The organism is Pseudomonas sp. LAMO17WK12:I1 (genome assembly GCF_900177315.1).
Taxonomy (GTDB): domain Bacteria; phylum Pseudomonadota; class Gammaproteobacteria; order Pseudomonadales; family Pseudomonadaceae; genus Aquipseudomonas; species Aquipseudomonas marginalis.
On record NZ_FWZV01000007.1, the window covers coordinates 1 to 110,007 of the forward strand.

Annotated in this window: 106 protein-coding genes and 1 other RNA gene; 42 read left to right on the forward strand and 65 right to left on the reverse strand. The window is 61.1% G+C overall.

Annotation, left to right across the window (positions count from 1 at the left end; genetic code table 11):
• Positions 1–203: 203 nt before the first annotated feature.
• The 3 genes from B9N88_RS14400 to B9N88_RS14410 all read right to left on the reverse strand — a co-directional run bounded on the left by B9N88_RS14400 (position 204) and on the right by B9N88_RS14410 (position 2,750).
• On the reverse strand, positions 204–1,037 hold the full coding sequence (locus tag B9N88_RS14400; RefSeq protein WP_027608429.1) for a thymidylate synthase: 834 nt from the start codon (positions 1,035–1,037) through the stop codon (positions 204–206).
• Positions 1,038–1,089: 52 nt separating this feature from the next.
• A complete protein-coding gene (gene lgt / locus B9N88_RS14405) occupies positions 1,090–1,902 on the reverse strand; it encodes a prolipoprotein diacylglyceryl transferase (protein WP_027608428.1) in 813 nt (270 codons plus the stop codon).
• A gap of 65 nt (positions 1,903–1,967) precedes the next feature.
• The gene (locus B9N88_RS14410) at positions 1,968–2,750 is read right to left on the reverse strand and encodes a sulfite exporter TauE/SafE family protein (RefSeq protein WP_027608427.1); all 783 of its coding nucleotides are present in this window, start codon (positions 2,748–2,750) and stop codon (positions 1,968–1,970) included.
• A gap of 121 nt (positions 2,751–2,871) precedes the next feature.
• Between B9N88_RS14410 and B9N88_RS14415 the strand changes: the two genes are divergently transcribed.
• Positions 2,872–3,618 (forward strand): NRDE family protein, encoded by a 747-nt coding sequence (locus tag B9N88_RS14415; RefSeq protein WP_027608426.1) that lies wholly within the window; start codon positions 2,872–2,874, stop codon positions 3,616–3,618.
• 83 nt (positions 3,619–3,701) lie between these two features.
• On the opposite strand, the gene ptsP is transcribed toward B9N88_RS14415, so the two are convergent.
• A complete protein-coding gene (gene ptsP / locus B9N88_RS14420) occupies positions 3,702–5,981 on the reverse strand; it encodes a phosphoenolpyruvate--protein phosphotransferase (protein ID WP_027608425.1) in 2,280 nt (759 codons plus the stop codon).
• Between the two features lie 22 nt (positions 5,982–6,003).
• Complete coding sequence (locus B9N88_RS14425) at positions 6,004–6,483, reverse strand: RNA pyrophosphohydrolase (RefSeq protein WP_003176750.1); 480 nt, start codon at positions 6,481–6,483, stop codon at positions 6,004–6,006.
• Between the two features lie 143 nt (positions 6,484–6,626).
• Between B9N88_RS14425 and B9N88_RS14430 the strand changes: the two genes are divergently transcribed.
• Complete coding sequence (locus B9N88_RS14430; protein WP_027608424.1) at positions 6,627–7,286, forward strand: histidinol-phosphatase; 660 nt, start codon at positions 6,627–6,629, stop codon at positions 7,284–7,286.
• 149 nt (positions 7,287–7,435) lie between these two features.
• Here the strand turns inward: B9N88_RS14430 and B9N88_RS14435 are convergent, their stop codons facing one another.
• Entirely contained in the window at positions 7,436–7,849 is a 414-nt protein-coding gene (locus tag B9N88_RS14435; protein WP_027608423.1) for a DUF2269 family protein, read from the reverse strand.
• Between the two features lie 41 nt (positions 7,850–7,890).
• The gene (gene ilvA / locus B9N88_RS14440; protein WP_027608422.1) at positions 7,891–9,405 is read right to left on the reverse strand and encodes a threonine ammonia-lyase, biosynthetic; all 1,515 of its coding nucleotides are present in this window, start codon (positions 9,403–9,405) and stop codon (positions 7,891–7,893) included.
• 136 nt (positions 9,406–9,541) lie between these two features.
• Between ilvA and rpiA the strand changes: the two genes are divergently transcribed.
• Positions 9,542–10,213 (forward strand): ribose-5-phosphate isomerase RpiA, encoded by a 672-nt coding sequence (gene rpiA, locus B9N88_RS14445; protein WP_027608421.1) that lies wholly within the window; start codon positions 9,542–9,544, stop codon positions 10,211–10,213.
• Positions 10,214–10,231: 18 nt separating this feature from the next.
• Here rpiA and B9N88_RS14450 read toward each other — a convergent pair whose 3' ends face one another.
• The 4 genes from B9N88_RS14450 to B9N88_RS14465 all read right to left on the reverse strand — a co-directional run bounded on the left by B9N88_RS14450 (position 10,232) and on the right by B9N88_RS14465 (position 14,445).
• The gene (locus tag B9N88_RS14450) at positions 10,232–11,146 is read right to left on the reverse strand and encodes an SdiA-regulated domain-containing protein (RefSeq protein ID WP_027608420.1); all 915 of its coding nucleotides are present in this window, start codon (positions 11,144–11,146) and stop codon (positions 10,232–10,234) included.
• A 121-nt stretch (positions 11,147–11,267) separates the two neighbouring features.
• Complete coding sequence (locus B9N88_RS14455) at positions 11,268–12,194, reverse strand: SdiA-regulated domain-containing protein (protein WP_027608419.1); 927 nt, start codon at positions 12,192–12,194, stop codon at positions 11,268–11,270.
• A 169-nt stretch (positions 12,195–12,363) separates the two neighbouring features.
• Positions 12,364–13,029, reverse strand: a complete 666-nt coding sequence (locus B9N88_RS14460) for a fumarylacetoacetate hydrolase family protein (protein ID WP_027608418.1) — start codon at positions 13,027–13,029, stop codon at positions 12,364–12,366.
• Positions 13,030–13,050: 21 nt separating this feature from the next.
• Positions 13,051–14,445: an FAD-binding oxidoreductase gene (locus B9N88_RS14465; RefSeq protein WP_027608417.1), complete on the reverse strand. Its 1,395-nt coding sequence runs from the start codon at positions 14,443–14,445 to the stop codon at positions 13,051–13,053.
• Between the two features lie 205 nt (positions 14,446–14,650).
• On the opposite strand from B9N88_RS14465, the gene serA reads away from it, so the two are divergent.
• Positions 14,651–15,880: a phosphoglycerate dehydrogenase gene (gene serA, locus B9N88_RS14475; protein ID WP_027608416.1), complete on the forward strand. Its 1,230-nt coding sequence runs from the start codon at positions 14,651–14,653 to the stop codon at positions 15,878–15,880.
• Between the two features lie 68 nt (positions 15,881–15,948).
• Here serA and B9N88_RS14480 read toward each other — a convergent pair whose 3' ends face one another.
• Positions 15,949–16,389 (reverse strand): DUF4399 domain-containing protein, encoded by a 441-nt coding sequence (locus B9N88_RS14480; RefSeq protein ID WP_027608415.1) that lies wholly within the window; start codon positions 16,387–16,389, stop codon positions 15,949–15,951.
• 134 nt (positions 16,390–16,523) lie between these two features.
• On the opposite strand from B9N88_RS14480, the gene B9N88_RS14485 reads away from it, so the two are divergent.
• Positions 16,524–17,048: a transporter substrate-binding domain-containing protein gene (locus tag B9N88_RS14485; protein ID WP_051429424.1), complete on the forward strand. Its 525-nt coding sequence runs from the start codon at positions 16,524–16,526 to the stop codon at positions 17,046–17,048.
• Here B9N88_RS14485 and B9N88_RS14490 read toward each other — a convergent pair.
• Both B9N88_RS14490 and B9N88_RS14495 read right to left on the reverse strand, forming a co-directional pair.
• Positions 16,999–17,481 (reverse strand): 2-thiouracil desulfurase family protein, encoded by a 483-nt coding sequence (locus tag B9N88_RS14490; protein ID WP_027608414.1) that lies wholly within the window; start codon positions 17,479–17,481, stop codon positions 16,999–17,001. The two genes, B9N88_RS14485 and B9N88_RS14490, sit on opposite strands and share 50 nt — an antisense overlap.
• A 2-nt stretch (positions 17,482–17,483) precedes the next feature.
• The gene (locus B9N88_RS14495; RefSeq protein ID WP_027608413.1) at positions 17,484–18,116 is read right to left on the reverse strand and encodes a 2OG-Fe(II) oxygenase; all 633 of its coding nucleotides are present in this window, start codon (positions 18,114–18,116) and stop codon (positions 17,484–17,486) included.
• 131 nt (positions 18,117–18,247) lie between these two features.
• Between B9N88_RS14495 and B9N88_RS14500 the strand changes: the two genes are divergently transcribed.
• On the forward strand, positions 18,248–19,000 hold the full coding sequence (locus B9N88_RS14500; RefSeq protein ID WP_027608412.1) for a DUF2059 domain-containing protein: 753 nt from the start codon (positions 18,248–18,250) through the stop codon (positions 18,998–19,000).
• 105 nt (positions 19,001–19,105) lie between these two features.
• Here B9N88_RS14500 and B9N88_RS14505 read toward each other — a convergent pair whose 3' ends face one another.
• Entirely contained in the window at positions 19,106–20,047 is a 942-nt protein-coding gene (locus B9N88_RS14505) for a phospholipase BipL (RefSeq protein WP_027608411.1), read from the reverse strand.
• Positions 20,048–20,146: 99 nt separating this feature from the next.
• On the opposite strand from B9N88_RS14505, the gene B9N88_RS14510 reads away from it, so the two are divergent.
• Positions 20,147–20,722, forward strand: a complete 576-nt coding sequence (locus B9N88_RS14510) for a DUF6436 domain-containing protein (protein WP_027608410.1) — start codon at positions 20,147–20,149, stop codon at positions 20,720–20,722.
• Between the two features lie 31 nt (positions 20,723–20,753).
• Positions 20,754–23,108, forward strand: a complete 2,355-nt coding sequence (locus B9N88_RS14515) for a penicillin acylase family protein (protein WP_027608409.1) — start codon at positions 20,754–20,756, stop codon at positions 23,106–23,108.
• 33 nt (positions 23,109–23,141) lie between these two features.
• On the opposite strand, the gene B9N88_RS14520 is transcribed toward B9N88_RS14515, so the two are convergent.
• On the reverse strand, positions 23,142–24,107 hold the full coding sequence (locus B9N88_RS14520; RefSeq protein WP_027608408.1) for a GlxA family transcriptional regulator: 966 nt from the start codon (positions 24,105–24,107) through the stop codon (positions 23,142–23,144).
• 202 nt (positions 24,108–24,309) lie between these two features.
• Between B9N88_RS14520 and B9N88_RS14525 the strand changes: the two genes are divergently transcribed.
• Positions 24,310–24,951 (forward strand): HD domain-containing protein, encoded by a 642-nt coding sequence (locus tag B9N88_RS14525; RefSeq protein WP_027608407.1) that lies wholly within the window; start codon positions 24,310–24,312, stop codon positions 24,949–24,951.
• A gap of 131 nt (positions 24,952–25,082) precedes the next feature.
• On the opposite strand, the gene B9N88_RS14530 is transcribed toward B9N88_RS14525, so the two are convergent.
• From B9N88_RS14530 to B9N88_RS14560, 7 genes are all read right to left on the reverse strand, one after another.
• Complete coding sequence (locus tag B9N88_RS14530; protein WP_015886412.1) at positions 25,083–25,967, reverse strand: ABC transporter permease subunit; 885 nt, start codon at positions 25,965–25,967, stop codon at positions 25,083–25,085.
• A complete protein-coding gene (locus B9N88_RS14535; RefSeq protein ID WP_027608406.1) occupies positions 25,964–26,884 on the reverse strand; it encodes an ABC transporter permease subunit in 921 nt (306 codons plus the stop codon). The genes B9N88_RS14530 and B9N88_RS14535 overlap by 4 nt, the downstream gene beginning before the upstream one ends.
• The gene (locus B9N88_RS14540) at positions 26,881–28,023 is read right to left on the reverse strand and encodes an ABC transporter ATP-binding protein (RefSeq protein ID WP_027608405.1); all 1,143 of its coding nucleotides are present in this window, start codon (positions 28,021–28,023) and stop codon (positions 26,881–26,883) included. The genes B9N88_RS14535 and B9N88_RS14540 overlap by 4 nt, the downstream gene beginning before the upstream one ends.
• A 66-nt stretch (positions 28,024–28,089) precedes the next feature.
• The gene (locus B9N88_RS14545) at positions 28,090–29,184 is read right to left on the reverse strand and encodes a polyamine ABC transporter substrate-binding protein (RefSeq protein ID WP_027608404.1); all 1,095 of its coding nucleotides are present in this window, start codon (positions 29,182–29,184) and stop codon (positions 28,090–28,092) included.
• A gap of 154 nt (positions 29,185–29,338) precedes the next feature.
• Positions 29,339–30,433, reverse strand: coding sequence for a polyamine ABC transporter substrate-binding protein (locus tag B9N88_RS14550; RefSeq protein WP_027608403.1), 1,095 nt, complete (start codon positions 30,431–30,433; stop codon positions 29,339–29,341).
• A gap of 181 nt (positions 30,434–30,614) precedes the next feature.
• The gene (locus B9N88_RS14555; RefSeq protein WP_027608402.1) at positions 30,615–31,979 is read right to left on the reverse strand and encodes an aspartate aminotransferase family protein; all 1,365 of its coding nucleotides are present in this window, start codon (positions 31,977–31,979) and stop codon (positions 30,615–30,617) included.
• Between the two features lie 58 nt (positions 31,980–32,037).
• Positions 32,038–33,396, reverse strand: coding sequence for a glutamine synthetase family protein (locus B9N88_RS14560; RefSeq protein WP_003176780.1), 1,359 nt, complete (start codon positions 33,394–33,396; stop codon positions 32,038–32,040).
• Positions 33,397–33,993: 597 nt separating this feature from the next.
• On the opposite strand from B9N88_RS14560, the gene B9N88_RS14570 reads away from it, so the two are divergent.
• Positions 33,994–35,370 (forward strand): glutamine synthetase family protein, encoded by a 1,377-nt coding sequence (locus tag B9N88_RS14570; protein WP_003213894.1) that lies wholly within the window; start codon positions 33,994–33,996, stop codon positions 35,368–35,370.
• A 215-nt stretch (positions 35,371–35,585) separates the two neighbouring features.
• The gene (locus tag B9N88_RS14575; RefSeq protein WP_027608401.1) at positions 35,586–36,215 is read left to right on the forward strand and encodes a TetR/AcrR family transcriptional regulator; all 630 of its coding nucleotides are present in this window, start codon (positions 35,586–35,588) and stop codon (positions 36,213–36,215) included.
• Between the two features lie 121 nt (positions 36,216–36,336).
• Here B9N88_RS14575 and B9N88_RS14580 read toward each other — a convergent pair whose 3' ends face one another.
• From B9N88_RS14580 to argE, 10 genes are all read right to left on the reverse strand, one after another.
• Positions 36,337–36,552 carry a TOBE domain-containing protein gene (locus B9N88_RS14580; RefSeq protein ID WP_003176783.1) on the reverse strand — a complete coding sequence of 72 codons (216 nt, stop codon included), beginning with the start codon at positions 36,550–36,552 and terminating at the stop codon, positions 36,337–36,339.
• A gap of 28 nt (positions 36,553–36,580) precedes the next feature.
• The gene (gene ssuB / locus B9N88_RS14585) at positions 36,581–37,387 is read right to left on the reverse strand and encodes an aliphatic sulfonates ABC transporter ATP-binding protein (RefSeq protein ID WP_027608400.1); all 807 of its coding nucleotides are present in this window, start codon (positions 37,385–37,387) and stop codon (positions 36,581–36,583) included.
• On the reverse strand, positions 37,384–38,172 hold the full coding sequence (ssuC, locus tag B9N88_RS14590) for an aliphatic sulfonate ABC transporter permease SsuC (protein ID WP_027608399.1): 789 nt from the start codon (positions 38,170–38,172) through the stop codon (positions 37,384–37,386). The genes ssuB and ssuC overlap by 4 nt, the downstream gene beginning before the upstream one ends.
• Positions 38,173–38,181: 9 nt before the next feature.
• Positions 38,182–39,330, reverse strand: a complete 1,149-nt coding sequence (gene ssuD, locus B9N88_RS14595) for an FMNH2-dependent alkanesulfonate monooxygenase (protein WP_027608398.1) — start codon at positions 39,328–39,330, stop codon at positions 38,182–38,184.
• A gap of 25 nt (positions 39,331–39,355) precedes the next feature.
• A complete protein-coding gene (locus B9N88_RS14600) occupies positions 39,356–40,324 on the reverse strand; it encodes a sulfonate ABC transporter substrate-binding protein (protein ID WP_027608397.1) in 969 nt (322 codons plus the stop codon).
• Positions 40,325–40,423: 99 nt separating this feature from the next.
• Positions 40,424–41,017, reverse strand: a complete 594-nt coding sequence (gene ssuE / locus B9N88_RS14605) for an NADPH-dependent FMN reductase (protein WP_027608396.1) — start codon at positions 41,015–41,017, stop codon at positions 40,424–40,426.
• A 201-nt stretch (positions 41,018–41,218) separates the two neighbouring features.
• Positions 41,219–41,857, reverse strand: a complete 639-nt coding sequence (locus tag B9N88_RS14610) for a peroxiredoxin (protein WP_027608395.1) — start codon at positions 41,855–41,857, stop codon at positions 41,219–41,221.
• Positions 41,858–42,129: 272 nt separating this feature from the next.
• Positions 42,130–43,500, reverse strand: coding sequence for an OprD family porin (locus B9N88_RS14615; RefSeq protein WP_027608394.1), 1,371 nt, complete (start codon positions 43,498–43,500; stop codon positions 42,130–42,132).
• Positions 43,501–44,096: 596 nt separating this feature from the next.
• Entirely contained in the window at positions 44,097–45,398 is a 1,302-nt protein-coding gene (gene argA / locus B9N88_RS14620) for an amino-acid N-acetyltransferase (RefSeq protein WP_027608393.1), read from the reverse strand.
• 133 nt (positions 45,399–45,531) lie between these two features.
• Positions 45,532–46,680, reverse strand: coding sequence for an acetylornithine deacetylase (argE, locus tag B9N88_RS14625; RefSeq protein ID WP_027608392.1), 1,149 nt, complete (start codon positions 46,678–46,680; stop codon positions 45,532–45,534).
• Between the two features lie 158 nt (positions 46,681–46,838).
• On the opposite strand from argE, the gene B9N88_RS14630 reads away from it, so the two are divergent.
• Positions 46,839–48,206 carry a CYTH domain-containing protein gene (locus tag B9N88_RS14630; RefSeq protein ID WP_027608391.1) on the forward strand — a complete coding sequence of 456 codons (1,368 nt, stop codon included), beginning with the start codon at positions 46,839–46,841 and terminating at the stop codon, positions 48,204–48,206.
• A 41-nt stretch (positions 48,207–48,247) separates the two neighbouring features.
• Here B9N88_RS14630 and B9N88_RS14635 read toward each other — a convergent pair whose 3' ends face one another.
• A complete protein-coding gene (locus tag B9N88_RS14635) occupies positions 48,248–48,718 on the reverse strand; it encodes an Lrp/AsnC family transcriptional regulator (RefSeq protein ID WP_010207358.1) in 471 nt (156 codons plus the stop codon).
• A gap of 127 nt (positions 48,719–48,845) precedes the next feature.
• On the opposite strand from B9N88_RS14635, the gene B9N88_RS14640 reads away from it, so the two are divergent.
• The 7 genes from B9N88_RS14640 to B9N88_RS14670 all read left to right on the forward strand — a co-directional run bounded on the left by B9N88_RS14640 (position 48,846) and on the right by B9N88_RS14670 (position 54,926).
• Positions 48,846–49,184, forward strand: a complete 339-nt coding sequence (locus B9N88_RS14640) for a hypothetical protein (protein ID WP_027608390.1) — start codon at positions 48,846–48,848, stop codon at positions 49,182–49,184.
• An 83-nt stretch (positions 49,185–49,267) separates the two neighbouring features.
• A complete protein-coding gene (locus tag B9N88_RS14645) occupies positions 49,268–50,947 on the forward strand; it encodes a GspE/PulE family protein (protein WP_027608389.1) in 1,680 nt (559 codons plus the stop codon).
• A gap of 77 nt (positions 50,948–51,024) precedes the next feature.
• Positions 51,025–51,945 (forward strand): SPFH domain-containing protein, encoded by a 921-nt coding sequence (locus tag B9N88_RS14650; protein ID WP_027608388.1) that lies wholly within the window; start codon positions 51,025–51,027, stop codon positions 51,943–51,945.
• A gap of 10 nt (positions 51,946–51,955) precedes the next feature.
• Positions 51,956–52,402 carry an NfeD family protein gene (locus B9N88_RS14655; protein WP_027608387.1) on the forward strand — a complete coding sequence of 149 codons (447 nt, stop codon included), beginning with the start codon at positions 51,956–51,958 and terminating at the stop codon, positions 52,400–52,402.
• A 69-nt stretch (positions 52,403–52,471) separates the two neighbouring features.
• Positions 52,472–52,789 carry a DUF2388 domain-containing protein gene (locus B9N88_RS14660; RefSeq protein WP_027608386.1) on the forward strand — a complete coding sequence of 106 codons (318 nt, stop codon included), beginning with the start codon at positions 52,472–52,474 and terminating at the stop codon, positions 52,787–52,789.
• 163 nt (positions 52,790–52,952) lie between these two features.
• Positions 52,953–53,624: an outer membrane protein gene (locus tag B9N88_RS14665; RefSeq protein WP_027608385.1), complete on the forward strand. Its 672-nt coding sequence runs from the start codon at positions 52,953–52,955 to the stop codon at positions 53,622–53,624.
• A 159-nt stretch (positions 53,625–53,783) separates the two neighbouring features.
• The gene (locus tag B9N88_RS14670) at positions 53,784–54,926 is read left to right on the forward strand and encodes a DegT/DnrJ/EryC1/StrS family aminotransferase (RefSeq protein ID WP_027608384.1); all 1,143 of its coding nucleotides are present in this window, start codon (positions 53,784–53,786) and stop codon (positions 54,924–54,926) included.
• 65 nt (positions 54,927–54,991) lie between these two features.
• On the opposite strand, the gene gcvH is transcribed toward B9N88_RS14670, so the two are convergent.
• From gcvH to B9N88_RS14710, 8 genes are all read right to left on the reverse strand, one after another.
• Complete coding sequence (gene gcvH, locus B9N88_RS14675; protein ID WP_027608383.1) at positions 54,992–55,375, reverse strand: glycine cleavage system protein GcvH; 384 nt, start codon at positions 55,373–55,375, stop codon at positions 54,992–54,994.
• A gap of 52 nt (positions 55,376–55,427) precedes the next feature.
• Complete coding sequence (gene gcvT / locus B9N88_RS14680) at positions 55,428–56,510, reverse strand: glycine cleavage system aminomethyltransferase GcvT (protein WP_027608382.1); 1,083 nt, start codon at positions 56,508–56,510, stop codon at positions 55,428–55,430.
• Positions 56,511–56,666: 156 nt separating this feature from the next.
• On the reverse strand, positions 56,667–58,283 hold the full coding sequence (locus B9N88_RS14685) for an ABC transporter permease (protein WP_027608381.1): 1,617 nt from the start codon (positions 58,281–58,283) through the stop codon (positions 56,667–56,669).
• 162 nt (positions 58,284–58,445) lie between these two features.
• A complete protein-coding gene (locus tag B9N88_RS14690) occupies positions 58,446–59,450 on the reverse strand; it encodes an extracellular solute-binding protein (RefSeq protein ID WP_027608380.1) in 1,005 nt (334 codons plus the stop codon).
• Positions 59,451–59,545: 95 nt separating this feature from the next.
• Positions 59,546–60,763: a 2-octaprenyl-3-methyl-6-methoxy-1,4-benzoquinol hydroxylase gene (locus B9N88_RS14695; protein ID WP_177327739.1), complete on the reverse strand. Its 1,218-nt coding sequence runs from the start codon at positions 60,761–60,763 to the stop codon at positions 59,546–59,548.
• A 61-nt stretch (positions 60,764–60,824) separates the two neighbouring features.
• Positions 60,825–62,012, reverse strand: a complete 1,188-nt coding sequence (ubiH, locus tag B9N88_RS14700) for a 2-octaprenyl-6-methoxyphenyl hydroxylase (RefSeq protein WP_027608378.1) — start codon at positions 62,010–62,012, stop codon at positions 60,825–60,827.
• Positions 62,009–63,331 carry a Xaa-Pro aminopeptidase gene (gene pepP, locus B9N88_RS14705; protein WP_027608377.1) on the reverse strand — a complete coding sequence of 441 codons (1,323 nt, stop codon included), beginning with the start codon at positions 63,329–63,331 and terminating at the stop codon, positions 62,009–62,011. Before pepP ends, ubiH begins: the two co-directional genes overlap by 4 nt.
• A gap of 21 nt (positions 63,332–63,352) precedes the next feature.
• On the reverse strand, positions 63,353–63,910 hold the full coding sequence (locus B9N88_RS14710) for a YecA/YgfB family protein (protein ID WP_027608376.1): 558 nt from the start codon (positions 63,908–63,910) through the stop codon (positions 63,353–63,355).
• 138 nt (positions 63,911–64,048) lie between these two features.
• On the opposite strand from B9N88_RS14710, the gene B9N88_RS14715 reads away from it, so the two are divergent.
• The 4 genes from B9N88_RS14715 (at position 64,049) to B9N88_RS14730 (ending at position 65,469) form a co-directional block, all read left to right on the forward strand.
• A complete protein-coding gene (locus B9N88_RS14715; RefSeq protein ID WP_007982902.1) occupies positions 64,049–64,258 on the forward strand; it encodes a TIGR02449 family protein in 210 nt (69 codons plus the stop codon).
• Positions 64,255–64,572 carry a cell division protein ZapA gene (locus B9N88_RS14720; protein ID WP_027608375.1) on the forward strand — a complete coding sequence of 106 codons (318 nt, stop codon included), beginning with the start codon at positions 64,255–64,257 and terminating at the stop codon, positions 64,570–64,572. Before B9N88_RS14715 ends, B9N88_RS14720 begins: the two co-directional genes overlap by 4 nt.
• Before the next feature lie 30 nt (positions 64,573–64,602).
• Positions 64,603–64,781: non-coding RNA, 6S RNA (gene ssrS, locus B9N88_RS14725), on the forward strand.
• A 58-nt stretch (positions 64,782–64,839) separates the two neighbouring features.
• Positions 64,840–65,469 carry a 5-formyltetrahydrofolate cyclo-ligase gene (locus B9N88_RS14730; RefSeq protein WP_027608374.1) on the forward strand — a complete coding sequence of 210 codons (630 nt, stop codon included), beginning with the start codon at positions 64,840–64,842 and terminating at the stop codon, positions 65,467–65,469.
• A 7-nt stretch (positions 65,470–65,476) separates the two neighbouring features.
• Here B9N88_RS14730 and B9N88_RS32360 read toward each other — a convergent pair whose 3' ends face one another.
• Entirely contained in the window at positions 65,477–65,626 is a 150-nt protein-coding gene (locus B9N88_RS32360; protein WP_092355790.1) for a hypothetical protein, read from the reverse strand.
• Between the two features lie 194 nt (positions 65,627–65,820).
• On the opposite strand from B9N88_RS32360, the gene B9N88_RS14735 reads away from it, so the two are divergent.
• The 4 genes from B9N88_RS14735 (at position 65,821) to B9N88_RS14750 (ending at position 71,204) form a co-directional block, all read left to right on the forward strand.
• Positions 65,821–66,270, forward strand: coding sequence for an EVE domain-containing protein (locus B9N88_RS14735; RefSeq protein WP_027608373.1), 450 nt, complete (start codon positions 65,821–65,823; stop codon positions 66,268–66,270).
• Between the two features lie 136 nt (positions 66,271–66,406).
• Positions 66,407–67,372 carry an HlyD family secretion protein gene (locus tag B9N88_RS14740; RefSeq protein WP_027608372.1) on the forward strand — a complete coding sequence of 322 codons (966 nt, stop codon included), beginning with the start codon at positions 66,407–66,409 and terminating at the stop codon, positions 67,370–67,372.
• A complete protein-coding gene (rbbA, locus tag B9N88_RS14745) occupies positions 67,369–70,086 on the forward strand; it encodes a ribosome-associated ATPase/putative transporter RbbA (protein WP_027608371.1) in 2,718 nt (905 codons plus the stop codon). The genes B9N88_RS14740 and rbbA overlap by 4 nt, the downstream gene beginning before the upstream one ends.
• Positions 70,086–71,204, forward strand: coding sequence for an ABC transporter permease (locus B9N88_RS14750; protein ID WP_027608370.1), 1,119 nt, complete (start codon positions 70,086–70,088; stop codon positions 71,202–71,204). Before rbbA ends, B9N88_RS14750 begins: the two co-directional genes overlap by 1 nt.
• A 17-nt stretch (positions 71,205–71,221) precedes the next feature.
• Here B9N88_RS14750 and B9N88_RS14755 read toward each other — a convergent pair whose 3' ends face one another.
• On the reverse strand, positions 71,222–71,629 hold the full coding sequence (locus B9N88_RS14755) for a flagellar basal body-associated protein FliL (protein WP_027608369.1): 408 nt from the start codon (positions 71,627–71,629) through the stop codon (positions 71,222–71,224).
• 150 nt (positions 71,630–71,779) lie between these two features.
• Here B9N88_RS14755 and B9N88_RS14760 point away from each other — a divergent pair, with 150 nt between their 5' ends.
• Positions 71,780–72,757: an NADPH:quinone oxidoreductase family protein gene (locus tag B9N88_RS14760; RefSeq protein ID WP_027608368.1), complete on the forward strand. Its 978-nt coding sequence runs from the start codon at positions 71,780–71,782 to the stop codon at positions 72,755–72,757.
• A gap of 292 nt (positions 72,758–73,049) precedes the next feature.
• Positions 73,050–74,387, forward strand: coding sequence for a glycerol-3-phosphate transporter (glpT, locus tag B9N88_RS14765; RefSeq protein ID WP_027608367.1), 1,338 nt, complete (start codon positions 73,050–73,052; stop codon positions 74,385–74,387).
• On the opposite strand, the gene B9N88_RS14770 is transcribed toward glpT, so the two are convergent.
• Together B9N88_RS14770 and B9N88_RS14775 are read right to left on the reverse strand one after the other, a co-directional pair.
• Positions 74,384–75,037, reverse strand: a complete 654-nt coding sequence (locus B9N88_RS14770) for a gamma-glutamylcyclotransferase (protein WP_027608366.1) — start codon at positions 75,035–75,037, stop codon at positions 74,384–74,386. The two genes, glpT and B9N88_RS14770, sit on opposite strands and share 4 nt — an antisense overlap.
• Before the next feature lie 27 nt (positions 75,038–75,064).
• On the reverse strand, positions 75,065–77,452 hold the full coding sequence (locus B9N88_RS14775; RefSeq protein ID WP_027608365.1) for a TonB-dependent receptor plug domain-containing protein: 2,388 nt from the start codon (positions 77,450–77,452) through the stop codon (positions 75,065–75,067).
• 330 nt (positions 77,453–77,782) lie between these two features.
• On the opposite strand from B9N88_RS14775, the gene B9N88_RS14780 reads away from it, so the two are divergent.
• Positions 77,783–78,265 carry a hypothetical protein gene (locus B9N88_RS14780; RefSeq protein WP_027608364.1) on the forward strand — a complete coding sequence of 161 codons (483 nt, stop codon included), beginning with the start codon at positions 77,783–77,785 and terminating at the stop codon, positions 78,263–78,265.
• Positions 78,266–78,299: 34 nt separating this feature from the next.
• On the opposite strand, the gene B9N88_RS14785 is transcribed toward B9N88_RS14780, so the two are convergent.
• From B9N88_RS14785 to B9N88_RS14805, 5 genes are all read right to left on the reverse strand, one after another.
• Positions 78,300–79,268, reverse strand: a complete 969-nt coding sequence (locus tag B9N88_RS14785) for a CDP-6-deoxy-delta-3,4-glucoseen reductase (protein ID WP_027608363.1) — start codon at positions 79,266–79,268, stop codon at positions 78,300–78,302.
• Positions 79,268–80,734, reverse strand: a complete 1,467-nt coding sequence (gene ubiD, locus B9N88_RS14790; protein ID WP_027608362.1) for a 4-hydroxy-3-polyprenylbenzoate decarboxylase — start codon at positions 80,732–80,734, stop codon at positions 79,268–79,270. The genes B9N88_RS14785 and ubiD overlap by 1 nt, the downstream gene beginning before the upstream one ends.
• A 157-nt stretch (positions 80,735–80,891) precedes the next feature.
• Entirely contained in the window at positions 80,892–82,151 is a 1,260-nt protein-coding gene (gene rho, locus B9N88_RS14795; RefSeq protein WP_003176825.1) for a transcription termination factor Rho, read from the reverse strand.
• A gap of 234 nt (positions 82,152–82,385) precedes the next feature.
• On the reverse strand, positions 82,386–82,715 hold the full coding sequence (gene trxA, locus B9N88_RS14800; RefSeq protein ID WP_015886460.1) for a thioredoxin TrxA: 330 nt from the start codon (positions 82,713–82,715) through the stop codon (positions 82,386–82,388).
• Positions 82,716–82,836: 121 nt separating this feature from the next.
• Positions 82,837–83,532, reverse strand: a complete 696-nt coding sequence (locus B9N88_RS14805) for a FadR/GntR family transcriptional regulator (RefSeq protein ID WP_027608361.1) — start codon at positions 83,530–83,532, stop codon at positions 82,837–82,839.
• Between the two features lie 255 nt (positions 83,533–83,787).
• Between B9N88_RS14805 and B9N88_RS14810 the strand changes: the two genes are divergently transcribed.
• Genes B9N88_RS14810 through B9N88_RS14825 form a run of 4 tightly spaced genes read left to right on the forward strand, consistent with a single transcriptional unit; the run spans position 83,788 to position 86,627 of the window.
• Complete coding sequence (locus B9N88_RS14810) at positions 83,788–84,573, forward strand: transporter substrate-binding domain-containing protein (protein WP_027608360.1); 786 nt, start codon at positions 83,788–83,790, stop codon at positions 84,571–84,573.
• A 14-nt stretch (positions 84,574–84,587) separates the two neighbouring features.
• Positions 84,588–85,256 carry an amino acid ABC transporter permease gene (locus tag B9N88_RS14815; protein ID WP_017736949.1) on the forward strand — a complete coding sequence of 223 codons (669 nt, stop codon included), beginning with the start codon at positions 84,588–84,590 and terminating at the stop codon, positions 85,254–85,256.
• Positions 85,253–85,903: an amino acid ABC transporter permease gene (locus B9N88_RS14820; RefSeq protein WP_027608359.1), complete on the forward strand. Its 651-nt coding sequence runs from the start codon at positions 85,253–85,255 to the stop codon at positions 85,901–85,903. The genes B9N88_RS14815 and B9N88_RS14820 overlap by 4 nt, the downstream gene beginning before the upstream one ends.
• Entirely contained in the window at positions 85,890–86,627 is a 738-nt protein-coding gene (locus B9N88_RS14825; RefSeq protein ID WP_027608358.1) for an amino acid ABC transporter ATP-binding protein, read from the forward strand. Before B9N88_RS14820 ends, B9N88_RS14825 begins: the two co-directional genes overlap by 14 nt.
• Here B9N88_RS14825 and B9N88_RS14830 read toward each other — a convergent pair.
• The 5 genes from B9N88_RS14830 to B9N88_RS14850 all read right to left on the reverse strand — a co-directional run bounded on the left by B9N88_RS14830 (position 86,608) and on the right by B9N88_RS14850 (position 91,883).
• Entirely contained in the window at positions 86,608–87,114 is a 507-nt protein-coding gene (locus B9N88_RS14830) for a DUF1120 domain-containing protein (RefSeq protein WP_051429423.1), read from the reverse strand. The genes B9N88_RS14825 and B9N88_RS14830 overlap by 20 nt on opposite strands.
• A gap of 58 nt (positions 87,115–87,172) precedes the next feature.
• Positions 87,173–89,551 (reverse strand): fimbria/pilus outer membrane usher protein, encoded by a 2,379-nt coding sequence (locus tag B9N88_RS14835; RefSeq protein ID WP_051429418.1) that lies wholly within the window; start codon positions 89,549–89,551, stop codon positions 87,173–87,175.
• 135 nt (positions 89,552–89,686) lie between these two features.
• Positions 89,687–90,400, reverse strand: a complete 714-nt coding sequence (locus B9N88_RS14840) for a fimbria/pilus chaperone family protein (RefSeq protein WP_074847951.1) — start codon at positions 90,398–90,400, stop codon at positions 89,687–89,689.
• A 92-nt stretch (positions 90,401–90,492) separates the two neighbouring features.
• Complete coding sequence (locus B9N88_RS14845) at positions 90,493–91,140, reverse strand: DUF1120 domain-containing protein (RefSeq protein WP_159457361.1); 648 nt, start codon at positions 91,138–91,140, stop codon at positions 90,493–90,495.
• An 83-nt stretch (positions 91,141–91,223) separates the two neighbouring features.
• Positions 91,224–91,883, reverse strand: a complete 660-nt coding sequence (locus tag B9N88_RS14850; protein ID WP_081744497.1) for a DUF1120 domain-containing protein — start codon at positions 91,881–91,883, stop codon at positions 91,224–91,226.
• 495 nt (positions 91,884–92,378) lie between these two features.
• On the opposite strand from B9N88_RS14850, the gene ppx reads away from it, so the two are divergent.
• Positions 92,379–93,881: an exopolyphosphatase gene (gene ppx, locus B9N88_RS14855; protein WP_027608352.1), complete on the forward strand. Its 1,503-nt coding sequence runs from the start codon at positions 92,379–92,381 to the stop codon at positions 93,879–93,881.
• 138 nt (positions 93,882–94,019) lie between these two features.
• Here ppx and ppk1 read toward each other — a convergent pair whose 3' ends face one another.
• On the reverse strand, positions 94,020–96,245 hold the full coding sequence (gene ppk1 / locus B9N88_RS14860; RefSeq protein WP_027608351.1) for a polyphosphate kinase 1: 2,226 nt from the start codon (positions 96,243–96,245) through the stop codon (positions 94,020–94,022).
• A gap of 18 nt (positions 96,246–96,263) precedes the next feature.
• Positions 96,264–97,277, reverse strand: coding sequence for a porphobilinogen synthase (hemB, locus tag B9N88_RS14865; protein ID WP_027608350.1), 1,014 nt, complete (start codon positions 97,275–97,277; stop codon positions 96,264–96,266).
• Positions 97,278–97,485: 208 nt separating this feature from the next.
• Between hemB and B9N88_RS14870 the strand changes: the two genes are divergently transcribed.
• The gene (locus B9N88_RS14870; RefSeq protein WP_027608349.1) at positions 97,486–98,124 is read left to right on the forward strand and encodes a DedA family protein; all 639 of its coding nucleotides are present in this window, start codon (positions 97,486–97,488) and stop codon (positions 98,122–98,124) included.
• On the opposite strand, the gene B9N88_RS14875 is transcribed toward B9N88_RS14870, so the two are convergent.
• Positions 98,105–99,340, reverse strand: coding sequence for a sterol desaturase family protein (locus tag B9N88_RS14875; RefSeq protein ID WP_027608348.1), 1,236 nt, complete (start codon positions 99,338–99,340; stop codon positions 98,105–98,107). The two genes, B9N88_RS14870 and B9N88_RS14875, sit on opposite strands and share 20 nt — an antisense overlap.
• 116 nt (positions 99,341–99,456) lie before the next feature.
• Between B9N88_RS14875 and elbB the strand changes: the two genes are divergently transcribed.
• On the forward strand, positions 99,457–100,122 hold the full coding sequence (elbB, locus tag B9N88_RS14880) for an isoprenoid biosynthesis glyoxalase ElbB (RefSeq protein ID WP_027608347.1): 666 nt from the start codon (positions 99,457–99,459) through the stop codon (positions 100,120–100,122).
• A 29-nt stretch (positions 100,123–100,151) separates the two neighbouring features.
• Here the strand turns inward: elbB and B9N88_RS14885 are convergent, their stop codons facing one another.
• On the reverse strand, positions 100,152–100,607 hold the full coding sequence (locus B9N88_RS14885; protein ID WP_027608346.1) for a YaiI/YqxD family protein: 456 nt from the start codon (positions 100,605–100,607) through the stop codon (positions 100,152–100,154).
• A gap of 1 nt (position 100,608) precedes the next feature.
• Positions 100,609–102,504 (reverse strand): cytochrome c/FTR1 family iron permease, encoded by a 1,896-nt coding sequence (locus tag B9N88_RS14890; RefSeq protein WP_027608345.1) that lies wholly within the window; start codon positions 102,502–102,504, stop codon positions 100,609–100,611.
• 268 nt (positions 102,505–102,772) lie between these two features.
• Between B9N88_RS14890 and B9N88_RS14895 the strand changes: the two genes are divergently transcribed.
• Genes B9N88_RS14895 through B9N88_RS14910 form a run of 4 tightly spaced genes read left to right on the forward strand, consistent with a single transcriptional unit; the run spans position 102,773 to position 105,916 of the window.
• Positions 102,773–104,167: a COG3014 family protein gene (locus tag B9N88_RS14895; RefSeq protein WP_027608344.1), complete on the forward strand. Its 1,395-nt coding sequence runs from the start codon at positions 102,773–102,775 to the stop codon at positions 104,165–104,167.
• A gap of 10 nt (positions 104,168–104,177) precedes the next feature.
• The gene (locus B9N88_RS14900) at positions 104,178–104,549 is read left to right on the forward strand and encodes a YcfL family putative periplasmic lipoprotein (RefSeq protein ID WP_027608343.1); all 372 of its coding nucleotides are present in this window, start codon (positions 104,178–104,180) and stop codon (positions 104,547–104,549) included.
• Positions 104,550–104,584: 35 nt separating this feature from the next.
• Entirely contained in the window at positions 104,585–105,172 is a 588-nt protein-coding gene (gene lpoB / locus B9N88_RS14905) for a penicillin-binding protein activator LpoB (RefSeq protein ID WP_027608342.1), read from the forward strand.
• A gap of 3 nt (positions 105,173–105,175) precedes the next feature.
• Entirely contained in the window at positions 105,176–105,916 is a 741-nt protein-coding gene (locus tag B9N88_RS14910; protein ID WP_027608341.1) for a hypothetical protein, read from the forward strand.
• 136 nt (positions 105,917–106,052) lie between these two features.
• Here B9N88_RS14910 and B9N88_RS14915 read toward each other — a convergent pair whose 3' ends face one another.
• The 3 genes from B9N88_RS14915 to B9N88_RS14925 form a co-directional block, all read right to left on the reverse strand.
• Complete coding sequence (locus B9N88_RS14915) at positions 106,053–106,685, reverse strand: LysE family transporter (RefSeq protein ID WP_027608340.1); 633 nt, start codon at positions 106,683–106,685, stop codon at positions 106,053–106,055.
• A gap of 91 nt (positions 106,686–106,776) precedes the next feature.
• On the reverse strand, positions 106,777–107,349 hold the full coding sequence (locus B9N88_RS14920; protein WP_027608339.1) for a mechanosensitive ion channel family protein: 573 nt from the start codon (positions 107,347–107,349) through the stop codon (positions 106,777–106,779).
• A complete protein-coding gene (locus B9N88_RS14925; RefSeq protein WP_027608338.1) occupies positions 107,349–109,259 on the reverse strand; it encodes an ATP-binding cassette domain-containing protein in 1,911 nt (636 codons plus the stop codon). Before B9N88_RS14925 ends, B9N88_RS14920 begins: the two co-directional genes overlap by 1 nt.
• A gap of 50 nt (positions 109,260–109,309) precedes the next feature.
• Here B9N88_RS14925 and B9N88_RS14930 point away from each other — a divergent pair, with 50 nt between their 5' ends.
• The gene (locus B9N88_RS14930) at positions 109,310–109,774 is read left to right on the forward strand and encodes a TIGR02444 family protein (RefSeq protein WP_027608337.1); all 465 of its coding nucleotides are present in this window, start codon (positions 109,310–109,312) and stop codon (positions 109,772–109,774) included.
• On the opposite strand, the gene B9N88_RS33280 is transcribed toward B9N88_RS14930, so the two are convergent.
• Positions 109,771–110,007 (reverse strand): hypothetical protein (locus tag B9N88_RS33280; RefSeq protein ID WP_218191466.1); only part of this gene is annotated, 237 nt, incomplete at its 5' end. The two genes, B9N88_RS14930 and B9N88_RS33280, sit on opposite strands and share 4 nt — an antisense overlap.

Sequence of the window (110,007 nt, forward strand, 5' to 3'; positions counted from 1 at the left end):
CTTTTAGTGAAGTTGCCAGAAAGCCAATCAGCTACCAGCTTGATTCTTTGATTCATGGGGGACTCTTGGTTCCAGGGCATGATCAGTTACCTCCTGATCATGCGTATTAGCCTGTAAACCATGTCCCCGGTTAGAAATGTAAACGATGTCCCCGGTTTGTACCGGGGCAAGCCCCCTCCCACATTTTGACCGAGACAGTCCTTTTAAATGGCGACGTCGGCTTTAATGCTTGGATCGGCCTCGTAGCCTACGATTTCGAAGTCTTCGAATTTATAGTCGTAGATCGATTCGGGCTTACGCTTGATCACCAGTTCCGGCAGCTTCTTCGGCGTGCGCGCCAGCTGGGTGCGAATCTGCTCCATATGGTTGCTGTAGGCGTGGGTGTCGCCGGTGGTGACGATGATCTCGTGGGGGATCAGGTCGCATTGCTGGGCCAGCATATGGGTCAGCAGCGCCAGGGCGGCGGTGTTGTACGGCAGGCCGAGGAATACGTCGGAGCTGCGGATGTACAACTGCATCGACAGATGGCCGTCATGCACGAACGCCTGGTACAGCAGGTGGCACGGTGGCAGGGCTTGCTTGCCGTTGCGCGCGTTTTCCTGGGGGCTTTTGGTTTCGTCCGGCAGGTATTCGACGTTCCAGCCGTGGAACAGGATGCGACGGCTGTTAGGGTTGGTCTTGAGCGTGTGCACCATGTAGTCGATCTGGTTGATCGTGCCGCCATCCTTGGTCGGCCAGGCGGTCCACTGCTCGCCATACACCGGGCCCAGGTCACCGTCTTCGGTGGCCCACTCGTCCCAGATTTTCACACCGTTTTCGTTCAGCCACTTGATGTTGGTGTTGCCGCTCAACATCCAGATCAACTCGTTGGCGATGCTTTTGAAGTGAAGCTTCTTGGTGGTCAGCAGCGGGAAGCCGTCGGCCAAGTTATGCCGATACTGACGGGCGAACACGGCCTTGGTGCCGGTGCCGGTACGGTCGCCTTTGGTCAGGCCATTGGTCACGACGTCGTTCAGTAGTTCGAGATATTGCTTCATGTCATTACCCGTATCGTTGAAGCCGAGACCTCGCGGGCCTCGGCATTCGAATTTAAAGCGCGGTGTGCTTCAGCGGTTGCGGGCGATTGTACGCCCACCACAGCAGGCCCAGGCCGACCAGGATCATCGGAAGGCTGAGCACTTGTCCCATGGTCAGCCAGCCCCATGCCAGGTAACCCAGCTGGGCATCCGGCACGCGCACGAACTCGACGATGAAACGGAAGATCCCGTAGAACAGCGCGAACATGCCGGAAACGGCCATGGTCGGGCGCGGTTTGCGCGAAAAGAGGTACAGGATAAGGAACAGTGCCACGCCTTCCAACGCGAACTGGTACAGCTGCGACGGATGGCGCGGCAGTTGCGCCGGGTCGCTGAACGGCGGGAACACCATGGCCCACGGCACGTCGGTCGGCTTGCCCCACAACTCGGCGTTGATGAAGTTGCCGATGCGCCCGGCGCCCAGGCCGATCGGCACCAGCGGCGCGACGAAGTCCATCAGTTGGAAGAACGACTTGCCGTTGCGCCGGCCAAACCACCAGGCCGCGATCATCACGCCGATAAAGCCACCGTGGAATGCCATGCCGCCTTTCCACACTTCGAAGATCAGCGTCGGGTTGGCGATGTAGGCCGAGAGATCGTAAAACAGCACATACCCCAGGCGCCCGCCGACGATCACCCCCATCGACAACCAGAACACCATGTCGGAGAGCTTCTCCTTGGTCCAGGTCGGGTCGAAACGGTTCAGGCGCCGGGAGGCCAGCAGCCATGCACCGCCGATGCCGATCAGGTACATCAACCCGTACCAGTGGATTTTCAGCGGACCGATGGCCAGGGCCACCGGGTCGATCTGCGGGTAAGGCAGCATTGCGACTCCTCGTTAAATCATTCGTTATGGCGACCGGACCATGCCCGGGCGCGATTAAGCCTGCGTTACAGCAAAAAATTCAAACCGACACAAAACAGCAAGCCGGCGAACAACCGCTTGAGCAAGCGCGGCGACAACCGGTGCGCCAGGCGTGCACCGAAACGGGCAAACACCATGCTGGTCAGGGCAATGCCCAGCAGCGCCGGCAAATACACGAACCCTAGACTATGAGCGGGCAACAGCGGGTCATGCCAGCCCAGAATCATGAAACTTAACGCACTGGCCAGGGCAATCGGCAGGCCACAGGCGGACGAGGTGGCCACCGCCTGTTGCATCGGCACGCTGCGCCAGGTCAAAAACGGCACGGTCAGCGAGCCGCCGCCGATGCCGAAAATCGCCGAAGCCCAGCCGATCATGGTACCGGCCACCGTCAGGCCGAGCTTGCCCGGTACCGTGCGGCTGGCCTTGGGCTTGACCTCCAGGGCCAGTTGCACGGCGATGATCAGGGCGAATACGCCGATGACCTTCTGCAAGTGGGGGCCGGAAATCGCCTCGGCGGTCAGCGCACCAAAGCCGGCGCCGAGCAGGATGCCCACGGTCATCCAGACAAAGATCGGCCAACGCACCGCGCCACGTCGGTGGTGCTCACGCACGGCATTGACCGAGGTAAAGATGATCGTCGCCAGGGAGGTGCCCACGGCCAGGTGGGTCAGCACCTGCGGGTCGAAGCCCTGCAAGGTGAAGCTGAACACCAGCACCGGCACGATGATGATCCCGCCGCCCACGCCAAACAGCCCGGCGAGCACGCCCGCGCACGCGCCCAGCAGCAAATACAGCAGAAATTCCATGGGAGCCCCCAAACCAGGTCCGGCATGTTAACGGATGGAAGGCATGCGACCCAACTGGATACGATGGAACGCCGCTGCCGGTGTGGGTAGAGTGGCAAAAAACACAAACGGGAATCGCCTGATGTGCCTGATTGTTTTTGCCTGGCGGCCGGGCCATGCCCAGCCGCTGATCGTCGCGGCCAACCGTGACGAGTTCTACGCCCGCCCCAGCCTGCCGCTGGCGCAGTGGCCGGATGCGCCCGAGGTCTACGCCGGCCGCGACCAGGAAGCGGGCGGCACCTGGCTGGGCGTGAATGCCGATGGGCGGTTTGCGGCCCTGACCAATATCCGTGATCCCCACCAGCCGCCGGCACGCAAGTCCCGCGGGGAGCTGGTGGCACGGTTTCTCAGTGGTTCGCTGCCGATTGACCAGTATTTGGCCGACGTTAATGGCCGTTCGATTGAATATGCCGGGTTTAACCTGCTGGTGGGGACGCGGGAAGAGTTGTGGCATTACAACGCCAATCACACCGAGCCGACGCAGTTGAAAGCGGGCGTGTATGGGTTATCCAATGCAGGGCTGGATACACCTTGGCCAAAACTGCTTAAGGCCAAAGCCGCGCTGAGTGAGTTGCTGAACGATCCCCGGCCCGAAGCGCTACTGGAGATTCTGAGCGATCCGCAGATTGCACCGTTTGCCGAGCTGCCGGATACCGGCGTGGGGTTGGCGACGGAGAGTTTGCTGTCGAGTGTGTTTATCGCCAGCCCCAGTTATGGGACACGGGCGAGCACGGCGTTGATTGTGAATGCCGATGGCACGCGGCGGATGGTGGAGCGCAGCTTTGGACCGCATGGTGGACGGCTCGGAGAGGTAGAACTCAAGTTCTGACGCTGATGCCGTCTTACCCAGCAGCGCGCCCTACGCAGCCTCGCGCGCTCGACAGCTGCTACGGGCGGGGCTGCGTATCGCCATTAAAGGGTCTTGGCAGACGCCGGGTTGATCATCCGCGTCAGCCCCAGGTTTTTCAGCGCCAATTGCAGCGAGCTGTGGATAACCTGCGGGTTGTCGATGGTCATCAACTCCGCCAGCAGATCCTTGGCCATGCTCAGTTCAACCTGGCGCAGCATCCACTTCACCTTCGGCAGGTTGGTGGCGTTCATCGACAGGCTGTCAAAGCCCATCGCCATCAACAGCACCGCTGCCGCCGGGTCACCGGCCATTTCACCGCAGATGCTCACCGGCTTGCCTTCGGCATGGGCGTCGCGCACCACGTGTTGCAGGGCTTGCAGCACCGCCGGATGCAGGTAGTCGTAAAGATCGGCCACCCGTGGGTTGTTACGGTCCACGGCCAGCAGGTACTGGGTCAGGTCGTTGGAGCCCACGGACAGGAAGTCCACCTGCCGCGCCAGTTCCTTGGCCTGGTACACCGCCGCCGGGATTTCGATCATCACGCCAATCGGCGGCATCGGTACGTCGGCGCCTTCGTCGCGCACTTCGCCCCAGGCACGGTGGATCAGGTGCAAGGCTTCTTCCAGTTCATGGGTGCCGGAGATCATCGGCAGCAGGATGCGCAGGTTGTTCAGGCCTTCGCTGGCCTTGAGCATGGCACGGGTCTGCACCAGGAAGATTTCAGGGTGGTCGAGGGTAACGCGAATACCGCGCCAGCCGAGGAAGGGGTTGTCTTCCTTGATCGGGAAATACGACAGTGACTTGTCGCCGCCAATGTCCAGGCTGCGCATGGTCACCGGCAACGGGTGGAAGGCGGACAGTTGCTCGCGATAAATCGCCAGTTGCTCCTTCTCACTCGGGAACCGCTGGTTGATCATGAACGGCACTTCAGTGCGGTACAGCCCCACCCCTTCGGCACCGCGCTGTTGCGCGCGTGCCACATCGGCCAGCAGGCCGGTGTTGACCAGCAGCGGTACACGGTGACCGTCGAGGGTCACGCACGGCAGTTCGCGCAAGGAATCGAGCCCGAGCGCCAGTTGCTTCTCTTCTTCCACCACCTCGGCGTATTGCTTGCGCAGGACTTCGCTGGGGTTGGTAAACACCTCGCCGCGATGGCCATCGACGATCATGTCGATACCGTCGACCTTGGAGTACGGCAGGTCCACCAGGCCCATCACCGTCGGAATGCCCATGGCCCGGGCCAGGATCGCGACGTGGGAGTTACCCGAACCCAGGACCGAGACCAGGCCCACCAACTTGCCTTCAGGCACTTCGCCGAGCATGGTGGCGGTCAGTTCTTCACTGATCAGGATGGTGTTGTCGGGGTAGACCAGGTTGGTGCTGCGGTCTTCCTGCAGGTAGGCCAGCAGGCGGCGGCCGAGGTCACGCACATCCGAGGCCCGCTCGCGCAGGTAGGCGTCGTCCATCAATTCGAAACGGTTGACGTGATCGGTGACCACCTGGCGCAGCGCGCCCTGGGCCCACTGGCCGGTCTTGATCACGGTCTTGACTTCGTTCCCGAGGGACGCGTCGTCGAGCATCATCTGGTACACATCGAACAACGCGCGCTCTTCGGGGCGCAGCTGGGTGGCCAGCTTGGTCGACAGGTTGCGCATGTCGGCGCGCACGCCTTCCAGGGCCGTCTTGAACAGTTTGATTTCAGCGTCGATGTCGTCGACGTGCTTGTCCGGCACCACATCGAGGTCGGCCGGCGGCAACATGACCACGGCAGTACCGACCGCCGCCCCCGGTGAACCCGGTACACCGACGAACTTGGCTTCCTGGATCCCCTTGCCCTGGCCGCCCAGGCCGCGAATCGAGCCGGTGGCTTCGGCGTGGGCGATAACCCCGGCGAGCTGCGCGCTCATGGTCACGAGGAAGGCTTCTTCGCCCTCGTCGAACTGGCGACGTTCTTTTTGCTGGATGACCAATACGCCGACGACGCGGCGGTGGTGAATGATCGGTGCGCCGAGGAACGAGGCGTAGCGCTCTTCGCCGGTTTCGGCAAAGTAGCGATAACGCGGGTGATCGGCCGCGTTTTCAAGGTTCAGGGGTTCTTCACGCGTCCCCACCAAGCCCACCAGACCTTCATTGGGCGCCATGCTGACCTTGCCGATGGAGCGCTTGTTCAAGCCCTCGGTGGCCATCAGCACAAAACGGTTGGTCTCTGGGTCCAGCAGGTAAACCGAGCAGACCTGGCTGCCCATGGCTTCCTTGACGCGCAACACAATAATCCCCAACGCCGCCTTGAGATCCTTGGCGGAGTTAACTTCCTGGACGATCTTGCGCAGCGTATTGAGCATGGCTCGGGGTCGAACTCCGTCGTCAGTCGCGCGCTAAAAGGCGCGGGGCAAGCTCTTTGAGAGCGCGACGATAAACCTCGCGCTTGAATGTCACCACCTGGCCCAGCGGGTACCAATAACTGACCCAACGCCAGCCATCGAACTCCGGTTTACCGGTCAAATCCATCCGCACCCGCTGCTCGTTGGAGATCAGGCGCAGGAGAAACCATTTCTGCTTCTGGCCGATGCACAGCGGTTGGCTGTGGGTACGCACCAGGCGTTGCGGCAAACGATAGCGCAACCAGCCCCGGGTACAGGCCAAAATCTGCACATCTTCACGCTCAAGGCCGACTTCTTCGTTCAACTCACGGTACAAGGCGTCTTCAGGGGTTTCGTCGGGGTTGATTCCGCCTTGAGGAAACTGCCAGGCATCTTGGTTGATTCGGCGAGCCCATAGCACCTGTCCGGCATCATTCGTAAGAATAATCCCGACATTAGGACGGAAACCATCGGGGTCGATCACGGCAACAACCTCGCAAACGCATGTCGCCGCATTGTTCCACAAAGGTTGTTCCAGCGGCAACGAGGCTTCTTACCTTATGTGCACTCTTGTGAAAAGACCGTATTCTGGACGCCTTTTTACAGACTTTTCAGCGAGTAACTGCAATGCGCCTGGCTTTATTCGACTTGGACAACACCCTTCTCGGCGGTGACAGCGACCACGCCTGGGGCGATTACCTCTGCGAGCGGGGGATTCTCGACGCGGTCGCCTACAAAGCCCGCAACGACGAGTTCTACCAGGACTACCTGGCCGGCAAGCTGGACAACGCCGCCTACCTGAACTTCTGCCTGGAAATCCTCGGCCGCACCGAGATGGCCCAGCTGGACGAATGGCATAACGACTATATGCGCGACTGCATCGAGCCGATCATGCTGCCCCTGGCCGCTGAACTGCTGGCCAAGCACCGCGCCGCTGGCGACAAGCTGGTGATCATCACCGCCACCAACCGTTTCGTCACCGCGCCAATTGCCGCACGCCTGGGCGTCGAGACGCTGATCGCCACCGAGTGCGAGATGGAAAATGGCCGCTACACCGGGCGCAGCACTGATGTGCCGTGCTTTCGTGAAGGCAAGGTGACGCGCTTGAATCGGTGGTTGGAAGAAACCGGGCACAGCCTGGAAGACAGTTACTTCTACAGCGACTCGATGAATGACCTGCCGCTGTTGGAGCAGGTGACGCATCCGGTGGCGGTGGATCCGGATCCGAATCTGCGCGCTGAAGCCGAGAAACGGGGTTGGCCGGTGATTACCCTGCGTAGCGAGTAACCGTGGTGAGCGGGCTTGCCCCGCGCTGGGCTGCGAAGCAGCCCCAAAACCTGCCAACCGGTCTCATCAGGAAAAATGCGGGCCTTTGTCGGGGCTGCTTCGCAGCCCAGCGCGGGGCAAGCCCGCTCACCACAGAAGCCCTCACCGCATTAAACCGGCTTGGCGCCCATGAGCCCAGCAATCGCCACAAACCCCACCAGGCTTACCCCGGCCAGCACCAGGGTGAAATTCAGGCTGCCACCCTCGCCTTTGCGCAGCCGGTTAAGCCGTGCCACCAGCCAGAACCAGGCCAGCGCGGCCACGGTGTAGAGGATGCTGGAACCCAGGATCCAGGCCTGCCCCAGCGGCCAGCCGACCAGGTGCACCAGCCACCAGCCGGTAAACGGCATGCTGACCATGCAAACGCCCATCAGTAACCACACGAACGCCCACGGGCGCTGCACGGTCACGGCCGGGCCGGCGCTGCGCTTGCGCCAGGCCAGCAGCGCCAGGCCGAGGCCGCTGAGCAGCAGCAACACCGTGGCGGCTACGTGGATAACTTTGAGGGTGGTAAGGGTTTCCATCTGTCGTTTTCCTTAAAGGCCGCCCCAATCAGCGTAGTCGCTCAACCGAGAAACAGTTTGTAGGCCGGGTTATCGCTTTCATCCCAATACGGGTAGCCAATGGCTTCCAGGGCCGCCGGGACCAGGTGACGCTCGTTCGCCGGCACTTGCAGGCCGGCGACCACACGGCCGTCAGCGGCACCGTGGTTGCGATAGTGGAACATCGAGATGTTCCAGCGCCCGCCCAATTTATTAAGAAAGTTGAACAAGGCCCCCGGACGCTCCGGGAATTCGAAGCGAAACACCACTTCATCACTGACCTGGGCCGCATGCCCACCCACCATATGGCGGATGTGCAACTTGGCCAGTTCGTTCTCGGTCAGGTCCAGCACCGGGAAACCCTGGCTGGTGAGGCTGGCGATCAGCGCACTGCGCGGGTCGTTTTCCGGGTGGGTCTGCACGCCGACAAAGATGTGCGCTTCGCTGCCGGAGTGGTAGCGGTAGTTGAACTCGGTGATCTGGCGCTTGCCCACCGCCTCGCAGAACGCCTTGAAGCTGCCCGGTTTCTCAGGGATGGTCACGGCAATAATGGCTTCGCGACCTTCACCCAGCTCGGCGCGCTCGGCCACATGGCGCAGGCGGTCGAAGTTGACGTTGGCGCCGGAGTCGATGGCCACCAGGGTCTGGCCGGTGACGCCACGGGTCTCCACGTATTTCTTGATGCCTGCTACGCCGAGCGCGCCGGCCGGCTCGGTGATGGAACGGGTGTCGTCGTAGATGTCCTTGATCGCGGCACAGATTTCATCGGTGCTGACGGTGATCACTTCATCCACATAGTGTTTGCAGATGTCGAAGGTGTGCTGGCCGATCTGCGCCACCGCCACGCCATCGGCAAAAATGCCCACGGTGGGCAGCACCACACGCTCGCCGGCAGCCATGGCAGCTTGCAGGCAGTTGGAGTCGTCCGGCTCGACGCCGATGATCCTGATCTCCGGGCGCAGGTATTTCACGTACGCCGCAATGCCCGCGATCAGCCCGCCGCCGCCCACCGGTACGAAAATCGCGTCCAGGGGCCCCGGGTGCTGGCGCAGGATCTCCATCGCCACGGTGCCCTGCCCGGCAATGGTGTGCGGATCATCGTAGGGGTGAATGTAGACGTAGCCTTTTTCGTCGACCAGCTTCAGCGAGTAGGCCAGGGCTTCCGGGAAGGAATCGCCGTGCAGCACTACTTTGCCGCCACGGGAGCGCACGCCTTCGACCTTGATCTCCGGAGTCGTCTTGGGCATCACGATCGTGGCCTTGACCCCCAGCACCTTGGCCGCCAGGGCCAGGCCCTGGGCATGGTTGCCCGCCGAGGCCGTGACCACGCCGCGCGCGCGCTCTTCAGCCGTCAATTGAGTCAGCTTGTTGTACGCGCCGCGAATCTTGAACGAGAACACCGGCTGCAAGTCTTCACGCTTGAGCCAGACCTTGTTACCCAGCCGCTCGGAGAGCTGGCGGGCGGTCTGCAGCGGGGTTTCTACGGCAACGTCATAGACGCGCGAGGTGAGGATCTTTTTGACGTACTGTTCAAGCATCGGCGGAAATCACTGGGCGGGTTGGGCAGGGCCAAGGAGTCTAACCCAGCGTTTGGCCGGGCGACCACACGAATCCGGAGGTTTTGTTGGGTTATACTCGCGCCCCTCTTTACTCCCCGCCCGTTCCGGAGCCCGCATGACCCAGGATCAACTCAAACAGGCAGTGGCCCAGGCCGCCGTCGATTTAATCCTTCCCAAACTCGACGACAAGAGCATCGTCGGTGTCGGCACCGGCTCCACCGCCAACTGCTTTATCGATGCGCTGGCCCGGCACAAAGGCGCGTTCGACGGCGCCGTTGCCAGTTCCGAAGCCACCGCCGCGCGCCTCAAGGGCCATGGCATTCCGGTGTACGAGCTCAACACCGTGAGCGACCTGGAGTTCTACGTCGACGGCGCCGATGAAAGCGACGAACACCTGAACCTGATCAAGGGCGGCGGTGCAGCCCTGACCCGCGAGAAAATCGTCGCGGCGGTGGCCAAGACCTTTATCTGCATCGCCGACGCCAGCAAGCTGGTACCGGTGCTCGGCGCGTTTCCGCTGCCGGTGGAAGTCATCCCGATGGCCCGCAGCCACGTGGCTCGCGAGCTGGTGAAGCTGGGTGGCGATCCGGTGTACCGCGAAGGCGTGTTGACCGACAACGGCAACATCATCCTCGACGTGTTCAATATGCAGATCACCAACCCGGTGGAGCTTGAGACCCAGATCAACGCCATCGTCGGCGTGGTCACCAACGGCCTGTTCGCGGCGCGTCCGGCGGATGTGCTGCTGCTGGGCACTTCCGAAGGCGTGAAAACCCTTAAAGCCTGATGCAAAACCCAATGTGTCTCAGGGATTGGGTTTCTTGAACACGTAGAACAGGTTCGGCTCACTGACCAGATACAACGTGCCCTCGTCATCCATGGCGATCCCTTCGGCCTGGGGCACCCGTTTTTTCAGGCCATGGCGCCCATTGAGCAGAGACAGGCTGCTCAATGGGCGACCGTCGATATCCAGCTCCAGCACCAGGAACGACTCATCCGACAGCGCCAGCAAATGACCGCTGCGCTCGTCGTATTGCAGGCTCGACAGGTCGCGCACAAACAGCCCGGCATCGCGCTTGGGGTTGTTGATCACGTGCACCGAGTAGGTTTTTTCCGGTTTGAAATGGGGAAAGCCGTGGACCTCGTAGATCAGCATCGGGTCGCGTTCCTTGGCCACGAACAGGCGCTTGCCCACCGAGTCATAGGCCAACCCCTCAAACCCCTTGTTGCCCCCGACATGCAGGCCCAGGGTCATCTGTTCCGCATCGGCGGCGTCGAGGAATTGGGTATCGTCGTCCACATGCACCTTGATCAGCCGCTGCTGGCGCTCGTCGGTGATGACATAGATGTTGTCGCTGATAAATTCCACCGCCTCGGCATCACCAAACCCCACCAACGGGATGCGTCGCAGGATCTTGCCCTCAAGGGACAGCTCGATCAGCTCGGCATTTTTATTGGTGACCGTAAACAGGCTCTTGCGTACCGGGTCGTAGGTGAGGGCCGAGACATCGTCGTCGAGCCCTTCGATAACCTGGGCCTCAAGGGTCACTCGGTAATCCGCCAGGCCGATGGAGCGCTCGTCCGCCGGCTGACGCCAGGCCTGCCAGTTGAACCAGGCGCGCTCGAACAGGCGAAAATGCTGCGCAACCGCCCCGGCGCTGACCAGGGCGATCAACACCAGCATAAAAAGAATGGGTTTGGGGCGGGCAAATCGACGCATCGGGCGGTGCTCAAAGTCAAAAGTGGCGAATGAATATCACGCCTGTCTGAATTTAAACTTAAACGCACCCTGGTGTCTGGCGAATGCCGCTAATAGAGAAATATCCGACGTGATTCGTCTGTTATTTCTGCTTTTCGAAACGATAGAACAGGTTTGGCTCACTGACCATATAGAGCGTGCCGTCCTCATCCATGGTGACCCCCTCCGCACGGGGGATGGTGTTCTTGAGGCCGTTGAAGCCACCGAGCAGGGTCATGAAGCTGACTTGTTCACCCTTCTCGTCCAACTCCAGCAACAAGTGGGAGTCGGCCGATAACACCAGCAGATGGCCGGTGCGCGGGTCGATGGCCAGGGCCGAAAGGTTGCGCATGTCCAGCTCTTTGCTGGCCAGTTTCTGTTTATCGCCGACCAGGGTCTGGCTGCCGTCGCTTTTCCAGGTGAACAACGCCGGCGGCCGCTCTTCACCCAGCACAAATTGCTGATTGCGCTTGTCCCAGGTAAGCCCCTCGAACGCTTTGTTCTGATCCTTGGACGGGCCCAGGTCATAGCTCGGGAAGTCGGCCTTGTTCAATTGCTGGGTGGCAGCGTCGATCTTGACGATGGTCAGGTTGTGCTGGCGTTCGTCGACCACGGCCATCAGGCCATTTTCCATCACGGTCAAGCCTTCCGGGTTGTCCCAGCCATTGAGCGGCATCTTGCGCAATACGTCGCCTTGCAGGCTCAGCTCGACCAGGAACGGGTTTTTACCCATGACGGAAAACAGGGTTTTGGTCTGCGGGTTATAGGAGACGTCCGAGGCTTCGTCTTTCTCCATGCCCGGCAAAACCTTGGCGTCGATGACAACGTGATAGTCAGGCAACCACACACTTTCGCTGCGCTCGGCGGGCGTTTCAAAGCCCTCCAACAGCCACAGCACGCCGCGATCGTCCCAATGCATGGCCCAGGAAATGCCGTACACGATGGCACCCGCCAGAAATAGCCAGGAATACCAGCGCAAGGCAAAGCGAGAGCGCGGCTTGGGTGTGGCGGAAGGCAGGGACACGGCCATGGGGTGCTTTTCCGGAAAGTCAGCGGTAGGTGATAGCACAGGATCAATGGACCCGCGCGCAGGAGGCTGAGGATTATCCGGATGGGGTGTGAAAAAAATGCAAAAGCCGATGCACGAGATGGATTCGGACCCAATGTGGAAGGGGCAAGCCCCCTCCCACATCAGGTGCTTATCGAACGCTGCTTTCGAAGCGGTTTACGCCGGTCAATTCCAACACCAGGTCATCACCCACATTCAACGGGCCCACGCCGGCCGGGGTGCCGGTGAGGATCACGTCGCCGGCCTGCAGCGAGAAGCAGCCGGCCATGTACTGGATCATCGGCACGATCGGGTTGAGCATGCTCGCGCTGTTGCCGTCCTGGCGCACTTCGCCATTGATGGTCAGGCGAATGCCAATATCGGTCACGTCCGCGAAGGTGCTGCCGACCACGAACGGTGCAATCACCGCCGCGCCGTCGAAGGACTTGGCGATTTCCCACGGCAGGCCCTTGGCTTTCAGCTCGGATTGTTTGTCGCGCAGGGTCAGATCCAGGGCCGGGGCGAAGCCGGAGATGGCGTCCAGCACTTCTTCACGGCTGGGCTTGTTCGACAGCGGCTTGCCGATCAGCACCGCGATTTCCGCCTCGTAGTGCACCGAACCGCGCTCGGTCGGAATGCTGAAACCGCCTTCCAGCGGGACGACGCAACTGCCCGGCTTGATGAACAGCAACGGCTCGGTCGGCACCGGGTTATCCAGTTCCTTGGCATGTTCGGCGTAGTTACGCCCAATACACACCACTTTACCGACAGGAAAGTGGATATTGGTGCCGTCGACATACTTGTGCTGGTAGCTCATGAAACGACTCCTTCGGGGCGGTTAAACAGCGAAGATCTTGCCAGGGTTCATGATCCCGTTCGGGTCGAACACTGCCTTCACTGCTTTCATGTATTCGATCTCAACCGGCGAGCGGCTGTAGGTCAGGTAATCACGCTTGGTCATGCCCACGCCGTGTTCGGCGGAAATCGAACCGTTGTACTTCTGAACGGTTTCGAACACCCACTTGTTCACGGTGGCGCACTTGGCGAAGAACTCATCCTTGCTCAGGTTTTCCGGCTTGAGGATGTTCAGGTGCAGGTTGCCGTCGCCGATATGGCCGAACCAGACGATTTCGAAGTCCGGGTAGTGTTCGCCGACGATCGCATCAATTTCCTTCAAGAACCCTGGTACTTTGGAGACGGTGACCGAAATATCGTTCTTGTAAGGCGTCCAGTGGGAAATGGTCTCGGAGATGTACTCGCGCAGTTTCCACAGGTTGTGCAACTGGGTTTCGCTCTGGCTCATCACGCCGTCCAGCACCCAGCCCTGCTCGACGCAGTGCTCGAAGGTTTCCAGGGCGTGGTTGGCGACTTCTTCGGTGGTGGCTTCGAATTCCAGCAGCGCGTAGAACGGGCACTCGGTCTCGAACGGCGCCGGCACATCGCCACGGCCGAGGACTTTGGCCAAGGCCTTGTCGGAGAAGAATTCGAAGGCGGTCAGGTCCAGCTTGCCCTGGAAGGCGTGCAGCACCGGCATGATCGAGTCGAAATCGGTGGTGCCGAGCACCATCGCGGTGAGGTTTTTCGGCGCACGGTCCAGGCGCATGGTGGCTTCGACCACAAAGCCCAGGGTGCCTTCGGCGCCGATAAACAGTTGGCGCATGTCATAGCCAGTGGCGTTCTTGATCAGGTCGCGGTTCAGCTCCAGCACATCGCCCTTGCCGGTGACGACTTTCATGCCGGCCACCCAGTTGCGAGTCATACCGTAGCGAATGACCTTGATCCCGCCGGCATTGGTGCCGATATTGCCGCCAATCTGGCTGGAACCGGACGACGCGAAGTCCACCGGGTAGTACAGGCCATTTTCTTCGGCGACGTTCTGCAATTGCTTGGTGACCACGCCCGACTGGCACACGGCGGTGCGGTCGGTGAGGTTCACGTCGAGGATCTGGTTCATATAGTCGAACGAGACGACCACTTCGCCATTGGCCGCCACGGCAGCAGCCGACAGGCCGGTACGACCACCGGATGGCACCAGCGCCACCTTGTGCGCATTGGCCCAACGGACAATGGCCTGCACCTGCTCGGTGGTCTTGGGGAACACGATGGCGGTCGGCGCGGGCGCGAAGTGCTTGGTCCAATCCTTGCCGTAAGCCTCCAGGGAGTCGGCGTCGGTCAGCACTTTGCCGGGCTCAACCAGGGTCTTTAGCTCATCAATCAGGGCAGGATGGGTCATCGACAGAACTCTCGAACAATTCATGGTCATCCTGAGAACGCTTCACGTCGCAGGAATAGGTGTTTAGCGGGGCGCGTATGCTAGCATACCGCCCCCGCAGGACAGAGCCCAAGGGCGTTTCTGCGGTGACGGCTTTCCTGCCGTCCGGGTCAGCTTAAGCGATCCGATTCCCTGCCATTTTTCTCCGGGATACAGGTTTACGCAGATGAGCAAGACTTCTCTCGATAAGAGCAAGATCAAGTTCCTTCTTCTGGAAGGCGTCCACCCATCGGCCGTCGACGTACTGAAGGCCGCCGGGTACTCCAGCATTGAGTACATCACCAGTTCTCTGCCGGAAGCCCAGCTCAAGGAAAAGATCGCCGACGCGCACTTTATCGGCATTCGCTCCCGTACTCAGCTGACCGAAGAGATCTTCGATCACGCCAAGAAACTCGTGGCGGTCGGCTGTTTCTGCATCGGCACCAACCAGGTCGACCTCGACGCAGCGCGCGAGCGCGGCATTGCAGTGTTCAACGCCCCGTACTCCAACACCCGTTCCGTGGCGGAGCTGGTGCTGGCCGAGGCCATCCTGCTGCTGCGCGGTATCCCTGAGAAGAACGCTTCCTGCCACCGTGGCGGCTGGATCAAGAGCGCGGCCAACTCCTTCGAAATCCGGGGCAAGAAGCTGGGTATCGTCGGTTACGGCTCGATCGGCACGCAACTGTCGGTACTGGCCGAAGGCCTCGGCATGCAGGTGTTCTTCTACGACACCCTGACCAAGCTGCCATTGGGCAACGCCACCCAGGTGTCGAGCCTGACCGAACTGCTGGGCATGTCCGACATCGTCACCCTGCACGTTCCGGAAACCGCAGAGACCCAGTGGATGATCGGCGAGAAGGAAATCCGCGCCATCAAGAAAGGCGGCATCCTGATCAACGCTGCACGGGGCACCGTGGTCGAGCTGGACGCCCTGGCCGACGCGATCAAGGACAAGCACCTGATCGGCGCCGCAATCGACGTGTTCCCGGTGGAGCCACGCTCCAACGACGACATCTTCGAAAGCCCGCTGCGTGGCCTGGACAACGTGATCCTGACCCCGCACATCGGTGGTTCCACTGCCGAAGCCCAAGCCAACATTGGCCTGGAAGTGTCGGAGAAGCTGGTCAAGTACAGCGACAACGGTACCTCGGTCTCGTCCGTCAACTTCCCGGAAGTGGCCCTGCCGGCTCACCCTGGCAAGCACCGCCTGCTGCACATCCACCAGAACATCCCTGGGGTGATGATGGAGATCAACAAGGTCTTCGCGGAAAACGGCATCAACATCTCCGGTCAGTTCCTGCAGACCAACGAGAAGGTCGGCTACGTGGTGATCGACGTCGACGCCGAGTACTCGGACCTGGCGCAAGAGAAGCTGCAGCACATCAACGGCACTATCCGTAGCCGCGTGTTGTTCTAACGCTGCAAACGCTGCATAAAAAAATGGGAGACCCGCAGGGGCCTCCCATTTTTTTGTCTGAACAAATCTTACTTGACGTTAACCGTGATCACTTTCGAGGCTACAGTGGGCTCGAATTGGCGATGCACGTTGTCGCCTGCGACCAGTTGCAGGGTGTGCTTGCCTGGAGCCAGGGTCAGTTCGGTTTCAGTCTGCGCCTTACCGAAGTGAATCGACGTGGCGGTGGCTGGGATGGCCTCATCAGCCTTCAGCGACTGTACATCCTGGTCTACCAGCAGATGATGGTGGCCGGCGTTAGGTACTTGCTTGTCGATCGGCTCAAGGTCCAGGCCCTTGACGCCGAATTTGACGGTGAAGGTTTTGTCGACGGTCGCGCCATCCTTGGGCGAGACGATAAACACCTCAGCTCCCTTGGGCGCCGGGGTACGCGGAACATCGGCGGCATTCGCCAACATCGAGGCACCCAGCAGCAGGCTGGCAATGGTTGCACGGGACAATAGGGCTTTCATTCGCTTCTCCAGTTTTTCCATGAAATCTGTAGGGTTCTGACAACTTCGCGACAAATTGCTGTCCAAGGCACTCACCACCATAGCAAAGCGATGCTGAACGGCGCCTCGCACATTCGAATTCTTTAGGAGTGACCATGCGCTTTTCGCCTGGCCTGTTACTGTTGCTGCCCCTTCTGAGCCCTCTGGCTCATGCCGAACTGATCGACGATGTAAACGATCGCGGCGAACTCCGCATCGCCCTTGAAGCCAACACACCACCGTACAATTTCAAGGAAGGCGACAAACTCACCGGCTTTGAAGTCGAGCTGGGTGAATTGCTGGCAAAGGAAATGGACGTGCGCCCCTCGTTTATCACCACCGATGACGCCGACATGCTGCCGGGGGTCTCAACCGGCAAATACGATGTGGCCATCAACCATGTCGCTATGACTGCCGAGCTTAAGGATCAGTTCGATTTCAGCGAGGCTTATCACGACAAGCCTGAGCTGGCGATCCCGTTCCAGAAGGGCAACCCGGCCTTCAAGACCAGCCTGGACGGTGCGCTGAAGCGGGTGAAGGACGATGGCCGTTTAAAGGCGCTGTCCCAGAAGTGGTTCGAGGACCAGGCCCCTACAGGCGCGCCAACGCCAGTGCCGCCGCAGGCAACTCCAGCTCACTGAACACCTGCACGCCATGGCGCTTGAGCAGCGCCGCCGTTACGCCTTCGCCACTGACCTTGACACCGGTGAAAGTGCCGTCATAGGTCAGCAGGTTGCCGCAGGACGGACTATTGGCCTTGAGAATGGCGATGCGGATGTGATGGCGCTGCACCAACGCCAAGGCTTGCCGGGCGCCGTCGAGGAAGGCGGCGCTGAAGTCTTCGCCCTCGGCCGTCAGCACCTGGGCGCGGCCTTCCCAGACATCGATGCCCTGCCCACCTGGAATCTCGGCGGAGGGCCTGGGCGTCGGCAGACCGCCCGACACTTCCGGGCAGATCGCAACCACGCGCCCTTCAGCCTGCCACGCCGCCAGTTGATCGAACGGCCCGCTGGCCCCACCGTCGTAGCGCACCTTGTGGCCAAGCAGGCAGCGGCTGATCAGAATCTTTTGCATGGTTAGAACGGCTCGTTACCGCGCCGACGGAACCACCCGGTGAGGGACAGGCGCTCGCGCGTAGCCGGCAAGACTTCGTGGGGCACCTCGCCCGACAGGAACACCACCAGGCATCCACCGCTGGGCACCACGTCGTATTCGACGCCGTCCTTGAGGTACATGCGCAGCTGGCCACCGTGCTCGGGCAACCAGGCGTCGTTCAAGTAGATCACCGCCGAAACCATGCGCCGATCATCGTCGCGGAACCGGTCCAGGTGCCTGAGGTAAAACGCGCCGGGGGGATACATGGCGAAGTGGCTTTCGAAATCCTCAAGGCCGAGGAACAAACCACGGTTCATCGCCAGGCGCAGCGTGTCCATCAACGCCATATAGCTGTCGCAGACCGCCGCGTCGCCCTCCTCCAGCCACTGGATATGGTCACCACGAATGCCCTCGCGAATCTCCTGGGCCGGCCCACGTCCCACGGCCGCCGGGGCCAGTTCACCCTCGGCCGCACGTTTACGGCACTCAGCCGCCAGTTCCAGGGTCAGAGCCTGGGGCAGGAAGCCGTTCTGCTGCGACCAGCCTTTTTCGGCCAGGTCATCGACGATGCGTTGCAGCAGGGGGTGATCGAGGGGTATTTGCATGGCGCGCATAGTATCCATACGCCTATGAATCCGACAGAGCCGCCGAGCGTCTGAATACACTTTAGTCAGCTGACTGATAGGACTTCTCGACAAATCCTACGCCCGACACGGACAATAGTGGCCGACTGACAGGAGTCCATATGCGTCGTTTGTTTTTTTCCTTGCTGATGTTCTGCGTTTTGCCCGCTTGGGCAGACGGCCATGACCAGTTGTACAAGGTCGCCGGCTGGGCCGAACAACGTGCGCATTTCAATGACGCCCTCAGTGCTGCCCAGCAACGCTACCGTAACAGCCTGCCGCCGGCGGTGTACCAGGCGCTGGTGGACAACAGCAACAAGCGCTTTGCCGCCCAGGCCATGGACCAGCGCGCCGAAGCCCAGCTACGCAAGCACCTGGCAGACCCTGCGCCGGCCCTGGCGTTTTTCCAATCGCCCCTGGGCCGCAAGGTCGTTGCGGCCGAGTTACTGGCCACGCGCCGTGACCAGTTGGCAAAAAACGCCCAAGGCCTGCCGCACATCGAGGCTGACGCCACCCGCAGCCTGATCATCGGCCACCTGGCCCAGGCCCTGCCCGCCCGCGAAGCCGGGGCGGAGGTGAGCCTGGCGATCGCCGGCGTGGCCGCCGACAGCTTGAGCCAGATGATCCCCGGCCTGCTGGGTGGCGGCCAGGCCCAAGGCATGCTGAATGGCCAGCGCGAGCGACTGATGCAACAGATTGGCAATGACCTGAACAACACTCTGCTGTACGTCTATCGGGATTTGTCCGACCCGGAGCTGGAGGAGTTCGCGACGTTTGCGGAGTCACCGGAAGGTAAGGCGTATTACCAGGCGGCGCTGGCGGCGATTCGCGCAGGTCTGGCAGTCGGCCAGAGCACTTCAAGCCTGACACAGTAATAAAATGTGGGAGGGGGCTTGCCCCCGATGGCAGTGGGTCAGCTACAGATAAGCTGACTGATGCACCGCTATCGGGGGCAAGCCCCCTCCCACATTTGGATTGTGTTATTTCAAATGGTCTGTCAAATACCGGAAGTACTCTTCACGAATCTCAGGAATCTCATTCGCCAAGTGATGCCGGCCGCGCGACAGCATCAACACCTCGGGCTGGTCGAACTTGCCCCGCAGCACCTGCAAGTTGTGCTGCCAATCCACCGTCATGTCTTCCTCACCCTGCACAATCACCGGCCGCCGAGGGCTGCGTGGCGCGGCTTCGATGCGTTTGATCCAGCGCGCCAGGGCGCCTACCCAGGCGGTGGGCAGTTGCCGGGGTTGCAGCGGGTCGGCTTCCAGGAACGGCTTGAACGCCGGGTCGTGAGTGTTCTCGCTGAAGCGCCGGGCGATGCCTTTGACGAACGGGCGCAGCAGGTAATAGCTGACCTGCGACCATCCCCACGCACGCGGCCGCACCAGCGGTGAGAGCAGGAAGGTCTTGCCTTGCGCCGGACTGGTAGCGCCATGGTTGAGCAAGTGGTCCACCACCACCGCGCCGCCGGTGCTTTGCCCGAACAAGTGCCAGGGCTGCGGCAATTGCAGCGCTTGGGCCTGGGCGAACAGTGCCTGCACCACATCCTGGTACACGGCAAAATCATCGATGCTGGCGCGCACGCCGCTGGACAAGCCATGGCCCGGCAAATCGCAGGCGATTACCACAAAGCCCTGGTCCAAGGCCCAGTCCACCACGTGGCGATACAGGCCCATATGGTCGTAGAAGCCGTGGAACATAAACATCGTCGCCACCGGCACGGGCGGCCACCACACCTGGGCGACCACCTCGAACCCAGCCACCTCGAAACGCCCCAGCCGACTCACTGTCGGCACTTTGCGTGCACTCAGGTCCAGTCCGTAGAAACGCTGGTAGACCCGTGCTTCGGCTGAAAGCGGTTGCGCATCCACCAGGGGCCGCAGGCTTTCGCGAAGGTGATCAGGGTCAAAGGTCACAGGCATAAAGGCTTCCAGACTTGCGGCGAAGATGAATATCGAGCTGCGATATTCATCTGTCAGGACAAGCATGGCAAGCTACGCGACCTGCGAGGATAGATCCGAATGCGACAGCCTTACCGTAACGCCCTGTTCGCCAGCCTGATCCTGATCATCTGCGCCGGTGTGCTGTGGACAGCGTATGACTGGTTCCAGGGCCGCTATCTGCGCGCCTTCAGCGAACACACCGCGGTATTCTCCGGCGACGCCCTGCGCCTGCCCGCCGAACTCAGCGGCCCCGGGCCGATCCGCCTGGTGCATTTCTGGGATCCGGCGTGCCCGTGCAATGTCGGCAACCAGCAGCACCTGGGCGAGTTGATCGAGCAATACGCGCCCCAGGGCGTCGAGTTCTATGCCCTGCAAAAAGCCGGCAGCCACGGCCAGTTGCCCGATAACCTGCGCAAGATGAAAACCCTCACCGCCCTGCCCGGCGCCGACCAGGTGCCGGCCAGCCCCGCCGTGGGCATCTGGGACCGCACCGGCAAGCTCGCGTATTTCGGGCCCTACAGCGAAGGGCTGACGTGTAACGCCAGTAACAGTTTTATCGAGCCGATCCTGAAAGCCCTTGAAGCCGGCCGAGACGTGAACGCCACGCACACCCTGGCGGTGGGCTGCTATTGTTCGTGGTCAAAAGATGAGTAGCCCGCCACCCCACTCTTGGTAAGGAATGTTCATGAAGCGCGTCCTGCAGGTTCTTGCGGTTCTGCTGGTGCTGATCGGCCTCGGAGCGGGCTGGTACGTCTACAGCAAGCAACCCACCCGCCAGGGCACGGTTGAACTGGCCAACCTGCAAGGCTCGGTCACCGTGCGCTACGACGACCGTGGCGTGCCGCATATTCGCGCCGAGAACGAGACCGACCTGTACCGCGCCCTGGGCTACGTGCATGCCCAGGACCGCCTGTTCCAGATGGAGATCATGCGCCGCCTGGCCCGTGGCGAACTGGCCGAGGTGCTCGGGCCGAAGCTGCTGGAGACCGACAAGCTGTTCCGCAGCCTGCGCATTCGCGACCGCGCCGCCACCTACGTGGCCCAGCAGGACCATGAATCGGCGCACTGGAAGGCCCTGCAGGCCTATCTGGACGGGATCAACCAGTATCAGGACAGCCACGCCCGCCCGATGGAGTTCGACGTGCTGGGCATCCCCAGGCGCGCGTTTACCGCCGAGGACACCATCAGCGTCGCCGGGTACATGGCCTACAGTTTTGCCGCTGCGTTTCGTACCGAGCCCTTACTGACTTACGTCCGCGACCAACTGGGCAGCGACTACCTGAACGTCTTCGACCTCGACTGGCAACCCAAGGGCGCCCTCAACCTGGCCGATAGTGACTGGAACACCCTCGGCGCCCTCGCCGCGCTGAGTGAGCAGGCCCTGGCCGACAACGGTTTGCCGCAGTTCGAGGGCAGCAACGCCTGGGCCATCAGTGGCAGTCGCACCAAGAGCGGCAAACCGCTGCTGGCGGGTGACCCGCATATTCGCTTCTCGGTGCCGTCGGTGTGGTACGAGGCGCAGTTGTCGGCGCCGGGCTTCGAGCTGTATGGCTATCACAACGCGCTGGTACCCGTGGCGTTCCTGGGGCACAACCTGGATTTCGGCTGGAGCCTGACCATGTTCCAGAACGACGACCTCGACCTGATCGCCGAAAAGGTCAACCCGGACAACCCCAATCAGGTCTGGTACCACGGCCAGTGGGTCGACATGACCCGCAGCGAGCAACAGATCGCCGTCAAAGGCCAGGCACCGGTCAGCCTCACCCTGCGCCAGTCACCCCACGGCCCGATCGTCAATGACGTGCTTGGCGAGAACGGCGGCAAGACGCCGATTGCCATGTGGTGGGCGTTCCTCGACACCCAGAACCCGATCCTCGAAGGTTTCTACCAGCTCAACCGCGCCGACACGTTGGCCAAGGCCCGTACGGCGGCGGCAAAGGTGTCCGCACCGGGGCTGAATATCGTGTGGGCCAATGCCAGGGGCGATATCGGCTGGTGGGCGGCGGCACAGTTGCCGATTCGCCCGGCAGGTACCCACCCAGGGTTTATCCTCGACGGCAGCACCGCCGAGGCCGACAAGCTGGGCTTCTACCCCTTCAGCGCCAACCCCCAGGAAGAAAACCCGGCGCGGGGCTATGTGGTGTCGGCCAATGCCCAGCCGGTGTCGCCCACCGGCATGCAAATCCCCGGCTATTACAACCTCGCCGACCGGGGCCAGCAGTTGAACGCGCAGTTGAGCGACAAGAGCGTGAAGTGGGATGTGACCAACAGCCAGGCCCTGCAACTGGGCACCACCACCGCCTTCGGCCCGCGCCTGCTGGCGCCGCTGTTGCCGGTGCTGCGCGAGGCGGTCACGGACCCGGCGCAGTTGAAGCTGGTGGAACAGCTGGCCGGCTGGAAGGGTGACTACCCGCTGGATTCCACCAGCGCCACGCTGTTCAACCAGTTCCTGTTCAACCTCGCCGACGCGGCCTTCCACCCGAAGCTGGGTGACGGGATGTTCAAGACCCTGCTCACCACCCGCGTGATCGACGCCGCCCTGCCCCGCCTGGCTGCCGACCCGGCCTCGCCCTGGTGGGACGGCAAGCGCACCGCCACCGTCAAACGGGCCTGGGACAACAGCCTCGCGCACCTCAAGGCCACCTTCGGCGATGACCCGACGCAATGGCAGTGGGGCAAGGCCCATACCCTGACCCACGGCCATCCGCTGGGCTCGCAGAAACCCTTGGACCTGATCGTCAACGTCGGTCCGTTCCCGGCCCCCGGCACCCACGAAGTGCCGAACAACCAGTCGGCCGTCATCGGCCCCGCGCCCTGGCCGGTGACCTACGGCCCGTCCACCCGGCGCCTGATCGACTTTGCCGACGTGGCCCACGCCCTCACCATCAATCCGGTGGGGCAAAGCGGCGTGCCGTTCGACAAGCACTATGGCGACCAGGCCGAGACCTATATCGAAGGGGGTTACGAGCAGGCGCATTTCAGTGATGAGGAAGTCACGGCCAATACCCGCGGCACGCTGAAACTGCTGCCGGCGCGATAGCCCCTTGGAAATCGGTCAACCTGTGGAAGGGGCTTAGACCGGTGCCGCAAAATTGAGCCGGAACTGTTGCGGCGTCACACCCAGCCGGCGGTTGAACACGCTGCGCATGTGCTGGGCATCGCGAAATCCGCATTGGTAGGCCACGGTCTTCAGCGGCGCATGCGTGCTTTCGAGCATCACCCGCGCAGCATCCACCCGCGCCCGTTCGACAAACTCCGCTGGCGTAATCCGCGCCTCACGGGCAAACACCCGGGAGAAGTTGCGCGCGCTCATGTTGGCGGCCTTGGCCAGGTCGGCGATGGTCAGGTCGCCGGTCAGGTTCGCCAATACGTATAACTGCACCAGCGCCACCGCCGAGGTGGTTTCGGCGTGGGGCGTGAGGAACGGGCTGAACTGCGACTGCCCGCCGGAACGCTGGGTGAACACCACCAGGCGCTTGGCCACGCTCAACGCCACTTCCGGGCCGTGGTCCTGGGCCAGCAGGTACAGCGACAGGTCGATGCCTGCGGTGACGCCCGCCGAGGTGTAGAGATTGCCATCCTGTACGTAGAGGCGGTCGGCTTCGACCTGCGCGCGCGGGCACAAACGCGCCAGGCCTGCCGCATCATTCCAATGGGTCGTGACGGTTTTTCCATCCAGCAACCCGGCGCGCGCCAGCATGAAGGCGCCGTTGCAGATCGAACCAAAGCGCTGCGCCCGGGCGGTTGCACCACGCAGCCAATCATCGAACGGCGCGCCGAAATCCTCGAAGGGCAATTGCGGGCCGCCGGCAACCAGCAGCAGGTCATAGGCTTGCAGGGCTTCGCTGTAATGCCGGTGGGCCTGCAATGCCAAACCGTTGGAGGCAACCAGGGTGCCGTGGCCCAGCCCGATGACCTCGATCCGGTAGTGATCCTGGGGCGGCAGAAAGCGGTTGGCCTCACAGAACACATCCATGGGGCCGCTCACATCCAGGGACTGGACGCCGGGGAAGATCAGGATGGCGACGGTTTTGTGCATGCTCACGGACACCTTTTTCAGCTGAATAAAATGCAAACCCTGTGGGATTTTCCCAGGCTTCGAGAGTGATATCGCCGGCTACACCCTAGCTGATTTTGCCTTGGCACGATGTCGCGGCAGATTGGCCGGGATCGCACCCTCGTGACCATGGCCGCTTAGCGGGCGCGCGACCAGACTGAAGGCTTTCCAGAGGAGAACCACCATGACCACCACCATCGCCGGTATCAAGATCCCGGACAGCGCCCTGGCCAGGGCCACCACCGAATACATCCGCGACATTGAGTCCGACCTGCTCTACCACCACTCCCGCCGGGTGTTTCTGTTCGGCGCATTGAGCGGTGAGCGCAAGCAACTGGCCTACAACCCGGAACTGCTCTACGTCGGCGCCATGTTCCATGACCTGGGCCTGGTGGCAGGCCATCGCAGTGATGACCAGCGTTTCGAAGTGGACGGCGCCAACGCCGCCGCGGCCTTCCTCAAGCCTTACGGGCTGAGCGACGACGATATCGAACAGGTGTGGCTGTCTATCGCCCTGCACACCACGCCGGGCGTGCCGCAGCACCTGCGCCCGACCGTGGCATTGGTGACCGCCGGTGTGGAAATGGACGTGCTGGGCATGGACTACGCCGCGTTCAGCAGCGTGCAGCGCGAAGCCGTGGTGCATGCGCATCCACGCGGTGAAGGGTTCAAGGAGTGCATCATCTGCGCGTTTGCCGACGGCTTGCGCCATCGCCCGCAGACCACGTTCGGCAACGTGAAGACCGATGTGCTGGTGGATCAGGAACCGGGGTTCAAGCCGATGAATTTTGTCGAGGTGATTCGCAAGTCGCCGTGGGCTGCATAGCCAATCTGGAATGCGGTCAAAACTGTGGGAGGGGGCTTGCCCCCGATTGCTGAGTGTCAGTCACTGCATCTATTGACTGACCCACCGCCATCGGGAGCAAGCCCCCTCCCACATTTGGACCGCACAGACCTTTAGACCGGCGCTGGAGCCCGACGCTTGTCCGGCTGCTGCCAGCCATCGGCAGCAGCTTCTTCAATCGCCTGCTGGATCGCTTTCTTGCGCATTTCTTCGGCACGCCGGCTGAAGAACCACACCAGGAAGGTCACCAGCGACACTGCCAGCAGAATCAGGCTGGCCACGGCGTTGATCTCGGGTTTAACCCCCAGGCGTACCGCCGAGAACACTTCCATCGGCAATGTCGTCGAACCCGGCCCCGACACGAAGCTGGCCAGTACCAGGTCATCCAGGGACAGTGCGAACGACATCATGCCGCCCGCCGCCAGCGACGGCGCGATCATCGGGATGGTGATCAGGAAGAACACCTTCCACGGCCGTGCACCCAGGTCCATCGCCGCCTCTTCGATCGACAGGTCCAGCTCACGCAGGCGCGCCGATACCACCACCGCCACATAAGCGGCACAGAACGTGGTGTGGGCGATCCAGATGGTGACGATGCCACGCTCCTGAGGCCAGCCGATCATCTGCGCCATGGCCACGAACAGCAGCAGCAGCGACAGACCGGTGATCACTTCCGGCATCACCAACGGCGCGGTCACCAGGCCGCCGAACAGCGTGCGGCCCTTGAACTGGCTGATGCGCGTCAGCACAAACGCCGCCAACGTACCCAGGGCCACGGCGGCCACCGCCGTGTAGCAGGCGATTTCCAGGGAACGTGCCACCGAGCCCATCAACTGGGTATTGTCCAACAGGCCCACGTACCACTTGATCGACCAACCGCCCCACACCGTCACCAGCTTGGATTCGTTGAACGAGTAGATCACCAGGATCAGCATCGGCAGGTAGATGAACAACAACCCCGCCACCAGCATGAAGCTTGAGAAACTGACGCGCTTCATATCTTGCCCTCCATCTCTTTGGCTTGGCTGCGGTTAAACAGAATGATGGGCACGATCAGGATCGCCAGCATCACTACCGCCAGGGCAGACGCCACCGGCCAGTCACGGTTGTTGAAGAATTCTTGCCACAACACTTTACCGATCATCAGGGTTTCCGGGCCGCCGAGCAGTTCCGGGATCACGAACTCGCCCACCACCGGGATAAACACCAGCATGCAGCCGGCGATGATGCCGTTCTTGGACAGCGGCACGGTGATTTTCCAGAAGCTGTTGAAGGTGCTCGAACCCAGGTCCGATGCGGCTTCCAGCAGGCTCTGGTCATGCTTCACCAGGTTGGCGTACAGCGGCAGGATCATGAACGGCAGGTACGAATACACCACGCCGATATACACCGCGATGTTGGTGTTGAGGATCTGCAGCGGTTCGTTGATCAACCCCATGGACATCAGGAAGCCATTGAGCAGGCCGTTGTTGCTGAGGATGCCCATCCACGCATACACGCGGATCAGGATCGCGGTCCAGGTCGGCATCATGATCAGCAGCACCAGCACGGTCTGCATCTCTTTGCGCGCGGTGGCAATGGCATAGGCCATCGGGTAGCCGATCAGCAGGCACAGCAGCGTGCTGAAGAACGCCATCTTCAGCGAGCCCAGGTACGCCGCGATGTACAGCTCATCACCTGCCAGCAAACTGTAGTTGGCCAGGTTCAGCACCACCTGCAGCTTCTGCTCGACGTAGGTGTAGATCTCGGTGTACGGCGGGATCGCCACGTCGGCTTCGGCGAAGCTGATTTTCAGGACGATGAAAAACGGCAAGGCGAAAAACAGGAACAGCCACAGGAACGGAATCCCGATGACCACCTGCTTGCCGCTGGGGACGATGCGGTGCAAGCGCCGCTTGAGCTTCTTCATGTTCATGTGCGCAGTACCACGCCGCTATCGTCTTCCCACCACACGTAGACCTGGTCACCCCAGGTTGGGCGCTGGCCACGGCGTTCGGCGTTGGCGACGAAGGACTGCACCAGCTTGCCGCTTGGCAGCTCGACGTAGAACACCGAGTGGCCGCCCAGGTAGGCGATGTCGTGCACCTTGCCGCTGGACCAGTTGTGCTCGCAGGTCGGCATTTCGGTGGTGACCAGCAGTTTTTCCGGGCGGATGGCGTAGGTCACCGACTTGTCTTCCACCGAGGTGGCGATGCCGTAGCCCACGTAGATGTCGCGGTCCAGGTCCGGGCACTTGAGCACCGCGTGACCTTCGGCGTCATCCACCACTTGGGTGTCGAAGATGTTGACGTTACCGATGAATTCGCACACCAGGCGGCTGGTCGGCGTCTCGTAGATGTCGATCGGGCTGCCGATCTGGGCGATCCAGCCCAGGTGCATGATCGCGATGCGCTCGGCCATGGTCATGGCCTCTTCCTGATCGTGCGTCACCATCACGCAGGTCACGCCGACGCGCTCGATGATCTCCACCAGTTCCAGTTGCATCTGCGAGCGCAGCTTCTTGTCGAGGGCGCCCATGGGCTCATCGAGCAGCAGCAGTTTCGGGCGCTTGGCCAGGGAGCGGGCCAGCGCCACCCGCTGACGCTGGCCACCGGACAACTGGTGCGGCTTGCGCTTGGCGTACTGGCTCATCTGGACCAGCTTGAGCATTTCGGCCACGCGGGCATCGACTTCGGCCTTGGGGATCTTGTCCTGTTGCAGGCCGAACGCAATGTTCTGCGCCACGGTCATGTGGGGGAACAAGGCGTAGGACTGGAACATCATGTTGATCGGCCGCTCGTAGGGCGGCATGTCGGTGATGTCCACGCCGTCGAGGTAAATCCGACCTTCTGTCGGGCGCTCGAAGCCTGCGAGCATGCGCAGCAGGGTGGACTTGCCCGAACCCGAACCGCCGAGCAAGGCGAAGATCTCGCCTTTCTTGATTTCCAGGGACACATCGTCCACGGCAATCGTCTCGTCGAACTTCTTCGTGACCCGGTCGATTTTGACCAGCACCTTTTTCGGTGTCTGGTCGCCCTCGAGGGCTTTCTTATAGGCGCCGGAGGCAACTGCCATTTACGAAACTCCCAAAAAAAAGAGTGCAGTTCGCCCGAAGCGGGCGAACCTTGGATAGTTTGAGCCTTACTTGCCCGTCTTGACCTTGGTCCAGCTACGGGTCATTAGACGTTGCACTTTCGGGGGTAGCTCGAAGTTGACGAATGTCCGGTCGAGAACCGCCTGCGGTGGGTAAACCGCTTCGTCGGTGCGTATCGATTGCTCCATCAGTTTGTCCGCCCCTGGGTTAGGGTTGGCGTAACCGACGGTGTCACTGACCTGGGCGATCACCTCAGATTGCAGTAAATAGTTGATGAAGGCGTGGGCTTCCTTGATGTTGGTGGCGTCCTTGGGGATCGCCAGCACGTCAAACCACAGGTTGCCGCCTTCCTTCGGAATTGCGTAGGCGATGTTCACGCCTTTGCCCGCTTCGCTTGCACGAGCCTTGGCCTGGAATACATCGCCGGAGAACCCGGCGGCCACGCAGATGTTGCCGTTGGCCAGGTCGGAGATGTATTTGGAAGAATGGAAGTAGGTCACGTAGGGCCGCACTTTGAGCAGCTTTTCCTCGGCCTTCTTGTAGTCTTCAGGGTTGGTGCTGTTAGGGTCCAGGCCCATGTAGTTGAGCACCGCCGGCAGCATTTCATCCGCCGAGTCCATGAACGACACACCGCAGGTGGCCAGTTTCTTCATGTTTTCCGGTTCGAACAGCACGGCCCAGGAGTCGATCTTGTCGACACCCAGCACTTCCTTCACTTTGTCGACGTTGTAACCGATGCCGTTGGTACCCCACAGGTACGGCACGGCGTACTGGTTGCCCGGGTCGTTCTTCTCCAGGCGCTTGAGCAGCACAGGGTCCAGGTTGGCGTAATGAGTCAGCAGCGACTTATCGAGTTTCTGGAACGCCCCGGCCTTGATCTGCTTGCCAAGGAAGTGGTTGGACGGCACGACCACGTCATAGCCGGTACGCCCGGCCAGTAACTTGCCTTCCAGGGTTTCGTTGGAATCAAACACGTCATACACGGGTTTGATGCCGGTGGCCTTTTCGAAGTTGGCCAGGGTGTCGGGACCGATGTAATCCGACCAGTTATAAATATGCACGGTCGGTGCGGCCTGCACGCTGACAGCCAGCGTGAGACCTGCACCTACCAGCAAGGCTTGGCGAAACAAAGAAATTGGCAAGTGGAGGTCCTCTTAAATAGTTGGGCCCAAAGTTGTTGCCCGGCAACAAAACCGGCGCGCAACTTACCCTCGATAAACCGATCCGGCAAAACTTTCTGTCATTTATTTGTTTCATTAACCACCGCGGGCTGCGCGGTGGTTAACGAAGGCCGGTTTATTTACCGGATTTGATCTTGGTCCAGCTGCGTGTCATTTCACGCTGGGTGGCAGCCGGCAAGTCCGCAATGGCGTAGAGCTTGGCTTGCACATCCGCTGGCGGGTAGATGCCCGGGTCATTGGTGATGTCTTTGTCGACCAGTGCGGTGGCCTTCTCGTTACCGTTCGGGAAACGCACGCTGTTGGTGATCGAAGCCATGACTTCCGGCTTGAGCAGGTAGTTCATGAACTTATAAGCGGCATCGACGTTTTCGGCATCTTTAGGGATGGCGACCATGTCGAAGAAGCTACCGGCACCTTCTTTCGGAATGTCGTAGGCCACCTTGACCTTGCCACCGGCTTCAGCCGCGCGGGACTTGGCCTGCTGGATGTCACCCGAGTAACCCACGGCTACGCAGATGTTGCCGTTGGCCAGGTCGGAGATGTACTTGGACGAGTGGAAGTAGCCGATCGAAGGACGGATTTTCAGGAACAGGTCTTCGGCTTGCTTGAGGTCGGTCTTCTTCTGGCTGTCGGTTGGCAGGCCCAGGTAATGCAGCGCGATCGGCAGCATTTCGGTCGGCGAATCGAGGAAGCTCACGCCGCAGCTTTTGAGCTTGGCGATGTTTTCCGGCTTGAGCAGCACGTCCCACGAATCGATCTTGTCCACGCCCAGCGCGGCCTTGACCTTGTCCGGGTTGTAGCCGATGCCGATCGAACCCCACATGTACGGGAAAGCGTGCTTGTTGTCCGGGTCGCTGACCGACACGGCTTTAAGCAGGGAGGTGTTCAGGTTGCCATAGTTGGACAGCTTGGACTTGTCCAGCTCCTGGTAGACACCGGCCTTGATCTGCTTGGCGAGGAAGTTGTTCGACGGTACGACGATGTCGTAGCCGGACTTGCCTGCCAGCAACTTGGCTTCGAGTGTCTCGTTGCTGTCAAAAACGTCGTACACCACTTTAATGCCCGACTCTTTTTCAAAGTTGGCGATGGTGTCCGGTGCAATGTAGTCGGACCAGTTGTAGACGTGCAGCACTTTATCGTCGGCCTGGACCGCGCCCGCCATTGCGCCCATCAGGGACAAGGCGAGGAGGGTCTTGCCAGCGTTCTTCAAACCTAATGCCTTCATTTGGTGATGCTCCAATTTTTCTTTTTTGGGCCACGTTCTTTTATGTTCAGCGACCCTTCCAGAGGGCAGCAAAACAGGGCGACAGTCTGGCAAGTTCAGGGGCCGGCTTTCAACCAAGGCCCCTGCATTTATAACTGCCCGGTGCGCTGCGCACTGAGCCTAGCACTTAGCCCTGCAATGCCGCCAAAGTCAGGTCCAGGCACTGACGAGCCTTGGTCACCAGTTCGTCGATTTCAGCCTTGCTGATCACCAGAGGCGGCGAAATGATCATGGTGTCGCCCACGGCGCGCATGATCAGGCCATTCTCGAAGCAGAAGGTTCGGCAGATCATGCCTACGCCCCGGCCCTCGTAACGCTTGCGCGTCGCCTTGTCCTGAACCAGCTCAATTGCACCGAGCATGCCGACACCGCGCACTTCACCCACCAACGGGTGATCCGCCAGCTCCCGCAGACGTTTCTGCAAATACGGTGCCGTTTCGTCGTGGACGCGGTTAACGATTTTTTCATCGCGCATGATGCGGATGTTTTCCAGGGCCACGGCCGCAGCCACCGGGTGACCGGAGTAGGTGAAACCGTGGTTGAAATCACCGCCTTCGTTGAGCACGGCCACCACGTCGTCGCGCACGATCAGGCCGCCCATGGGGATGTAGCCCGAGGTCAGGCCCTTGGCGATGGTCATCATATGGGGCTTGAGGTCGTAGAAATCGCTACCGAACCACTCACCGGTACGGCCGAAACCGCAAATCACTTCGTCGGCCACAAACAGGATGTCGTACTTGGCAAGGATTTCCTTGATGCGCGGCCAGTAGCTGTCCGGCGGCACGATCACGCCACCGGCGCCCTGGATCGGCTCGGCAATAAAAGCACCGACATTGTCCACGCCCAGCTCGAGGATCTTCTCTTCCAGTTGGTTGGCGGCCCAGATCCCGAACTCTTCAGGACTCATGTCGCCGCCTTCGCCGAACCAGTACGGCTGGGCGATATGGACGATGCCCGGGATCGGCAAGTCGCCCTGTTCATGCATATAGGTCATGCCGCCCAGGCTGGCGCCAGCCACGGTGGAGCCGTGGTAGCCATTCTTGCGGCTGATGATGGTTTTCTTGTTCGGCTGGCCCTTGATCGCCCAATAGTGGCGGACCATGCGCAACATGGTGTCGTTGCCTTCGGAGCCGGAGCCGGTGAAGAACACGTGGTTCATGCCGGCAGGCGCGATGTCGGCAATCGCCTTGGCCAGCTCCAGTACAGGTGGGTGAGCGGTCTGGAAGAACAGGTTGTAGTACGGCAGTTCTTTCATCTGCCTGGCGGCGGCGTCGGCCAGTTCATCGCGACCGTAACCGATCGCCACGCACCAAAGGCCGGCCATGCCGTCGAGGATCTTGTTGCCTTCGCTGTCCCACAGGTAAACGCCGTGGGCTTTGGTGATGATCCGTGGGCCTTTCTCTTTCAATTGCTTGAAGTCGCTGAACGGCGCCAGGTGGTGATCACTGCTCAAGGCTTGCCATTCACGGGTTTGCGGGTTGTTGCTGGACATACCAATCTCCTAGACTTTTCAGTGAAGGGCGCACGGGTTGCCCCGTGCGCCCGGCGCATCAGACGGCGAAGAGCAGGAATTCCCGCTCCCACGAACTGATCACGCGCTTGAAGTTTTCATGCTCGGCCCGCTTGACCGCGACGTAGCCTGTGATGAATTTCTGACCCAGGTATTTCTCGATGGTCTTGCTGTTTTCCATGCGTTCCAGGGCGTCTTCGATGGTCAACGGCAGGCGCAGGTTGCGGCGCTCGTAACCACGCCCCACCACCGGGGCGCTGGGGTTATGGCCTTCGACCATGCCGATGTAGCCACACAGCAGGCTGGCGGCAATCGCCAGGTACGGGTTGGCGTCGGCGCCCGGCAGGCGGTTTTCCACGCGACGGTTCTGCGGGCCGGCATCCGGTACGCGCAGGCCGACGGTGCGGTTTTCTTCGCCCCACTCCACGTTCACCGGCGCCGAGGTGTCGGGCAGGAAGCGGCGGAACGAGTTCACGTTGGGGGCAAACAGCGGCAGCAACTCAGGGATGAACTTCTGCAGGCCGCCAATGTGGTTGAGGAACAGCTGGCTCATGGTCCCGTCTTCATTGGAGAAGACGTTCTTGCCGGTGGCGATGTCGATGATGCTCTGGTGCAGGTGCATGGCGCTGCCGGGCTCGCCGGTCATCGGCTTGGCCATGAAGGTGGCCGCCACGTCGTGCTTGAGCGCGGCTTCACGCATGGTGCGCTTGAACACCAGGATCTGGTCCGCCAGGGACAGGGCATCGCCGTGACGGAAGTTGATTTCCATCTGCGCCGTGCCGTCTTCATGGATCAGGGTGTCGAGGTCCAGCTCCTGCAGCTCGCACCAGTCGTAGACGTCTTCGAACAGCGGGTCGAATTCGTTGGCGGCTTCTATAGAGAAGGACTGGCGGCCGGTCTCCGGGCGCCCGGACCGACCGATCGGCGGTTGCAGCGGGAAGTCCGGGTCTTCGCAGCGTTTGGTCAGGTAGAACTCCATCTCCGGCGCCACGATGGGCTGCCAGCCTTTGTCGGCGTAGAGCTTGAGGACTTTCTTGAGCACGTTGCGCGGCGACAGCTCGATCGGGTTGCCTTGCTTGTCGTAGGTGTCGTGGATCACCTGGGCGGTCGGCTCGATGGCCCAGGGCACCAGGAACACCGCGTTCTGGTCGGGGCGGCAGATCATGTCGATGTCGGCCGGGTCGAGCAATTCGTAATAGATGTCGTCTTCGACATAGTCGCCGGTCACGGTCTGCAACAGAACGCTCTCGGGCAGGCGCATGCCTTTTTCGGCGATGAACTTGTTGGTCGGCGAGATCTTGCCCCGGGTGATACCGGTCAGGTCGCCAATCATGCATTCGACTTCTGTGATCTTGTGGTCTTTCAACCAATCGGTGAGCTGGTCGAGGTTGTTACTCATAAATGCCTCTGGGCTGGGTTTCCTGGCATCCATTAAAGGCCAGGCGTTGGTTGACGCAGCATCCGCGTCGTTTTTTCGTTCAGGGTAGGAGCTTACCTGCCATTTGCTGCAGCGTTGCATTCCTCAAGCCAAAGTCGTGCAGAATCATGAGCGGTCGCGCGGATGGCAGCCGGTCAGTGGCAGTCGAGGAGGCAAAAAAGAGAGCGGATGGGCCGTCAAGAATATTGGCCGGTGCGTGGGCATTCACGCGGGACGAACGGACTGCGGACAAAGCCTGGCTGAAGCAGGCTGAGACGCCGATTGGCGGCAGGCGAGACATGAAGCACCCCGGTATTATTGCTGTTATGGGTTTGAATCGAGCTTAGCCTTGTTCATTTTTTTACACAACACCCCCGTAAAAAATACAACACGGCCCGCTCAAGCCTGCGAGTCCCAAGCCGGTCAAACCGAAAAAACCGCCCCAAAAAGCCCCAAAAGTGCGGTCACGGCGCTTTTTTAGGGCAAAAAAGGCCTCGCTTGACTTCGGCATGCCGTTCGGGTTGACTGAAACCAGAAAAGATCAATGATTGATATTTTTAACAACAAAGGTGTTGCATCATGTCGGTACCCCCGCGTGCCGTTCAGCTTAACGAAGCGAACGCGTTCCTTAAGGATCATCCTGAGGTTCTGTACGTAGACCTTCTAATTGCGGATATGAATGGTGTGGTGCGCGGTAAGCGCATCGAACGCACCAGCCTCCACAAGGTTTACGAGAAGGGCATTAACCTGCCTGCCTCTTTATTTGCCCTGGATATCAATGGCTCGACGGTGGAAAGCACCGGCCTGGGCCTGGACATCGGTGATGCTGACCGAATCTGTTATCCGATCCCTGACACCCTGTGCAATGAACCCTGGCAAAAACGCCCTACCGCGCAACTGCTGATGACCATGCACGAACTTGAAGGTGAACCTTTCTTCGCCGATCCGCGCGAAGTGCTCCGCCAAGTTGTAAGCAAGTTTGACGACCTCGGTCTGACCATCTGCGCCGCCTTCGAGCTTGAGTTCTACCTGATCGACCAGGAGAACGTGAACGGCCGCCCACAACCGCCCCGCTCGCCGATCTCCGGCAAACGCCCGCACTCGACACAGGTCTACCTGATCGACGACCTCGACGAATACGTCGACTGCCTCCAGGACATCCTGGAAGGTGCCAAAGAGCAAGGCATCCCGGCCGACGCCATCGTCAAGGAAAGTGCCCCGGCGCAGTTCGAAGTGAACCTGCACCACGTGGCCGACCCGATCAAGGCCTGCGACTACGCGGTACTGCTCAAGCGCCTGATCAAGAACATCGCCTACGACCATGAGATGGATACCACCTTCATGGCCAAGCCTTACCCAGGCCAGGCAGGCAACGGTTTGCACGTACACATCTCGATCCTGGACAAGGACGGCAAGAACATCTTTGCCAGCGAGGATCCCGAGCAGAACGCCGCATTGCGTCACGCGATCGGCGGTGTGCTCGAGACCCTACCCGCCCAAATGGCATTCCTGTGCCCTAACGTCAACTCCTACCGTCGTTTCGGCGCACAGTTCTACGTGCCGAACTCGCCGTGCTGGGGCCTGGACAACCGCACCGTGGCGATTCGCGTACCGACCGGCTCGTCCGACGCCGTACGTATCGAACACCGTGTGGCCGGTGCCGACGCCAACCCTTACCTGCTGATGGCTTCGGTCCTTGCAGGCGTGCACCACGGCCTGACCAACAAGATCGAGCCGGGCGCCCCCGTGGAAGGCAACAGCTACGAGCAGAACGAACAGAGCCTGCCGAACAACCTGCGCGATGCCCTGCGCGAGTTGGACGACAGCGAGGTGATGGCCAAGTACATCGATCCTAAATACATCGATATCTTCGTCGCCTGTAAGGAAAGTGAGCTGGAAGAGTTCGAACACTCCATCTCCGACCTTGAGTACAACTGGTACCTGCATACCGTCTAAACGACGGCTGCATTGACTGTGGTGAGCGGGCTTGCCCCGCGCTGGGCTGCGTAGCAGCCCCAAACACAGACGCCGAGTTCTTTCTGAAGGAACTCGGCGTTTTTTATGGGGGCCGCTTCGCAGCCCAGCGCGGGGCAAGCCCGCTCACCCCAACAAGCGGTATGGATCATCCCCAGGCTCTGCGTACAATGCCCGCTGCCTTGTAGGAGACTTCCATGCCCACCCGCCCCGCCGCCCCTCGCAAACCCCGCGCCCGCAGCCAGGCACGGATCGACGCGATTCTCGATGCCGCCCGCACCTTGCTGGCCGCCGAAGGCGTGGCGAGTTTGTCGATCTACAGCGTGGCCGAGCGCGCGCAGATTCCGCCGTCGTCGGTGTATCACTTTTTCGCCAGTGTGCCGGCGCTGCTGGAGGCACTGACCGCCGATATACATGCAGCCTTCCGCTGCGCCATCCAGGCCCCCATCGAGCATGATTCACTCAAGCATTGGCGCGACCTGTCCTACATCGTCGAACAGCGCATGCTGACCATCTACAGCAACGACGCCGCCGCGCGCCAGTTGATCCTGGCCCAGCACGGGCTGACCGAAGTGACCCAGGCGGACCGTCAGCATGATCTGGAGCTGGGGGATTTGATGCTGGAAGTGTTCAACCGCCACTTTGAAGTGCCGAGCTTGCCAACCGATGTGGATGTGTTTGCGCTGGCGTTGGAATTGAGTGATCGCGTGTATGCGCGTTCGGTGCATCAGCATGGGCTGATTACGCCGCGTATGGCGGAGGAAGGGATGCGGGTTTTTGATGCGTATGTGGGGCTGTATTTGCCGGCTTACCTGCCCAAGCGCTGAATCCTGGGTTGGCTGGGCCGGCCTCATCGGGGGCAAGCCCCCTCCCACATTTTGAATGTGCTCACAGATCAATATGTGGGAGGGGGCTACACCCCGATGAGAGCCTCAAGAGCGACGCAAATCACAACTTGGCAATCGACACCTCGGTGGATTTCACAAAGGCAATCACTTCGCTGCCAATCACCAGTTCCAGCTCTTTGACCGAGCGGGTGGTGATCACGGAAGTGACGATACCGGACGCGGTCTGCACGTCGATTTCCGACAGCACGTCGCCGACGACGATTTCCTTGATGGTGCCTTTGAACTGGTTACGCACGTTGATGGCTTTAATAGTCATGGTGGACTTCCTTCGTAGGACAAGTGAGTTATTGAGCCCAACGCAATTGCGTAGGCAGCGGTGAAACAGGTTCGGGTTCCGGCGGTGTGCCGGGCAACGACAGCACACGGTTAAGTACTTGCGCTTCCAGTGCGGCCAGGCGATGTGAGCCTCGGGCCCGTGGGCGCGGCAGATCGACGATCAGGTCGAGGCCGATTTCGCCGTCTTCGATCAGGATCACCCGGTCGGCAATGGCCACGGCTTCGCTGACGTCATGGGTTACCAGCAACACGGTGAAGCCGTGTTTTTGCCAGAGGTTTTCGATCAGTTGCTGCATCTCGATACGGGTCAGGGCGTCCAGGGCGCCCAGCGGTTCGTCGAGCAGCAGCAGGCGCGGCTGGTGGATCAAGGCACGAGCCAGGGCCACACGCTGCTTCTGGCCACCGGACAAGGCCGCCGGCCACTCATTGGCACGCTCGGCCAGGCCTACCGCTTCCAGGGCTTCCAAGGCTTTAGGGCGCCAGTTGCCTTTGAGGCCCAGGCCGACGTTGTCGATGATCTTTTTCCACGGCAGCAGGCGCGCTTCCTGGAACATCAAGCGCGTGTCTTCAATCGCCTCGCTCAGCGGAGCCGAACCGGCCAGCAGCTCGCCGCCGCTGGCTTTGTCCAGGCCGGCCAACAGGCGCAGCAAGGTACTTTTACCGCAGCCACTGCGACCGACCACGGCCACGAACTGGCCCGCCGGAATGTGCAGATCGATTTCCTTGAGTACTTCCCGCGCGCCGAAGGCCTTGCGCAATTTGCGCACCGCCAGGGGAATCCCCTTCAGCAGGCGCGGAGGTTGTTGAGCGGTCATGCCGCACCTCCTTTATTCACTTGGTAAGCCGGGTGCCAGCGCAGCCATACACGCTCCAGACCGCGCGCGGCCAAATCGGCCAGCTTGCCGAGGATGGCGTACATCACGATGGCCAATACCACCACGTCGGTTTGCAGGAATTCGCGGGCGTTCATCGCCAGGTAACCAATGCCGGAGCTGGCAGAGATGGTTTCCGCCACGATCAGCGTCAGCCACATAAAGCCCAGGGCAAAGCGCACGCCCACCAGGATCGACGGCAGCGCACCCGGCAAAATCACTTGCCAGAACAGGCTGAAACCGGACAAGCCGTAGCTGCGCGACATTTCCACCAGCGCCGGGTCGACGTTGCGGATGCCGTGGTAGGTGTTCAGGTAGATCGGAAACAGCGTGCCGAGGGCCACCAGGAAAATCTTCGCGGTCTCGTCGATGCCGAACCACAGGATCACCAGCGGAATCAGCGCCAGGTGCGGCACGTTGCGGATCATCTGCACCGAGCTGTCCAGCAGGCGTTCGCCCCACGTCGACAGGCCGGTAATAAACCCCAGCGCCAGGCCGATGCTGCCACCGATCACAAAGCCCAGGCCGGCACGCCAGCCACTGATAGCCAGGTGCGTCCAGATTTCGCCGCTGCGCACCAGGTTGACCCCAGCCTCAATCACCGCGCTGGGCGCCGGCAGGATGCGTGTCGACAACCAACCCGCCGACACCGACAACTGCCACACCGCCAGCAATAGAATCGGCAGCACCCAGGGCGCCACGCGATGGCTCAATTTTTCCAGGTTCATGGCGCCGCCTCAGCTCTGTGACGCAGCTTTGGGAAGGATGTCGTTGGCGACCATTTCGCCGAACGGGCTTACGTAACCGGCGCTTTTCGGCAGCTCGGGACGTTCGATATCCAGGTGCGGGAACAGCAGCTCGGCGACCCGATACGATTCTTCCAGGTGTGGATAACCGGAGAAGATAAAGGTGTCGATGCCCAGCGCTGCGTACTCCTTGACCCGCTCGGCAACCGTCGGGCCATCGCCCACCAGCGCGGTGCCCGCACCGCCACGCACCAGGCCGACGCCGGCCCACAGGTTGGGGCTGACTTCCAGGTTGTCGCGGTTGCCGCCATGCAAGGCCGCCATGCGCTGCTGGCCGACAGAATCGAAGCGCGCCAGGGAAGCCTGGGCACGGGCGATGGTGTCGTCGTCCAGATGGGAGATCAGTTTGTCGGCGGCTTTCCAGGCTTCTTCGTTGGTTTCGCGCACGATCACATGCAGACGAATGCCGAAGCGCACGGTGCGCCCGAGTTTCGCCGCCTTGGCCCGCACCTGCTCGATCTTCTCGGCGACGGCGGCCGGTGGCTCGCCCCAGGTCAGCACCATCTCCACTTGTTCGGCGGCGAGGTCCTGGGCCGCTTCGGAGGAACCGCCGAAGTACAGCGGCGGGCGCGGTTGCTGGATCGGCGGGTAGAGCAACTTGGCGCCTTTGACGCTGATGTGCTCGCCGTCGTAATCCACGGTTTCGCCTTCCAGCACGCGGCGCCAGATGCGGGTGAACTCCACCGAAGCCTGGTAGCGCTCTTCGTGACTGAGGAACAAGCCATCGCCGGCCAGCTCTTCCGGGTCACCACCAGTCACCAGGTTGAACAGCGCGCGGCCGCCGGACAGGCGGTCCAGGGTCGCGGCCTGGCGCGCCGCCACCGTCGGGGAAATGATCCCGGGGCGCAGCGCGACAAGGAATTTCAAACGCTGGGTCACCGGGATCAGCGAGGCGGCCACCAGCCACGAGTCTTCGCAGGAGCGACCGGTGGGGATCAGCACCCCGCCGAATCCCAGGCGGTCAGCGGCCTGGGCCACTTGCTGCAGATAACCGTGGTCGACGGCGCGAGCGCCTTCGGCGGTGCCAAGGTAATGGCCGTCGCCGTGGGTAGGCAGGAACCAGAAAATAGTGAGGCTCATGGAGTTGTCTCCTGAAGAAATCGGATTACGGCGCTTTAGCCACGGCAGCCGGTGGCGTCCAGATCACGTCCTTGATGCTCAAGGGCTTGGGGATCAATTTGAGTTGGTAGAAGCTGTCGGCGATTTTCTGCTGGGCCGCCACCACTTCCGGGGTCAGGAACAGCGCGCCGTAGCCCTGGCGTTTCACCGAGGTCAGGGTGATGTCGGCCGGCAGGCCCAGCAGCGGCGCGACTTGCTCGGTCACTTCCTGGGGGTTGGCCTTGGACCACTCGCCCACCGCGCGCACTTCTTCGATCAGCGCCTTGACCACTTCCGGATGCTTTTCGGCGTACGGCTTGGTGGCCAGGTAGAACTGGTGGTTGTCGGCGATGCCGGTGCCGTCACGCAGGGTGCGCGCTTGCAGTTGTTTCTCGGCGGCGGCCTGGTACGGGTCCCAGATCACCCACGCATCCACGCTGCCACGCTCGAAGGCGGCACGGGCATCGGCGGGCGGCAGGAACACGGTCTGCACGTCGGTGTATTTCAGGCCGGCGTCTTCCAGGGCACGCACCAGCAGGTAGTGCACGTTGGAGCCTTTGTTGAGCACGACTTTCTTGCCCTTGAGCTCGGCCACCGATTTGATCGTCGAGTCTTTCGGCACCAGGATCGCTTCACTGGTGGGCGCTGGCGGCTCGTAGGCCACGTAGAGCAGGTCGGCACCGGCAGCCTGGGCGAAGACCGGCGGGGTTTCGCCGGTGACACCGAAGTCGATGGAACCCACGTTCAGGCCTTCGAGCAGTTGCGGACCGCCGGGAAACTCGGTCCATTGCACCTGCACACCTTGGGCGGCCAGGCGTTTTTCCAGGGTGCCCTTGGCCTTGAGCAGCACCAGGGTGCCGTATTTCTGGTAACCGATCCGCAGGGTCTCGGCGGCTTGAGCCTGAACAATGGCGCCGAAGGACACAGCCGCAGCAAACAGTGCGACCAGACCACGACGCAAGATGACAGTGCGCATGGCGCTCTCTCCAAATAGTGCGATGAGGGGGTTGGCTGCACCTGCTTGGCCGTTGGCGGCTGAGTAAGGTGAGTACATCTATATAGCGGTGAGGCTGACTTAAATGCTCCAGCGAGCACTCAACAAACGTTCATTCAACACATGCGGGTCCAACGGTTTCGGACGACGGGCCATGGCGCCGTAAAGCGTCTCCAGGGCCTCGTGCAAACGGTGTTCGAGGACCGGTACCAGTTGTGCCTGGGCACTGCCTTCGCCGTAGGCGATCTGGCTGTCTTCGGCAAAGATGCCGTGGAGCAGCTCCTGGGCTTTGAGGGCCGACAATACCGGCTTCAAGGCGTAATCCACCGCCAGCATGTGAGCGATGCTGCCGCCGGTCGCCATCGGCAACACAACCTTGTGGGCCAGGGCGCGCTCCGGCAGCAGGTCGAGCACGGTTTTCAACGCACCGGAGAACGAAGCCTTGTACACCGGCGTGGCGATCACCAGGCCATCTGCGTTAGCCACCTGCTGCAGCAGGTCGATGACCTTGGGGCTGTCGAAGCGTGCATGCAGCAAGTCTTCAGCCGGGAAGTCCCGTATCTGGTAACTCACCACTTCAACGCCTTTGTCTTGCAACCACTGACGGGTTTTTTCCAGCAAGACCCCGGAGCGGGAACGCTGGCTGGGACTGCCTCCAAGTGTTACGACCAACATGCAGGAATTCCTTGAGCAAGTGCCGGCGGTTCGCTGTGTGGCGATGGCGCCAAGATGGAACAGACCTTATCAGCAGATTCATATATCTATAAATCTTATTTTTTAATTTGTTTATTCTTTAAATGCATATAAGGTTTATAGGTCGCCAGGCGAAAAAAAAGGCCGTAGAAACGGCCTGAAAACCCCTGCTGTGAGTCAGTTTCAACGATTGGGCTGTGGAGTAAGCCGCAAATACGGCTTCACCGCCCGATAGCCCTTCGGAAAGCGCTTCTTGATCTCTTCCTCATCCTTGAGTGACGGCACGATCACCACCTCATCACCGTCCTGCCAGTTGGCGGGGGTGGCGACTTTGTAGTTGTCGGTCAGTTGCAGCGAGTCGATGACCCGCAGGATTTCGTGGAAGTTACGGCCGGTGCTGGCCGGGTAGGTGATGGTCAGGCGGATCTTCTTGTTCGGGTCGATCACGAACAAGGAACGCACGGTGAGGGTGTCACTGGCGTTCGGGTGGATCAGGTCGTAGAGGTCCGAAACCTTGCGGTCGGCGTCAGCCAGGATCGGGAAGTTGACGACGGTGGCCTGGGTTTCGTTGATGTCTTCGATCCACTTGTGGTGCGAGTCCACCGGGTCCACCGACAGGGCGATGGCCTTGACGCCGCGCTTGGCGAACTCGTCCTTGAGCTTGGCGGTGAAGCCCAGCTCCGTGGTGCACACCGGGGTAAAGTCCGCCGGGTGGGAAAACAACACACCCCAGCTGTCGCCCAGCCATTCGTGGAAACGAATCTTGCCGGCGCTGGAATCCTGTTCGAAGTCGGGGGCGATATCGCCCAGTCTTAGGCTCATGGTGTGGCTCCTGGTGAGTGCTTATGGAGCCCACTGTGCATGGATTGCGGATTATTTAAAAAGAATAAATATCGATTTATCTAGACGATAAAGGAATATTAAAAATCTGTTCATTGGACGCGGGAAAGGGCAAGGCGCAACATCGTTTCCAAGGTTCGAGAAGGCCTTGAGACGCTGTACAAAGAGGGGTTCAGGAAGGGCTTGCGGGGGTTTAGCCCGACTTGAAAAGCAAGACACCTTGCCCGGCGTGCGCCGGGCAAGGTTTTACGCAGTTACTTAAACGCGTAGGTGTAGCTGACGATTACGCGGTTTTCGTCTTGATCGCGTGCGGCAGCGACATCGTTGCGCCACATAGCATTTTTCCAGGCGACGCCGACGTTTTTGAACGGGCCTTCTGGCACTACGTAGGCAACAGTGATATCGCGTTCCCACTCGGACTGGCCGGTGAACTCGGCACGGCTACTGTTGACGGTGTCGATGTCAGTACCCTTGAGGTACACAACACCAGCGGTCAAGCCAGGCACGCCAACCTTGGCGAAGTCATAAGCGTAGCGAGCTTGCCAGGTACGTTCGCCGGCACGGGCGAACTTAGCGATCTGCATGTCAGTGGTCAGGTAAGCCGACGAACCGTCGCCCTGGTTCAACCAAGGGAAGTCGCTGCTACCGTTGCTGACCTGGTAACCACCACCGAAGGTGTGGCCGCCCAAGGTGTACAGGAACAGGCCGCTGTACAGGTTGTTATCCACCTTGCCGCGACCGGAGTTGACGCCGCTGTAGTTGCCCGAGGAGAAGTAAGCCGATTCGTTGCCGTTCTTACCGTCATCGGTGCTGTGGAAATAACGCAGGTCAGACTTCAATACGCCTGGACCGATGGCCCAGTTGTGGGTCAGACCCAGGAAGTGCTGCTTGTAGAAGTCTTCCAGGTTGCCGTAGTAGTACTGGGCAGTCAGGTCCTTGGTGATCTTGTAGTCACCACCGGCGTAGTAGAACTTGTTGCTGTCACGCCAGTTGGCGCCACGGGAGTTGGCACCCGAGATCGACAGGTTGTCGACGTTGCTGGAGTTACGACCCTTGGCTTTTTCAATCTGACCGGCAACCAGCGTCAGGTCTTTGATGTCGTTGGTAGTGATCTGGCCACCTTGGAAAGTCTGCGGCAGCAGACGACCGTCGTTGGTTACGATAACCGGCAGCTTAGGCTGAAGGGTACCCAGCTTCAGTTCGGTCTGGGAGATCTTGGCTTTGGCAGTCAGGCCCAGGCTCGAGTAGTTATCAACAGCTTCGCCATTGGACTTGCTCGGGAACACAGTGCCGCCGTAGGACGAGGCAGTAGCGCCGTTGGTGCCGCCGCCGGAATCCAGACGAACGCCCAGCAGGCCAATAGCGTCAAGACCGAAGCCTACAGTGCCTTGGGTGTAACCGGAGATGAAGCGCAGGTCAAAGCCTTGGCCCCATTCTTCTTGCTTGCTCTGAACACCAGCGCGCTTGTTGGCTGCCGTGCCGGCGGCCGAGTCACGGTTGTCGGTGTTGATGTAAAAGTTACGCAGACCCAGTGTTACTTTACTGTCATCGATGAAACCGGCAGCGCCTGCTTGCTGAGCGATTACGCCCAAAGCTACAGACAGTGCCAAGGTGGACTTCTTCATGTACCGCTCCTCTCGTTTCTAATTTTTGTATTTCTTTGGTCTCGGGTCTGACGCCCTCGATCCACAGATGCGCGATTAGCACCGGATAGTGACTGACAAGTCAATCGTAACCTTGTGTGTCTACTACCTTCGTCTAACCACCGTTGATTTGGTCCCTGCAGGGTAATGAGTTTTTCATACACCCAAAAAGAATTATTTCATTCTTTTTCATACGATTCAGGAATAAGACTTTCCGTGACGTGGACAGGCCAGCATAGACCACTCGCCACACAAGCTAATTCCTAAAGGGTATTTGTTAGAGCTTTTTTAGATCGATTAGTGTGGCCGCGCTGTTGCATACGTCACCCACGATCAAAAAGGCGACGCCATCATGGCCAAAGGCACATCCTCCCGTCAATTTGTTACAGTTTTTGTGTCACTAATCGTTTCTTTTGCTGTCCAAGCCGCCCACTCGACGATTCAGGTGTTTGCAAGCGCCCACACTCTATCCATAGCCGCCCACCTGTTATCGGCGTCAGATCAAGAATGCTTAAACTTTAGTCGTGCGTGACGGCAGGCTCTTACACGAGCCTGCCCGGTGACTTGGGGGTAGGGTTCTACAAGGCCTTCTCGAAAATCTTCGAGTTACGCTGGTAGTTGTACAGCGAGGCCCGTGCCGAGGGCAGGCGATCCACGCTGCTCGGCACAAAGCCGCGCTCACGGAACCAGTGGGCAGTCCGCGTGGTAAGTACGAACAGCGTCTTCAACCCCTGCGCCCGGGCACGGGTTTCGATACGCTCCAGCAGCTCGTCACCCCGCCCGCCGTGGCGGTACTCCGGGTTCACCGCCAGGCATGCCAGCTCACCCGCGTCCGAATCGGCGATCTGATACAACGCCGCACACGCGATGATCATGCCTTCGCGCTCAACCACGCTGAACTGCTCGATCTCACGCTCGAGCACTTCCCGCGAACGGCGCACCAGGATGCCCTGTTCTTCCAGGGGGCTGATCAGGTCGAGCAAGCCGCCGACGTCTTCAATCGCCGCCTCGCGCACCCGTTCGAATTGCTCCTGGGCCACCAGCGTGCCGCCGCCATCGCGGGTGAACAGTTCGGTGAGCAAGGCACCGTCTTCGGCGTAGCTGACAATGTGGCTGCGCCCTACCCCGCCCCGGCAAGCCTCGGCCGCTGCATCAAGCAATTCGGACTGGTAGTTGCTGCTGCCCAGGCGTTGCAGGTGTGCCGGTACTTGTTGCGGGCGCAATTCGCGGACCAGGCGGCCATTTTCATCGATCAGGCCGAGATCAGCGCCGAACAGCAGCAGTTTGTCCGCCCCCAGGTCGATGGCGGCGCGGGTGGCGACGTCTTCGCAGGCCAGGTTGAAGATCTCCCCCGTCGGCGAATAGCCCAGGGGCGACAGCAGCACAATGGAGCGCTCATCCAGCAGGCGATTGATGCCCTTGCGGTCGACCCGGCGCACTTCGCCGGTGTGGTGGTAATCCACGCCTTCAAGCACGCCGATAGGCCGCGCCGTCACCAGGTTGCCGCTGGCCACCCGCAGGCGCGAGCCCTGCATCGGCGACGAGGCCATGTCCATCGACAGGCGCGCTTCGATGGCGATACGCAGGTGGCCGACCGCGTCGATCACACACTCCAGCGTCGCGGCATCGGTGATGCGCATGCCTTCATGGTAAGTCGGGACCAGGCCGCGCGCTTCAAGGCGCGCTTCGATCTGTGGGCGCGAACCGTGCACCAGCACCAGGCGCACGCCCAGGCTGTGGAGCAGCACCAGGTCGTGGACGATATTGCCGAAGTTCGGATGATCCACACCGTCGCCGGGCAACATGACCACAAAGGTGCAGTCGCGGTGGGCGTTGATGTAGGGCGAAGCGTGACGAAGCCAATTAACGTAGTCGGGCATGGAACCTGGGCCTGTAATAAAAAGCAGCCGAAAAAGGATGAGTCGTGAAAACGCACAGCGGGCTGATGGTTATCGTCGGAACAGGCTTGGCGACACGCTCGCTCTCCTTATGTACGAATGGACAGGGGTTAATTTACGCAGGTTTCAGGCAGTAATGTTCGATCAGTTCCCGCAATAGACGCACTGTAGGCGTCAAGCGTGACATTTCGAGGTATTCGCCCGGTTGGTGGGCACAGGCGATGTCGCCAGGGCCGAGCACCAGGGTTTCACAACCAAGGCGCTGAAGATAAGGCGCTTCGGTGCCGAACGCTACTGCTTCGGCACGATGCCCGGTCAATCGTTCCGCGACCCGCACCAACTCGGCGTCTTCGACCTGCTCGAACGGCGGCACTGCGGGGAATAACGGCGCGTAGTCGATCTTGACTTTATGGCGCTCGGCCAGGGGTTCGAGCTTTTGCCGGATCGCCGCACGCAGCACTGCGGGGTCCATGCCCGGCAAGGGCCGCAGGTCGAATTCCAGGGAGCATTGGCCACAGATGCGGTTGGGGTTGTCGCCACCATGGATACAGCCGAAGTTCATGGTCGGTTGCGGCACGCTGAATTGCGGGTTGCGGTACTCGCGCTGCCAGGCCAGGCGCAGGCCGCGCAGCTCGCCGATGGCGTCATGCATGGCTTCCAGGGCGCTGTGGCCCAGGCTTGGGTCCGACGAATGGCCGCTTTGGCCGAGAATGTCGATGCGCTCCATCATCACGCCTTTGTGCAGGCGGATCGGCTTGAGGCCGGTCGGTTCACCGATTACCGCCGCCCGGCCCAGCGGGCGCCCGGCTTCGGCCAATGCTCGGGCACCGGACATGGAGCTTTCTTCATCGCAGGTGGCGAGGATCAGCAACGGTTGCTTGAACGGTTGGTCCAGCAGCGGCAACACCGCTTCAATCGCCAGCGCGAAAAAACCCTTCATGTCGCAACTGCCCAATCCTACCCAGCGGCCGTCGACTTCCGTCAGCTTGAGCGGATCGGTCTTCCACAACGCAGCGTCATAAGGAACGGTGTCGCTATGGCCGGCCAATACCAGGCCGCCGGGGCCTGTGCCAAAGCTGGCCAGCAGGTTGAATTTGCCGGGGCTGACCGGTTGGATGTCAATGGAGAACCCCAGGTCGCCCAACCAACCGGCGAGCAAATCGATCACCGGTCGGTTGGTCTGGTCGAGAGACGCCTGGGTGCAACTCACCGAAGGCGTGGCAATCAGCGCGGCGAACTGCTCTTTCATGGACGGTAACAGCATACGCGGTCTCCCTACTTCCCGGATGAGCCCCACTATAGAGGCATCTGCACGAGACAATAAACCGTTGCGGCGCGTTGCCGGGCTCAGTCCTGTACACTGCACGACCTTGGCAGCCACTCTTTTCCCCGGCTGCGCTCCCGATCCTGGATTTTCCGGCCATGCAGAAAGAAACCGAAATCAAGCTCCGCGTCAGCCGCGAAACACTCGCCGCGCTGCGTGAGCACCCGCTACTGAAAAAACGCAACAAAAGTGGCTGGGAACGCCGTGAGTTGATGAACCAGTACTTCGACACCCCCGAGCGTGACCTGGCCCAGGCCAAAGTCGCCCTGCGCCTGCGCAAGGACGGTGACGAGATTATCCAGACCCTCAAGACCCGTGGCCAAAGCGTCGCCGGCCTGTCGGAACGCAATGAGTACAACTGGGACCTGCCCAAGGCCAAGCTCGACGTAAAGAAACTCGACGGCGATTGCTGGCCCGAGCAACTGGCCGAGCTGGACAAAAAGACCCTCAAGCCGATCTTCACCACCGACTTCGTGCGCGAGCGCGCCGAAATCGCCTGGGGCCGTGGCAAGGCCAAGGTGGTGATCGAAGCCGCCCTGGACCTGGGCCATGTGGTCGTGGGTAAGCAGAAAGAAGAAATCTGCGAGCTGGAACTGGAACTGCGCGAAGGCGAGCCGGCTGCGCTGCTGGAGTTGGCCGCCGAGCTGGCCGCCACCCTCGCACTGATGCCGTGTGACATCAGCAAGGCCGAGCGCGGCTACCGCCTGTACGACGCCAGCAGCTACTCCCTGAGCCTGCCGGCGCCGCAGATCCACGCCGAAATGCCGCTGGACGACGCCTTCGCCGCAATCATGTGGCACCTGCTCGGCAGCAGCCAGCGCCTCGCCGAGCAATACCGCTTCAATGGCCACTGGCGTCTGCTGCAGGACTGGGTCGACAACCTCGGCGAACTGCGCGCCCTGATCGGCAGCCTCGGCCAGGCCGCGCCGCGTCAATCCACCAGCGAACTGCGCAGCGCACTCGATGCACTGCTGGAAGACTGGCGCCCGCTGGTCCAGGCCGGTGACGACGACGAAGACATCCGCAAAGCCGCACCCGAGCAGTTTGCCGAAGAATTGGACGACGTGCGCTGGGGCTTGTTCTCGCTGAACATGTCACGCTGGCTGATGGCCCGCACCTGGACTGCCGACCGCAACGTGCGCGGCAACCGCCAGGGCGCCGCGCAAATCACCAACTGGCTGCCGCGCCTGCTGGCCGACGATGCCGTCGCCCTGCAACTGCCGCGCTACCAGCAGCAACCGGAAGACCTGGCCGAGCAACTGCCGCGCATCGAACGCATCCAGGCCTGGCTGCACCATGCGCGTAACGTGGTGGACATTGCGGAACTGGATCGTTTGTACGGCGAGCTGAACAAGCTGGCGCAACTGGCCAACCAGCCGATCACCGACGAGTCGCTGGATGCGCGCATGCATCAGGCGATTGCGGTGTATCAGAACCGTGCCTGGAAGACCCTGCTGCGCCTGTAATATCGCCATCGGGGGCCTAGCCCCCGATGAGGCCGATCCTGTCAGCGCAATACTGGCAGGCTGGTGGTCGACTTGATCTCGGACAGCGCCACGATCGAGTTGACCTCCTGAATCCCCGGCACCATCGATAACTTCTCGAAGAAAAACCGCTCGTACGCCTCAATGTCCGACGTCACGATGCGCAGCAGAAAATCCACCGCCCCCATCAGCACATAGCACTCCAGCACTTCCGGAAACCCACGAATCGCGTCGGTGAACTCGGTGAAGTTGGATCGGCCGTGGGCGTTGAGTTTGACCTCGGCAAAGATCTGCGTATTCAGGCCGATCTTCTTGCGATCCAGCAGAGTGACCTGGCCGCGAATCACTCCTTCCTCCTTGAGCCGCTGGATGCGTCGCCAGCACGGCGACTGGGACAGGCCGACCTGTTCGGCGATCTGCGCGCTGGACAGCGAGGCGTCCTCTTGCAGCAGGGCCAGGATGCGGCGGTCGTAGGCGTCCAATTCGCTATGCATAAAAATACCTTGAAGGCTGTCTTTTCTGAATTGAACGATTCGATTAATCGCAAATCATGCCCATCTTAGATAAGAAATCTCCCGAAGCGAATGTAAAAATTTCTCCAGTCGAATCTGGAGAGTCAGCATGCATGCCGTCGAAACCACCCACCCTCTGACCCGCGTCGATGCGTGGGCTGCCAGCAGCACCCATTGCCAGGCGCATTACCGGATCGTCGCCGAGGCGGAGCCCGATGTGTTGTGTCGGGTACTCAACTATTTTGCGTTGCAGTTCCTGACACCGAGCCAGGTCAACGTGAGCCGCCAGGAAGACCTGCTGAACATCGATATCGTGATGGATAGCCTGAGCTGGCATCGCGCCCAAGTGATCGCCGAAAAGATTCGAAACCTGATCAGCGTGTGCACGCTGCATGTATGGCGCGCTGATTCCGTGGGGCCTGCGGCCGTGGCGGCAGCAGCTCGGTAAAGGCCTGCAACATACGCTGGGAGGAAGATATTCGGCGGCTGGCTAGCCTGAAATGTCGTCCGAGGCTACCCAGGAACACCTTCATGTCTGCTGATCACCGATTGGAACTGCATCAGTTGCTCCCGGCGCTGGTCGAGGGAGGGCTGATTGCTCCCGACATCGCGCAGCGCTTATCAGCGCTGCCCGCCGGCAATGCCCAGCACCCGTTGGAGTGCATCGCCGCCCATGGGCCTTCCCTGGAAACCCTGACCCATTGGCTTGCCCAACATGTGGGGCAACCTTATTGGCGCATCGACCCGCTGAAGGTCGATGTCGCAACGGTCGTGCCGCTGATGTCCCACGCATTTGCCCAACGCCACGCCATCCTTGCGGTAGCCGTGGACGCGCAGACCGTCACCGTTGCCAGCGCCCAGCCCCATGTCACCAGTTGGGAATCGGGACTGGCACAAGTGCTCCAGCGCTCGATCAGGCGCGTGGTTGCCAACCCCCAGGACATTCAGCGTTGTATCAGCGAATTCTACCGGCTGGCGAAGTCCGTCAGCGGTGCGGATCAAAAGGTCGCGGGGCCTGGCAACGTCGAGTTGCTCAACCTCGGCGCCAGCGACCAGGAGCCGGACGCCAACGACGCGCATATCGTCAATATCGTCGACTGGCTGTTGCAATACGCGTTCGCCCAGCGGGCCAGTGATATTCATATCGAGCCGTGCCGTGAACAAGGCCGTGTGCGCTTTCGCATTGATGGGCTGCTGCACGACGTCTATCAATTTCCACCCCAGGTGACGATGGCGGTGGTCAGCCGCCTGAAAAGCCTCGGGCGGATGAACGTCGCGGAAAAACGCAAACCCCAGGACGGCCGGGTCAAGACCAAAAGCCCTGCAGGCACAGAAGTCGAGTTGCGGCTGTCGACCCTGCCCACCGCCTTTGGCGAAAAACTGGTGATGCGGATTTTCGACCCGCAGGTGCTGCTCAAGGACTTTGACGAGCTGGGCTTGTCGGCCGAAGACCAGCAGCGATGGCACGACATGACGCGCCACACCAACGGCATCATCCTGGTCACGGGGCCTACCGGTTCAGGCAAGACCAGCACCCTCTACACCACGCTCAAACACTTGGCGACCCGGGAGGTCAATCTTTGCACCGTGGAAGACCCGATCGAGATGGTCGAGCCGGCGTTTAACCAAATGCAGGTACAGCCCAATATCGACCTGACCTTCGCCAGCGGCATCCGAGCCCTGCTTCGCCAGGACCCGGACATCATCATGATCGGCGAGATCCGCGATCGGGAAACCGCCGAGATGGCGATCCAGGCCGCATTGACCGGGCATTTGGTGCTCTCGACGCTGCACACCAACGATGCGCCCAGCGCCATCAGCCGCTTGCAGGAACTGGGCATTGCTCATTATTTGATCAAGGCCACGTTATTGGGCGTAATGGCGCAGCGCTTGGTGCGCTTGCTGTGCCCTCATTGCAAGCGGGTGGCGGGCGATGCTCACGAAGCGGTAGGGTGTGCAGAATGTCGAAACAGCGGCTTTCGCGGGCGCGCCGGGGTCTACGAGATCATGGTGCTGAATGACTCGCTCAAGGCGCTGATCACGCCAGGCGCCGACGCGCAGTCCCTGCGCAGGGAGGCGGTGGCGCAAGGCATGTGCGGCCTGCGCATGGCCGGCGTGGGTAAAGTCAAGGCGGGGCTGACCACAATGGCCGAGGTATTGCGAGTGACGCCTGGGGATTCGGTAACAAATGCGTTGATTACGCCGTGCTGAAACCGTTCTTATCGGTGACAAGACCGTTACAATCCGCCGAACGTCGTTTAACTGACACCATCAGATAGGGAATCGCTATGCAGATCGGAACCGTACTGCTTCTTTTCGTGGGCCTGGCCATCGCCATCCTGTTCATGGGCTTCAAGGTGGTACCCCAGGGCTATCAGTGGACCGTCGAGCGCTTCGGCCGGTACACCAACACCCTCAAGCCGGGCCTGAACATCATCATCCCGGTCATGGACCGCATCGGCCGCAAGATCAACGTGATGGAAAGCGTGCTGGATATCCCGCCCCAGGAAGTCATCACCGCCGACAACGCCACCGTGCAGATCGACGCCGTGTGCTTCTTCCAGGTGGTCAATACCGCCCAGGCCGCCTACGAGGTCAACAACCTCGAACACGCTATCCGCAACCTGCTGCAAACCAATATCCGCACGGTGCTCGGCTCCATGGAGCTGGATGCCATGCTCAGCCAGCGTGACGGCATCAACGAAAAACTGCTGCGCACCGTCGATGAAGCCACGGCGCCGTGGGGCATCAAGATCACCCGGATCGAAATCAAGGACATCAGCCCGCCCGCCGACCTGATGGCCGCCATGTCCGGCCAGATGAAAGCCGAGCGGATCAAGCGTGCACAGATCCTGGAAGCCGAAGGCCTGCGGGCATCGGCGATCCTGACGGCCGAAGGCAAGAAACAGGCACAGATTCTTGAAGCCGAAGGTGGGCGCCAGGCCGCGTTCCTGGAGTCTGAAGCCCGTGAGCGTCAGGCAGAGGCTGAGGCCCGCGCGACCCAGGTCGTGTCCGAAGCAATCGCCACCGGTAACGTACAGGCCATCAACTACTTCGTCGCGCAGAAATACATCGATGCCCTTGGCAAATTGGCGTCGGCCAATAACAGCAAAGTGATCCTGATGCCGCTGGAAGCCAGCCAGGTGATCGGCGCTGTCGGCGGCATCGGCGAAATCGTCAAGGCAACCTTCGACAACAAGAAAGCCTGAGGCGATCGCCATGTGGGATTTCCTGCAGCATCTTTCGTTCTGGGATTGGCTCGCACTGGGTACAGTGCTATTGATTCTTGAAGTATTCGGCGCCGGTGGCTACCTGCTGTGGATGGGCATAGCTGCGGCAGCCGTGGGCGTGATCAAGTTTCTGGTGCCGCCGCTCGGGCTGGAGTGGCAACTGTTGCTGTTCGCTGTGCTGTCGATATTGACAGCGGTGTACTGGTGGAAACGCCAGCGCAGCAGTGCCAAAGCCAGTGACCAGCCGGGGCTCAACGAGCGTGGCTCGGAGCTGATCGGCCGCGTGTTCGTGGTGCATCAGGCGATTGTGGAGGGTCGGGGCAAGGTAAAAGTCGGTGACGGCGTCTGGATGGTGACCGGCCCTGACAGCCCTGTAGGCGCTCAAGTGCGTGTGGTGGGCCTGGATGGCGTGATCTTGAAGGTAGAAACTGTTTAGTCAGTGATGGAACTCGGCTGGGCTAACTGCAATCAAACGGTACAGATCACCCACCCGGAGTCACCCATCATGCGTCTTAAATATGCTGTCGCTACCCTCGCTGTGCTTTCCCTTCCTGTCGGTTCAGCCATGGCCGACAGTTTCTGGCGCAATGTCATCTCGTCGGGCGCCACGACCGGCTCGACCTACCTGACCTTCAAGGACCACAAGCTGGTGGTTGCCGCACAAGACGACGCAGGCAGCTTCGTTGCCAGCGACGGCGGTATCCGCGGCCCGTACCTGGAAGCCGCCATGCAGAAAGTCCGCGCCGATAACCCTGGCCTGCAGGCCACGGATATGGAACTGGCCAACGCCATCCTGGCGAAAAACGCTATCGCCGCCGAGTAAAACCGCCGGTTAAAACAGCCGCTCCCTGGGAGCGGCTTTTTTGTGCCGCTTTTCTTCCTACAGCAAAGACTGATGAGTTGACGATTGAACAGGAGAAGTCCTCTCGATCACTGCACTCGCCCGACGACAAGCTATCGATTCCACCCTTCCCCTCAGTGAATCGATAACCATGCGAAAACTATCTTCCTTTCTGTTCCTCACTGCTATTGCAACGCCTTATGCACAGGCAGAGGCCTGGTACGGCTCGGCAAAATTCAACAGTGCACGCCAGAATCTATCCAGCGCACTGTTGACCAGCCCGCGCGTCAACGAACGAGTGGAAGCGCCTGATAGCACTAAAACATTCACCGGATCCTACGCGGTAGGTTATGCCTTCGCCAATGGCTGGCGCGCGGAAGGGGAATACACCCTCTCCGGCAGCTCGACCTTCGACTCCTTCTGGTCGCCCTTCAATGCCAACGTCAACCGTCTTGAAGCGGACAGCCAGCGCTTGATGGTCAACGGCTATAAAAACATACCGCTCACCCATTGGCTCTCGTTCTACGGCATGGCGGGGATGGGCGTCGCGCAAATTGATGCCGAGGGTTTTCAGAGCAATGACACCCGTCGCTTTGCCAGCCACCGCCAATATAATTTTGCCTACAGCGTAGGCTTGGGCCTGGATGCCAAGGTCAACGACCGCATTGCCTTTGGCACAGGTTGGCGCTACGTGGACATGGGCCGTATCGAGACCGGCTACAACACCTTCACCAACCGGATAAACGCTCGTGATGAACAGCTCAAGGGCAAGCTCAAGGAGCAGAGTGTGTTCTTTGAAACCCGTGTGTACTTCTGACCGGCAACAGGACATGCCGCCGTTCAAGCGGCACTTCCGTGTCCGTGGCATGACGATTCATTCACAGGCGACAGGCTATATTCAGTCTAACCGTGCCACCATGCCGGGACTGAACCCTCGCTTACTCATCGCCAATCTGAAACGGATGCCTTCGTCGTCATGAGCCAACAGCCCTTTCTGCCGTTCTCCAAACCTACCATCGATGAAGCCACCATCTCGGCGGTCGGCGATGTACTGCGCTCGGGCTGGATCACCAGCGGACCGAAAGTGCAGGCTTTCGAGGCGCAGCTATCGGAATACTTTGGCGGCCGGCCGGTGCGCACCTTCAACTCGGGCACTTGCACCATGGAGATCGCCTTGCGTATCGCCGGTATCGGGCCCGGCGATGAAGTCATCACCACACCGATCTCCTGGGTCGCAACAGCCAACGTGATCCTGGAAGTAGGCGCCACGCCGGTGTTCGCCGACATCGACCCGGTCACCCGCAATATCGACCTGGCCCAGGTGGAAGCCGCAATCACCCCGCGCACCAAGGCGATCATCCCGGTGTACCTGGCCGGCCTGCCCCTGGACATGCCGATGCTGTACGCACTGGCCAACAAGTACAACCTGCGCATCGTCGAAGACGCCGCCCAGGCCCTGGGCTCCAGTTGGGATGGCGAACGCATCGGTTCCACCGGGGACTTTGTATCGTTCAGCTTCCAGGCCAACAAGAACATCACCTCTTCCGAGGGCGGTTGCCTGGTGTTGAACAATGCCGAAGAAGCCCGCCTGGCGGAAAAATACCGCCTGCAGGGCGTCACCCGCACCGGCTTCGACGGCCTGGACGTGGATGTACTGGGCGGCAAGTTCAACATGACCGACATCGCTGCAGCCATCGGCCTGGGGCAGTTTGCCCACATCGAGAAGATCACCGCCCATCGCCAGCATCTGGCCCGGCACTACTTCAAATGTTTCGGCAGTGATTTCGAAGAAAAGTACGGCGCGCAACTGCCGCCGGCCGACTTCGAAAACAGCAACTGGCACCTGTTCCAGTTGGTGCTGCCGGAGCGCCAAGACGGGCTGCCCGCCCGCGCCACCTTCATGGAGAAAATGCAGGCACAGGGTGTTGGCATTGGCTATCACTACCCGCCGATTCACCTGCTGAGCCTGTATCGGGCACAGGGGTTCAAGGAAGGTATGTTCCCGGTAGCGGAAAAGGTTGGACGTTTGATCGTGTCGTTGCCGATGTTCACGGCGATGACAGAGGCAGATGTGGAGCGGTCGGTGGCGGCGGTAAAGGCGGTCCTGAAGGCGGACTGAACACTCGTGGCCCTGCACGGTTGAATGTGGGAGGGAGCAAGGCCCCTCCCACAGGGGTCTAGCGTTTACTCGCCGATGACCGCCTTGTAGCCAGCCGCATCCAGCAGCTTTTCCAGATCAGCCGGGTTGCTTGGCTTGAGCTTGAAGATCCACGCGCCGTAAGGGTCGGAGTTCAGCAGCTCAGGGCTAGCACCCAGCTCCTCGTTGACGGCAATCACTTCACCGGCAACCGGGGCGTAGATATCCGAAGCAGCCTTCACCGACTCAACCACACCTGCCTGGCCTTCGGCTTCAAACGTAGCGCCGACTTCGGCCAACTCAACAAACACCACATCACCCAAAGCTTCCTGAGCATGGTCGGAGATCCCGACGGTCACCGTACCGTCAGCTTCCAGACGGGCCCATTCGTGACTTTCGGCAAAACGCAGGTCGGCAGGGATATCGCTCATAGTCTGTGTCCTCAAGAAGAAATGTCAGCAGCCATTGGCCTGCCGGAAATAGTTAGATCAAGGTTTTGCCATGGCGCACGAAGGTCGGTTTGACCACTCGAACCGGGTACCACTTGCCGCGGATTTCCACTTCGGCCCGATCGGCAGTCGCCGTCGGTACACGCGCCAGGGCAATGGATTTGCTCAGCGTAGGAGAGAAACTACCACTGGTGATCTCCCCTTCGCCAACATTGGCGATGCGAACCACCTGGTGAGCGCGTAAAACCCCACGTTCTTCCAGTACCAGCCCGACCAGTTTGAACTGCACACCGGCCGCCAACTCGGCTTCCAGCGCCGCACGCCCGATGAAGTTGCGCTCGGCAGGTTCCCAGGCGATGCTCCAGGCCATGTTGGCCGCCAGGGGCGAAACGTTCTGATGGATGTCCTGGCCGTACAGGTTCATGCCGGCTTCCAGCCGCAGGGTGTCCCGCGCGCCGAGGCCTATGGGGGAAATCCCCGCACCGACCAGATCGTTGAAAAACCCCGGCGCCTGATCGGCAGGCAGGACAATTTCCAGGCCGTCTTCGCCGGTGTAACCCGTGCGGGCGATAAACCAATCGCCGTCGGCATGCCCTTCAAAGGGCTTGAGCTGGTGGATCAGGGTACCGCGAGACTGGGTGACCAGCTCGGCAATCTTCTGCCGGGCATGGGGACCTTGAATGGCGAGCATGGCCAACTCGGGCCGCTCATGCAGGTGCACCTGATAGCTGCCAAGTTGCGCCTGGATCCAGGCCATGTCCTGGTCTCGGGTGGCGGCGTTGACCACCAGCCGGTATCCGGTCTCGGTGCGATAGACAATCATGTCGTCCACCACGCCACCCTGCTCATTGAGCATGGCGCTGTACAACGCACGGCCACAGCCATGCAAACGCTCGACATCATTGGCCAGCAGGTGCTGGAGCCATTCCTTGGCCTGGGGGCCGGTGACATCGATCACGGTCATATGAGATACATCGAACACCCCGCAGTCGCGCCGCACCTGATGGTGCTCCTCAACTTGCGAGCCGTAGTGCAAAGGCATATCCCAACCGCCAAAATCGACCATTTTCGCGCCGAGGGCGAGATGCAGGTCATACAGAGGCGTACGCTGTCCCATGGGTTTCTCCTTCCGGGCTTGGCGAAGGTGCGCAGCGCCGTTGCTCGTGCCGGACACCTTGAATGACAAGGCCTGCAGCAACGTACAGCGACTCGATCCGAAGGACGGACCGCACCGAATGCCGCGCATTGTAGCCGCAAGCCGTAGGACTGGCACCTAACCGATTGGTCGGGCGGAGCGTCGGATCAGCCCGATGACCGGCAGCAGCCCCACCAGCACCAGCGTCAAGGCCGGCAGAGAAGCCCGCGCCCACTCGCCTTCGCTGGTCATTTCAAAGATCCGCACCGCCAGGGTGTCCCAGCCGAACGGGCGCATCAGCAGGGTTGCGGGCATTTCCTTGAGCACGTCGACGAACACCAGCAGTGCTGCACTCAGGGTGCCGGGCAGCAACAGCGGCAGATACACTTTGCAAAACAGTCGCGGCCCACTCACGCCCAAACTGCGGGCAGCTTCCGGCAACGAAGGCCGGATGCGCGCCAGGCTGTTTTCCAGCGGCCCGTAGGCCACGGCCAGAAAGCGCACCAGATACGCCAGCACCAGCGCCGACAGACTGCCCAGCAACAATGGCTTGCCCGCCCCGCCGAGCCAGCCGGACAGCGGCACCACCAGCTCACGGTCCAGGTAACTGAACGCCAGCATGATCGACACCGCCAGCACCGAGCCCGGCAAGGCATAGCCGACATTGGCCAGGCTGATACCGGAGCGAATCGCCCGGGTCGGCGCCAGGCGGTTGGCGAAGGCCAGTACCAGCGCCACGCTGACCGTGATCAGCGCCGCGATGCCACCCAGGTAGAGGGTATGGACGATCAGGCCCGAATAGCGCTCATCCAGGTCGAACCGGCCGCGCTGCCAGAACCAGGCGACCAATTGCAGCATCGGGATGACAAAGGCACAGGCAAACACCAATCCACACCAGGCACTGGCAGCCGCCGCCTTGAACCCGCGCAAGTGGTACAGCGCCTTGCCCCGTGGCCGTTCATTGCTGGATCGACTGGCGCCCCGGGCACGCCGTTCGCCATACAGCACCAGCATCACCACCAACAGCAACAGGCTGGCCAGTTGGGCCGCGCTGGACAGGCTGAAAAAGCCGTACCAGGTCTTGTAGATCGCGGTCGTGAACGTATCGAAGTTGAACACCGACACCGCACCGAAATCCGCCAGTGTCTCCATCAGTGCCAACGCCACCCCGGCTCCTATCGCCGGCCGCGCCATGGGCAGGGCCACATGCCAGAATGCCCGCAAGGGCGACTGTCCCAGCACCCGCGCCGCCTCCATCAGGCCCTTGCCCTGGGCGAGGAATGCGCTGCGCGCCAACAGGTACACGTAGGGATAGAACACCAGCACCAGCACGATGATCACACCGCTGGTGGAGCGCACCCGCGGCAGGCGCAAGCCGGTGCCGAACCACTCGCGCAGCAGGGTCTGCACGGGGCCTGAAAAATCCAGCAGGCCCACAAACACGAAGGCCAGCACATAGGCGGGAATGGCAAAGGGCAGCATCAACGCCCAGTCGAGCCAACGCCGGCCGGGGAATTCGCAGAGGCTGGTGAGCCAGGCGAGGCTGACGCCCAACAGGGTTACACCGACGCCGACGCCCAGCACCAGGGTCAGGGTGTTACCCAGCAGGCGGGGCATCTGGGTTTCCCACAGGTGGGACCAGATTTGCGCGTCGATGCTTTGCCAGGACAGCAACAGCACGCTCAGCGGCAGCAGCACCAGGGCGGCGACGCTGAAGACCGGCAGGTACCAGCGGCGTTGGGCGGGGTGGGCCAAGGGTGGGTTCTCAATAATGAAATCTTCAAATCACCACAATCCAATGTGGGAGGGGCTTGCCCCCGATGGCGGTGGATCAGTCAACGATGAGTAGACTGACACTCCGACATCGGGGGCAAGCCCCCCTCCACATTTGGATCTGCGGCGTCCTACAAATTGTACTTAGTTCCAGCCCGCCCGATCCATCAGGCGAATGGCTTCAGCCTGGCGCTTGCCCGCCACTTCCACCGGCAATGTATCCGCCACGAACTTGCCCCAGGTCGCCACTTCAGCCGACGGCGGTACCGCCGGGTTGGCCGGGAATTCCTGGTTCACGTCGGCAAAGATCTTCTGCGCCTCAGGCGTGGTCATCCACTCCACCAATGCCTTGGCGGCTTCCGGGTGTGGCGCGTGTTTGGTCAAGCCGATGCCCGACAGGTTCACATGCACGCCACGGTCGCCCTGGTTCGGCCAGAACAGCTTCACCGCCAGGTCCGGCTTCTGCTTGTGCAGACGGCCGTAGTAGTAGGTATTGACGATACCCACGTCGCATTGCCCGGCGTTGATCGCCTCCAGCACCGCAATGTCATCCGAGAATACGTCGGTAGACAGGTTATTCACCCAGCCCTTGACGATTTCTTCGGTCTTGGCCGCGCCGTGGGTTTCGATCAGGGTGGCCGTCAGCGACTGGTTGTAGACCTTTTTCGCCGTGCGCAGGCACAGGCGGCCTTCCCACTGTTTGTCGGCCAGGGCTTCGTAGGTGGTCAGGTCACCCGGTTTGACCCGGTCGGTGGAGTACGCGATGGTCCGCGCGCGCAGGCTCAAACCGGTCCAGGCATGCGCCGAAGAGCGGTATTGCAGGGGAATGTTCTTGTCGATTACCGGGGAGGTGAACGGTTGCAGAATGCCCATTTGCTCGGCCTGCCAGAGGTTGCCGGCATCCACGGTGAGCAGCAGGTCGGCGGTGGCGTTTTCGCCCTCGGCCTTGATGCGCTGCATCAGCGGCGCTTCCTTGTCGGTGATGAACTTCACCTGGACACCGGTCTTTTGGGTGTAGGCGTCGAACACCGGTTTGATCAGTTCGTCGATACGCGAGGAGTAGACCACCACTTCGTCGGCTGCCTGCACGGAGGTGCTGCCGATCAGGGTGAATGCCAGGGCAGTCAGGAGGCGCTTGGGTGCCAACATGGGTGCGGTCTCTCATTTGCAAAATAAGCGCAAATGATAGGGACTCACATTTGGTAACGCTCGGCGGAGCCGTTACCAAATGTTGCACAAACCTGTCAGGGCTTGGCCAGGTCCGGCAGATCCCCGCTCAACCCGAGGGCCTGGCGCACAAACACGGCCTTGGCCTCGGGCATCTGGTCGACCATCTTCAACCCGGCATTACGCAACCAGCGCAGCGGCAGTTGATCGGCCTGGAACAGGCGCTCAAAGCCTTCCATCGCCGCCATCAGGGCCAGGTTATGGGGCATGCGTCGGCGCTCGTAACGGCTGAGCACCTTCACATCGGCCAGACGTTCACCGCGTTCGGTGGCCGACAACAACACTTCGGCCAGCACCGCCGCATCGAGGAAACCCAGGTTGACGCCCTGCCCGGCCAATGGATGGATGACATGGGCGGCGTCGCCGATCAATGCCAGGCCCTCGGCCACATAGCGTTTGGCGTGGCGCTGACGCAAGGGTACGCACACACGCGGATCGGCGCTGACCACGCTACCGAGGCGCCCTTCAAAGGCGCGCTCCAGTTCACGGCAGAAGCTTTCATCATCCAGCGCCATCAGGCGTTCGGATTCGGCCGGCGTAGTCGACCAGACGATCGAGCACCAATCTTCCTGCCCGTCCCGCTCCAGCGGCAAAAACGCCAGCGGGCCGGTGTCGGTAAAGCGTTGCCAGGCCGTGCGCTGGTGCGGCTGGCTACTGCGCACGCTGGTAACGATGGCGTTATGAAGGTAGTCCCATTCACGGGTCGCGGTGCCGGTCAGGCGGCGCACGGCGGAGTTGGCGCCATCGGCGGCCACCACCAACGGCGCGCGCAATTTCCGGCCATCGGCCAGGGTCAGCAACCAGTCATCGCCGGAACGGCGCATCTGCTCCAGGCGCGCATTCGCCAGCAGGCCCAGGTCGCAGTCGTGCAGACGTTCGAGCAAGGCATCCTGGACCACGCGGTTCTCGACGATATGCCCAAGCACTTCGGCATGCACACTGGCCGCCGAAAAGTGGATCTGCCCGGTGCCGCTGCCGTCCCACACCTGCATCTCGCCGTACGGGCTGGCGCGTCGTTCAACGATGCCATCCCACACACCGAGGCGCTCGAGGATGCGCTGGCTGGCCGCCGACAAGGCACTCACACGGGGTTCGAAGGCCGCCTCGCGGTCGAACGGCTTGACGCTCAGCGGGCTGCCGTCGAGCAGCAGCACTTGCAGGCCGCTGCCTTGCAATGCCAGCGCCAGGGCGCTTCCGACCATTCCGGCCCCGACAATCAGCACATCTGCGCGCATGTCCATGCTTTAAGCCTGTCTCGCTGGCGGCTTGCACCGCACGTAAAAGGATTGATGAGTCTCACGCATCGGGACGCGTCCCCAGGCCCATGGCCTGACGGGCGAACCAACGCTTGGCCGGTGGCAGCAGGTCCAGGCCCAGCAGGCCCATATTGCGGCCCAGGGCGACCAGCGGTTGCGCGCTGCCAAACAGCCGCGTGACCTGGTCGGAGAAACCCACGGTCAACTTCTGATCCATGCGCTGACGCTCGCGATAAGCCTGCAACGTCGCCAGGTCGCCCGGCACCGCCGGCCCGGCCAACAGGGCCTCGGCCAAGGCGTGCGCATCACGCAGGGACAGGTTGAACCCCTGCCCGGCAATCGGGTGCAGGCTGTGGGCGGCATTGCCGAGGATCGCCAGGTGCGAGCGCACTTGCTCTTCGGCTTCCACCAGGGTCAACGGATACAGATGACGGGCGCCGACTTGCTTGAGGGTGCCCAGGCGGTAGCCGAACACGCCCTGCAACTCGCTCAGGAAGCTGCGTTCATCGAGATTGGCCAGGCGCTGTGCGTCCATGCCGATACGGGTCCATACCAGTGCGCAACGGTTGTCCGGCAGCGGCAGCAGGGCCATCGGGCCTTCATCGGTGAAACGCTCGAACGCTTCGCCGTTGTGGGCTTCGCTCGGGGTGATGTTGGCGATCAGTGCGCTCTGGTTGTACGGGCGGGTTCTCACGCCAATGCCCAATTGCTCGCGCAGGCCGGAGCGGCCGCCGTCGGCGAGCACCGCGAGGTCGCATTCCAGCACGGTTTCATCGTTGAGGGTCAGGCGGTAGCCATCGGGCAGCGGCTCCAGGCGTGTGACTTCCGCCGGGCAGCGCCAACTCACCACGTCCTTGTCCAGGCCTTGCCACAGGCATTGGCCGAGCCAGGCGTTTTCCACCACGTAACCGAGGGCTGGCACGCCCTCCTCCATGGCGGACAGTCGCGCGGTGGAGAAGCGTCCGCGGTCCGACACATGGATCTGCTTGATCGGCTCGGCGCGGCGCGAGATCTGCTGCCACAGGCCCAGGCGCTGATAAATCTGCCGGGCGCCGTAGGACAGCGCCGAAGACCGCGCGTCGTAGCTCGGCTGGTAGCTGTCGCCGGGCGCGAAGGGTTCGATCAGCACGATCTTCCAGCCACGCGCCTTGGCACCGGCCTGCAACGCCAGCGCCAGGCTCGCGCCTACCAGGCCGCCACCGATAATCGCCAGGTTGACCCGGCTCATCGGGCGGCCGCCATTAGGGCTTCGATTTCAACGACGCTCTTGGGGGCGCCGCCGGTCAGGATTTCACAGCCTTGCTTGGTCACCACCACGTCGTCCTCGATACGTACACCAATGCCACGCCATTTTTTCGCGACGGTCTGGTTATCCGGCGAGATATAAATGCCCGGTTCCACCGTCAGCGCCATGCCAACTTCCAGCACACGCCATTCGCCGCCCACCTTGTACTCGCCCACATCATGCACATCCATCCCCAGCCAATGGCCGGCGCGGTGCATATAGAAGGGTTTGTAGGCTTCACTGGCGATCAGCTCGTCGACGTCGCCCTTCAGCAACCCCAGCTTCACCAGTCCGGCAGTGATGACCTGCACCGTCGCCTCGTGGGCCTGGTTCCAATGTTTGTTCGGCGCGATCTCGGCAAAGGCGGCTTCCTGGGAAGCCAGCACGATTTCATAGATCGCCTTCTGTTCCGGCGAAAATTTGCCATTGACCGGCCAGGTGCGCGTGATGTCGCTGGCGTAGCAATCGATTTCGCAACCGGCATCGATCAGCACCAGGTCGCCGTCCTTAAGCACGGCGTCATTCTGCTGGTAATGCAGGATGCAGCTGTTGCGCCCGGTGGCGACGATGGAGCCATAGGCCGGCATCTTCGAACCGCCCTTGCGGAATTCGTAATCCAGCTCGGCTTCCAGGCTGAACTCATGCAAGCCGACGCGGCTGGCCTGCATGGCCTTTACATGGGCCGCGCAGGAAATTCGCGCGGCCTCGCGCATCACCTTCACTTCTGCCGCCGATTTATACAGGCGCATGTCGTGGAGCAGATGATCCAGGGCAACAAACTCGTTCGGTGGCTGGGCGCCAAGGTGCGCTTTGGAGCGGATGACGTTGATCCACTCCATCAGGTGCCGATCGAATTCGGCGTTGCTGCCCATGGCCGAATACACCCGGTCGCGGCCTTCGATCAGGCCGGGCAGGATGTCGTCGATATCGGTGATGGGGAAGGCATCGTCGGCGCCAAAGTCACGGATGGCGCCTTCGGTACCGGCACGCAGGCCGTCCCACAATTCGCGCTCGGCATTGCGTTCGCGGCAGAACAGCACGTACTCGCCATGCTGGCGACCGGGCATCAGCACGATCACCGCTTCCGGCTCGGGGAAGCCGCTCAGGTACTGGAAGTCGCTGTCCTGGCGATAGACGTGCTCCACATCGCGATTGCGGATCGCCACGGCGGCAGCCGGCAGGATCGCGATGCTGTTGGGTTCCATCTGCGCCATGAGCGCCTTGCGACGCCGGGTGTATTCCGCTTTGGGGATATGGATCATGGGCAGATGGGCTTCCTTTTCTTAGTGCAGCGAAGGCTTGGGTGCAACAGGCTCAGCGGACTTCCTGGTCTCGGTGAACAGCAGCAATGGCGCGACGCGCAGGTATTCCATGACTTCCATGTAGTCGCCTTCGCCGTCTTCGGACTCTTCCAGGGCATCTTGCACCTGGGAGATGGCCGCCAGGTCCTGCAGCACTTCCTTGGCGTCGGTGCTCAGTTCCAGGCCGCCGGCGTTCACGCCGAAACCGTGGAGGAAGCCCTGGCACCATTGGCCCAGTGCGGCGGCGCGTTCGGGGAGCGGTGCATCGTCGGTCGGCAGCAGCAGGACCACGGTGACGTCATCACCGGTCAGTTCGCCCTTGACCATCTCTTGCAGGCCGATCAGCGCGTTGCGCACGTTGTCGGTCGGTTCGGTTTCCAGCAGCTCGGCCACATCGGCCAGCCAGTTGTCGGCATCAAAGCCAACACCGGTGCAACTGCGGCCGAGCAGCACGCCATGCAGCTCGGCGGGCGAGCAAGGATGGCCGCTGGTGCTCAGCAGTTTGGAAAAAGCATCGTACGGGGAGTTCTGAATGGGCATGGTGAGCTAGGCGCCAGACGGCGCAATGTCTAGAATGGAGCGCTGTATCCTAGCACCGGCAGACGTACCAAGACTATCGAGGGCGTCAGATCGTTTATCCTGCAGTTGCCATTCATCAGACAAATCCAGTGGAACCCAATGGAAGACACCGACCTGCAAGCGCTGATGGCCAGACTCGAATTGCTAATTACTCGGGTCGAGCAACTTAAGAGTCAAAACGGACTCCTATTAGCTCAGGAAAAGACCTGGCGCGAGGAACGCGCTCACCTCATTGAAAAAAACGAAATCGCCCGGCGTAAGGTCGAATCGATGATTTCGCGCCTGAAGGCCCTGGAGCAAGACTCATGAGTTCAAGCAATAGCGTCACCGTGCAGATCCTCGACAAAGAATATTCGATCATCTGCCCCCAGGAAGAGCGCAACAACCTGGTGAGCGCCGCCCGCTACCTGGACGGCAAGATGCGTGAAATCCGCAGCAGCGGCAAAGTCATCGGTGCCGACCGCATCGCCGTAATGGCCGCCCTGAACATTACCCACGACCTGCTGCATAAGCAGGAGCGCCCTGACGTACAGGCCAGCGGCTCGACGCGCGAGCAGGTGCGCGACCTGCTCGAACGCGTCGACCTGGTGCTTTCCAGCGACACAGAGCAACCCAAGGGCTGATTGCCGCGACTGTTTAAGGTATACTCGCCCCACTCCCTGGCGTGCTTGCCAGTCGGCGATGTCCCGGAGCCGATTCGCACTACCCTGGAAGTTGCACGTTGGGCTGGTGTGCATGTCCGCTAGACGGAAAGCCTTAAAGCCTACTGCTTCTTCCACCTTGAACTTTCGGGTTCAAGGGCTGAGTCGACAGCGGCTCTGTCGGGGAGCCTGAATTCCAGAACTCAATGCCAGTCCCCGGACTGGCATTGTTTTATGAGCCGAAAAACCATGAACGAACCTGCGCCGCTTTCCCGTCCGCACCTTCGACGCATGTTGCGCAAAGCCCGCCGCGCCCTCACGCCCAGCGAGCAGCGCCAGGCCGCCCATGGCCTGTATCGGCAACTGGCACAGCACCCGCTGTTTCGCCGGGCCAAACATATTTCCCTGTATCTACCGACGGACGGTGAAATCGATCCGCGCCTGCTGCTGCGTGCGGCACAGCGCCGGGGCAAGGCCACTTACCTGCCGGTGCTCAGCGCCTGGCCACGGACCAAGATGGTGTTCCAGCGCGTGAAGCCTGGGGAAACGCTGCTGCCCAATCGCTTTCGCATTCTGGAGCCACGGGTCAATGCCAGGCGCCAGCGCAAGGTATGGGCGCTGGATCTGGTGTTGCTGCCGTTGGTGGGGTTCGATGATACCGGTGGCCGCCTGGGCATGGGCGGCGGTTTCTACGACCGCAGCCTCGCCTATCTGGCACGCCGCAAAAGCTGGCGCAAGCCGGCGCTGCTGGGCCTGGCCCATGAATGTCAGAAGGTCGATCGATTGGCACAGGCCAGCTGGGATGTGCCGTTGGCTGGCACCGTTACCGACAGGCAGTGGTATGTCGCAGAAACGCCGCAGGAAGCTACGGCGCCTTGAAGAAGGGTCAGCGCTTGAAGGGTTGCGGCTGCTGCTGAGTCAGTTCAACTGGCGCATCGGTCTTGTTCGACCACAAGCTTTGCGCATACCCGGTGGTCACGACGCCCAGACCAAACAAAATCACCAATATCCATAGTAAATCCGGTTTACGTTGCATCGATTGCCCCCCTTCAGGCATCTCGTACACGATGACAACAACGTTCCAAAGTAGTCCGTTGCAGCTGCGTCAAGCTTAAAATCCCGGCATTCTGCGATAACGTGAACCAACACGCAAACCTTGACGCCAACCGACTGTCGGTTTGTCATCAAATTGCCTGACAACTTGCCCACTGCTTTTTCAGGAGCGCAAAAATGGCCTACTGGCTGATGAAATCCGAGCCCGACGAACTCTCCATCAACGGCCTGGAAACGCTGGGCGAAGCGCGCTGGGACGGGGTACGCAACTACCAGGCACGCAACTTCCTGCGCGCCATGGCGGTGGGTGACCAATTTTTCTTCTACCACTCCAGTTGCCCCGAGCCCGGCATTGCCGGCATCGGCAAGATCATCGCGGCCGCCTATCCGGACCCTACCGCGCTGGAACCGGACAGCCATTACTTCGACGCCAAGGCCACCCCGGAGAAAAACCCGTGGAGCGCGATCAATGTCGCGCACGTCCAGACCTTTCCCAAGGTGCTGGGCCTGGGCTACCTGAAACAGCAAACCGCCCTCGCCGAATTGCCCCTGGTACAAAAAGGCAGTCGCTTGTCCGTGATGCCGGTCACGGCAGAGCAATGGGCGGCGGTGCTGGCACTGCGCTGACCAGAACCCTGCGGTCACGCTCCCGGCGCATGCATCTGCACCTGAACCGGGTTAGGCTTGCGCTTCATTTGACCGGCATCAACGCCCCTCGGGCTGCCTCGGTCAAACTAGGAAGCTAACGCCGCAGGATGCACCCATGTCGATCACGCCCCGCTCCTCCCACCTGTTTGCCGCTTTGTTGATTGCCTTGTTGCTCGCCGCCGGCGGCTTCGGTTACTGGAAGTCCACCCAGGATCGCCTGCCCGAAGGCTTGGGCATGGGCAACGGCCGCCTGGAATCCACCGAAGTGCAGATCGCCGCCAAGATCCCCGGCCGCCTGGCCGAGGTGCGGGTGGATGAAGGTGACAAGGTGCTCAAGGGCCAGTTGCTGGCGCGCATGGACACCCGCACCCTGGAAGCCCAGCGCGCCCAGGCCGAAGCCGAAGTGCTGCGCGCCAGGGAAAACTTCGCCGCCGCCGAGGCCAATGTGCAACTGCGCCAAAGCGAGCAACTGCTGGCCAACCAGGAACTCAAGCGTACCCAGGAACTGTACAAGCGCGGCTTTGCCAGCAGCCAGTTGATCGACCAGCAGCAGGCCCGCCAGAACACCGGCAACGCCGCCGTGATCGCCGCGCAAGCCCAGGTCAATTCGGTCAAGGCCGCCATCGGTGCCGCCCAGGCCCAGGTCGCCCAGTTGACCAGCGAAATCGATGACAGCAGCCTGCGCGCGCCCATCGACGGCATTATCCAACTGCGCCTGGCCGAGCCCGGCGAGGTCCTCGGTGCAGGCGGGCGCGTGCTGTTGTTGATCGACCCCGAGGATCAGTACATGAACCTCTATCTGCCCGCCTCCGTCACCGGGCGCCTGACGGTGGGCAGTGACGCACGCATCCTGCTCGATGCCCTGCCCCAGCAACCGCTGCCGGCGAAAATCAGTTTTGTTGCCGCCAAGTCGCAGTTCACCCCCAAGGAAGTCGAAACCCGCGACGAACGCCAGAAGCTGGTGTTTCGCGTCAAGCTGCGCCTGACCCAGCCCAGCGCCGTGCCCCAGGCCAAACCGGGGATGCCCGGCGCCGGCTACGTGCGCATGGCTGACATCGACTGGCCGGCCAACCTGCAATGACCGGCCTGGCGCTGCACGCCACCGCCATCAACCACCGTTACGGCAAGCAGCAGGCCTTGATCGACATCGCCTTCAGCCTGCCCACCGGCACGCGCTGCGGACTGATCGGCCCGGATGGGGCGGGCAAATCGAGCCTGTTGGGGTTGATCGCCGGGGTTAAAAAGCTCCAGGACGGCCAACTGGAGGTGCTCGGCGGCTCCATCGCCGACCGCCGCCACCGCAACAGCCTGTACCCGCGCATCGCCTTCATGCCCCAGGGCCTGGGCGGCAACCTGTACCCCGAACTGTCCATCAGCGAAAACATCCGCTTCTTCGCCACGCTGTTCGGCCTGTCCAACGCCGACTGCGACCAGCGCATGCACAACCTGCTGTTGGCCACCGACCTCGCGCGCTTCGCCGAGCGCCCGGCCGGCAAGCTCTCCGGTGGCATGAAGCAGAAGCTCGGCCTGTGCTGCGCGCTGATCCACGATCCGGACCTGTTGATCCTCGACGAACCCACCACCGGTGTCGACCCGCTGTCGCGGCGGCGCTTCTGGGAACTGGTGGAGACCGTCCGCAGCGAGCGCCCGCAACTGACGCTGCTGGTAGCCACCGCCTACATGGAAGAAGCCGAGCAATTCGAACATTGCCTGATGCTCGACCGTGGCCAACTGATCGCCGACGGGCTCAGCAGCGAACTGGCGGCAGCGACCCCCAGCGGCAAACTGGATGAGGCCTTCACCCACTTCCAGGGCGACAGCGCCCACGGCAACCAACCCCTGGTGATCCCGCCAAGGGAAAACGCCAACACCGATATCGCCATCGAAGCCCACGACCTGACCCTGCGCTTCGGCGACTTCACGGCGGTGAACAAGGTCAGCTTTGCCATCGGCCGTGGCGAGATCTTCGGCTTCCTCGGCTCCAACGGCTGTGGCAAGACCACCACGATGAAAGTCCTCACCGGGCTGATGCCGGCCACCGAAGGCAGCGCCACGCTGCTGGGCAACCCGGTGAACGCCAAGGACCTGGCCACCCGCAAGCGCGTAGGGTTCATGTCGCAAAGCTTCTCGCTGTATGGCGAGCTGAGCGTGCGCCAGAACCTGGTGTTGCACGCGCAACTGTTCGATTTGCCCAAGGCCGACAGCGGCCCGCGCATCGATGAGCTGATCCAGCGTTTCGACCTCGGTGAAGTGGCCGAGCAGCCCTCCGGGGAACTGCCCCTCGGCCTGCGCCAACGCTTGTCATTGGCCGTGGCGGTGCTGCATCGCCCGGAAGTATTGATCCTCGATGAGCCCACCTCGGGCGTCGACCCGGCGGCCCGGGATGATTTCTGGCGACTGTTGATCGAGTTGTCCCGCGAACAAGGGGTGACGATCTTCCTGTCTACCCACTTCATGAATGAAGCCCAGCGCTGCGACCGCATCTCCTTGATGCATGCCGGTAAGGTACTCGCCTGCGATACACCGGACGCACTGCAACGGCAATTCAACGGCGACACCCTGGAAGCCGCGTTCGTCACCTGCCTTGAGCAAGCCCAGGGCGATGCCGAACCTGCCACGTCGGCCAAAACCGTCAGCGAAACCCATGCGCCGCCCCTCAGCAAGCGTGGTTTCAGCCTGTCTCGCCTGCTGGCCGTGGCCAGCCGCGAAGGCAAGGAACTGCTGCGCGACAAAGTACGCATGGCCTTTGCCCTGCTCGGTGCGATGTTCATGATGGTGATCTTCGGCTACGGCATTTCCCTGGACGTGGAAAACCTCGCCTTCGCCGTCTACGACCAGGACCAGACGCCACAAAGCCGCGCCTATCTGGAAGCCTTCCGCAGCTCGCGCTACTTCGCCGAGCAGGCGCCGATCCAGGACGCCCCCGAATTGCACCGACGCCTGCAACGCTCGGAAATCAAACTGGCCCTGGAGATCCCGCCCGGCTTTGGTCGCGATCTCTATGCCGGGCGCCAACCCACCGTGGCCGCGTGGCTCGATGGCGGCATGCCGTTTCGTGCGGAAACCAGCCGCAACTATGTGGAGGCGGTGCACCAAGGCAACCTGCAGCAACTGGCCGAACTGAGCAGCCTGCCGCGCAGCACCCAGGCAGCCGCCAAACTGGAAACCCGTTTTCGCTATAACCAGGACGTGGTCAGCGTGAATGCCATCGGCCCCGGCGTGATGGCACTGATCCTGGCGTTTATCCCGGCGATGCTCACCGCCCTGGGCATCGTGCGCGAGAAAGAACTGGGTTCGATCACCAACTTCTACGCCACCCCCCTGACGCGCCTGGAATTCCTGCTCGGTAAACAGGCGCCTTACCTGGCCGTGAGCCTGGTCAACCTGGCGCTGCTGGTGGCGATGAATCGCTGGCTGTTCGGCGTGCCGTTCAAGGGCAGCGGCCTGACGCTGGCGTTTGGCGGGCTGCTGTATGTGCTGGCCACCACCAGCATGGGCCTGCTGATTTCCGCGTTCACCCGCACCCAGATCGCGGCGATCCTCGGCACCATGATCATCACCAGCCTGCCAACCATCCAGTTTTCCGGGCTGATCGTGCCGCGCTCGTCCCTGGAGGGCGCCGCCGCCTTGATGGGCGCACTGTTTCCGGCCGGGCACTTTTTGGATATTGCCGTGGGCACCTTCACCAAGGCCCTGGATCTGCGCCAGTTGTGGCCGCAATGCCTGGCGCTGTTCGGCTTCTTTATCGGGTTCACCGGGTTGAGCCTGGTCATGCTCAAGAAGCAGGAGGCCTGATGCACAAGCTCGCACACATCTTCCGGCTGGGCATCAAGGAACTCACCAGCCTGCGTCACGACAGCGTCTTGCTGCTGTTTCTGTTCTACGCCTTCACCGTCGCCATCTACATGCCCGCCGCCGGCTCGGTGATCGGCGTGCACAACGCCAGCGTGGCGTTTGTCGATGAAGACCACAGCGCGCTCTCCCGGCAGATGGCCGAGGCGCTGCAACCGCCCGAATTCCAACCACCGGCACCGTTGGCCTATGACCAGCTGGACAAGGTGATGGACAGCGGCCAGTACACCTTCGTGATCAACGTACCGGCCAACTTTCAGGCCGACCTGTTGGCCGGTCGCCAGCCTGGCGTGCAGGTGAACGTCGACGCCACGGCGATGAGCCAGGCGTTCATGGGCGCGGGCTATATCGGGCGGATCTTCCAGCGCGAATTGCTCAGCTACAGCGGGCAAACCGACGCCACCCGCCAGGCGCCCGCGCTGCTCACGACCCGAGCACTGTTCAACACCAACCTGGAGGGCGGCTGGTTCCTGGCCGTGATCCAGATCGTCAACAACATCACCATCCTGGCCATCGTGCTCACCGGCACCGCATTGCTGCGTGAGCGCGAGCACGGCACCCTCGACCACCTGCTGGTACTGCCGCTGACCGCACTGGAAATCATGCTGGCGAAAATCTGGAGCAATATGCTGGTGGTGGTGCTGTGCACCTGGCTATCGCTGGAGGTGGTGGTCAAAGGGCTGCTCGGCGTGCCGCTGGCCGGGTCGCTGGGGTTGTTCCTGTTTGTGACTGCCCTGTATCTGTTTGCCAGTACGGCACTGGGGATCTTCCTCGCCACCCTCGCCCGCTCCACGCCGCAGTTCGGCTTGCTGGCGATCCCGGTGATTATCCCGATGCTGCTGTTGTCAGGCGGCAGCACGCCGCTGGACAGCATGCCCGAGTGGTTGCAGTGGGTGATGCAGGGCTCGCCGTCGACGCACTTTGTAAGCCTGAGCGCAGCGATTTTGTTTCGCGATGCGGGGGTGAGTGTGGTGTGGCCGGACTTGCTGGCGCTGGCGGGGATCGGGCTGTTGTTTTTTGCGGTGGCGTTGGCGCGGTTCAGGAAGAGCCTGGCTTCCTGAACCGCAAGCCAGGCTGTTTACTGAATGATCAGGTTATTGAACAGCAGGTCTTCCACCATGGGCTTGCCCGTCTCGTCGTTCATCACTTGCTGGGTTTGCTTGAGGGCTTCCTGGCGCAGCTTCTCCTTGCCGTCGACCGTGCTCATGGCCTCGTTGGTCTGCTGGGTGAACAGCGCGACCAACTGGTTACGGATCAATGCGTCGTTGGCCTTGACCGCTTTGGCGGCTTCTTCGCCGGTCACGCGCAGGGCGATGTCGGCCTTGAACACTTTGAGCTTGGCTGTGCCATCCAGGCCGTAGTTACCCACGAACGGTGGGCTCAGGCTGATATAGCTGACCTTCGGCGCCTCGCCTTCTTTGGCCTCTTCGGCCTGGGCTGCCATCGGCAAGGTCAGGGCCAGCATCAATAGGATCCACGCTTTCACAGTTCATTCCTCACATTCGGTTGCCGGGTAGCATAACGCTAGCAAGGCAGAGCACAAGCTTATGGCGACTTATCAGGGCCGAGCATGCTCGTTGACCCACAGGCCTACCCTCCTACACTTATCGGCCACGACACCAAAAGGAATAGCCCGATGAAAGCTGTGCTGTGCAAAGCCTTCGGCCCCGCCGAAACCCTGGTGCTGGAAGACGTCGCAAGCCCCACGATCAAGAAGAACGAAATCCTGCTGGACGTGCATGCCGCCGGGGTCAACTTCCCCGACACCCTGATCATCGAGGGTAAATACCAGTTCAAGCCGCCCTTCCCGTTCTCGCCGGGTGGCGAGGCATCGGGGGTGGTCAGCGAAGTCGGGGAAAAGGTCAGCCACCTGAAAGTCGGCGACCGGGTCATGGCACTGACCGGCTGGGGCAGCTTTGCCGAACAGGTCGCGGTGCCAGGCTACAACGTGCTGCCGATCCCGCCGACCATGGACTTCAACACCGCCGCCGCCTTCAGCATGACCTACGGCACCTCCATGCACGCGCTGAAACAACGCGCCAACCTGCAACCCGGCGAAACCCTGCTAGTGCTCGGTGCTTCCGGTGGCGTGGGCCTGGCCGCCGTGGAAATCGGCAAGGCCATGGGCGCGCGGGTGATCGCCGCCGCGAGCAGTGCCGACAAACTCGCCGTGGCCAAGGCCGCCGGCGCCGATGAACTGATCAACTACAGCGAAGCCAGCCTAAAGGACGAAATCAAGCGCCTGACCGACGGTAACGGCGCCGATGTGATCTACGACCCGGTGGGCGGCGACCTGTTTGACCAGGCCATTCGCGCGATTGCCTGGAACGGCCGCCTGCTGGTGGTGGGTTTTGCCAGCGGGCGCATCCCGGAGCTACCGGTGAACCTGGCGCTGCTCAAGGGTGCGGCGGTGGTCGGGGTGTTCTGGGGTTCGTTTGCCCAGCGCCAGCCTCAGGACAATGCGGCGAACTTCCAGCAACTGTTCACTTGGTACGGTGAGGGCAAGCTCAAGCCGTTGGTGTCGCAGGTGTATCCGCTGGAGCAGGCCGCTCAGGCGATTAATGACCTCGGGCAGCGCCGGGCGGTAGGCAAGGTCGTCGTCCAGACCCGCTGACCGATCTGAAATGCAATCAAATGTGGGAGGGGGCTTGCCCCCGATGGCAGTGGGTCAGCTACAGATAAGCTGGCTGACCTACCGCTATCGGGGGCAAGCCCCCTCCCACATTTGTTCTCCATTGGACTGAGAAACGCTGAGCGACCACCACTTATCTATTAGCGACATGTTCGTAAGAGAACACGCGCTTGCTCTAATTTCCTGTGTTTGCGCATAAGAGGCAATGCTATTTTCGGTAACGAAACTGTAACATTCGCATCCGCAGTCAAAACAAGAAATTTGGAGCTCTTGAATGTTTGCTTTCTTTCGTCCTGCCGCACACCAGGCGCCTCTGCCTGAAGAAAATATCGACAGTACCTACCGACGGCTGCGCTGGCAGATCTTCGCCGGTATTTTCTTCGGTTATGCCGGGTATTACCTGCTGCGCAAGAACTTCTCCCTGGCCATGCCCTACCTGATCGACGAGGGTTACACCCGGGGGGAGCTGGGCCTGGCGATGTCGGCCATCGCGATCGCCTATGGCCTGTCCAAGTTCCTCATGGGCCTGGTATCCGACCGCTCCAACCCGCGTTACTTCCTGCCCTTCGGCCTGCTGGTATCGGCGGGGGTGATGTTCATTTTCGGTTTCGCGCCTTGGGCGACGTCCAGCGTGACCATGATGTTCATTTTGCTGTTCATCAACGGCTGGGCCCAGGGCATGGGCTGGCCGCCCAGTGGCCGGACCATGGTGCACTGGTGGTCGCAGAAAGAACGCGGCGGCGTGGTGTCGGTGTGGAACGTGGCGCACAACGTCGGCGGCGGTCTGATCGGCCCGCTGTTCCTGCTGGGCATGGCCTGGTTCAACGACTGGCATGCGGCGTTCTATGTACCGGCCACGGTGGCCTTGGCAGTGGCGGCATTTGCCTTCATTACCATGCGCGACACCCCGCAATCGGTGGGCCTGCCGCCGATCGAGCAGTACAAGAATGATTACCCGGAAGGCTACGACGCCAGCCACGAAGACGAATTCAGCGCCAAGGAAATCTTCGTCAAGTACGTGCTGCGCAACAAAATGCTCTGGTATATCGCATTCGCCAACGTGTTCGTCTACCTGCTGCGCTACGGCGTACTGGACTGGGCGCCGACCTACCTCAAGGAGGCCAAGCACTTCACGGTGGATAAATCGTCCTGGGCGTACTTCTTCTACGAGTGGGCAGGTATTCCGGGCACGCTGCTGTGCGGCTGGATGTCGGACAAGATCTTCCGTGGCAACCGTGGCCTGACCGGCATCGTGTTCATGGCGCTGGTGACCGTGGCGACCCTGGTGTACTGGCTCAACCCGCCGGGCAACCCGATGGTCGATATGATCGCGCTGATCTCGATCGGCTTTTTGATCTACGGCCCGGTGATGCTGATCGGCCTGCAGGCGCTGGAACTGGCACCGAAGAAAGCCGCCGGTACGGCTGCGGGCTTCACCGGTCTGTTCGGCTACCTGGGCGGTTCGGTGGCAGCCAGTGCGGCCATGGGCTACACCGTGGACCATTTTGGCTGGGACGGTGGTTTCGTGCTGCTGATCGGCGCGTGCGTGCTGGCCATCGCATTCCTGATCCCAACGCTGTGGCACACCAACAGCGTCAGCTCGGCGCGTTAATCGCCTGAGCAATCCTTGGCACAACGCTTGAGCCGCGCCTCCAGGTTTTTATCTGGCATGGCGTGGCTACGCAGGGCGTTGACGGTCTGCTCGACATAATCGCGAGTGGTGCCGTAACGCCCACAAGCGCTTTGCAGCACGTGGTTCAGCACGATATCGGGCAGGTTACCGGCGTAGCTGGGCAAGTGCCGCTCCAACACAAACCCCAACGCCTGCACCTGACTGCCATCTTCAAGGCGGCAACTGAGCCAGTGCGGCCGGTAGGACGGGTAAGGCATCTCGCGCTGCCACAAGGCGTAAAGCGAAGCCTCCAGTTGATCGTCCGGCAAGCGGTAGGCAAACCCGCTGCACGAGCCTCCGCGATCCAGGCCAAAGACCAGGCCCGGCAACTCCGGCGTGCCCCGATGCTCGTGGGACCACAGGTACAGACCCCGGTGATAACCGTGGACCCGTGCCCGCACTCGCTCAGTCGACGAACATTCCGGGCGCCAGATCAGCGAACCATACGCAAATAGCCAGACCGGGCCACCCTTGTGCCGGCCCATGGTGGCCTGCATCGAGCTCATTAACTGTTCGTGAGTGAGTTGCGGCCCCAGATCGAGCCGCGGAGGGTAAGCCAATTGCAGAAGATCGGATTCAATGGCGGTCATGGCGAAAAGCGGTGCGCCTCCTGTGTGTTACCAGTTGTAAGCAACTTTACCGTAATAAAACGCGCCGCTGTAACCGTACGGCGAAAAAGTGCTATAGGCCAGGTTGCCCCCACTGCTGGCGAAGGCGTTGACCTTCTCCGGGTATTTATCGGTGACGTTGTCGCCGCCCAGGGTGAAGGTCCAATTCTTCAGCCTGTAGTCCGCCGACAGGTCCAGCACCCAGGCAGCCTTGAAGGTCTGGTCGTTGACCTTGTCCGCCTGGTAGCTGGTGAATTCACCATAGCGCACCAGGTTGCTGTGCAGGGCCCAACGGCCGTAAGTGAAGTCGTTACCCAGGCTCAGCTTGTGCTGCGGCGTGGTATCCCCCAGCAAACCGATGCGCTCGCGGCGGTCCACACGCACCAGGTTCGCGCCCAGGCTGTCGAGGATGGCCGGGTTGGCCTTCACGTCCGTCACCTTGGTGTGGTTGTAGTTGTAGCCCACGGTGCTGTTCCAGCGGATGCCGCTGTCGAACTGGTAACGATAGTTGGCGACCAGGTCGACGCCGTCGGTGCTGGTGTCGGTGGCGTTGGTGAAGTAGCGGGCGGTGGTGTAGTCGATATTGCCGACACCGTTGGCCTGCAAATAGGCGCGCGTCGCCGCATTTATGCCGAGGTTGGACGACAGGCTTATACGGTCACGGATGTCGATGCGGTACACATCCACCGTCACCGTCAGGTCATCGGCCGGCTCCAGCACCAGCCCAAGGCTGTAGTTGCGCGACTTCTCGGCCTTGAGGTCTTCGGCGCCGAGCAAACGCGCCACCTGGCTGTTGGCCGGGAACGTGCCGGCTTCCTGGATAGTGCTGCCGATCAGCTGCGATGAGGTGTAGGCAAAGTTCTGCTGGGCCAGGGACGGCGCGCGGAAACCGTTGGAAACACTGCCGCGCACGGCCACCTGCGGGGTGAAGTCATAACGGGCTGAGAGCGAGCCACTGACATTCGAGCCGAAGTCACTGTAGTCCTCGTGGCGCACCGCCGCCGAGGCACTGAGTTTTTCGGTGAAGTTGGTTTCCAGGTCCAGGTACTGGGCCCAGTTGTGGCGCGTGCTGGTGCCCGCGTCGGCATCACGGAAACCACCCAGTCCGGAACTGCCGGTCTGAAAGTAGGAGGCCGGCTCGCCCGCCTCGATTTCATAACCCTGGTGCAGGTACTCACCGCCAAACGCCACGGACACCGGGTAAGGCAGCCAGCCCACGTCGAATTCACGGGACAGGTCCAGGCTGACTTGCTTCTGGTCGTTGCTCAGGGTGCCGTTGTCGAACTTGCGCGGCGTGGCCAGGCCCAGGGAGGTGTTGATGGTTTCGGTGCTGAGTGCGTACTGGTTCTTGCCATAGTTGGCCGACAGGTCGTAATGCCAGTCGTAGGCCAGCAAACCGCGCAGGCCCACCACCAATGAGGTGTCTTCAAGGTTGCCCTTGATCAGCGGCAGGTAACCGTTGGGGTTGAGCGCCGGGATGTTGTTGGACGCATTGCTCGCCCGGTAGAACGCCGCCGTCTCGCCGCGCCGCTTGCTGTAGCCGCCGAAGGTGTAGAGCTCGGCCGCCTCGTTGAAGGAATATTCGGAATTGAACTGGAATTTGCCTTCATTGGTGGCCGGCTCACCCTGGCGGAACACGCGCTGGCCATAGGTGGTAGAGCCCACGCTGCCCGTGCGGTAGTCATCCCCGGCGCGGTTGGTGTAGTCATTGTCAGCCCCTTCGGCCGACAGGTTGATAAAACCGTTGTCGCCCAGTGCCAGGCCGGTATTGCCGCTGACATTGCGCTGGATACCATCGCCCTTCTTGTATTCGCCGAACTTGGTGGAGATCGAACCGCCATGGTCGGCGTGCTTGAGGATCACGTTGATCACCCCGGCAATCGCATCCGAGCCGTAGCGGGCGGAAGCACCGTCACGCAGCACTTCGATATGGTCCACCGCCGACAGCGGGATCGCATTCAGGTCCGCCGGTGCCGACCCACGGCCCACCGCGCCGCCCAGGTTGACGAAGGCACTGGTGTGGCGGCGCTTGCCGTTGACCAGCACCAGCACCTGATCGGGTGACAGGCCGCGCAACTGCGCAGGGCGCACCAGTTCGGCACCATCCACCAGGCTTGGGCGCGGGAAGTTGATCGACGGAATCAGGCGCGCCAGCACCGCCCCCAACTCATCAGAGCCCGTGCTGCGCAGGCTATCGCCGGAAATCACATCGATCGGAGACAGCGAAGCACTGGCGGTACGCTCCTGGGCGCGGGTGCCGGTGACGATCACGGTGTCGAGTTTGGGTGCATCGGTGGCGGGCGCTTCGGCCGCCAGGACAGGATTGAAACCCACAGCGGCCAGCAAATTGGCCGACAAAATCGCTGTGTACAGCGCGTGTTGCGTGTAGCTCCCCATACCGCTCCCCTTTGAATCAAGAATCAGAACGTCAGTGTTCTGAGTTCGCAAGATCGATCCGGCTGGCGGGCGGTGGCGGTCAGTTAATGGTTATTGGAAGAAAATCGGTAGTCCGTTGCGATATAGCTTAAGGATATTTATGTAACAAATTAAATACCTTTAAAGCATAAGCGAATGCATAAGCCCGATGCCCCTTTCGTCAGGATTGCACAGGGCATTCCAGCTACTTTCAGCCCCGGTTCAGCCTGGGAGCACGCCAAGCCGTCAAACTGGCGCGCACGTCCACGACCCACCTAGCCGCCCATCAAACCGTCTATCGAGGTCGCACCCATGAAGAAATTTCGACTGCCTGGCCTGCTGTTCCTGGCCCAGGCCACCACCGCACTGGCTGGCGAAACACCGCCTGCCGAGGACGACAAAGGCTTCTGGTACGCGCAGACCAGCGTCTATACCCGGCACTTCGCGCCGGACAAAGACCACAACAACAACCAGGACCTGATCGGCCTGGAGCGCAATGAGGCATCAGGCTTTGTGTATGGCGGGGCGACGTTTCGCAACTCGTTCAGCCAGCGCTCTTACTACGCCTATGCAGGCAAGCGCTATGACATGGCCGACTCTGCGGTGTACCTGAAGGTCACAGGCGGGGCGATCCAGGGCTATCGCGGCAAATACCGCGACAAGATCCCCCTCAACCGTTTCGGTGTGGCGCCGGTGATCATCCCGTCGGTAGGCACCCATTACGGGCCGGTGGCGGCGGAACTGGTGCTGCTGGGGTTCAATGCGGCGATGGTGACGACCGGAGTACGTTTCTGAGCGTGCGCATGCCCCGTTCCACCGTTCCGTTGCGTCAGGGCCGCGGGGCGTAGGCGAATACGTCGGCGCGCATCTGGTGCGCATCCATGCCGGCATCGACCAGTGCATCCAGCGTGCCGTAGATCATCGCCGGTGAACCGCTGGCGTAGACATGCACCACCTTGAGGTCGGCAATGTCTTCGCACACCGCTTCATGCAGCAGGCCGCAGCGCCCTTCCCAGCCACACAGGTCGCTGACCACCTTGTGCAGGAACAGATTGGGCAGTTGCCGCCATTGGTCCCAGTGCTCGATCTCGTAGAAATCTTCCGGGCGCCGCACGCCCCAGTACAGGTGCACCGGGTGCTTGAAGCCGGACGCGCGGCAATGCTCGATCAGGCTGTGCATCTGCGCCATGCCGGTCCCGGCGGCGATCAGCACCAATGGCCCGTCCGGCAGCTCGGCCAGGTGGGTGTCGCCAAAGGGCAGCTCGATGCGCGCCATCTGGTTGCGCTGCAATTGTTCCAGCAAGTTGCGCGCGCTGTCCTCGCGGGCCAGTACATGCAGTTCCAGCTCGCGACCGGCGTGGGGCGCCGACGCCAGGGAAAATGCCGACTTCTCGCCATTCTCCCGCTCGATCATCAGGTATTGCCCGGCGTGGTAACGCACCGCCTTGCCGGCCGGGGCCCGCAGGCGCACGCGCCACACATCTCCGCCCACTTCCACGCACTCACTCAATTGGCACGACAACTTGCGCAACGGCAACTCTCCCGGCGCCAGCACGCCATCCCACAACACAATGCAATCTTCCAGCGGCTCGGCGATGCAGGTGTAGAACTCGCCATGGTCGCGAACCTCACCGGCTTGCTGCACCCGGCCCTCCACCAGCAGTGCGGCGCACACGTGGCACACGCCATTGCGACACGCCTGGGGGCATTCGTAGCCCAGGCGGCGCGCGCCTTCGAGGATTCGCTCGCCGGGGACCAGCTCCAGCACGGCGCCGGAAGGTTGCAGGGTTACACGCATCAATCTATTCCCAATTCTTTCCAAATCGCATCGACACGTGCCGTGACGGCCTCATCCTTGACGATCACCCGGCCCCACTCGCGGGTCGTTTCACCCGGCCATTTGTGGGTAGCGTCCAGGCCCATCTTCGAGCCCAGGCCCGACACCGGCGACGCGAAGTCGAGGTAGTCGATCGGCGTGTTGTCGATCATCACCGTGTCGCGCTTGGGGTCCATGCGCGTGGTGATGGCCCAGATCACATCGTTCCAGTCCCGGGCATTGATGTCGTCGTCGGTGACGATAACGAACTTGGTGTACATGAACTGTCGCAAAAACGACCACACACCCAGCATGACCCGCTTGGCATGGCCGGGATACGACTTCTTCATGGTCACGATGGCCATGCGATACGAGCAGCCTTCCGGCGGCAGGTAGAAGTCGGTGATTTCCGGGAATTGCTTCTGCAGGATCGGCACGAACACTTCGTTCAGCGCCACCCCCAGAATCGCCGGCTCATCCGGCGGACGGCCGGTGTAGGTGCTGTGGTAGATCGGTTTGATCCGATGGGTGATGCGTTCCACGGTGAACACCGGGAAGCTGTCGACTTCGTTGTAATAGCCGGTGTGGTCGCCGTACGGGCCTTCATCGGCCATCTCGCCTGGATGAATCACGCCTTCGAGGATGATTTCAGCGGTGGCCGGCACTTGCAGGTCGTTGCCACGGCACTTCACCAGCTCGGTGCGGTTGCCACGCAACAGGCCGGCGAAGGCATATTCGGACAGGCTGTCGGGCACCGGGGTCACGGCGCCGAGGATGGTCGCAGGGTCGGCGCCCAGGGCCACGGAGACCGGGAACGGCTTGCCGGGGTGCTTCTCGCACCATTCACGGAAGTCCAAGGCACCGCCACGGTGGCTCAGCCAACGCATGATCACCTTGTTGCGGCCAATCACTTGCTGACGGTAAATACCCAGGTTCTGGCGGTCCTTGTTCGGGCCCTTGGTGACGGTCAGGCCCCAGGTGATCAGCGGGCCGACATCGCCGGGCCAGCAGGTTTGCACCGGCAGCATGGCCAGATCGACATCATCGCCTTCGATGACCACTTCCTGGCACACCGCGTCCTTGACCACCTTGGGTGCCATGGCAATGATCTTGCGGAAGATCGGCAGCTTCGACCAGGCATCCTTCAAGCCCTTGGGCGGCTCGGGTTCCTTGAGGAACGCCAGCAGCTTGCCGATCTCGCGCAATTCGCTGACCGCCTCGGCGCCCATGCCAAAGGCCACACGCTCGGGGGTACCGAACAGGTTGCCGAGCACCGGTATGTCAAAACCGGTCGGGTTCTCGAACAGCAGCGCCGGGCCCTTGTTACGCAAGGTGCGGTCGCAAATCTCAGTCATTTCCAGCACCGGTGAAATCGGCATCTGGATACGTTTCAACTCTCCGCGCTGCTCAAGTTGCTGCACGAAATCCCGAAGATCCTTGAATTTCATTAACCATGCCACCCGTAAAATAGGCGTACATCCTACCTGCTCTGAGGGCTGCTGGCAGCTTATCGAGGTGCATTTGGCCGTTGCAGGGACCGAAAAACCGACACAAAAAAAATGGCGCCCCTGGGGGCGCCATTTCTTCGGACCTGAAACGTCGTGATTACTTACGTTTCATCGACAGGAAGAACTCGTCGTTGGTCTTGGTGGTTTTCAACTTGTCGATCAGGAACTCGATGGCTGCCACTTCGTCCATCGGGTGCAGCAGCTTGCGCAGGATCCACATGCGCTGCAGTTCGTCGTCGGCGGTCAGCAACTCTTCGCGGCGGGTGCCGGAGCGGTTGATGTTGATCGCCGGGAACACGCGTTTTTCCGCGATGCGACGGTCCAGGGGCAGTTCCATGTTGCCGGTACCCTTGAACTCTTCGTAGATCACTTCGTCCATCTTCGAACCGGTTTCAACCAGTGCGGTGGCGATAATGGTCAGCGAGCCGCCTTCTTCGATGTTCCGCGCGGCGCCGAAGAAACGCTTCGGTTTCTCCAGGGCGTGGGCATCGACACCACCGGTGAGGACCTTGCCGGAGCTCGGGATCACGGTGTTGTAGGCACGGGCCAGACGGGTGATGGAGTCGAGCAGGATCACCACGTCCTTCTTGTGTTCGACCAGGCGCTTGGCCTTCTCGATCACCATTTCGGCAACCTGCACGTGGCGGGTCGGCGGCTCATCGAACGTCGAGGCAACCACTTCGCCGCGCACGGTGCGCTGCATTTCGGTGACCTCTTCCGGACGCTCATCGATCAACAATACGATCAGGTGAACTTCAGGATTGTTACGTGCGATGTTCGCTGCAATGTTCTGCAGCATGATGGTCTTACCGGCTTTCGGCGGGGCGACGATCAGGCCACGCTGGCCTTTGCCGATCGGGGCACACAGGTCGATCACGCGACCGGTCAGGTCTTCGGTGGAACCGTTACCGGCTTCCATCTTCATGCGCACGGTCGGGAACAGCGGCGTCAGGTTCTCGAAGAGAATCTTGTTTTTCGCGTTCTCGGGACGATCGAAGTTGATCGTGTCGACCTTGAGCAGGGCGAAGTAACGCTCGCCTTCCTTCGGTGGGCGGATCTTGCCAACGATGGTGTCACCGGTGCGCAAGTTGAAGCGACGGATCTGGCTCGGCGAGACATAGATGTCGTCTGGGCCGGCGAGATAGGAGGCGTCTGCAGAGCGGAGGAAGCCGAAGCCGTCCTGGAGAATCTCCAGCACGCCATCACCGGAGATTTCCTCGCCGCTTTTCGCGTGCTTTTTCAGCAGGGAGAAAATCACGTCCTGCTTGCGCGAACGGGCCATATTTTCTATGCCCATTTCTTCGGCCAGTTGGAGCAGGTCGGTAATCGGCTTTTGCTTGAGTTCAGTCAGATTCATATAGGAATGACGTAATCATTTATGGAGGGGGGGAAATTAAGCTTTTGGCTTAATGAGGCCGCGCCGCGGAGAAGGCGACAGGATCGCGTACTAATCGAAAAGGAATGCGTCGGCGACGGCTTGCAGGGGGCAGTGGAGAAACCAGTGCGGGGCCGAATGTACCACCTGAGTTTCGGAGCGTCTAGCCCTGTTTCACGAAAAAGCCCCGCTATTTGCGGGGCTTTTTGACGACGCTTAGATGTTGGCGTCGAGGAAAGCTTGCAGCTGGGACTTCGACAGCGCGCCCACCTTGGTGGCTTCGACGTTGCCGTTCTTGAACAGCATCAGCGTAGGAATACCGCGCACGCCATGCTTGGCCGGGGTTTCCTGGTTGTCGTCGATGTTCAGCTTGGCAATGGTCAGCTTGCCTTCGTAGGTGGTTGCAATGTCGTCCAGGACCGGAGCGATCATTTTGCAAGGGCCACACCATTCAGCCCAGTAGTCAACCAGCACCGGGCCAGCAGCCTTGAGTACTTCGGCCTCAAAGGTCGCGTCGGTGACGTGCTTGATAAGATCGTTGCTCATGGATGTCTCCGGATTGTAAGCAAAAAAAACGTTGCCCATCATAGCCGCCCTTCCCCCGTTCAGGAAGCCGCCTCTGATTGAGTCTTCCTATGATGGCGCATGAGTTTGCGCATAGCCCAACTCAGGGCGCAACAGGAGTCACGAAGGCAATCCCCGTGCGCAACGCCGCGTTGCGTACGTGTTCCTGCATGGTTTTCTGCGCCGACGCACTGGCCCGCCGGGCCAGGGCGCGCAGGATCTTGCGATGTTCCTGCCAGGTTTCCATGGCCCGCTCCGGCCGGATGAACGGTAGTTTCTGGCTTTCCAGAAACACCTCGGCACGGGCACTCAGGATGCTCACCATTGCCTGGTTGCCACTGGCCAACAGGATGCGCTGGTGGAACTCGAAGTCCAGCCGCGCGGCTGCTTCGAAGTCACCGGCCTTGAGCACCTTGCGCATCGCTTCGACGTTGTCTTCCAGGCTGTCCAGCTCATCGATCGTCAGCGTGACCGCCGCCAAACCCGCCGCAAACCCTTCCAGCGCATAGCGCAACTGGAAGATATCGAGCGGCGTGGCCTGGGCTGCAAAAGGCCAGGCAAAGCCCGGCGCATCCTCAACCGCCTGTACGAACACACCTTTGCCCGGCTGCACACTGACCACACCCAAGGCGCTCAAGGACGACAGCGCCTCGCGCAGCGACGCCCGGCTGACGCCCAACTGCACCGCCAGGTCGCGCTGGGACGGCAGTGCATCGCCCGGCCCGAAGCCTTGCTCCTTGATCAGTTTGCGGATGGCCTGCAGGGCCGCTTCCGGTACGGCTTGGGCGATGGAATTCATAAAAAACTCAAGATTTGCGTCAACAGAGCGGCTAGTTGTAAAGCTATTCAGGAGCCACGGCAAGCCACGCCCCAAAGGGGCTCGCGCAGTTTTACCGACGCTCGAAAAGGGTGCGAAAACCCGCACAGCTGTTCAGACCAGTAAGACCACCAAAGCTCAACAAACTCGCGCCTCGCAGACGGTCCGCGCAGTACTGGCATGGGCTGTGCACTGAGCAAATCCAGAAAATTCCTTCGCCCTTCTCGGAGAGTTGCCATGACCAAGCGCTGCAGCGCCCTGCTCACTGCCCTGTTTGCCAGCCTGATGCTGAGCCAGGCACCCGCCCAGGCCAACGGTCTGGACGATATCGTCGCCCGTGGCACCCTCAAGGTCGCCGTGCCCCAGGACTTCCCGCCGTTCGGCTCGGTGGGCCCCGACATGAAGCCCCGTGGCCTGGACATCGACACCGCCAAACTGCTGGCCGACCAACTCAAGGTCAAGCTGGAGCTGACCCCCGTCAACAGCACCAACCGCATCCCGTTCCTCACCACCGGCAAGGTCGACCTGGTGATCTCCAGCCTGGGCAAGAACCCCGAGCGCGAAAAGGTCATCGACTTCTCCAAGGCCTACGCACCGTTCTACCTGGCCGTGTTCGGCCCGCCTGATGCCGCCATCAGCAGCACCGACGACCTCAAGGGCAAGACCATCAGCGTGACCCGTGGCGCCATCGAAGACATCGAGCTGACCGCCGTAGCGCCGAAGGAAGCCACCATCAAGCGCTTCGAAGACAACAACTCCACCATCGCGGCCTACCTGGCCGGCCAGGTCGACCTGATCGCCAGCGGCAACGTGGTCATGGTGGCGATCAGCGAGCGCAGCCCGAAACGCGTGCCGGCGCTGAAAGTGAAGCTCAAGGACTCGCCGGTGTACGTGGGCGTGAACAAGAACGAGCCGGCGCTTCTGGAGAAGGTCAACCAGATCCTGGTCGCGGCCAAGGCTGATGGCAGCCTGGAAAAGAACGCGATGCAGTGGCTCAAAGAGCCATTGCCTGCTGATCTCTGAAGCGGAGCTGATTGATGGCCTATCAATTCGACTTTGTGCCGGTGCTGGCCAATACCGATCTGCTGTTGCGCGGCGCGCTGTTCACCCTTGAGCTGACGGCCATCGGCGCAATCCTGGGCGTCGCCCTGGGCACTGTCGGCGCCGTGGTGCGGGCGTGGAAGATCCAGCCCTTTGCCTGGTTCTTCGGGGTGTATGTCGAGTTGATCCGCAACACGCCGTTCCTGGTGCAGTTGTTCTTCATCTTCTTCGGCCTGCCCTCCCTGGGATTGAAAATCACCGAGTGGCAAGCAGCCGTATTGGCGATGGTGATCAACCTGGGGGCCTACTCCACGGAGATCATCCGCGCCGGCATCCAGGCCATCCCGCGCGGGCAACTGGAAGCCGCCGCCGCGCTGGCGATGACGCGTTTCGAAGCGTTTCGCCATGTGGTGCTGCTGCCGGCGCTGGGCAAGGTGTGGCCTGCCTTGAGCAGCCAGATCATCATCGTGATGCTCGGTTCGGCGGTGTGTTCGCAGATCGCCACCGAGGAGCTGAGCTTTGCCGCCAACTTTATCCAGTCACGCAATTTCCGCGCGTTCGAAACCTATGCCCTGACCACCCTGGTGTACCTGTGCATGGCGTTGATGATTCGCCAGTTGCTCAACTGGATCGGCCGCCGCTTTGTGATGAGGAACAGCCGATGAGTGATTTTTCCTTCTGGGACATCGTGCGCAACCTGCTTACGGGCCTGCAGTGGACGCTGTTGCTGTCGCTCGTGGCGTTTATCGGCGGCGGCCTGATCGGCTTGCTGGTGATGACCCTGCGCATCAGCCGCAAGGCATTCGCGCGCAATCTTGCACGTACCTATATCGAGCTGTTCCAGGGCACGCCGCTGCTGATGCAGCTGTTCCTGGTGTTCTTCGGCATCGCCCTGCTGGGGGTGGATATTTCACCCTGGCTGGCAGCGGCGATTGCCTTGACGTTGTTTACCAGCGCCTACCTCGCCGAAATCTGGCGCGGCTGCGTCGACTCCATCGCCCATGGCCAGTGGGAAGCATCGGCCAGCCTGGCGCTGAACCCGCTTGAACAACTGCGCTACGTGATCCTGCCACAAGCCCTGCGCATTGCCGTGGCGCCCACCGTTGGGTTCTCGGTGCAAGTGGTCAAAGGCACCGCCGTCACTTCAATTATCGGCTTTACCGAACTGACCAAGACCGGCGGCATGCTCGCCAACGCCACCTTCGAGCCCTTCATGGTCTACGGCCTGGTGGCCCTCGGTTACTTCCTGCTCTGCTACCCCTTGTCCCTCAGTGCGCGCTACCTGGAAAGGAGACTGCATGCCTCTGCTTAGAATTTCCGCCCTGCATAAGTATTACGGCGATCACCACGTCCTCAAGGGCATCGACCTGACCGTTGAAGAAGGCCAGGTCGTGGCAATCATCGGCCGCAGCGGCTCGGGCAAGTCCACCTTGCTGCGGACCCTCAATGGCCTGGAATCGATCAACGACGGCGTGATCGAGGTGGATGGCGAATACCTCGACGCCGCCCGTGCCGACCTGCGCAGCCTGCGGCAGAAAGTCGGCATGGTGTTCCAGCAGTTCAACCTGTTCCCGCACCTGACCGTGGGCGAAAACGTCATGCTCGCACCGCAAGTGGTGCAGAAAGTGCCCAAGGCCAAGGCCGCCCAATTGGCCAGGCAAATGCTGGAACGCGTGGGCCTGGGCGAGAAATTCGACGCGTTCCCCGATCGCCTGTCCGGCGGCCAGCAGCAACGTGTTGCCATCGCCCGCGCCCTGGCCATGTCGCCCAAGGTGCTGCTGTGCGATGAAATCACCTCGGCCCTGGACCCGGAACTGGTCAATGAAGTACTCAGCGTGGTGCGCCAACTGGCCAAGGACGGCATGACCTTGATCATGGTGACGCACGAAATGCGCTTCGCCCGGGAAGTGGGCGACAAGCTGGTGTTCATGCACCAAGGCAAAGTGCATGAAGTCGGCGATCCGAAGGTGCTGTTTGCCAACCCGCAGACTGCTGAGTTGGCGAACTTCATCGGCACTACCGAAGCGCACGCCTGACCGCCCAGCCATCGGGCACCATTTCGAAACGGCCTCCCCCCTCCAGCAGGGTTTTATCGCGCACGGCGGGGTGGGTGCCCGCTAGATAGGTATCGACCTGCACCTGAGCCGAAAAGACTCGACCGGCGATTGGCTGCCCGACCCTCAGTGGCACCAGCACACCGCCGGGGCGCAGCTGCCCGTCTCGTTCAGTGCGGTTGTGCATCGACACCAGTTCGACGGCCTGGCCATCCACCAATGCCTGTCGAAGGCTCAGATCAAAGCGCCCGTGATGGCCAAAACTGAAACCCTGCGCATCGGCTGGCGCACCGCGGAAACGCAGCGCAATCACCGCCGCCTCAGGGCAAACCACGCTGAGGTGCACCGTGCGTCTACCGATGGAAATACCGTGGGGTCCGGGCTGTGTGTCGACGCGCAACGGCCCGTAGTCGATCTGCGGCCGGCTCAATGACAGGTGGCATTCCGACGCCGAAACGTCAGCAATCATCAAGAGACCCACCAGTAATCCCACCCCGCCTGGAAAGCGTCCCGAGGCAAGGGCAGCCTTAACGACAGACCGCTGAGGAGGTTTCATACAGTTGGCCGTCATAGCTGTGCTCCGCCAGATCGAGTTGCAGTTTGCAGGGAGTCGCATTCGGCGACGACAAGGTCAGTACCTGGGAATGCTCAATATTGTTGAGGAAGATCATTCCGTCCCCCACCACCGTGGTCAGGAACGTGTTATCGGCGGCAAGCACCGACGTCCCCTTGGGCAACGGCTGCCCGCTTGGGTCGCGGACACGCACCAGCATCCGGCGAACCTTCGAGACTTCAAACTCGACCGTACTGAACGAGCCTCGCCCGACCTCCAGCATCTTCGTGCCATTATTGAGATCAACCTGGCGTGGCAAGCTTTTACCGTCCACCTCGACAAGGCTGCCCTGATAAGCGGGTAAGCCGGGAATCACGGCCATTCCCCAGCGGTCGGTCCAGACGGGCCCCTGAGGGGTACTGATGCGAGCCCCCGGAATATTCCCCACCGACGCCACACCGAAAGTGTCCTCGACACGGTAGGGAGACAGTGTGAGGCCTCGCTCGTGAGCAACCACGGCGCCTTGTAGCTGCCCGCTATAGATCGTGCTGGACGAGTCTCGATTGAGCCCCAGGCCGAGCTGGGTATAACGAGACGTCGCGTTGAGCGTTCCACCCACCGACTGATCGCTGGTACCTCTCAGGTCGCGCTCGCCCCTTAACTCGTAGTTCAGGGTGTCATTCACGCGCTCGCTGTAGGCTGTACCGATACCGGCATGACGCCCTTGGCGTCGAACCGTCGAGGTCACGGAGCGGTCACTGCCCAGTGGAACAGTGATCTGCAAGCGCATGCCCAAGCCATCATTTTTGTCTCTGGAGTCGCCTGACGCACCTACCTGGGAGTCAATGCTCACGGCAACATTGGCGTGCCTGAAGTTTTTGTTCCACGCGCCGTAGATATGCTGGGAAGTACGATTGTCGAAATGAGCCGAACGGGAATAACCGACAGCGAAGCCACCCAATTGAGGGTCTGACCAACTGAAGCCTGCCGTGTACTGGTGCCTGGCGCGCGCCCCCTGTACCTCGCCAGGCTCGCCGCCAACAGCTTCGAGCACATCCCGGTAACCCGAGGTCTGGCGAGTGGCGCTCAAGTTCATCTGGACGTTGCCCGGCAGCGTACTGCCAAACGAAACGCCGCTACGCGAACCGCGTACCTTTTGCTTACGGTCATGGGAAAGGTTATTGCGCAATCCCAGTGAAAACCGCTGGTCAAAGCTGCTGTCCAACGCCAGGCCCACCGAGTGGTAGTTGTCCGTGCCCTGAACTCCCGAACTGAGGGCCGCGTCCTCCCCTAACGCCCACGTTCCGCTGGCCATCGCCAACAGAGGCTCGGCGGCGCCCCTTCGATCCACATCACGCACCTTCCCTATTGCAGCGGTATATCCCGATTTAATCGGAACCGATCCACGGAACGAGGCGGCCGGCACGATAAAACTGTGTTGCCCCCCCTTGATTTCGATAACCCTGACGTCGAGGTCGCTGGTGCCATTGAGCAGTGGCAAATTGCGCAAGGTGAACGGCCCTTCCGGGACGAGAGTGGTATAAATCAATGCGCCGGACTGCCGGACTTCCACCCGCGACTGACTCCGCGCCCGCCCTTCAACCAAAACGCCATTGCTGCTGGTGCGGTTTTCCATTCCGTCAGGAAACAGCTGTGCACCGATCAGTTGAACACCACCGAACACGGGGCTATCAGCCGATATCTGGCCTGCCTGAAATGTCGAAGCCAAGGGAGCGATATCGCGCTGCGCGTATGCATACAGATGCTCAGTCGCCGAACGCTCATCGTTGGAGAGATAGAGCTGACGACTGCGGACGATCCAATCGCCCACGTTGAAACCCATTTCCGTTGAAGCGGATAAAAAGCGCCCTCGATCCCCCCGCGAGTGGGCATTGACGCCTTGGACATCGTAGTTGACCAGCGCCGCTGCACCTCCCCGGGCGTAATGACCAGTGCTTTGTTGCATGTCGCGCAGCGCCTGGGTCGGGACGACCAGCACAACCTCCTCACGCCCTGGGCGCAAGGTCACTACCGTTTTCGGATACTCGGCAATAAAGTCATGACAGGCCTGGGCGGCAGAGACTTGCTTATCGATCACCGTGGCGGGAATCTGCAGTCCCGCCCGATCCAATAGCCCACGGTTGAAACACAGCGCGCCTTCATGGTTAAACCGCGCGTCAGTCAACCCGATGGGATTACCGTTGACCGTCAAATCGACGACGCGCGTGCCCTCGCTGAACCGAGGGGCTTGCTGAAAGTAGCGCGCAACTGAAGGGTCGATACCACGCGCCTGCAAGGTGGCAAGGTCAAATCCGAGCACCGCCGCCGGCGCGGCGTAAACGTCAGCGGCCATTCCCGACACCACCGCCGCCCAAACCGAAAGGCTGATTCCGCTTCGCCTGAAAGTCTCCTCAGGTTTTATTGGCGCCCGGGATGGCTGCCCACGTACGGCGCTACAAAACCTGCTGGCTTTTTTTCCCATGGCAGGTCACGGCTGATTCGCTACGAGCAAAGCCTCGTAGCTATCGACGGAAAACCCATAGAGCGTGGCCGGCATAAGGGTGACCGACGTGGCGGCAGAACGTTTTTCCACGGCAACGCTGAGGGTTTCGCCCGGCAAGATATAGGTACGCGGCAAAAGCGCATTCACCTTCTGCGGGTTCAAGACCACCTCAGCCGCCAGGCGCACCACATAGGGGCTGTTGTTGCGTGCGCTCAAGGTATTGCCGTGAAGGCTCCAGGTCAGCAGCTCCCACGGTGCATGATGTTGAGGTAAACCTTTGGGGTGGAGAATGAGCGGCAGGTTTTGCCGTAGGCTGATACCAATTGTCGCGCCCGAGCCGGGTTGGGCCTGGGGAATACCTTCAAACGTAATGCGCTTCAAACGTTGGGTTTTGAGAGGCTCCTTATTGATTGCCATAACCCTGACCATTTGCCGCTCACCGCTATCGACACGCGCAACGGGCTGAGTAATGACGGCTAAAGGCTCCGGGTCTTCCGGTATATCTTCGATAACTGAATGAAGCAAGGCAGGACTTGGGTCCGTATTGGTGACATTGATGCTGACTTCACCATCCGCCTCATTGAGAATGACAACTGTTGTTTCCGGCTCCATGCCGTCTGCATACGCGGCACGGCAGAAAACAAAACCCAGACACAAACAACCGGCCAGAATAGATTTTTTTCTTGTAGAAACAAGCATCAACACTTCCTTCACAGCAATAACGAAACACGCCGAATCAGGTTGGCTGCCGCCAAAGAGACTGCAAGCCGACCTGAATCGCCTGGAAGCTTTTAGAGATAGACCAATTCCAGGGTTGTATGGCCATCAAGTTTTATTTCGTTATTCATGCTCAGCGCAGATGTTTTATTGATCACTGGCTGGACATTCAAATTCCCCGAGACGACGGTTATTTTAATCGGCGAATAGCTGGCGTTCGTACGCCAACTTCCAACCTTGGCTGACTGCCCCAAGACAGGATCGGTGATCCCCCAACTCGCGCCATTATTATTAGACCGCGCAACCAGTACAGCTTTACCATCGGCAATGTTGTTTTCCATGAAAACCACGTAGCCGCCGATTTTTTCATTCTTCGAGGTAAACCCAAGACCATAATTGAAATCATCGTTATAAGTAATATTGTACTGACTCACCATCATGCCGCGCACCTTTCTGGACGCGCGGTTATCCTGTGTCTTAATACCAACAAACGTGGGCGATGCACACCTGACGGTGTAAGGCGCCCCCTTTTTAGCCAGTTTGGTGTAGTTAGTAGCACTCAGTGACCTAGGGTCGATCCGACCGTAATCTATCGTTGAATTAACAATAGTAAAACTGCAACTGGCAGGCGCAATGGAGCCTCTCACTCGTAAGTCCGCGGCTTGCGCACTCAAACCCAACATAGCGAGAAACATGCCTGATAACGAAATAATCTTCTTCATAGCAATCATCGACAATAGCCAAAGAGACACGTGCTGATTGACACTTCATAGTCAGCACACCATGGATACCTATGTGGAGAAATCTAGAGGTAGCGCAACTCCAGGGTGAAATGGCCGTCCAGGTTGATCTGGTTGCTCATATCAAGTTCGGACGTCTTGTTGATGACGGCTTGAACTTCAACATTGCCGGAAACAGCATTAACCAATATAGGCGCATACACATTCCCCGCACGCCAACTGGCTATATTGGCAGTGTGGCCTACTGCCTGGGTACTGTTTGGTTCCCATCGTACGCCGTTATTTTCCGAGCTAACAATCCCTACCGACTTGCCGTCAGCTACAGAATTTCGAAGGTGCACTACATAACCTCCGATTTTTTGCCCCCTGGAAGTGGCCCCCAGACCAAAATTGTAGAGATCCTTGTAGTTCCCGCCAAACTGCCCCAGCATCATGCCTGGTATTCTCGAGCCAGCTCGATTATCAACGCTCCTGATACCCACTTTTATTTTAGACTGACCACTGCACCTCACCGTATAGGGAACACTCTTCTTATCCAGCTTGGTATAACTTGTCGGACTCAGGCTGCTCGGGTGAATAGTTCCATAGTCAATGACCGAGCGGGTGAGTGTAAAACTGCAACTGGCTGGAGCGATCGCGCCTTTTACACGTACATCGGCAGCCTGGACAGTCAGGCTCGCAACGACGAGGCATAGACCCGCCACTACTGGGTAATTCTTCTTCATCTAACGTTCATCCATAGTAATGACCATAGGCTGGCCAGTTATTGAATGATCAGAACACCTCCCCTGCGTCACGCCTGGTGCGCATATGAATATCTCGTCCTTGAAGCTCCGACCTATAAACACCACCCGGGACAGGTGCCGAACGTGAGTATTCATATTCCAAGAGAATAATAAAACCGGAAAAAATGACACCTCATGTAAGAGTGATCCCTATCTCCACTCTAAAAAACAACCCCATGTATACGAACAGGGAAACAGCAAGTTAGGACAAACATAAAACGGCGTAAGACTTATCGACAAACTCAATAAAACCAAGAATAGCCAGTACAAAACCCAGTGCTTTCTGGCTTTGTAATACATCATTTGTGGGCCGGTCCTACGCGCCACGCAGAAAGCACTTATAGGTATACGAGGAAAAATCCTCTGTTACTACGCGTTGGCTCCAGCGATCGATCGTGGCACGATGGCAAGGTTATCGACCGAGACCCCCAAACCATGCCGCAATCCCAAGCCAAGAATCTGTCCCTGATCGCCGCCATCGACCTGGGCTCCAACAGCTTTCACATGGTCGTGGCCAAGGCCCAGAACGGCGAAATCCGCATCCTTGAGCGGCTCGGAGAGAAAGTGCAACTGGCTGCCGGGATCGACGATGAGCGCCAGCTCAATGAAGAATCCATGCAACGCGGGCTCGACTGCCTCAAGCGTTTTGCACAGCTGATCAACGGCATGCCCCTGGGCGCCGTGCGAATCGTCGGCACCAACGCCTTGCGCGAAGCCCGTAACCGGGGCGAATTCATCCGTCGCGCCGAGGAAATCCTCGGCCACCCCGTAGAAGTCATCTCCGGCCGCGAAGAAGCACGCCTGATCTACCTCGGCGTGTCCCATACACTCGCAGATACCCCCGGCAAGCGCCTGGTGGCGGACATCGGCGGTGGCAGTACCGAGTTCATCATCGGCCAGCGCTTCGAACCGCTGCTGCGTGAAAGCCTGCAGATGGGCTGTGTCAGCTATACCCAACGCTATTTCAAGGACGGCAAGATCACACCGGCGCGCTACGCCCAGGCCTATACGGCAGCGCGTTTGGAGATCATGAGCATCGAGCACGCCTTGCACCGCCTGACCTGGGATGAAGCCATCGGCTCGTCCGGCACCATCCGTGCCATCGGCCTGGCGCTCAAGGCCGGCGGCCATGGCACCGGCGAGGTCAACGCCGAAGGCCTGGCGTGGCTCAAGCGCAAGCTGTTCAAGCTGGGGGATGCCGAGAAGATCGACTTCGACGGCATCAAGCCGGACCGTCGCACCATCTTCCCGGCCGGCCTGGCGATTCTCGAGGCGATCTTCGACGCCCTCGAACTGCAACGCATGGACCACTGTGACGGCGCCCTGCGCGAAGGTGTGCTGTATGACCTGCTGGGCCGCCATCACCACGAGGACGTGCGTGAACGCACGCTCACCTCGCTGATGGAGCGTTATCACGTCGACCAGGAGCAGGCAGCCCGCGTAGAGCGTAAAGCACTGCATGCGTTCGATCAGGTCGCCGAGGACTGGGACCTGGAAGACGGCGTATGGCGCGAACTGCTCGGCTGGGCGGCCAAGGTGCATGAAGTGGGCCTGGATATCGCCCACTACCACTACCACAAGCACGGCGCCTACCTGATCGAGCACTCCGACCTGGCGGGTTTCTCCCGGGAAGACCAGCAGATGCTCGCACTGCTGGTGCGCGGCCATCGTCGCAATATTCCCAAGGACAAGTTTGCCGAGTTCGGCGATGAAGGCATCAAGCTGATCCGCCTGTGCGTGCTGCTGCGCTTCGCGATCCTGTTCCACCACATTCGTGGCACCCAGCAGATGCCCCAGGTGACCCTGCGCGCCAATGGCGACAGCCTGGATGTCGTGTTCCCCAAAGGCTGGCTGGATGAGAACCAGCTGACCCAGGCGGACTTCGCCCAGGAAGCGGAGTGGCTGACGCGGGTGGGGTTCAGCCTGAACCTGCGCTAACCCGATCTCATGAACACTGCAAAAACAAATGTGGGACGGGGCTTGCTCCCGATTACGGTGTGTCAGTCGCGAATACTTTGACTGAACCACCGCAATCGGGAGCAAGCCCCCTCCCACATTTTCAGAGCGTGTTGTCTATTAGTTCACCGACAGAATCGGGCTACCCAACTTCTCCAGCAACGTCGCCTGGGCACTGCGCGGGTTCTGGTTGCCGGTCGGCGTGTTACGCACGTAACGGCCATCCGACTGCAGGCTCCAGCTGTGGGTGTTATCGGTGAGGTAGCTTTCCAGCTCCTTCTTGACCCGCATGATCAGCTTCTTGCCCTCGACCGGGAAGCAGGTCTCCACACGCTTGTCGAGGTTGCGCTCCATCCAGTCGGCACTGGAGAGGAACATCTGCTCCTCGCCGCCGTTAAGGAAGTAGAACACCCGCGTGTGTTCCAGGAAGCGGCCGATGATCGAGCGCACATGGATGTTATGCGACACGCCGACAATGCCCGGACGCAGGCAGCACATGCCGCGCACCACCAGGTCGATACGCACGCCGGACTGGCTGGCCTTGTACAGCGCGCGGATGATCTTCGGATCGGTCAGAGAGTTGAACTTGGCGATGATGTGCGCCGGTTTGCCCTCGAGGGCGAACTGGGTCTCGCGGGCAATCATATCGAGCATGCCCTTCTTGAGGGTGAACGGCGCGTGCAGCAGCTTCTTCATGCGCAAGGTCTTGCCCATGCCGATCAATTGGCTGAACAACTTGCCGACGTCCTCACACAAGGCGTCGTCGGAAGTCAGCAAGCTGTAGTCGGTATAGAGCTTGGCGTTGCCGGCGTGGTAGTTGCCGGTACCCAGGTGGGCGTAACGCACGATCTCACCAGCTTCGCGGCGCAGGATCAGCATCATCTTGGCGTGGGTCTTGAAGCCAACCACACCATAGATCACTACCGCGCCGGCCGCTTGCAGGCGGCTGGCCAGTTGCAGGTTGGACTCTTCGTCAAAGCGTGCGCGCAACTCGATCACCGCAGTGACTTCCTTGCCGTTGCGCGCAGCGTCTACCAGCGCGTCGACGATTTCCGAGTTGGCACCGGAACGGTACAGGGTCTGGCGCACGGCCAATACGTGCGGGTCCTTGGCGGCCTGGCGCAGCAGATCGACCACCGGGGTGAAGGACTCGAACGGGTGCAGCAGCAGGATGTCCTGCTTGCTCACCACGCTGAAGATGTTCTCGCTGTTTTGCAGCAGTTTCGGGATCTGCGGGGTGAACGGGGTGTATTGCAGCTCCGGATGGCTGTCCAGGCCGGTGATGCTGAACAGGCGCGTGAGGTTCACCGGGCCATTGACCTGGTACAGCTCGGTCTCGCCCAGGTTGAACTGCTTGAGCAGGTAGTCCGACAGGTGTTTCGGGCAGGTGTCGGCCACTTCCAGGCGTACCGCATCCCCGTAGCGCCGCGAGAACAGCTCGCCGCGCAGGGCACGGGCCAAGTCTTCGACGTCTTCGGAATCCAGCGCCAGGTCGGCGTTACGGGTCAGGCGGAACTGGTAGCAGCCCTTGACCTTCATGCCTTGGAACAGGTCATCGGCGTGGGCGTGGATCATCGACGACAGGAATACATAGTTGTCGCCAGCGCCCCCCACCTCTTCGGGTACCTTGATAATCCGTGGCAGCAAGCGTGGCGCCGGGATGATCGCCAGGCCCGAATCGCGACCGAAGGCGTCGATCCCTTCCAGCTCGACGATGAAGTTCAGGCTCTTGTTCACCAGCAGCGGGAACGGGTGCGTCGGGTCCAGGCCGATCGGCGTGATGATCGGCGCGATTTCGTCGCGGAAGTAGCGACGCACCCAGGTCTTGATCTTGGTGGTCCAGTGGCGGCGACGGATGAAGCGAACCTGATGCTTTTCCAGTTCCGGCAGCAGGATGTCATTGAGGATCGCATACTGGCGATCCACATGACCGTGCACCAGCTCGCTGATGCGCGCCAGCGCCTGGTGCGGCTGCAGGCCGTCCGCGCCAGCTTGTTCACGGGCGAAGGTGATCTGTTTCTTGAGGCCGGCGACGCGGATCTCGAAGAACTCATCCAGGTTGCTGGAGAAAATCAGCAGGAATTTCAGGCGTTCCAGCAACGGGTAGGACTCATCCAGTGCCTGTTCAAGCACGCGGATGTTGAATTGCAGTTGTGACAGCTCGCGGTGGATGTACAGGCTGCTGTCATCCAGGTTGGTCACCACGGCGGCCACCGGGGCCGGGGCTGGCGCTTCGGCTACCACCACAGGCGCGGCCGGCTCGTGCTCCGGCGGGGTCTCGGTGACTTGTTCCACCACCGGGTGAGCGTCTTTTACGGCAACTTCGGAAAGTCCTTCGGTATTCATCGAATGTTCCTGTGAGGGCTATTGTTGCTCTCTAAGCAATTGGGCGGCGCGGGCGGCGAAATAGGTCAGGATGCCATCAGCCCCGGCACGTTTAAAGGCCGTCAAGGATTCTAGGATTACCCCTTCACTCAACCAGCCATTTTGGATTGCAGCCATGTGCATGGCGTATTCGCCACTGACCTGATACACAAAGGTCGGCACTTTGAATTCCTCTTTGACCCGGTAAAGGATGTCCAGGTACGGCATCCCCGGCTTGACCATCACCATGTCGGCGCCTTCGGCCAAATCCGCCGCCACTTCGTGCAAGGCTTCATGGCTGTTGGCCGGGTCCATCTGGTACGAAGCCTTGTTGGCCTTGCCCAGGTTCAGCGCCGAGCCCACCGCATCGCGAAACGGGCCGTAGTAGGCGCTGGCGTACTTGGCCGAGTAGGCCATGATCCGCACATTGACGTGGCCGGCCAGTTCCAGGGCTTCGCGAATCGCCTGGATGCGGCCGTCCATCATGTCCGACGGCGCAACCACCTGGGCGCCTGCTGCCGCATGGGACAACGCCTGCTTGACCAGCGCATCGACGGTAATGTCGTTCTGAACATAGCCGTCTTCGTCAAGAATGCCATCCTGCCCGTGGGTAGTGAACGGGTCCAACGCCACGTCGGTGATCACCCCCAGCTCCGGGAAACGCTCGCGCAGGGCGCGGGTGGCGCGCTGGGCGATACCGTCCGGGTTCCAGGCTTCGGCAGCATCAAGGGACTTGAGTTCAGACGGCGTGACCGGAAACAACGCCAACGCCGGAATCCCCAGGTCGACCCAGCCCGCCGCCTCTTCAAGCAGCAGATCAATGGTCAGACGCTCTACACCCGGCATCGACGATACCGCTTCCCGGCGACTTTCACCGTCGAGTAAAAACACCGGCAGGATCAGATCATCCGTCGTCAGTACGTTTTCACGAACCAGGCGGCGAGAAAAATCATCACGGCGATTACGGCGCAGGCGGGTAGCAGGGAACAGGCGATTGGCAGGGGTAAAGCTCACGACAGACTCCTGAGCCCGGGTTCACGGGCGAGCGTTGCAGTTATAAGCGGGCATTATGACGAAGGTATGACAGTTGTGCTTAACGATGCGACCTGTAGTCGCATTCGTCGGTTAATGTAGGAATTGTTCACTTCGTGACACATCTCGATACTTTCATGAATGTTCACGAAGGCGTAGGCTGCGCGTTCATTTCGCCAGCACCCAGACCATGCTTCAACAATTTCTGCATGACTTCGGCTACTTTGCCCTCTTCCTAGGCACGTTCTTCGAAGGCGAAACCATCCTGGTTCTCGCAGGCTTCCTGGCGTTCCGTGGGTACATGGATATCAACCTGGTGGTGGTCGTTGCCTTCTTGGGCAGCTACGCCGGCGACCAGCTTTGGTATTACATGGGGCGCAAGCACGGCCGCAAACTGTTGGCGCGCAAGCCGCGCTGGCAATTGATGGGCGACAAGGCCCTGGAACATATCCGCAGGCACCCGGATATCTGGGTGCTGAGCTTCCGCTTTGTCTACGGCTTACGCACGGTAATGCCCGTTGCGATCGGCCTGTCAGGCTACCCGCCACTGCGCTACCTGATCCTCAACGGTATTGGTGCTGCAATCTGGGCGGCGGCCCTGGGCGCGGCGGCCTATCACTTCGGCGCGGTGCTGGAAGGCATGCTGGGCAGCGTCAAGAAGTACGAGCTGTGGGTGCTGGGCGCCTTGCTGCTGCTGGGCTTTGGCCTGTGGCTGCGCCGCCGCTTCAAGAATGCCCGTATCGCCCGCCAGGCCTGTGCCGATGCCAAGGCGCGGCTCGCCGCCGCCGAGCCCGTCCCGGTAGAAGCGCCTAAGACACCAGTCGAGTAAGCCGGCCCCTGCAACAGTAGAGGCCAATCACGCTGAGCAGGCTGTAGCTCACCAGGCCCAGCCAGCCCAGGTTGCTGGCCGGCCACAGCCCGACCACCGGCGCCAGCCACACCAACGGCACATTCAGCGCCAGGCGTGTCAGCTCTGCCTTTAACGCCCACGGGCGATTCTCCAGGGCCACCCCCAGGGTAAACAATCCAAGCGCCATCGCCCCCCAGCCGACAACCAGCGCTGCACTGGGCAGGCCCTCGCCGACATTCATCAAATAGCTGCCAAACCCCACATACGCCGCGAACTGCAGGGCAATGTAGACCTGTTGGCGCGCGTCCAGCGGCACGTCGAATTTGCGGAACTGGCTCAAATCCGTCTTGGCCACGGGGTATTTGGCCTTCACGTCCGCCGGGCGCCAACCGGTGCGCATGAACCAGATGCGCAGCTTGTCCCACTTACTTTCGGTACGCCGCGCATCACGCCAAAGCTGTGCATAAAACTGCAGGTTGGCCCATAACGGATTCCAGCTGGCCAAGGGTGTGGTCACGCCGAAGATCACCGGCTCGTTGTCGTCTTCTTCCTGGAAGGTGCCGAACAGCCGGTCCCAAAGAATGAACACACCGCCATAGTTGCGATCCATGTAGAGAGCGTTCTGTGCATGGTGGGCCCGATGATTGGAGGGCGTGACGAAAAACCACTCGAACCAGCCAAGCTTGGGCACGTGCCGGGTATGCACCCAGAATTGATACAGGAGGTTGAGGGACGCCACGCTGATAAACACCACCAGCGGCACGCCAAGCACGGCCAGGGGCAGGTAGAAGATCCAGCTCAGCAGGAAGCCGGTGCTGGTCTGGCGCAGGGCGGTGCTGAGGTTGTAGTCCTCGCTCTGGTGATGCACCGAGTGCGCGGCCCACAGGATGTTGCGCTCGTGCCCCATCCGGTGCAGCCAGTAGTAGCAGAAGTCGTAGAACACAAAGGCGAACACCCAGGTCCAGGCGCTGTGGGCAGGCAGTTCGATCAACGCCAGGTGCTTGAGGGCGAACGCGTAGGTCAGCAGCCCCACCCCCTTGGTCAACAGCCCGGTGGTGGTGGACAGCACGCCGGTGCTGAGGCTGTTGATGGCGTCCGCCACCCGGTAGTTGCGCTGACCACGCCAGCGGTCGGCGAGCAGCTCCACCACAATCAAGGCAATGAAAAACGGTACCGCGTAAGGCACGAAGTCCATGGTCTGGTCCGGTCTATTTTTGTTACATCAAGATTAGGTGCAGCGGCGCGAGATCCCATTGGCAACAGGTGACAAATTAGTAGACATTTAACGCCAAGACTCCAGGAGAAATGCCCATGAGCAAAAAGATTGCAGTGATCCTTTCCGGCTGCGGCGTGTACGACGGCGCAGAGATCCACGAAAGCGTGATCACCCTGCTGCGCCTGGATCAGCGCGGCGCTCAGGTCCAATGTTTTGCACCCGATATTGCCCAGTTACACGTGATCAACCACCTGACCGGCGAGGAGATGCCCGAGTCGCGCAATGTGCTGGTGGAGTCGGCCCGCATTGCCCGGGGCGAGGTCAAGGATATTCGAGACGCCAACGCCGACGAGTTCGATGCGCTGATCGTACCCGGTGGGTTTGGTGCGGCGAAGAACCTGTCGAACTTTGCCGTCGAGGGCGCGGGTTGCAGCGTCAACCCGCAGGTGCTGGAACTGGCCGAAGCCTTTGCCGAAGCGGGCAAGCCGGTGGGGCTGATCTGCATCTCGCCGGCCCTGGCCGCGAAGATCTACGGCCCGGGCGTGACCTGCACCATCGGCAATGACACCGACACTGCCGCAGCCCTGGACAAGATGGGCGCCACCCACCAGGAATGCAGCGTGGAAGACATTGTCGAGGACACCGCACGCAAGTTGGTCAGTACGCCCGCCTATATGCTCGGCAAGAGCATCAGTGAAGTGGCCTCAGGCATCAACAAGCTGGTGGACCGGGTGCTGGAGCTGACCCACGAGAACGATTAGTGGGGATGCCGGGCTCCCTCTCCAACGGATCAGGACTGGCGCATTAACCGCGTCAGTATCCTGTCGAGTGAGTTGGCAAACGCCTGCTTGTCCTTCTCCCCATGGGGCGGCGGTCCACCGCCCATCTGGCCCTGCTCGCGCAGGTCGGCAAACAGGTTGCGCACCGCCAATCGCTCACTCATGTTCGCCGGGCTGAACTCCTTGCCCCGAGGGTCGAGGGCCGTGACGCCCTTCTTCACCAGGCGGTCGGCCAGGGGCACATCGCTGCAGATCACCAGTTCGCCGGGCACTGCGTGCTCCACCAGATAGTCATCTGCTGCGTCCGGACCGCTGGGCACCACGATCAACTTCACGCACGAGAAGCTCGGCTTGATCTGGCTTTGGCCGGCCACCAGGACGACCTCGAACTGGCGCTTGAGGGCGAACTTCACCACCTGGTCCTTGGCGGCCCGGGGGCAGGCGTCTGCATCGATCCATACGCGCATGTTATGCCGCCACTCGCTGCTTTTCTGCCAGCCGGCTGCGGCCGTAGAGCACCACAATGGCCAGGATCGCCACGGCCTGTGCGCTCAACGAGTACGCATCGGCGTGGATGCCCAGCCAGTCGAAGTCAAAGAACGCCACCGGCCGCGTGCCGAAGATGCCGGCTTCCTGCAACGCCTTGACGCCATGCCCGGCGAACACCACCGACAACGCGCACAGCAGCCCCGCATTGATGCCGAAAAACAGCGCCAGCGGCAGTTTCGCCGAACCGCGCAGGATCACCCAGGCCAGGCCCACCAGCAGCACCAACGCCGTGGCACCACCCGCCAGCACCGCGTTGTGCCCGGCCGGGCCCGCTTGCAGCCACAGGGTTTCGTAGAACAGGATCACTTCGAACAGCTCGCGGTAGACCGAGAAGAACGCCAATATCGCAAAACCGAAACGCCCACCGCCGCCCACCAGGCTGCTCTTGATGTAGTCCTGCCACGCTGCGGCATGGCGGCGGTCGTGCATCCATACGCCAAGCCACAGCACCATCACACTGGCGAACAGCGCCGTGCAGCCTTCGAGCAATTCGCGCTGGGCGCCGCTGACGTCAATCACATACGCCGCCAACGCCCAGGTGGCCAAGCCGGCCAAGAGCGCCAGGCCCCAGCCGACGTTGACGCTGCGCACCGCCGATTGCTGGCCGGTGTTGCGCAGGAATGCCAGGATCGCCGCCAGCACCAGGATCGCTTCCAGGCCTTCACGCAGCAGGATCAGCAGACCGGAAATGTAGCTCAACGACCAGCTCAAGCCATCGCTGCCCAGCAAGCCTGCGGACTCCGTGAGCTTGCCCTTGGCCACGTCCAGGCGCTGCTGCACCTGCTCGATCGGCAGACCGTCCTGTAACGACTGCCGGTAAGCCATCAGGGCCTTCTCGGTGTCCTTACGCACGTTGGCATCGACGTTATCCAGTGAGCTTTCCACCAGCTCAAAGCCTTCCAGGTACGCCGCCACCGACAAGTCATAGGCTTGCTCGTGGTCACCGCTACGGAACGCCGCGAGGCTCTTGTCCAGGGTGCTCGCGGTGTAATCGAGCAACTGCGCCGGGCCACGCTTGACCTGCGGCGGTTGCGCACGCTGGGCGCGGAAGGTCGCGGCAGCGGTTGGGCCGTTTGCGGCCAGCACTTCATTAGGCGTCTGGCGGGCCAGGTCGGCGAGGTTGAAGGGCTGCTCGCTTTTCGCCGCAGCCGGGTCGGCGGTGAAGCCGGCGATGTAGGTGGCCAGGTCCCAACGCTGGCGGTCGTCCAGTTGGTCGGCGAAGGACGGCATGTCAGTGCCTTCGACACCCAGGCCCAGGGTGTTGTAGATCGCGTAGAGGCTCAGGCGATCCAGGCGCGCAGCATCCGTCAAGTTGGCCGGAGGCGGCGTCATCCCCACGCCGGCCGGACCATCGCCGGCACCGGCAGTGCCATGGCACACCGAACAGTGCTGGGCGTAGAGCGGTGCGCCGCGCGTCGGGTCGGGCGTGATGGCCGGGGCTTGGCTGACTTCATACGCGACTGCCAGCTTGGCGCCCAACTGGCGGGCCTGGCGAGCGACGGTCGCGCCGTCTGCATGAGCGGTGACAGCCGCCAGCAGTTCCTCGACCCCCTTCACCAGTTCCGCGCGCTCGGGCTTTTGCGGCAAATCAGCCACCAACCCCTGCAAGACCCCAAGAAACTCCACCTGCTCGCGGTATTCCGAATCATCCACCACCTTGCCCGCCTCTACCGTCGGTGGGTAGTCGGCGCCAATGTAGTCCAGCAGATGCAGGGCTTGTGGAGCGCCCTCGGCAGTCGCGGCCAGCAGGTTGAAGCTGCACGACATCAATGCCGGCAACAGCAGCCAGGCGAGAAAACGGAAGGGCGCAATCATGAATGAATCTCAAGTGGAAATACGAAGTAACACATTGTTAAGCGTTAAAGGGTTTGACTCAAGGCGTTAGTGATTTGTCGTGTGGGCGGACGGGGCATTTTGGAGATGGGTTACTGGCATCGCTGTCAGCTCAATCGAGGCAAAAAGCCATTGTTTTGCCAGTAACGATGCTTATAATGCCGCGCCCTGTTAGTGCGAAAGGGAATTTCGTTCCTCGGTTTTATGAGGAATAACCATATTGGTTGACTACTTTCAGGGAAGAAGTGACATGGTTTTTCGCGCCTTACCTCCGCTCGCGCTCGCGGCAGTCACTTTGCTCAGCGGCTGTTCAATGTTCCGCAGCTACGACGCCGAGCTGCAAGCCACCAACCAGCAACTCGCCACCGGCAATGTCGACGCCGCCCTGACCCTGCTGGAAAAGAACAACACCGGCGAAGACAAAGACCTGCTGTATTTCTTCGAAAAGGGCGAGTTGCTGCGGGCCAAGGGCGACCTGACCGGCAGCCAGACCGCCTGGCGCAGCGCCGACCTGCAAGTCTACAAGTGGGAAGAGTCGGTCAAGTTCGACAGCGCAAAATACCTGTCCCAGTTCGGCAGCTTCCTGGCCAATGACAAGGTGCGTCGCTACGAAGGCTATGACTACGAAAAAGTCATGCTGACCACGCAGATGGCCCTGAACCTGCTGGCCTTGAACGACTTCGACGGCGCACGCACCGAAATCAAGAAGACCCACGAACGCGAAGCGGTGATCGCCGACCTGCGCGACAAGGAATACCTCAAGCGCGAAGACGAAGCCGAGCAACAGGGCGTGACCACCCAGATCAAGGACCTGCACGGCTACCCGGTGCAAGCCCTCGACGCGCCGGAGGTGGTCGGCCTGAAGAACAGCTACCAGAGTGCGTTCAGCCATTACCTGGCCGGCTTCGTCTACGAAGCCCTGGGCGAAAAAGACCTGGCCGCCCCCGGTTATCGCAAGGCCATCGAGCTGCGCCCTAACACGCCACTGCTGGAAAAAGCGCTGCTCGACCTGGACAAATCCAAGGTCGGCAGCGATGAAACCGACGTGCTGATCGTGGTGCAGAGCGGCCTCGCACCCGCCCGCGACTCGATCCGCCTGCCGCTGCCGATCCCGATCAATGGCAACCTGGTGATCACCCCGCTGTCGTTCCCGGTGATCAAGGCCGACACCTCCACGGCGACCGTTGCCCAGATCGGTGTCGACGGCCAGCAACAGAACCTCACGGCGCTCAACAGCACCACGGCCATGTCCCGCCGCGCCCTGCGTGATGACATGCCAGGCATCATCCTGCGCACTACCGTGCGTGCGGTAAGCCGTGGTGTGGCGCAGAACAACCTGAACAAGACCAACCCCATGGCAGGCCTGGTACTGGGTATCGCCTCGGCCGTGACCGAAGGCGCCGACACCCGCACCTGGCGCACCCTGCCGGACATGACCCAAGTCACGCGCCTGCGCCTCAAGCGTGGTGAACACCAGGTCAGCCTGCCCAACGCCCTGGGTGGCACGCTGGTAACGATCAAGGCCGACCAGCGCTACCAGGTGATCACCCTGCGCGTGGTCGGCAACCAAGTGTTCGCCGGTGGCCTCGCCGCCCATGTGCTGCCCGGCACGACAACCCAGGCCATCGCCCTCAAACAACCTTAAGGAGCACCCTATGCGTCACTTTATCCTCGGCGCACTGGCGCTGGTCCTGCTTGCCGGCTGCGCCACCCCGCCACCACCGGAACCTGGCAGCGCCGCGAGCAAGATCGTGGTGATGGGCAAGTTCAAGGGCATCGCGGTCGGCGCCATTCGTGTGGCCCGCGAGAACGGCTTCCTCACCACCAAGGTGCAATTGAGCAACATCACCAGCAGTAACCAGATGATGTATTACCGCTTCGCCTGGCTGGGCGCCGATGGTTTCCCGGTGGGCGATGAAGAGACCTGGAAAGTGCTGAACCTGTACGCCAACCAGGCGACCTTCCTGCCCGCCATTGCCAATGTGCCCCAGGCTGCGGACTTCCGCCTTGAAGTCAAAACCCCTTGAACCGTTCATTCATTTTGCTGCCGAGAGATTTCCCCATGCTTGCACGCTTCTCGATTCTCGCCGTGGTTGCCGTCCTGGCCAGCGGCTGCGCGAATACCTCCCCGGTACTGGGTGGTAAAAACATCAGCTACGGCGACACCAAGGCCGTGGAGCTGGTGACCAACGAGTTCGGCTCCACCGACCTGCAGATGATCGCCGAAAGCATGACCCGCTCCCTCGCCCAGTCCGGCATCCTGCAAGGCCGCCCGGTGGTGCAGGTGTATGACGTGAAGAACAAGACCAGCGAGTACATCGACACCCGTGAGATCACCACGTCGATCAAGACCCAGCTGATGAAGACCGGCACCGCACGCTTCGCCAGTGACAACACCGACATGCAAAGCCAGGTCGACCAGCTCAAGCTGCAGAACCAGAGCGGCTTGTACAAGAAGTCCAGCGTCAGCAAGACCGGCAACATGGTCGCGGCCAAGTACCGCCTGGAAGGCTCCATCAGTTCCATCGTCAAGCGCAGCTCGGACTACAAGGACGTGTTCTACAAGTTCAGCCTGCAACTGATCGACGTCGAGAGCGGCCTGGCCGAATGGATGGACGAAAAAGAAATCCGCAAGACCACGGAGCGCTAGGCAATGCGTGCATGGATTGGTTTGATCGGCCTGTTGTGCGCCTTTGGCGCCTCGGCTGCACCCAAGATCGCGGTGACCGACCTGGCCTACCAGGCGCAGGTCGAGGAGTACATCCACCAGGTTTCGGCCAGCAACAACTTCCAGGCAAGCAGCTACAACGCCAGCGGTGCATCGAACTACAGCGAGTACGAGAGCCGTAGCAGCTACATCGAACAAACCGAACTGCGCAAGTTCAGCGGTGATATCAAGGGGGAGATTCTCAAGTCCCGCCAGTTCCAGCTGGTGCAGGGCACGCCCTACACCGCCGATGCCAAGGGTGACGTCTATGACGTGATCAAGCGCATCAAGGCCGGTCACTTCAAGGGCGCGGACTATGTGCTGTTCGGTACGCTGTCAGACATCGACTTCACCCAGGACATCAACGCCCTGGACCACACCAACAGCTACTCGGCGGTGCTGGGCCTGACGCTGGTGGCGGATTTCAGCCTGATCAATACGCGCACCTACGAAATCACCTCGGCGTTTACCGCCATGGGCGAAGGCCAGGACACCAAGCTGGTGAACAGCCGCGACATACGCGTGAGCCTGAACCGGCCGCGGGTGGTGAAGGAAGTGTCGAAGGCGCTGGGTGAGGACGTCGCCAGGCAGTTGGCGGAACAGTTGGGCGGTGGGTATCAGGACCCGGGCCAGCCGGTGCCGCGCAACCACCTGCCACGGGATGAAGCGCCGAAGATCTTGCACTGAACGGTAATCCTCAAGGCAACACAAAACCAATGTGGGAGGGGGCTTGCCCCCGATAGCAGGGTGTCAGTCAGCCTAGCTGTAGCTGAGACACCGCCATCGGGGGCAAGCCCCCTCCCACACGTTCAAGTACCGAGGTTTACGCCGTTGCGCGATGCAAGCTGGCCAGGAAACCCGCAGCCCCCACGAACAACCCGGCAAACGTCCGGTTCACGCGCTTCTGCTGCTTGGGCGTGCGCAACAGGCGCAGCACTTTGGACGCCAACCCCGTATACCCCGCCATCACGATCATATCGACGCTGATCATCGTCGCACCGATGATCAGGTACTGCACCAGCAACGGCGCCTGGGGATTCACGAACTGCGGCAGCACCGCCAGCATGAACACCAGGGCCTTGGGGTTGCTGGCGTTGACCAGGAAACCACGGAACATCATCGCCATCGGCTTGCCGAGCGGGCGTATCGCCGCGTCATCGGCCATGTCCATGGGCAAGGCACGCCATTGCTTGACGGCCAGGTACACCAGGTACGCCACGCCAAACCACTTGATCGCATAGAACGCGGTCGACGACGCCGCCAGAATGGCACCCAAGCCGCCCGCTACCACGGCAATCTGCATGGCCAGGCCCAGTTGCAGGCCAATGGCGTTCCAGTAACCGCGCAGGAAGCCGTATTGCAGGCCACTGGACATCGAAGCGATGGCGCCGGCGCCAGGGGAAAGGGAGATGATCCAACTGGCCAGGAAAAAGGCCAGCCACGTGTCGAGTGCCATAGCACACCTCGGGGAAGAGTCAGCGATTGTCGGGCCTTAAGCTAACTCCGCCGAGCAGAGGCTGGCTATAGATTTTTACACGCGGTAAACGCTAGCGGTCGCCCGGGAACACATGGGTGCCGGGCCAACGCCGCACCGAGCGTTGGAAGAACAGGCTGTTAGGCACCTGTACGATGGCGCTGTCGGTGCCTGCGGCTTCCACTTCGATCAGTGTGGTGTAGAGCAAGTTGATTGCCACTACCCTGCCCTTCACGCCGGGCTTGTCGACGGTATCCACCAACTCGACGATGTCACCGAGGCGAAACGGTCCGACGGTAAAGATCAGGATCGCGCATAGCAGGTTGGACAACACCGACCACATGGCGAAGAACGCCACTGCCGCCACTGCGACAAACCCCGACAGCGCCGTCCACAGCACCGTAGCGGACACGCCCAGGCGCTCCAGCACAAAGATCAGCGCACTGCCCATGATCAACCAGCGCAGACCACCGCGCAGCGGCATCAGCAGTTGCGGCGGGAACGGGTAGCGCTCACCCAGGCGGGTCAGGCCTTTGGCGACGAATCGCTGGGCAACGTAACCGGCCAACAGGATCAGCAGGATTTGCACGCCGATCCACACAGGCTCGATCCATTGCGCCGGCAGCGGCAATTGCAACGCTTCCATCAGGACAGCGCCTCCAGCTCCGCTTGCAGGGTTTCCAGCAGTTCGAGGGCCTCCATCCAGGTTTCCTCCAATTGCCCTTCGCGCACCTTGAGCCTGGCCTGTTCGGCCAGCAGGTCGCGCAGCTCATCCTTGCGCGCAGCCTCGTACACGCCGCTGTCGCCCAGGCTGGTTTCGATCTTGGCCAGGCGCTCGTGGACCTTGCCCAACTCGGCCTCAAGCTTGTCGGCTTCGCGCTTGTGTGGCGCCAACTGCTGGCGCAGGGCGGCAGCGGCCTGGCGCTGGGCTTTCTTGTCGGTCTTGTCCGGGTTGACCGGGGTGTTGCTGACCGGCGCATTGCGCAGGCGGTAGTCCGTGAGCCAGCGTGCGTAGTCGTCCAGGTCACCGTCGAACTCTTCGACCTTGCCATCCGCTACCAGCAGGAAGTTGTCGGTGGTGCTCTTGAGCAAGTGGCGATCGTGAGACACCACCAATACTGCACCGCTGAACTCCTGCAAGGCCATGGTCAGCGCCAGGCGCATCTCCAGGTCGAGGTGGTTGGTCGGTTCGTCGAGCAGCAGCAGGTTCGGGCGGTCCCAGGCGATCAACGCCAGGGCCAGGCGGGCTTTTTCGCCGCCAGAGAAATTCAGCACCGGCTCATCGATGCGCGCGCCACGGAAGTCAAAGCCACCGAGGAAGTCGCGCAGGGTTTGCTCGCGCTCGGTCGGCGCCAGGCGTTGCAGGTGCAGCAGCGGGCTGGCCTTGGCGTCGAGGGAGTCCAACTGATGCTGGGCGAAGTAGCCCACCACCAGGTTCTCGCCACGGGTCAAACGACCGGCCAGGGGTTGCAGCTCGCCCGAGAGGTTCTTGATCAGCGTCGACTTGCCCGCGCCGTTCGGGCCGAGCAAACCGATGCGCGCACCCGGGGTGAGCTGCAGCTTGACCTTCTCCAGGATGGTTTTCTCTCCATACCCCAGGCGTGCATCCGAGAGGTCCAGCAACGGGCTGGAGATTTTCACTGATTCGCGGAACACAAAGTCGAACGGCGAATCGACGTGGGCCGCCGACAGTTCTTCCATGCGCTCCAGGGCCTTGATCCGGCTCTGGGCCTGGCGGGCCTTGGTGGCCTGGGCCTTGAACCGGGCGATGTAGCTTTCCATGTGCGCACGCTGCGCCTGCTGCTTCTCGAACGCCTGCTGCTGTTGGGCCAGGCGCTCGGCACGCGCCCGTTCGAACGCGGTGTAGCCGCCACGGTAGAGGGTGATCTTCTTCTGTTCGACGTGGGCGATGTTGTCGACCACGGCGTCGAGGAAGTCCCGGTCGTGGGAAATCAGCAGCAAAGTGCCCTGATAGCTCTTGAGGAAGTCCTCCAGCCACAGGATCGCATCGAGGTCCAAGTGGTTGGTCGGTTCGTCGAGCAGCAGCAGGTCCGAGGGGCACATCAGCGCCTGTGCCAGATTAAGGCGCATGCGCCAGCCACCGGAGAAATCGGCGACCGGACGATCCATCTGTTCGTTGGTGAAGCCAAGGCCGGCTAGCATCTTGCGGGCGCGGGCGTCGGCGGTGTAGCCGTCGGCGCTGTCGAGTTCCGCGTGCAGACGGGCCTGGGCGGCGCCGTCCTGGGCTTTCTCGGCCTCAGCCAGGTCGTGTTGCACCTGGCGCAGACGCAGGTCGCCATCGAGCACGTAGTCGATCGCGATGCGGTCCAGGGTGTCGATCTCCTGGCGCATATGGGCGATACGCCAGTCGGCCGGCAGCAAGCAGTCCCCGGAATCCGGGGTCAGCTCACCCAGCAACAGGGCGAACAACGTGGATTTGCCGGCGCCGTTGGCACCGATCAGGCCGGCTTTGTGACCGGCGTGCAGGGTCAGCTCGGCGTCTTCGAGAAGACGTTGCGGGCCACGCTGTAATGTTAGGCTTTGAAGTCGGATCATAATGGCGGCGGAGTCTACCAGCTTCGTTGGCCGCTGGCTTGGGTGTGAATATGAACGCTGACCTGTGGAGCTTTGCTCTCTCGACTTACGCCCGCCCGGGCGTCGAAGCCGCCTGCCTGCGCTTGCAGGAGCAAGGGGCGGACGTGTGCCTGTTGCTCTGCGGCGCGTGGCTGGAACAGCGGGGCGTGGCACTTGAGCCGGAGCGTATGCGCACCCTGCAACAGCTGGCCCGACCGTGGCAGGCGCAGGTGATCGAACCCTTGCGGCAGCTGCGTGTGCAATGGCGTGCCAAGGCGCAGCAGGATGAGCAACTGGCGACGCTGCGCGAACGGGTCAAAGCCCTGGAACTGGATGCCGAACGGCAATTGCTGACGCGCCTGGAAGCGTTGACGCAGGCATGGCCGAAAGTGGAGATGACTCAACCGCGGTGGCTGGAAGGACTGGCGGCTGAGGATGCCGCCAACCTTGACCATGACGCGCTGCAGCAGCTGCGCGTCATGATCACCGGCACTTAGGAAGCGCTGGTTGGGGTGGTGCTTGGCGCTACCGGTGCAGGGGTGCTGCTGGCCGATGCGGTCGGAGCGGTGGTCGCTGCCGGGGTAGCAGCAGGTGCTGCTGGCTTGGCCGGTGCTGGTTTCGCAGCAGCAGGCTTTGCGGCGGGCTTGGCGGCTGGTTTGGCGGCAGTGGTTTTAGCAGCTGGCTTCGCGGCCGGTTTTGCAGCAGCGGTTTTAGCAACTGGCTTCGCGGC

Bases quoted from the DNA above. Each gene is read 5' to 3' on its own strand.
- B9N88_RS14655 (WP_027608387.1), top strand. From the start codon at position 51,956: ATGTGGGATTTCCTGCAGCATCTTTCGTTCTGGGATTGGCTCGCACTG.
- B9N88_RS14875 (WP_027608348.1), bottom strand. From the start codon at position 99,340: ATGGACTTCGTGCCTTACGCGGTACCGTTTTTCATTGCCTTGATTGTG.
- B9N88_RS14770 (WP_027608366.1), bottom strand. From the start codon at position 75,037: ATGACCGCCATTGAATCCGATCTTCTGCAATTGGCTTACCCTCCGCGG.
- ilvA (WP_027608422.1), bottom strand. From the start codon at position 9,405: ATGCTTGAACAGTACGTCAAAAAGATCCTCACCTCGCGCGTCTATGAC.
- B9N88_RS14660 (WP_027608386.1), top strand. From the start codon at position 52,472: ATGCGTCTTAAATATGCTGTCGCTACCCTCGCTGTGCTTTCCCTTCCT.
- B9N88_RS14760 (WP_027608368.1), top strand. From the start codon at position 71,780: ATGAAAGCTGTGCTGTGCAAAGCCTTCGGCCCCGCCGAAACCCTGGTG.
- B9N88_RS14670 (WP_027608384.1), top strand. From the start codon at position 53,784: ATGAGCCAACAGCCCTTTCTGCCGTTCTCCAAACCTACCATCGATGAA.
- B9N88_RS14825 (WP_027608358.1), top strand. From the start codon at position 85,890: ATGCCTCTGCTTAGAATTTCCGCCCTGCATAAGTATTACGGCGATCAC.
- B9N88_RS14820 (WP_027608359.1), top strand. From the start codon at position 85,253: ATGAGTGATTTTTCCTTCTGGGACATCGTGCGCAACCTGCTTACGGGC.
- B9N88_RS14610 (WP_027608395.1), bottom strand. From the start codon at position 41,857: ATGAGCCTAAGACTGGGCGATATCGCCCCCGACTTCGAACAGGATTCC.
- ubiD (WP_027608362.1), bottom strand. From the start codon at position 80,734: ATGAAATTCAAGGATCTTCGGGATTTCGTGCAGCAACTTGAGCAGCGC.
- glpT (WP_027608367.1), top strand. From the start codon at position 73,050: ATGTTTGCTTTCTTTCGTCCTGCCGCACACCAGGCGCCTCTGCCTGAA.
- B9N88_RS14805 (WP_027608361.1), bottom strand. From the start codon at position 83,532: ATGAATTCCATCGCCCAAGCCGTACCGGAAGCGGCCCTGCAGGCCATC.
- B9N88_RS14835 (WP_051429418.1), bottom strand. From the start codon at position 89,551: ATGGCCGCTGACGTTTACGCCGCGCCGGCGGCGGTGCTCGGATTTGAC.
- B9N88_RS14480 (WP_027608415.1), bottom strand. From the start codon at position 16,389: ATGAAAGCCCTATTGTCCCGTGCAACCATTGCCAGCCTGCTGCTGGGT.
- B9N88_RS14575 (WP_027608401.1), top strand. From the start codon at position 35,586: ATGCCCACCCGCCCCGCCGCCCCTCGCAAACCCCGCGCCCGCAGCCAG.
- B9N88_RS14750 (WP_027608370.1), top strand. From the start codon at position 70,086: ATGCACAAGCTCGCACACATCTTCCGGCTGGGCATCAAGGAACTCACC.
- rho (WP_003176825.1), bottom strand. From the start codon at position 82,151: ATGAATCTGACTGAACTCAAGCAAAAGCCGATTACCGACCTGCTCCAA.
- ppk1 (WP_027608351.1), bottom strand. From the start codon at position 96,245: ATGAATACCGAAGGACTTTCCGAAGTTGCCGTAAAAGACGCTCACCCG.
- B9N88_RS14930 (WP_027608337.1), top strand. From the start codon at position 109,310: ATGAACGCTGACCTGTGGAGCTTTGCTCTCTCGACTTACGCCCGCCCG.
- B9N88_RS14415 (WP_027608426.1), top strand. From the start codon at position 2,872: ATGTGCCTGATTGTTTTTGCCTGGCGGCCGGGCCATGCCCAGCCGCTG.
- B9N88_RS14810 (WP_027608360.1), top strand. From the start codon at position 83,788: ATGACCAAGCGCTGCAGCGCCCTGCTCACTGCCCTGTTTGCCAGCCTG.
- B9N88_RS14465 (WP_027608417.1), bottom strand. From the start codon at position 14,445: ATGACCCATCCTGCCCTGATTGATGAGCTAAAGACCCTGGTTGAGCCC.
- B9N88_RS14535 (WP_027608406.1), bottom strand. From the start codon at position 26,884: ATGAACATGAAGAAGCTCAAGCGGCGCTTGCACCGCATCGTCCCCAGC.
- rpiA (WP_027608421.1), top strand. From the start codon at position 9,542: ATGACCCAGGATCAACTCAAACAGGCAGTGGCCCAGGCCGCCGTCGAT.
- B9N88_RS14570 (WP_003213894.1), top strand. From the start codon at position 33,994: ATGTCGGTACCCCCGCGTGCCGTTCAGCTTAACGAAGCGAACGCGTTC.
- rbbA (WP_027608371.1), top strand. From the start codon at position 67,369: ATGACCGGCCTGGCGCTGCACGCCACCGCCATCAACCACCGTTACGGC.
- B9N88_RS14845 (WP_159457361.1), bottom strand. From the start codon at position 91,140: ATGAAGAAGATTATTTCGTTATCAGGCATGTTTCTCGCTATGTTGGGT.
- B9N88_RS14540 (WP_027608405.1), bottom strand. From the start codon at position 28,023: ATGGCAGTTGCCTCCGGCGCCTATAAGAAAGCCCTCGAGGGCGACCAG.
- B9N88_RS32360 (WP_092355790.1), bottom strand. From the start codon at position 65,626: ATGCAACGTAAACCGGATTTACTATGGATATTGGTGATTTTGTTTGGT.
- ssuB (WP_027608400.1), bottom strand. From the start codon at position 37,387: ATGACCGCTCAACAACCTCCGCGCCTGCTGAAGGGGATTCCCCTGGCG.
- B9N88_RS14850 (WP_081744497.1), bottom strand. From the start codon at position 91,883: ATGAAGAAGAATTACCCAGTAGTGGCGGGTCTATGCCTCGTCGTTGCG.
- argE (WP_027608392.1), bottom strand. From the start codon at position 46,680: ATGCTGTTACCGTCCATGAAAGAGCAGTTCGCCGCGCTGATTGCCACG.
- B9N88_RS14885 (WP_027608346.1), bottom strand. From the start codon at position 100,607: ATGCGCGTATGGATCGATGCAGACGCCTGCCCCCGGGCCGCCAAGGAC.
- B9N88_RS14830 (WP_051429423.1), bottom strand. From the start codon at position 87,114: ATGATTGCTGACGTTTCGGCGTCGGAATGCCACCTGTCATTGAGCCGG.
- serA (WP_027608416.1), top strand. From the start codon at position 14,651: ATGAGCAAGACTTCTCTCGATAAGAGCAAGATCAAGTTCCTTCTTCTG.
- B9N88_RS14785 (WP_027608363.1), bottom strand. From the start codon at position 79,268: ATGCGTGTAACCCTGCAACCTTCCGGCGCCGTGCTGGAGCTGGTCCCC.
- B9N88_RS14485 (WP_051429424.1), top strand. From the start codon at position 16,524: ATGCGCTTTTCGCCTGGCCTGTTACTGTTGCTGCCCCTTCTGAGCCCT.
- B9N88_RS14500 (WP_027608412.1), top strand. From the start codon at position 18,248: ATGCGTCGTTTGTTTTTTTCCTTGCTGATGTTCTGCGTTTTGCCCGCT.
- B9N88_RS14430 (WP_027608424.1), top strand. From the start codon at position 6,627: ATGCGCCTGGCTTTATTCGACTTGGACAACACCCTTCTCGGCGGTGAC.
- B9N88_RS14815 (WP_017736949.1), top strand. From the start codon at position 84,588: ATGGCCTATCAATTCGACTTTGTGCCGGTGCTGGCCAATACCGATCTG.
- B9N88_RS14890 (WP_027608345.1), bottom strand. From the start codon at position 102,504: ATGATTGCGCCCTTCCGTTTTCTCGCCTGGCTGCTGTTGCCGGCATTG.
- elbB (WP_027608347.1), top strand. From the start codon at position 99,457: ATGAGCAAAAAGATTGCAGTGATCCTTTCCGGCTGCGGCGTGTACGAC.
- B9N88_RS14560 (WP_003176780.1), bottom strand. From the start codon at position 33,396: ATGAGTAACAACCTCGACCAGCTCACCGATTGGTTGAAAGACCACAAG.
- B9N88_RS14410 (WP_027608427.1), bottom strand. From the start codon at position 2,750: ATGGAATTTCTGCTGTATTTGCTGCTGGGCGCGTGCGCGGGCGTGCTC.
- B9N88_RS14615 (WP_027608394.1), bottom strand. From the start codon at position 43,500: ATGAAGAAGTCCACCTTGGCACTGTCTGTAGCTTTGGGCGTAATCGCT.
- trxA (WP_015886460.1), bottom strand. From the start codon at position 82,715: ATGAGCAACGATCTTATCAAGCACGTCACCGACGCGACCTTTGAGGCC.
- gcvT (WP_027608382.1), bottom strand. From the start codon at position 56,510: ATGGGACAGCGTACGCCTCTGTATGACCTGCATCTCGCCCTCGGCGCG.
- B9N88_RS14490 (WP_027608414.1), bottom strand. From the start codon at position 17,481: ATGCAAAAGATTCTGATCAGCCGCTGCCTGCTTGGCCACAAGGTGCGC.
- B9N88_RS14915 (WP_027608340.1), bottom strand. From the start codon at position 106,685: ATGGCACTCGACACGTGGCTGGCCTTTTTCCTGGCCAGTTGGATCATC.
- B9N88_RS14710 (WP_027608376.1), bottom strand. From the start codon at position 63,910: ATGCCCATTCAGAACTCCCCGTACGATGCTTTTTCCAAACTGCTGAGC.
- ssuD (WP_027608398.1), bottom strand. From the start codon at position 39,330: ATGAGCCTCACTATTTTCTGGTTCCTGCCTACCCACGGCGACGGCCAT.
- B9N88_RS14630 (WP_027608391.1), top strand. From the start codon at position 46,839: ATGCAGAAAGAAACCGAAATCAAGCTCCGCGTCAGCCGCGAAACACTC.
- ubiH (WP_027608378.1), bottom strand. From the start codon at position 62,012: ATGAGCCGGGTCAACCTGGCGATTATCGGTGGCGGCCTGGTAGGCGCG.
- B9N88_RS14695 (WP_177327739.1), bottom strand. From the start codon at position 60,763: ATGCGCGCAGATGTGCTGATTGTCGGGGCCGGAATGGTCGGAAGCGCC.
- B9N88_RS14435 (WP_027608423.1), bottom strand. From the start codon at position 7,849: ATGGAAACCCTTACCACCCTCAAAGTTATCCACGTAGCCGCCACGGTG.
- pepP (WP_027608377.1), bottom strand. From the start codon at position 63,331: ATGATCCATATCCCCAAAGCGGAATACACCCGGCGTCGCAAGGCGCTC.
- B9N88_RS14580 (WP_003176783.1), bottom strand. From the start codon at position 36,552: ATGACTATTAAAGCCATCAACGTGCGTAACCAGTTCAAAGGCACCATC.
- B9N88_RS14650 (WP_027608388.1), top strand. From the start codon at position 51,025: ATGCAGATCGGAACCGTACTGCTTCTTTTCGTGGGCCTGGCCATCGCC.
- ppx (WP_027608352.1), top strand. From the start codon at position 92,379: ATGCCGCAATCCCAAGCCAAGAATCTGTCCCTGATCGCCGCCATCGAC.
- B9N88_RS14735 (WP_027608373.1), top strand. From the start codon at position 65,821: ATGGCCTACTGGCTGATGAAATCCGAGCCCGACGAACTCTCCATCAAC.
- B9N88_RS14895 (WP_027608344.1), top strand. From the start codon at position 102,773: ATGGTTTTTCGCGCCTTACCTCCGCTCGCGCTCGCGGCAGTCACTTTG.
- B9N88_RS14740 (WP_027608372.1), top strand. From the start codon at position 66,407: ATGTCGATCACGCCCCGCTCCTCCCACCTGTTTGCCGCTTTGTTGATT.
- B9N88_RS14920 (WP_027608339.1), bottom strand. From the start codon at position 107,349: ATGGAAGCGTTGCAATTGCCGCTGCCGGCGCAATGGATCGAGCCTGTG.
- lpoB (WP_027608342.1), top strand. From the start codon at position 104,585: ATGCTTGCACGCTTCTCGATTCTCGCCGTGGTTGCCGTCCTGGCCAGC.
- B9N88_RS14840 (WP_074847951.1), bottom strand. From the start codon at position 90,400: ATGCTTGTTTCTACAAGAAAAAAATCTATTCTGGCCGGTTGTTTGTGT.
- B9N88_RS14720 (WP_027608375.1), top strand. From the start codon at position 64,255: ATGAGTTCAAGCAATAGCGTCACCGTGCAGATCCTCGACAAAGAATAT.
- B9N88_RS14510 (WP_027608410.1), top strand. From the start codon at position 20,147: ATGCGACAGCCTTACCGTAACGCCCTGTTCGCCAGCCTGATCCTGATC.
- B9N88_RS14520 (WP_027608408.1), bottom strand. From the start codon at position 24,107: ATGCACAAAACCGTCGCCATCCTGATCTTCCCCGGCGTCCAGTCCCTG.
- B9N88_RS14530 (WP_015886412.1), bottom strand. From the start codon at position 25,967: ATGAAGCGCGTCAGTTTCTCAAGCTTCATGCTGGTGGCGGGGTTGTTG.
- B9N88_RS14515 (WP_027608409.1), top strand. From the start codon at position 20,754: ATGAAGCGCGTCCTGCAGGTTCTTGCGGTTCTGCTGGTGCTGATCGGC.
- B9N88_RS14780 (WP_027608364.1), top strand. From the start codon at position 77,783: ATGAAGAAATTTCGACTGCCTGGCCTGCTGTTCCTGGCCCAGGCCACC.
- B9N88_RS14505 (WP_027608411.1), bottom strand. From the start codon at position 20,047: ATGCCTGTGACCTTTGACCCTGATCACCTTCGCGAAAGCCTGCGGCCC.
- B9N88_RS14455 (WP_027608419.1), bottom strand. From the start codon at position 12,194: ATGGCCGTGTCCCTGCCTTCCGCCACACCCAAGCCGCGCTCTCGCTTT.
- ssuE (WP_027608396.1), bottom strand. From the start codon at position 41,017: ATGTTGGTCGTAACACTTGGAGGCAGTCCCAGCCAGCGTTCCCGCTCC.
- B9N88_RS14635 (WP_010207358.1), bottom strand. From the start codon at position 48,718: ATGCATAGCGAATTGGACGCCTACGACCGCCGCATCCTGGCCCTGCTG.
- B9N88_RS14400 (WP_027608429.1), bottom strand. From the start codon at position 1,037: ATGAAGCAATATCTCGAACTACTGAACGACGTCGTGACCAATGGCCTG.
- B9N88_RS14525 (WP_027608407.1), top strand. From the start codon at position 24,310: ATGACCACCACCATCGCCGGTATCAAGATCCCGGACAGCGCCCTGGCC.
- gcvH (WP_027608383.1), bottom strand. From the start codon at position 55,375: ATGAGCGATATCCCTGCCGACCTGCGTTTTGCCGAAAGTCACGAATGG.
- argA (WP_027608393.1), bottom strand. From the start codon at position 45,398: ATGCCCGACTACGTTAATTGGCTTCGTCACGCTTCGCCCTACATCAAC.
- B9N88_RS14715 (WP_007982902.1), top strand. From the start codon at position 64,049: ATGGAAGACACCGACCTGCAAGCGCTGATGGCCAGACTCGAATTGCTA.
- B9N88_RS14910 (WP_027608341.1), top strand. From the start codon at position 105,176: ATGCGTGCATGGATTGGTTTGATCGGCCTGTTGTGCGCCTTTGGCGCC.
- B9N88_RS14730 (WP_027608374.1), top strand. From the start codon at position 64,840: ATGAACGAACCTGCGCCGCTTTCCCGTCCGCACCTTCGACGCATGTTG.
- B9N88_RS14495 (WP_027608413.1), bottom strand. From the start codon at position 18,116: ATGCGCGCCATGCAAATACCCCTCGATCACCCCCTGCTGCAACGCATC.
- B9N88_RS14900 (WP_027608343.1), top strand. From the start codon at position 104,178: ATGCGTCACTTTATCCTCGGCGCACTGGCGCTGGTCCTGCTTGCCGGC.
- B9N88_RS14460 (WP_027608418.1), bottom strand. From the start codon at position 13,029: ATGAGCTACCAGCACAAGTATGTCGACGGCACCAATATCCACTTTCCT.
- B9N88_RS14775 (WP_027608365.1), bottom strand. From the start codon at position 77,452: ATGGGGAGCTACACGCAACACGCGCTGTACACAGCGATTTTGTCGGCC.
- B9N88_RS14450 (WP_027608420.1), bottom strand. From the start codon at position 11,146: ATGCGTCGATTTGCCCGCCCCAAACCCATTCTTTTTATGCTGGTGTTG.
- B9N88_RS14690 (WP_027608380.1), bottom strand. From the start codon at position 59,450: ATGTTGGCACCCAAGCGCCTCCTGACTGCCCTGGCATTCACCCTGATC.
- lgt (WP_027608428.1), bottom strand. From the start codon at position 1,902: ATGCTGCCTTACCCGCAGATCGACCCGGTGGCCCTGGCCATCGGTCCG.
- B9N88_RS14600 (WP_027608397.1), bottom strand. From the start codon at position 40,324: ATGCGCACTGTCATCTTGCGTCGTGGTCTGGTCGCACTGTTTGCTGCG.
- ssuC (WP_027608399.1), bottom strand. From the start codon at position 38,172: ATGAACCTGGAAAAATTGAGCCATCGCGTGGCGCCCTGGGTGCTGCCG.
- ptsP (WP_027608425.1), bottom strand. From the start codon at position 5,981: ATGCTCAATACGCTGCGCAAGATCGTCCAGGAAGTTAACTCCGCCAAG.
- B9N88_RS14870 (WP_027608349.1), top strand. From the start codon at position 97,486: ATGCTTCAACAATTTCTGCATGACTTCGGCTACTTTGCCCTCTTCCTA.
- B9N88_RS14555 (WP_027608402.1), bottom strand. From the start codon at position 31,979: ATGTCCAGCAACAACCCGCAAACCCGTGAATGGCAAGCCTTGAGCAGT.
- B9N88_RS14925 (WP_027608338.1), bottom strand. From the start codon at position 109,259: ATGATCCGACTTCAAAGCCTAACATTACAGCGTGGCCCGCAACGTCTT.
- B9N88_RS14640 (WP_027608390.1), top strand. From the start codon at position 48,846: ATGCATGCCGTCGAAACCACCCACCCTCTGACCCGCGTCGATGCGTGG.
- B9N88_RS14645 (WP_027608389.1), top strand. From the start codon at position 49,268: ATGTCTGCTGATCACCGATTGGAACTGCATCAGTTGCTCCCGGCGCTG.